Raw genomic sequence first — 112,109 nt, 5'->3', positions numbered from 1 at the left:
CCTCGGGACAGATGTAATGGTTGTTCTGGGCGTTCCATTCGAAGTCAGTGCGGGGCCAGGCGCTGTCTTTATGCCCAGCTTTGTCGATTATGCTGTGCGATCTTATGGTCAACCAGTAAGCCAAGCAGCAGGCTTAATCCATAGACGATATCCGCAATCACCCGCTCGGGATGCAGATCAAACCTGGCCTTCACTCGGTTCAGTATCGTGTTGGTTGACCTAACCCTAGCCTACCGGATCAACCTTGTTGCCTCGACATTGATGATCAAACCATGATCCGTGTCGATCAGGTAATTATTAGAGTAGGCAAAGAATGCTGGCTCTTTGCACGCTGCTGTCCATTGGCTAGGCTGGTCCGGACAGCACATCCCAAATCCTAACGGCGCAAGACGGTAGTGTTTCAGTTCCGACCTTCGCGCAGCCATGCACCAACGGACAGAAGGGCGGCCAGCAGCACGAACAACCAAGGGGAAACCAGTGGGATCACGGTGACATCGGTGGTCAGATATGCGTCGCGCGGGGTCAGGCCGATCCAGCCGTGCCCGGCGGCGTTGCGGCCTTCCCCGACCATGCGTAGGCCGGGAATACCATCTTCTACGTTCAGCACACCGCCACGGGTTTGATCAACCAAAGGCGCAAGTTTGTCACCGGAGGCGATCGTTTCGACAAATTCACGTGGGGCAGAGGGACCAACGCCGATGACAGTTTCTGTATCGCCTTCCTTGATTTTGTAGAGCCCTTGCTCCGGCGCTTGATATGTTGCGGTAAAGCGGCCGGGTTTGGACGGTTCAAGCGTCAGCATTTCAGTTGTGCCGTCCGGCTTTGTGATCTCGGCCTCGCCAATTGTTTCGGACAGGGTGCGGCGCGTCAGGGTAATGCTCTGCCCTTCGGCGGTGGCAATCAACGCCTCTTCTTCAAGATCGGGCTCTTTCATCATCCAATGCGCCAGACGCCGCAGAAGTTCCTGCTGTGGTCCACCGCCCTCAAAACCACGATGCCAGAGCCACGCATGATCGGACGCCAGAAGCGCCACGCGACCTTCGCCGACACGGTCAAGCGTCAACAGCGGGCGCTCGTCTATGCCGGTCATCAAGGTTTCACCGCTATTGGCCGTGACTTCAATCTGACGCATCCAACGTCCCCAGCCGGGCGTTCCGTCCTCGTTTGCTTTATTGGGTGCAAAAGTCTCTAGGCCCTCTGTGACGGGATGGCGCTGACCAATATCCGAGATAAGGGGGTAAACCCTTCCTCCAGCACACGTGCAGTGGGCTCTGCCGGAATGACCTCGGCCAATGGGGACCGGAAGATACTGTCGGCACCTGCAAAATCAGGGCCAGCCGAAATCAGAACGGCGCCGCCTTCTTCGGCGTATTGCCGGATACTGTCAAAGTAAACCGGTGTAAGTATCCCACGTCGTTTGTAACGGTCAAAGATGATCAGATCAAATTGACCTACCTTGTCAAAGAACAGCTCACGCGTGGGGAAAGCAATCAAAGACAGCTCGGACACAGGTACACCATCCTGCTTTTCCGGCGGGCGCAGGATAGTGAAATGCACCAAATCAACCGCCGAGTCTGATTTCAAAAGATTGCGCCATGTCCGTTCACCCGCGTGGGGTTCGCCCGAGATCAGCAGCACGCGCAAACGGTCACGCACGCCGTTTATCTGCACAACGGCCGAGTTGTTGCGATCAGTCAGTTCATCCTCGCCAGTCGCAATTTGGAATTGCAGCACGTTCCGCCCGCCATGTGGTAGCGTAAAGGGTAGTTCCAGATCTTCGCCCACAGGTACAGTGAAACTGCGGGGATCTTCGCCGTCTACGCTGATCGTCAGCTCTGCCTGACTGCCGGTGTCATCGGGAATGTCGCCCTGATCTTCCACCCGAAGGGTCAGTTGAATTTCTTCATCCAGAATTGCGAAAGCGGGGGCATCTTTGATGATCAAACGACGATCCCAATCGCCTTCACGGCCCGTTAGAAGTGTATGCAGCGGCGCCACCAGATCAGGGACGCGTTGGATGTCGTGAACCTGACCGTCGGTGACAAGGATCATACCTGCAATGCGCGATTGCGGCTCATCTGCAAGGGTTTGGGACAGGGCGGTCATCAGCTCGGTCCCGGCATCACCGATGCCATCGGGCACGTTCACTTTGCGCAGCTCCATCCCTTCGGCAACAATGTCTTCGCTCAGTTTTTCAACGGCTTGTGCCGTTTGTGAGGCACGATCAGACAATTTCTGGCTTGAGCTTTCGTCGATCACCATAACGACGATATCGGACAGGGGATCACGTTCTTCTGTTTGCAGCGCGGGGTTGGCGAGGGCTGCCAGTAATACCAAAGCTGCCAGCGCCCGTAGCCACCAACCACGTAATCTGCGCCAGATTGCAAGGCCAACCATCAAGGCGCATAGCACCGCAGCGACCCAGATCACGGGTAATGGCAGAAGGGGGCAAAGATTACATCAGTCATCTCAATTCCCTAATCTGTCCAGCAAGGCCGGGACGTGAACCTGATCAGATTTGTAATTTCCGGTCAGAACATGCATCACCAGATTAACGCCGAACCGGATTGCCATTTCACGTTGGCGTTCCCCACCAAAACCACGCCCGACTGGGTAAAGCGGGTTTCCTTGTTCATCAATTGCCCAGGCCGCAGCCCAGTCGTTTCCGCCAATCAGCACTGGTGTCACACCATCGTTGAGGTTGCGGAACGGCAAACCGTCCACTTGAACTGCATCTGCGGGGGCCGCTTCGACCCAGATGTCACGGCTGGCATGGCGCCCTGGGAAATCCTGCAAAAGATAGAAACTGCGGGTCAGTACGTGATCGCTGGGCACCGGCTCCAACGCAGGAACATCCAGCGGGCGTGCCAGCTGTTGTAACTTACGCCCCGTCGGGGTGGATGAACCGAAGCCCCCCAGATTGGCATCGCGCGTGTCAAATACGATCATGCCGCCTGTGCGCAGATAGCGGTTGAGATCTCGCATAGGCTTTTGCTGATGGCGTGGGCTGATTTTCAGTAACTGGCCAGTAAAGCAGGGGGTAGAACGCCAGCTCATCCGTTTCGAGATTGACCATGATCGGTGCCGCCGGTTCCACCGATGTGCGTCGAAACAGGTTCAACGACAAACCACGCAACCCTTCTTCTGACATACGGTCCAGCGTGGCATCGCCAGTTTGTACATAAGCAAGCACAACTTCGCTTGTTGCGCTTAACGCAACAGCGTCATCTGTCTGGGTGTTGGCGTTTTGCGCATCTGCGGGCAGGGCGGCGGGCAGGATCATCACCGCAGTAAGCGTACCAATCGCGGCCTGGCGCGGGCCGGAAAGTCGGCCCGAAATCCAAAGCGAGGCAAGGATATCAAGCATCAAAAGCAGCAACGCCCCTGATAGCAGCATACCTTGCAGCGGTGTCTCTTCCGCACTTACCATACCTTCCACTGTCACAGTTGCGGGCCAACTCGCAACTGTAAGTGTGTCATCCACCCCAAGAATGTTCAGCGCGACACGTCGATCATCGCCTGCATAGAGCCCCGGTTGCAATTGCGGGCCGATCTTGCGCGTGGCGAGTGTCTCGCCGGCGACACCGGGCAGGTTGTCGGCGTCCTGAACGCGTCCAAACGCGTCCAATATGTCCTCAATCACCCAGATCGAGCCAACAAGATCTTCTTGCGACAGCTCTGTCGGGCGTGTCGAGATCGCCAACCGTTCCAGCATCTGCACAAACAGACCTGACAGGGGCAAAGTGGACCATTCCGCATTGGCGGTGACGTGGAACAGGATTATTTGGCCATCGCCAAGCGCGTCCCGCGTCACAAGGGGCGTGCCGTCGGCCAGTGATGCAATCGTGCGTTCGGCCAGATTGGGATCAGGCTGCGCGACAACCTGACTTATGACCTGCACATCATCGGGAATTTGCAGCCCAAAGAACGGGCTGTCGCGGGTAAAGGCGCGCAGCTTCTTGGGTTCACCCCAGCTCATCGCACCACCGATACTGCGTCCACCAGCGCGCAAGCGCACAGGCAGAAGCGGGTCTTTCGTGTCCAGATCGGTCGAGGCAATGCGATTGCCGGCGAAACGGACCAGCATACCGCCCTCGCTGACCCATTCCTGCAAGGCTGTTGTTTCACTGGGCGCGAGGGTCGCAACATCGGCCAGAATGATCACATCGGGATTGGCCAGAAGCATATCTTCCAATGTGCCATCGATCAGATCAGCCGTTGGCTGCAAAGCACTGTGCAGGTAGTGCAGCGGCGATAAAAGATCCTCTGCTTCTTGCGCGCTGCTGCCAGCCAGCAACCCGACCGACCGGCGCTTAAGCGCGTCATCTGTCATCGTCACAGAACCGGCTGAGCGAATGCCCTCAATCTCAAAACGTCGCATACGGTTGCGAAGCTCTTTGGGCAGATCCATTAGGATATCAGCCTGCGTCTCACCGGGATCAAAGCTGACGGTTTTGCGGGCAAGTTCCTGCTCGATACCGCTTGGGTCCGGGCCATAGGCGATAACCGCAATATCGCGCCCCTGATCAGCGAAATTGCGCTGCGCCTGTAGCGAGATCATACCATCCTGAAATTTTGCAGGGTTCAGGGCAAAGACCGGGCGGGGGCTTTCGATCACGCGTACAGGCCCGCGGCTGGTCAGGATGTCGATCAGATCGCTACGGCCCTCATAATCCAGCCCGCCCGAGAACCAGACGGTCTCGAACGATCCATCCCCAAGGCGGGTTGACCAGTCGGCAATCTTCTCGGCATCCGGCGACCAGGCTTTGGGTTGCAGATTTGGCAAACCGGGTGTCAGGGCAGTTGCCGTCTGAAATGTCAGATCGCCAGCAGGCGGATCCGTGAGCAAGGCAATCGCCGCAGGTCGTCCGTCACGGGCAGCCTCGGACAAAAGCGCATCAACCCGTGCAATTCGCGCAGGCCAATCGCGGGCGCTGGCCCAGCTGCCATCCATGACAACCAGCATTGGACCGTCGCTGGACGGGGCCTCTTTCGGGTTCAGAACCGGACCCGCAAACCCGATAATAAAGGCCGCAATAGCCAGCATACGAATGGCCAGCAGCCACCAGGGCGTTTTATGCGTCTGTGTCTCTTCATCGTTCAGACCAAGCAGCAAAGCCACGCCGGGAAAACGCCGCCTGATCGGGGCGGGTGGCACAGCGCGTAGCAGCCACCACAAAATCGGGACAATGACAAGCGCACTCAGAACGAACGGGGCTGTAAAGGCAAGTGAGCCGAGTGAAAACATCCGTTATGCCCCCCGATCCAGTGCGGTGTATAACCACATCAGGGCCGACACGGCGGGTGTTGAGCTGTGGTGACAGTGATAACGCCACCCGGTTCTGCGGGCGACATCCTGCAAATGCGCTTTGCGTTCTGCAAGACGTTCCAGATAAGCGTCGCGCAGGGATCTGGCTTTCAATGTCTCAAACTGGACTGCACCGGACATGCTTTCAAACACAGTGCGTCCGTCATAGGGAAAGGCTTCTTCGTCCGGGTCAAGGATTTGCAGCAATGCGCCTTTAACGCCCCGGTCTGCGGATTTGGTCAACTCGTGTTCCACCGGGGTCGGGTCGCCCAGAAAGTCTGAAATGAAAACAGCGCGTGAGCCTGCTGGCAAAATGCGCGCGTTAGGGGTGCCGTAATCCGCAGCGCCTTCCGGGGCCATCAGGTGGGTGGCGATACGGGTCAAATGACCTTCGCCCCTGCGGGGCGGCGTGCCGCGATTAGCAAGGCCGAAGCGTTCCCCGCCACGGTTCAGCAGAACGCATAGAGCCAGCGCCAGAACACGGGCGCGGTGGCCTTTGGTCGGGCGGTCCTTACCGCCGCTGAAGGTCATCGACAGCGCATCATCTACCCAGAGCATAACCGATTGTGCAGCTTGCCATTCTTTCTGTCGGACAAAATGCGCATCACTGCGGCCTGACCTGCGCCAATCAATATCGCGCAGGCCATCGCCCTGTTCGGCTGGTCGGTATTGCCAGAACTCATCCCCCATACCCGCACGACGGCGTCCGTGATCGCCCAGAACCACATTGGCTGCCAGATGTTCTGCCTGTGCCAAAAGCGCAGGGAACGCTGCCGCATGGGCTTCAGCCCGATGTCGCAGCCCGGCGGGTGAGGTCGCGGGATCTATATTTATAGGGGCTGTTTGGCTCATGCAGCGGCTTTGCGGCGGGTAATGGTCTGCGTGACCTCGTCAATTACATCCGTCAGCACGCGGCCTTCGGCCCGTGCAGCAAAGGATAGCGCCATACGGTGCGACAGCACCGGTTGTGCCATTGCAGCAACATCGTCAAGCGATGGCGCAAGGTTGCCATTCAGCAAGGCCCGCGCCCGCACTGTCAGCATCAGCGCCTGCGCGGCACGAGGTCCGGGACCCCAGGCCACTGTCTGGCGCACAAGATCGGTTGCCTCTGCTTCGTCGGGGCGGCAGGCGCGGACCAGATCAAGGATTTGTTCCACGACCGTGTCGCCAACAGGCATTCTGCGCACAAGGGTTTGGGCTGCATTCAGTTCTTCCGGTGTAAAGATGGTTGTGGCCTCTGCCTCTTGGCTGCCGGTTGTTGCCATCAGAATAGCGCGCTCTGTCTCACGGTCCGGGTACGCGACGTTGATCTGGATCAGAAAGCGGTCAAGCTGCGCTTCGGGCAGGGGGTAGGTGCCTTCCTGCTCGATCGGGTTCTGCGTTGCCAGAACATGGAAAGGTTCGGGCAGGGCATGATCGGTTCCCGCAACCGTGACCGAGCGTTCCTGCATCGCCTGCAACAGCGCTGATTGCGTCCGGGGCGAAGCGCGGTTGATCTCATCGGCCATCAGAAGCTGTGCGAAGATTGGTCCTTCGATATAACGAAATGACCGCGTGCCATCATCTGCGGTTTCCAGAACCTCGGACCCGACGATATCGGCGGGCATCAGGTCCGGCGTGAATTGCACGCGATTGGCCGACAGCCCCATCACCGTGGACAGTGTATCGACCAGCAATGTCTTGCCCAGACCCGGCAAACCCATCAGCAATGCATGGCCGCCAGACAGCAGAGCTGTCAGGGACAAATCAACTACATCCGTCTGGCCAATAATCTTTTTGCCAATGCTGGTTCGGGCCAGCGCCAGCTTTGCGCCCAGTGTTTCTATGTCGTTCACCAGGTTTTCTGGGTCGGCCATGACAATGCTCCGTAATACGTTATATCTTAAGCTCTATATAAGGCAGATATAGTGAGATATAGAAATGGCAAAAGAAACCCATGCACAAAAGCTTGACCTGCCTTCGGCAAAAAGCATCGCAGCGAGTGTGCAGGAAGTGGCAAAAAAGGGCCTTCCGCCGGTAGAAAAGTGGAATCCGGCCTTTTGTGGCGATCTGGATATGCGCATTGCGCGCGATGGAACGTGGTTTTATCTGGGTACGCCAATTGGTCGCATGGGGCTCGTGAAGCTGTTTTCCAGTATTATTCGACGAGACGGGGATGATTACTTTCTGGTCACACCTGTCGAAAAAGTAGGCATTATCGTGGATGATGCGCCCTTTGTGGCCGTTGATTTCGATGTGTCAGACTCGGGTGAGTCGCAGGTTCTGACGTTTGAGACAAACGTCGAGGATCGTGTCGCCGCAGGCCCGGCCAATCCGATCCGTGTCGTTTATGACAAGCATGGGGAGCCCTCGCCTTATGTTCTGGTCCGCCGTAATCTTGAGGCGCTGATTGACCGAAAAAGCTTCTACCGGCTGGTCGATATCGGGACGCATCATGACGTGGACGGTGAAAACTGGTTTGGCATCTGGTCAGGCGGGACGTTCTTTCCGGTTATTCCCTCAGCAGAACTACCATGACATTCTTCAGCAGGCCTATCCTAAACACTACTGACAGAATGCTGTCAGCAGGGGTGTGCGATAGCGTCTCCATCGTAAACTGATGGAGACTGAGATGAGCAAACTTCCCGTAAACGCCGTTGTCTGGGCCGAGCTACCGGTGAACAATCTGGAAAAGGCCGTGGCCTTCTATTCAGCGGTTCTGGAATCTGAGATGTCGATTGTCACTGATATGGGCCCGCAACCGATCGCATTTTTCCCGGTGGCCGATCACGTGACGGGCGTCGCTGGGCACCTTTATGAAGGTAAGCCTGTCGATGGCGGTCCAACCGTACATCTTGCTGTAGCGGGATCGGTTGAAGATGCACAGGCTCGCGTACGTCATGCAGGTGGCAAGACCTTACCCGATATCGTGACCATTCCCGCGGGCCGTTTTGGCTATGCTATTGATCCCGATGGCAATAGCATCGGCTTGTTCGAAGGCACTTGACCCATGCGTCGTGCCGACCGCTTGTTCCAGATCGTACAACATCTACGCAGCGGTCGGCTGCTGACGGCGGCCCATCTGGCCGACCGGCTGGAGGTGTCGCAACGCACGATCTACCGCGATATTGCTGATCTGATCGGGTCCGGCGTGCCAATAGATGGCGAGGCAGGCATGGGCTATATGATGCGCGACGGCTACGATCTGCCGCCGTTGATGTTCACTCATGACGAGATCACGGCACTTGTGGCCGGTGCCCGCCTGCTCCGCGCCTGGGGCGGGGCGGCAATGGCGTTGGGCGCAGAAAATGCGCTGGACAAGATCGAGACTGTTTTGCCGGATGATGCACGCTTGAAGGCGCGCTCGGTCCATATCCATGCCTTGGCGCCGCGAGGCATGGATGATGAAATGCGCGCCCGGATTGATGCGCTTGAAGCCCATGCCGAGCAACAAGTGCGCTTGCGTCTGGCCTATTGCGATGCGGCCGGGGCGGCAACGATGCGTGTGATCCGCCCCCTTGGCCTGTGGTACTGGGGCGCGGTCTGGACTTTGGTAAGCTGGTGCGAACTGCGCTCGGATTTCCGTATGTTCCGGCTCGACAGGGTCAAAACAATAGAGGTTTTGGATAGCTACACGCCCTTGCCAGGCCAGACTTTGGCGGATTTCTTTGAACAGGAAGCCGGGTGTGGCAAACTTTCGGACCTGAACTGAGTTGACGCGGGCGGGTGTTTCCCGGCAAGGCTGGCATCATGACGGGTATTGATATCATGGTCGAGGATGACCGTTGGACCGCCGCAGGCCTTGGTGGGCTGGCGCAGTCTGCTGTGCCTGCCGTTCTGGCCGCTTTGGGGCTGGATGCGGACAGGTTTGACGTCAGCATTCTTGCCTGTGGCGATACCCGCATTGCCGAACTGAATGCCGAGTTTCGTGGCAAGTCCGTGCCTACGAATGTGCTGTCATGGCCGTCAGATGACCTTAGCCCTGATGCGCCGGGGGCGATGCCGCACCTGCCCGATTCGGATGGTCCGCTGGGCGCGGAACTGGGTGATATCGCCATTGCCTATGACATCTGTGCGCAGGAAGCTGCCGCACAAGGCAAATCATTTACAGATCATGTGACGCATCTTCTGGTTCATGGTAGCTTGCATCTGTTGGGCTTTGACCACATATGCGAAGAAGATGCAGCTCTGATGGAAGGTTTGGAGCAGCGTATACTTGCAACATTAGGTGTTCCTGACCCATATAGAGAGTAAGGCATCCAAATGCGGAGCCGATCGTATTGGAAAAGGATTGATGGGCGAAAATAACGACGGCTCGTCTGACGCAGCGCAAAGCGCGCAAGACCCAGACTTACAGCAAGACACTGACAAGCCGGGCGTGCTCGGCTGGTTGTCCGCCATATTGAAGCCGGCAGCTGATAGCGATGCCGAGCACGACACAAACGTAAATGGCGTCTTGGTATCCAAAATTGGCCTTGGCAATTTGCGCGACAAACGCCTTGAGGATGTCGCTGTCCCGCGTGCGGAAATTGTCTCTGTTCCTGTGGCGATCAAACTGGACGAACTGGTCGAGGTGTTTCGTGACAGCGGTCTGACCCGATTGCCAGTGTTCAAAGGGACGCTGGACAAGCCGATTGGCCTGATCCATCTTAAGGACCTCGCGCTCAAGCATGGATTCAATGGCAAGGGCGGACGGTTCTCGCTTCGCTCAATGGTGCGGCCCGTCATATACGCGCCGCCATCCATGCCGGTGGGTGTGTTGTTACAAAAGATGCAATCGGAGCGCAGGCATATGGCGCTGGTGATCGATGAATATGGTGGTGTTGACGGGCTTGTGACGATCGAGGATCTGATCGAACAGGTTCTGGGTGAGATTGAGGATGAACACGATCTGGCCGAAGATTCGCTTTGGAAGCTGGAAGAGTCCGGCTGTTATCTGGCACAGGCGCGCACGCCGCTGGATGATTTTGAGTCCGAGATCGGGTTTCGTCTTGCCAATGACGAGGTGGATGAAGATGTGGATACGCTGGGTGGACTGGTCTTTATGCTAACGGGCCGTGTGCCAGTACGCGGAGAGGTCGTGCCGCACCTGTCAGGTACCGAGTTTGAGATTGTTGACGCCGACCCGCGCCGCATCAAGCGTCTGCGGGTCCGTTTGCCAGAAGCCGAAAGCAGCTGACACCTTGAAATACCTTCCCCGCCGTCTCTTTTCACGCACTTACTGGCCAAAGCTGAGTGAGGCCGTTCTCAGTATCATCTTTGGCTTGATGGCGGCCTCGGGGCAGGCGCCAGTGTCCATGTGGTGGGTGTCCGTCTTTGGCTTCGCTGGCCTGTTCATTCTGATGCGCCCCATGCAAAGCCGGGCAACTGCGGCGTGGATTGGCTGGCTGGGGGGCTTGGGCTATTTTTGCGGCACCCTGTTCTGGATAGTTGAGCCCTTTCTGGTGGACATCGAGCGGCATGGATGGATGGCCCCGTTTGCGCTGTTCTTTCTGGCGGGCGGGCTTGCCTTACTTTGGGGGCTGGCGTTTGGGCTTGCCGCGTGGCTTGGCAAAGGCGCGTGGCGTATCTTTGCGCTGATGGCGACATGGACGCTGGCCGAGATGCTGCGAACTGTCCTGTTCACTGGCTTTCCCTGGGCCTTGATTGGTTATATCTGGGCTGGCCATCCGGTTGCCCAGATTGCTACGCTTGGCGGGTCGCATTTGCTGACATTCCTGACCCTGCTTCTATCGGGTATCCCGATTGCGATGTTGCGGCGTCAGGAAATGGGCGCCACGATCTCTGTGTTTCTGCTGGTCGTATTCTGGGCCAATGGGGCCTACAGAATGGATATCACCAGAGCGTCGTTTACAGATAAAACCGTGCGTTTGGTGCAGCCCAATGCTGCGCAACATCTGAAATGGAAAAGCGAAATGGTGCCGGTGTTTTTCGGCCGTCAGCTGGCGATGACCCGGCAGGAAGCTGAGGTAAGGCCGGATTTGATCGTCTGGCCAGAAACGTCTTTGGCCTACCGACTGGACAACGCAGGCGCCGCACTGGACGCCATGGCCGAGGCAGCGGACGGAGTGCCTTTGGTCTTTGGAGCCAACCGGGTTGTTGAGGGCGGATACCGAAACGCATTGATTGTCATGGATGGCGGGGGAAATCTCGGCGCAGTATGACAAGGCGCATCTTGTTCCGTTTGGCGAATACGTCCCTTTTGGCGATCTGCTCAGCACGCTTGGCATTCAGGGTATGGCTGCGCGGGATGGGGCCGGATTTGAGCCAGGCCCAGGTCCGCAGGTTGTTGAGCTTCCGGGGATCGGGTCCGCTTTGCCGCTGATCTGTTACGAGTTGATTTTCCCGCGCAATTTGCGCACAGCCGAGCGGCCAGAGCTTTTACTGCAAATCACCAATGATGCGTGGTTTGGCAATATTGCCGGACCCTATCAACATCTGGCGCAAGCGCAGATGCGCGCACTAGAACAGGGCCTGCCGTTGATCCGCGCAGCTAATACGGGCGTTTCGGCAGTGATTGATCCTTTTGGGCGGATCACGGCAAAGACGGGCCTCAACGTCACCGGCTATCTTGACGCAAGATTGCCTGCGCCTTTGCCGCCGACGGTATACGCCCGTTACGGCGACTGGCCGATGCTTGGCTTTATGATTTTGTTAACCATAGGGCTGTTTATTGCGCGCACCCGCGTTTCAGATTGACCTTATTGCACCTAACGTTTAGGCCCGCACGATAGCACCGCTGCAACGGCTTCCTGACGCAGCGGACATATGAATAATGGAGCACTTTTCATGGCACGCAATAACTACCAATTCACCTCGGAATCCGTATCCGAGGGGCACCCAGATAAAGTCTGCGACCGTATCTCAGACGCTGTTCTGGATGCTTTCCTCGCCGAAGAACCCGAGGCACGCGTTGCCTGTGAAACCTTTGCGACAACCAACCTTGTGGTTATTGGCGGCGAAGTCGGGCTTAGCGATCAGAGCAAACTGACACAGTATATGGACCGCATTGACCAGATTGCGCGCGATTGCATCCGCGATATCGGGTATGAGCAGGATAAATTCCACTGGAAAACAGTCAGTGTCAACAACGTGCTACATGAACAATCCGCCCATATCGCCCAAGGTGTGAACGCCTCTGACAATAAGGATGAAGGGGCGGGCGATCAAGGGATCATGTTTGGCTATGCGGTCAATGAAACGCCTGAATTGATGCCTGCGCCGATCCATTATTCCCATGCGATCCTGCGTCGTCTGGCAGAGGTGCGCAAAAGCGGGGTCGAGCCGACACTTGGGCCGGACGCAAAATCTCAGCTGACCGTGCGCTATGAGGGCGGCAAGCCTGTTGGTATCAGCTCTGTCGTGCTGTCAACGCAGCATCTTGATGAGGCGATGACAAGCGAGGATGTGCGCGCCGTGGTAGAGCCCTATATCCGCGAGGTTCTGCCAGATGGGTGGCTGGGGGCGGACACTGAATGGTGGGTCAATCCTACTGGCAAATTTGTCATCGGCGGCCCTGACGGTGATGCCGGCCTGACTGGCCGCAAGATTATCGTGGATACTTATGGTGGCGCAGCGCCCCATGGCGGCGGCGCGTTTTCCGGCAAAGACCCAACCAAAGTAGACCGCTCCGCTGCGTATGCATCGCGCTATCTTGCCAAGAATGTCGTAGCCGCGGGTCTTGCCCACCGCTGCACCATTCAGCTTAGCTATGCGATTGGCGTAGCCAAACCTCTGTCGATCTATTGCGACACGCATGGTACGGGTGAGGTGCCGGACGCTAAAATCGAGGAAGCGGTCGCCGACCTGATGGACCTGACGCCGCGTGGTATTCGCGAACATCTGGGCATGAACCGGCCGATCTACCAGCGCACAGCAGCTTACGGCCATTTCGGCCGCGCGCCCGAGGCAGATGGCGGCTTTAGCTGGGAACGTACCGATCTGGTCGAGGCATTGAAGAAGGCAGTCTGATCTTGCGGCTTCGGTTTGTTTTATTTGCATGGATGATTGGAATCTCTTTCGCGCAGGCGGAAGAGGAAATTCGTATCGAAGATAATAAGCTGATCTTCGATACGGAACTTGAGAACAGTCAGAAAAATGGCAAAGGTCGTGAAGAGGCAGAGATCGATGACGAAGATGTCGGCATCATCCTGAAATTGTTGCGCGGCAGCCCGGATGTCACAACTCTGCGTCTCAACAGCTATGGCGGCGAAATATATGCGGCCAGACAGATCGCAGATATCGTTCTTGATTTTGAACTTAATACGGAAGTGCAGGATATCTGTGCCAGCTCTTGCGTCACGATTTTTTTGGCGGGCAGCAACCGCGCGCTGACGCGTGGGGCAAAGCTGGGGTTTCACCAGACGTCATGGTCGCCGAATAGTGTCAAATCCTATTACGAACGGCGGCGCGAGGCCGAGGGGTGGGATACGCCTTTCGATTTGTCATCATGGATATACAAAGACACTCAGACCGAAGTTTACGAACGGCTGCAGTATATGATGGATCGCGGCGTTGATCCTGCTTTTGCGATCGAGACCTTGCAGGGCCGGGGCACAGGTATGTGGTATCCCACCCGGTCCAAGCTTGTCGCAGCGGGTGTATTGACCGAATAAAGCATGGGTTTGCGTTGACAGAGCGCAAGCAACTTGCCAATGCGGGCGGCGATAACCGGGACCGGATGTAATGAAGAAAAACCACCCCTCTGGTGCGCCGTGGCGCAATTTTTATGGCAGGCTGAAAGGTCATAACCTGCGCGACAGCCAAGAGGCTTTCCTGCGCGAAGATCTGGCCGACCTGTCGCCGGGTGCTGTGGATTGGGACCAGAACCCCGACCGGACGCCCCTTGATCTGGAGGCGCGCTTTGGCACGGGGCCACTATGGCTTGAGATCGGATTTGGGGGTGGGGAACATCTGGTCCATCAGGCGGCACATAACCCGAATGTCTCGATCATCGGCTGTGAGCCTTACATAAACGGTGTCGCCATGCTGCTTGGCAAAATCCGCAAAGCCGGGACGGGCAATATCGCCGTGCATCCAGGCGATGTAAGGGACCTGTTCGACGTGCTGCCCGACAGTTCGATCGACAAGGCGTTTTTGCTTTATCCCGATCCCTGGCCCAAAAAGCGCCACCACCGCCGCCGTTTTGTCACGCCCGAACATCTGGAGCCCTTGGCAAGAGTGCTAAAGTCAGAGGCGGAATTTCGAGTGGCCACGGATATTCCCGACTACGTGCGCCAGACGTTGGAAGAAGTCCCGCACCATGGGTTTGATCTGGTAGCAAAAAACCCCGAGGATTGGCGAATACCTTGGGCAGATTGGCTCTCAACCCGCTATGAACAAAAAGCCCTGCGAGAAGGCCGCACGCCCCATTACCTGACCTTTCGGCGCTTGTGATGTGATTGTGCGGTGTGGGATGTTTTTGATACTGCTGTTGAGTAACTTTGGCTCGATGGTGGCTGTGTGGGAATTTTCTGCCGTTATTCGACAGAGGTGGCTCGGTTCGTTTGAACAATTTCAAGCCGTTTGTAAGTGGATTTTCCGCCCGGTTATGCCGCCACCGGGATTGGTCGCAGCGGCTTGAGATATGCTTGATCGGGCGTCTGGCCCGTCCAGCGAAGAATGTGTTGCCTCCGTGTTGTCGAACGTCAGATACCGGCATAAGCCGGTAGTGGTTTAGTTTCCGTATGTTCTGCTGTGGAATGTTGAGCAGTGCCTCTCAGCGGTACCATAAAACATCATAATATATTGTTTTTATTGAGAAAGCTTTGCGGATAAATTTTCAGACATCCGTTTAGACCACCCTTTTGTTGTGAATGTATGTGATACCACCGTCATATGGCGCGAAGGCTCTACATATTGCTTGATCAAAAATATATTGCTTGATCAAAAAATATAGCACGTTCGGGATCTACTGACGCTTCAAGGTAAAGCCTCATTAAATTTAGTTCGCGTTCAACAAGCTTATTGGAACAGATTAGATACGTCAGCTCTTCATGGTCTTCGACATAGCAACCCGATATTTCCGTAGAAACTGTCAATTTGTATTTTGAAAAAGTACCGCGAGTGAAAGCATATCTACAAAACTCTCGGAAAATCTGAGAAATGATCTTCCCAAGTCAGCAGTATAGGTTCAAAATCCAACTATGATCTGGCTCTATCGTTGCTGCGATGATCCATTCGAATTATAGAAATCAAGGTTATTCGTAACGCCATGCCACGTTTTAGCTATACCGCCTATGCTGCCGATGGCAGCGTGGTGTCTGGCCAGATTGATGCAAGGGATGATGTTCAGGCTCTTGACGCGATTTCCGGTCGGGGGTTGTTGCCAGCGGAATTGACCGAAGGTGGTCAGTCGGGGCCGTGGTGGGCGCGCGAGTTTTCTCTTTCAGGTAAACAAGCCGTCAAATCTAGGGATCTTGAAGGCTTTTTTACAGCCTTTGCGGCACTTATGACCGCGCGCATGCCATTGACACGTGCGTTGCAATTTTGCGAAGACCAAACCCGCAATCAAACACTGTCTCAGGCGATCTCTGAAATGCGCGGGGATGTTGAAAACGGTCAATCCCTATCCGCAGCACTTGCGCGGCAGAACGGTGCCATTCCCATTCGCCTGCAAACGATGCTCCGATTGGGCGAAGCCTCTGATACTTTACCGGAAGCCTCAAAACGCATCGCAGCAATGCTAAAAACAGAGGCCGAGATTACCCGTGATTTGCGCTCTGCGCTTGTGTATCCGCTTATCTTGCTGCTGATGTCTCTTATGGTTTTGGGGTTGATCGTTTTCTATCTGGTCCCGACGCTTGCCCCGGTTTTTGCCAGTGCAGGGGCTGAGCCGCCTGCCATGTTGGGGGCGATGCAGACTTTGCGCGATGTGCTGACGACCCAAACAGTGCCTATACTTGCAGGTCTTGGTGTACTTGTGTTCGTTTTCATGGTTTTTCGTAGGCGCCTGTCGGCCAATTTCAGTCGTTTCATGACCCGAATGCCCGTTTCGGGGTCTTACCTACGCCAACGTGAAAGCCTGCGGTTTTGCCAAAGCCTGTCGTTGATGCTGAGCGCTGGGGCCACTTTGCCGGAAGCGCTGCAAGCTGCCGAAGATGCGACCGATGCCCCATGGTGGAAAATCCGTATCCGTCAGACACGTGACGGGATCGAGGCGGGGGGATCACTGTCCAAGGGGTTGGAGGATTTTGACCTGCTGGACCCGATGGCAAAATCCCTGATCCGCGCAGGAGAAGAAAGCGACCGCCTTGGCGATATCCTTGGCTCTGCCATAGCCACGCTGGAGGGGACCACGCGCAACACATTGCAACAAGCCTTGCGGCTACTGACCCCGGCACTGACATTGGTTATCGGATTGATGATTGGCGTGTTGATTGTGTCGACCATCACCGCAATTCTGGACCTCAATGACATCGCTTTCTGAGCCCCATCCTGCCCGCGCAGGGTTGACCCTGCTTGAGACGATGGTCACGCTGGCCATCTTGTCTTTGCTGCTGACGGTTGTCGCAACATCCTTCCGGGCACCGTCCCCTGCTTTGCAGGTACGAGCGGAGTCGGCGCAATTGATACGGGCAGCCGCTGCCAAGCGTTTGGTGGCCATACGGACCGGCACTGCACAAGATTGGTCGCCCGATGCACCGTTCTGCGAAGAAGGGCAGAACTTTCGCTTTTTCCCCGATGGGACCGCTGTCGGACCTGATCTTTGTCTTGCGAGCATGCGCCTGTCATTGCATCCGCTGACTGCACAATTGCAGGAAACGACGCGATGAAACGCAGCCGCGCCGGATACTCGCTATTTGAGGTGCTGATTGCATTCACAATCCTCAGCCTTGTGCTGACGGCCCTTATCCCCGGTCAGGCCAAATTGTTGTCTCGCGCAAATGATGCTGGAACGCGGGCATTGGCGTTCGACTATGCCCAATCCCGTATCGCGGTAATTGGGGTGGAAACGCGACTGCAACCAAGCAGTCAAACAACGCAATATCGCGAATGGACAATACAGGAAAACATCATCCCGACCAGCCAGACCGATGCAGGTCAAACCCTGTCGATCACAGTGGAAGTTCTGACAGCGGGTGGGCGTCAGATCGCTATTGCGCAAAGCGCAGGGTTTGTTCCGAATGACCCGTAAATGGCCCCGAAACGCAGGTCTGACCCTACTAGAGCTTCTGCTGTCACTGGCATTGCTGGCGCTGATTGCGGGCGGCCTTGCCAGCGCTTTTGGGTTAAGCAATCAAGTCTGGACGCGGGCACAGAACCTTGGACAAAACAGCACGGAAATTGCTCTTCGCACGCAGCTACGTCACTGGATGCGTCAGGCATTGCCACCTACGCGTCTGACGCCGTTCAATGCAAGACTGATCGGCACGCCAACCTCGCTGAAATTTCTGACTTTGGCCAACACAGCATTCGCACCCGATGCCTCCATATTGCGTGTAACTGTTGAATTGGACGGGACAGAGCTACGCATGCAAACTGAAACGCTGGACGACACCGGAGCGATACTCCTGACACGCAATGACACTTTGCTTCGAAACGTGACTGGGCTTCGTATTCAATACCTACCGGCTGCGGCGGAAACGGCACAATGGGTTGAAAACTGGTCCAGAGACACGTCGCTTCCTGTGCTGATCAAGATAACGGCTGATCCTGGCTCACAGCCTGATTGGCCCGAATTCACCGTCCGGTTACGTCTTCAATAGCTGATGTCCTGATCCTCGCCCGTGCCACCTCTGGCGCCATCACGGCCCAAGGACTGGATTGCAAAATTATCGTCCCCGGTTGGAGGCTCATACAGGTAATCCCGACCCCATGGGTCTACCAACGCCTCGGCCGTTGGCATATACGGTCCTGCCCATGCCGCGTCACCGGCGGGCCGGTTGATCAGCACGTTTAGACCTTCGGCATCGGATGGGTAACGACCAGTGTCCACGTAAAATAGCTGCACCGCATTGGCCAGGTTCTTGATCTGCAAATCCGCCGTATCGGTCTTTGCGCTGCCCAGATACCCAATCACCCGTGGGGCCACCACAGCGGCAATCATCACGATGATCGCCAAAACCACCAACACTTCAAGAATTGTCGCACCAGTGTTCTTCTTCCATTTCTTGATGTGCCGGTTCATATCCGTGCCCCGCTTAGCCAAATCACCCATGTAGACAGGCAAAGAAACGGCCCAAAAGCAACCGCCTTACCTTGAATTCCAGATATTGCTTCACGGCGCAAGACGCCGGTGGTGATCATCGTGGCGATGCCAGCCAGCGACGCTGCCAGCACAACGTAAAGCGGTGCCAGAAAGCCCAGCCATGCACCAACACCCGCCATGAGTTTGGCATCACCTAGTCCCAGTGCGTCCCGCCCCATTATCAGTCGCGATATTGCCGCAATAGACCAAAACAGACCGCCCCAAATAATCGCAGCTATAACGATAAATCCAAGCCCCTGACCGTCTTGCAGCCCAAAGACCGCCCCTGAAATCACAAGCAGAACAGACGCCGCATCGGGAATTTCAAATATCAAGATATCAACCACGCTGATCCAGATCAAAAGTACCGCAAGGCAAATTGCAGACGTCCAATCTGCCCAGCCAAACAATAGCGCGAAGCCCAAATAAATTGCCCCATGGACGAGGATCAGGTTTACGTGTTTCATGCTCGGTATGTCGTACCTTTCTTGTCATTCCTTGCGCGGTATATCCAGCAAGATCAACCCACGCGGGGGGTATGCGCTTATTATTGTGCTGTTTTCCCTGACGATACTGACCTTATTATTTGGTGCGGCCAGCACTCGGATGCTTGGACATATTGAACAAACCGCAGTTGAGGTTGAGCTTGGTCAAAACCGTCTGGACGCGGTGACAATATCCAACATGTTGTTGGATCAGGGTTTGCATGAAAGCGTCACAGCACCGCATGATTTTCTGATCGGCACGCGCCACTATATGGTGAGCGTACAGCCCGCGACAGGGCTGATTGATCTCAACACTGCCGCGCCAACCCTTCTGGCTTTGCTTCTGGAAGGCTATGGTTTGCCAGAAGCCGAGCGGCGCGAGGCCCTTACTGCCTATCGCACATGGCGCCGCGCCGGACGGCGATTGCTCAGGGTGTCTGACTTTGCCCGGATTACGGGCCTTGACCCCAAAAATCTGCCAAAGTTGGAGCAATTCGCCACTGTATTCTCGGGGCGTACCGGAATTTCGCCTGATCAAAGCCCGTTGATTTTGCTTGAACATCTGACGGGTCAGACCGGGGCCCGGCGCATTTTGGCGGACACGCTGGATCCTGCGCTTGTCAGCCCGGCTGGTGGTGCAAATTATGCCGTGTTCGTTTCTGCTGACAACAGCCCTGCCAAGCTGGTCGCCAACATCCACTTTGGTCCAGACCGATTGCAAACCCGGATACTTGATCTGCAATAAGCCGTCTCAAAATCGTCTTAGTCCAGAATTCTGTGAATATCGCGCTTTTGACCAATTCCCGTCTTCACCAAGCCATCTGCGCCTTGAATACGGCTGCGCAATTCCGCTGTGACGGAACGCGCCTCGGACCCATTGCGTATAACACGAGGTGTGATCAGAACCAGAAGTTCGGTCTTTTCCACCTTGTCGCCTTTGCGGCGAAACAGGTTGCCCAGAACAGGTACGTCACCGGCAACAGGCACCTTGGTTTTGGTGCGATTTGCGCTTTCCTGAATAAGCCCACCCAAAGCTATCGTCTGGCCGTTGTCTACAGCAACATTTGTGTTGATCTTGCGTTGCGAAATTGTCGGACTGTCAATGCCCGAGGTCGTGGTGTTCGCAACAGATGATACTTCCTGCTCGATATCCAGAATAACCCGCCCGGATGACGACACGCGAGGTTTCACCTTCAGGATAATACCCGTGTCTCTGAAGGAAATCGTGTTAACGACAGGCGCATTCACGTTGCTGGTGTCAACGACCTGTTGTGTGGCGATGGGCACTTCATCCCCGATTTGAAGCAGTGCTTCCTGATTGTCCAGAACAACCAAAGACGGCGACGAAACGACGTTCACATCCGTAACAGACGCCAACGCGTTGAGCGTCACATTCGCAGAACCGCCTTGAAACAGAAAAGACAGACCTGGGAAACTTGCCCCGGTCGATCCGTTTCCAGCGTCACTGAACCTGCCGGAAAAATCCCCATTTTCAAAGAACCACCGCAGACCAAAATTAAGATCATCGGTCAAAGATACCTCGGCGATAGTGGCCTCAAGTAAAACCTGTACCGGCGTTGTATCCAAAGAGTTGATCAAGCGCGCAAAATTTTCCTGCTCGGTGTCATTGCCCCAAACGATCACAGCATTTTTGGTATCATCTGCCACAACCTTGGCCTTGCCTTGAACCGGGCCTTCGCTCGCCTCTTCGGCAGCTTCTTCCAGCATGCCCTCAAGAAGTGGAGCAAGATCGATGGCACTTCGGTTTTGCAGGCTGTAAACAACAGGGCGACGTTTTGCGCCCCCTGCGGTTTTGTCCAGATCACGTATCCATTTTTCGGCCTCTGTCAGATAGCTTTGGCGCGATGTCACAACCAATACGGAGCTCAGGCGCAGCGACGGGATGAAACTGACGACATTTTGCAGCGACCCACCTTCGCGGGTTTCAAAGATCAGCTCAAGCTCTTCCACAATGGCCTCGGGTTCGGCGGCCCGCAGACGGAACAAGCCGACCGATTTACCCTTCAAAACATCGACATCAAACAAGTTCACCGCTTCGATTGCCGCGTTGATCTCGGCCTGAGTTCCAGAAATCAGCAGAATATTACGCTTGGGGATGGCTTGCAGCTGCACTGACGCGCCCGCAATTGGTTCAAGCAAACGCACCATTTCGGTTGTCCCGATAAACTCAAGCGGTACGGCAATCACACGCGATCCAATCCCGCCGGGGCTGCCAACCTTGCTGATCCGGCGCGGCGCATTATCAGCCGAGACGATGGTGATCAATTCCGGTCCGATTTGCAAAGTCGCACCGTTCAGCTCCAAAATGGTCTGGAAGGTTTCCAATAACGCCTTTTGCGACAAAGGGCGTGTGGTTTGCAAAGTGACATTACCCGTTACGCCCGGTTTGATCGTGTAATTCTTGCCTAATGCATTGCCAAGAACTGCCCTGGCTGCTTCTTCAATCGGAACATTGATCAGGTTCAGGGTAATCTCGCCACTATCCGTGACCCCGACCAAATCACGCGCACTGCCTCCCTGTGCTGTGCTATCGCCGAGGAACTGATCTGTACCCAGCCTGCGGCGGTCTGTAGATGGGCTGTTCAGCGCCCGCCGCAAATCCTCGGTATCGCGCCCGCCACCAATCACCGGCCCGTCCGGACTATTGGCCAGCAATGATGAGGTCCGGCTCCCACCTTCATCCTCAGAACAAGCGGCGATCAAGGCGGTGATCAGTATGGCGAAGGCAAGTTTCAGAATCTGCATGTTTCTATCACTTCTGGTAAAGGTCTACACGGAATGTCTTGTCAGACTGGGACAGCTCAATTGCCCCTGCCTCGATCTCTTTCAGGGTCCAGCCAACGATGTCTGAACCTGCGGTGATCCAATCTGGCTCAGCCCCTTCAATGGAGACCAAAGCAGAGTTTTGCGCCCCACCCATCAGCACGCCCAGTAGGCGAATGTCCGGCTTTGGTAAGTCAGCAGGCACATCAGGCTCTGGCACTACAACAACTTCTGGCTCTTCTTCGATGATTTCCGGGGTTTCAACCACGGGCCTGCGAGTCGGTTCAAACAAGGGGCGATCGGTGATGGCGGCGTAAAAAACGTCTGGACGACGCGCAGGAACAAGGCTGCGCGTTTGTGTATCTGATAGTGTCGCATCTTCTCCATCCGCTTGGTCGTGCAACGCTATGATGTCTTGTGAGGTTGGCTCTTTAGTAAAGGCTAAAAAGCTTAGCACTACGGCCACGCCCAGCAGCAGCAACGTACCAAGTATCGGTAGAATTCGGTTCATGGTTCACCCTCGCCAATAAACACGGGGGCCATAATCTCGAGCTGCATCAGCAGGGTCGGTTGCGGGGATATGCGACCGGGGCGCGTCAGGCGACGCAGGCTGGCACGATCAATTATCAATACGGGGCTGTGAAATTCGACAGCACTGGTCAGTGCGACAACTCGATCAAGCGTGGCTTCAGCCTCAACTCGGAACGCAACTGCCTGCGCAAAGGGGATATCCGGGCTTTGTAGCGGTGCGATGGAGCGCAGCGAGATACCCTCGGCACGGGCAATCTCTCCAAGCTCCGCTTGCACCTTGGCGGTCGCTTCTCCGATTTGCCGCGCCTGCCATATGTCCGAAAACTCCGTTTCGATCCCCAGGGCTGCCTTTTCCTGCTCAAGCCTTTGAATGGATGCATCCAAACGCGCGGCCTCAACTCTCGATGTCTGCAAAGCCACTTTGTTTGAGGTGGCCCAATCCCGGGCTGGTGATATAACCGCAGCCCAGATCAGGACACCAAAACCTACTAAACCCGCGATAGCTGCTGCACGTGAGAAGCCTGCTGAAAAACGCATCAGTTCGCCCCCGTGATCAGATCAAGGGCCATGTCAAACCGCTCACGACCGTCCGGGGTTTGTGAAACCGGGCCAGTCAGCCGCGCATTGTAGAATGTCCGGCTATCCCCAAAATCCAGCACCAGTTGCGCAGCAGACCCTTGGGTCGCACCCCGTAATGTCACACGTTCGCTTTGGAATGTCAGATCAGACACCCAGATATTATCGGGCAGCGCAACCGTCACTTCCCGCAATGTAGATGACACCAGCGGCCGGCGCAGGATGCGATCCAGAAATGCGCTGCGCTCAGTGGCTCCGCCCTGCAAACCTTCCACATCCTGCCGCAAGCTCACGGCTTTAGTGCGCAACTCGGTCAGGGCGGCTTCCTGATCTAACCGTGCCTGATAAGTATTCAACGCCGGGCGCGCCCATAGCGTTACGCCCGCAGCAATCGCAATAAGCAAAAGGACGGCATTGACCCACCGCCATGTTTTTCCCTGCGGTGCAATCTGCGCGCTGAAATCAGCAAGCGGCGGAACCGCCTCTCCATCAACCAACACTTTGCGGATGCGCAGCCCGATTTGCTCAAGACGGGTGCGCAACAGGTCAATGTCGTCACGTCGCGCGATCCATTGGTCAACCTTTAAAGGCGCGCTGCTTGCGCCACTCAGGTTATGCGCGGTGTAAATCTGACCTGACTTGAACGGTGTCTTGTGCAGCGTATCGAGCGCAACGACACGGTCCAATTTACTGGCTGATACTTTTGGAACGTCAAGCTCTCGATGCAAAAGCCGCGTTCGCGGCAGTGCAATATCGACAATAAGGGCGCGCTGAATAGAGCTCTGATCAGGATCGGACGATAACCAGCTTTCCGGCGCGATCATTTGCCCGTTGCGGCGGGTCAGTTTCTTGGCCTTGGGGTCAAATCGCAGAGGTGTCGCAATGGGCCGTCCGAAGAACATCGCCTGAACCCAAGCGGGAATGACCGCAGAAACCCCGGCCCCAATTGCCCTGACAATACTGGTAGACGACTGCCCGCCTGCCATGTTTAACCGCCCGTCTCTATTTTTATTGTTTTAGTCTTGAGACTTTGTGTTCTTATTTTACGGCAAACTATACCTTATGAACAGATTAAAACCGATAAGGCGGAAAATGGCGATGCTACGTGATTATAATGACTCAGAATTGGCGGAAGCGCTGGTGGTCGCAAAGGCCCTTACCCGGCCAGCCGTCGAGCGGGCATTGCAAGCCAGCGCGCGCACCGGAACAGGCTTGGAAAAAACGATTTTGGAGCTTGGTCTGGCATCCGAAGACAGGCTCTACGCCACGATTGCGGAACTGCTTGACGTCCCTTTGGTGACATCCGATCAGATTAGCCCGACCATGGCAAAATCTTTACAACTCGATCACGCTTTTCTATCCCGGATCGAGGTCGTGCCGGTGCGCGAGAATAGCGATGGCAGTATGGTCATTGCGACCAGCGATCCACGTGACCATGATGCATTGCGCAGCATTGCATTTCATCTGGGCGTGAACGTCACACCAGTGATTGCCACCCGCACGACAATCAAAAACAGCTTGACCCGCGCCTTTGAGGCAGGCGGTGCTACCACGACTGCAAATGCAGCGAATAGCGACGTAGAGCGCCTTCAGGCGCTTGCGAATGAAGGCCCGGTGATCAGTCAGGTCAACGACCTGATTGCCCGTGCGGTCGATGCGCGCGCCTCAGATATTCATATCGAAGCTCTGGAGGCATCCGCCCGCGTTCGGTTTCGCGTCGATGGTGCCTTGTCGACCCACACAACCATTACCCAACAGGACCGGGCTGCGATTGCATCTCGGCTAAAAGTGATGGCCCGCCTCAATATCTCAGAGAAACGGCGCCCACAGGATGGCCGCGCCCAAGTGCCAGTGCGTGGACGTAATATTGACCTGCGCCTTTCGACCCTACCCACCCAGCATGGTGAAAGCGTGGTCGTTCGGGTGTTGGACCAATCCCGGATGGAGCTTGACTGGGACGCCCTTGGCTACGCGCCTGAACGGGTGGCCGAGATTGAGGAGATCGTGCGCCAACCCAACGGCATTTTTCTGGTGGCGGGCCCAACCGGCAGCGGGAAAACGACAACGCTCTATACCGCGTTGGCGCAGATCAATAGCGAGGACCGCAAGATCATCACCGTTGAAGACCCCATTGAATATGCGATGGACGGGGTAAGTCAGGTACAGGTGCTGCCCGAGATCGACATGACATTTGCCCGCGCCCTGCGCGCCATTTTAAGGCAGGACCCCGACGTGGTTCTGGTCGGCGAAATACGCGATCAGGAAACAGCCGAAATTGCGGTGCGGGCAGCACTTGTCGGCCGGTTGGTCCTGTCAACCGTCCACACCAATGACAGCCTCGCTGCAATCGACCGCTTGCTTGATCTAGGCGTGCCTTCCTACCTTTTGGCTGCGACTTTGCGCGGGGTTTTGTCGCAACGTCTGGTGCGCCGAACATGTTCCGCGTGTGGTGGGTCTGGGTGTTCTTCGTGCAACAATACTGGTTTGAGCGGCCGACGGGTTGTCTCCGAATTGATGAAAGTCACATCAGATTGCCGACGAGAACTGGCGCGCCTCAACAGCGCAGAAGACCTGCCAGCGGATGCGCATTCCCGTAAGTTTAGAACGATGCTCGCCGAAGCCCGCCTGATGGTAGAGCAAGGATTAACCACACAAGCAGAGGTAGCCCGAAGTTTCGAGTGATAGGTGCGCTGTCTTGAAGCGTGTCTAGCTAAACTGACCAAATCACCTTAAAATCTCCCGGATTTCGAACTCGGTATCCAGCTATGCGACAAAAGATGCTCCACACAACGAGAAAGATCAGACGAATAATGTCGCACGCGCCCTGCCTCTTTGACATCACCGGACTCGGCATGCTTGGACCAGCTAGTGGACACTGCGCACGACTAAGCACCAGCCAGCGTAAAGACTTGGTTGTGTTGGCACATATCAGGGAACAGTTTGCCTTATCTCTGGGGAGTTATGGCCGCCCCAGAATGACAGAAGAACTGAAGGAGGCCGGCGTCGACGCGGGTCACCGTCGTGTTGGTCGGATCATGTGTGAGAACAGCATCTGCGTTGAAAGGTCAAAGAAATACAAGGTGACCACAGATAGTAACCACAAGTTCAATATCGCGCCAAACCTGCTGGATCGCGACTTCAAAGCTGATAAGCCAAACCAGAAATGGGCGGGCGACATCAGCTACATCTGGACGCGCGAGGGCTGGCTGTATCTGGCGGTTATCTTGGATTTGCATTCCCGGCGCGTGATCGGCTGGGCCGTTAGCAATCGCATAAAGCGTGATATGGCAATCCGAGCATTGGAAATGGCGATCAATCTACGAAAACCGCCTAAAGGTTGTATCCATCATACGGATCGCGGGTCGCAATATTGCTCGCATGACTACCAGAAAACCCTGCGCAAGCATGGGTTCAAAGTATCGATGTCTGGGAAAGGGAATTGTTTTGACAATGCCGCAGTTGAGACGTTCTTCAAGACATTCAAGGCGGAGCTGATCTGGTGGCAATCTTGGACCACCCGACGCGCCGCTGAATTGGCAATCTTCAACTACATAAATGGCTTCTATAACGCCCGCAGAAAACACTCAGCACTCGGCTGGAAAAGTCCCTTGGCTTTTGAACGAAAGGCCGCATAACTAAGTAATCGGAGCGGCACGAAAGCGCGACAGGTCCAAATAGCTGCAACCTAAAGCGGTTTGCGTTTGATCTGAATCGAAGGGGGATTCACACGGAGCTGTTTGTGTGCTTCACTTCCTCTGGGAGGTGGATCATGGGCAAACCCTACTCTTTGGACCTTCGGGAACGGATTTGCGCTTACATTGCCAAGGGAAACTCAGCGCGTTCGGCTGGGCGGCTTTTTGGAGTTAGCGCTGCGACGGCGGTCCGTTTTGCGGCAGAGCATCGTGAACGCGGCGCGATAGCGCCCAAGCCTCAAGGCCGCCCGTCTGGTCAATTTGGCAAGCTTGCGCCGCACCGGGATTTTCTGCTGGAGATCGTGAAGGCCGAACCGGATATCACGCTCAAGGAACTGGCTGCTGCCCTCCTGCAAACACATGGCGTAGACGTTCAGCTATCGTCGTTGCACCGCGCCCTCCATCGCGCCGGGCTTTCATATAAAAAAGGACTGATCGCGGCAGAGCGTGATCGGCCCGTGGTGCGTCAAGCCCGCCGTGACTGGATCACGCGCCGTCAGCCCCGCATGCGCCAGGAGCCGCACAGACTGGTCTTCATTGACGAGACGGCGGTGAAGACCAACCTCACACGCCTGCGCGGGCGAGCTCCAGTCGGGGAGAGGCTCTACGGCACCGCTCCCTTTGGCAGATGGGGGACGCAGACATTCATTGCCGGTCTGACGCAAGACGGGCTGATCGCTCCTTGGGTGATCAATGGTCCGATGAACGGACCTACCTTCGACACTTACGTCGACACACAGCTGGCTCCAGTGCTTGATCCCGGAACAGTCGTCATCCTCGACAACCTGTCCACCCACAAAAGCCCGCGCGCCGCCGAAGCCATGCGCAAGCGAGGCTGCTGGTTCCTGTTCCTGCCCGCCTACAGCCCCGACCTAAATCCGATCGAAATGGCCTTCTCCAAACTCAAAGCGCACCTTCGCCGCATCGGAGCAAGAACTTTCGATGCCTTGTTCGAGGCTCTTGGCGATATCTGCAATATGTTCAATCCAAACGAATGCTGGAACTTCCTCAAAGCCGCCGGATACGCCTCAGATTAAATGCAAAACGCTTTAGACTTCGCAGCCTTCAGTTTATCGAAAAGAGCGCTCGCCACCCATCCCGCCTGAAATGCACGCTGAGCATCGCCAGACTTCTTCCCAGAAAACGATGTCCTCACCTCCACAGGTGGCACTTCTTGTCCTATGGCCCTTAACTCAGCAATGAAGTGGATGGACGGCCCCCACAGGCTGAGCTATCAGGTTTCGGAATTTGAATTGAAAGGCTCTCATGTCCAGTCACGGTGCTCCGATCCCGATGACATCGCGCAAATCCGACCCCTTACGCGGGGAGGCGCGGGTGCCGGGGGATAAATCCATTAGCCATCGGTCCCTGATCCTGGGGGCGCTGAGCGTCGGTGAGACGCGGATCAACGGCCTTCTGGAAGGGCAGGATGTGCTTGATACGGGCCGAGCGATGCGCGCTTTCGGTGCAGAGGTGACGGACCACGGCGAAGGCAACTGGTCCGTTCACGGCGTTGGTGTCGGTGGCTTTGCAGAACCGGATCAGGTGATCGATTGCGGTAATTCTGGCACTGGGGTGCGGCTGATCATGGGGGCGATGGCCACATCACCTATCGCTGCGACCTTTACTGGGGATGCCTCGCTGAATGGTCGGCCCATGGGGCGGATCACGGACCCGCTGGCCTTGTTCGGGGCGCAGTCTTATGGGCGCTCCGGCGGGCGCTTGCCATTGACAATTCTGGGGACAGCAGAGCCTGTGCCGGTCCGCTACAACGTGCCGATGCCCTCGGCGCAGGTGAAATCTGCGGTGTTGCTGGCCGGGCTGAATGCACCGGGGCAGACGATCGTGGTCGAACAGGAAGCCACACGCGACCATACGGAACGGATGCTGACAGGTTTCGGAGCCGTGGTCGATGTGGAGCAAACGGACGAGGGCAGGGTGATCACATTGACCGGTCAGCCCGAACTGCAGGCGCAGGATATTGTGGTGCCGCGTGACCCAAGCTCGGCCGCATTTCCTGTTTGTGCAGCGCTGATCGTGGAAGGCTCGGACGTGCTGGTGCCGGGGATCGGGCTGAACCCGACGCGGGCCGGACTGTTTGCCACCCTGCGCGAGATGGGGGCTGATCTTGCCTACGAGAATGAACGGGTGGAAGGGGGCGAGCCCGTGGCTGATTTGCGGGCGAAGTTCTCGGACCTCAAAGGGATTGAGGTGCCACCGGCCTGCGCGGCCTCGATGATCGACGAATATCCGATCCTGTCAGTTGTGGCGGCCTTCGCAGAAGGACGTACCGTGATGCGCGGCGTGAAAGAGCTTCGGGTGAAGGAAAGCGACCGTATCGATGCGATGGCGCGCGGGCTGGAAGCCTGCGGTGTAACCATTGAAGAAGATGAAGACACGCTGATCGTCCACGGTATGGGGGCGGGTGGCGTGCCGGGCGGTGGCACCTGCGCGACACATCTGGACCACCGGATTGCGATGTCGTTTTTGTGTCTGGGCATGGCTACGCGCAAACCTGTCAGCATTGATGATGGCGGACCGATTGCGACCTCCTTCCCGATTTTCGAAGACCTGATGGCAGGACTTGGCGCGCAGATCACGAGGGCGAACCGATGACAGGAAGCTGTCTTTGTGGCGCCGTGACCTATGAGGTCAACGGACCTTTACGCCCGGTTGTTGCGTGTCATTGCGTGCAATGTCGCAAAACCAGCGGGCATCACGTCGCGGCGACTTCGGCCCTGCGCGCGGATATTGCTATTGCCGGAGAGGTAACATGGTATGCATCGTCGGACGCAGCACGACGGGGATTCTGCGGGACCTGTGGGTCGAACCTGTTCTGGGACGGGCCCGGCGTGAATACGTCGATCTTTGCAGGCACGCTTGACGGGCCGACGGGGTTGGAACTGATCGGACATATCTTCTGCGCCGATAAAGGAGATTATTATGAGATCACCGATGACTTGCCCTGCGCGGATCAGGACGATCCTGAGCTGACGACACAAGTAGGCGGGTAAGCGCATGGGACACCGAACCTGATGAGATTTACCGTTGCCATAGATGGGCCTGCGGCAGCCGGCAAAGGGACGATCAGCAAACAGGTGGCGTCGCATTTCGGGTTTGCGCATCTAGATACCGGGCTGATCTACCGCGCCACAGGGGCGCGGGTTTTGGCAGGTGAGAATGCTGTTCCAGCGGCTCAAGGATTACGGGCCGAGGATTTGCAGCGCGATGATTTACGCACACCTGACGTTGCACAGGCAGCCTCCAAAGTAGCGACTATTCCAGAAGTGCGCAACGCGCTGGTCCAATTCCAGAAGGACTTTGCCGCACGCGATGGGGGCGCGGTTTTGGACGGGCGCGACATTGGGACGGTGATTTGCCCCGACGCCGATGTGAAGTTGTTTGTGACCGCCTCTGATGCAGTGCGGGTAGAGCGGCGGTTTTTGGAGTTGTCTGAAAAGGGCATCGACGTGACCCGAGAGGCCGTGCAGGCCGATCTGAAAGCGCGCGACACGCGCGACAGCGAACGACAGACCGCGCCATTGAAACCTGCGGCGGATGCCATACTGATCGATACGTCTGATATGGGGATCGAAGAGGCGGTGGCGGTTGCGATTAATGTGGTGCAAAGCAAATGGCGCAATTAATGGAGATAATAGGGAGCAGTTTTGGGGCCCCATTTAGAACAAGCTAAAGAACCTCTCTACTCGTGATTTCTGATGTCAGGTCGTCCAGCGCTTGATCTAGTGTCCTAGACAAAAATTCGAGTAACAGCCAACCATATCGATTTCCAAAATGCCTTGAGAGTTTGTCAGGGTCATATCGTGATAGCTCACTAAGCCGATGCATTGCTGCAAATGCAATTACTGTAGGATTCTTGTCGACAAGTCCATCGGAAATACCAGAAGTTGGGTCCCGCTTGAGATACCAAAAGCCGGAAGCATCGTGGATATGTAGGAGCTTTTTTCGAACCTTTTTGTGGTAGGGTTCAAGCGTTGCAATTTTCTGCTTTTCTGACCTTCCAGCCCAACTAAATCGTTTCTTTTTCCTTATTCCTGTTGCGCCTGAAACATCATGAATGTCTTGCTCAAAACCAGCAGGCAGTTTGCCGATGGTTCGTTGGCCTACATCCCACCCCGAAGTTAGCTCTCCCCGGAAGAACGTGTCAGAGCAACCGTCGATTCTGTAAAATGCGCAATTAGTCAGTGGAATAAATAGCTCTCTGCGAGAGCGCGAAGGAATTGTGATGCAATACGCTCTGTGGATATGGGGTAGATTATATAGCAAGTCCGAAAGATTTACCCCTTCGGAACCGTTATCATCACTTGTGACCCTCTCGCCAAAAAAGTTGCTTAATTCAGCAAGAACGCCGGATGCCTTAAATTTTACTCGTTCATTCGATAACGCAGTCTTAGAGCCGATGGCGTAGCCAGATACGCCATGTTGTACACTGGCCATATCCTTGCCATGTTTGACTAAAAGAGCTTTCGCCATGTTTAGCATGCAGTAATAAGATGTTAGTGGTTTCGCTAATGCGTCTACTGCGCTGTTCGCTTTGTAAAAGTTTGCCGCTTGTCGCCAGTAGACTTGCGCTGCCTTACCAGTTTTACCGCTTTGACGCAGCCACATGTCTACATACTGAAAACGATCTGAAACATGAGCCGCTTTAGCTTTAAAATCTGGACAAGAAAATGATTTATGAGGCTTTACTGGCTTTCCGGAAAGCGTGATTTGTTTTATGGTCAAATAGCTTAATCCCTAAAATTTTGTATATCATATGTTTTGATGTTTATATCAATCAAGAGTTGAATGCTCGCCCGGTTTTTCGTAATCACTTGCCCTTCCTACAAACCCGCGCTATACGCGCGTCTGTTGAAACGGTGATAACAGCCGTAGAGTAATTATGAGAGCAGGGTCGGTTATGTCCGGCCCTCTTTGTTTTGCGTTTGTCGTTTCGACCAACTGAAACCTGAAAGACCGGCGGAGACAACCGCTCGGCCCGTATAAAAGCTAGAATAGGAAACTTTAAACTTGGCTCAAAACGCATCTATGGAGGAATTCGAAGCCCTCCTGAATGAAAGCTTCGAAATGGACACACCGGACGAGGGTTCGGTTGTCAAAGGCAAGGTCATTGCGGTTGAAGCAGGACAAGCCATCATCGACATCGGTTACAAAATGGAAGGCCGTGTCGATCTGAAAGAATTCGCAGATCCCGGCGAAAGCCCCAAAATCGGTGTTGGCGACGAAGTCGAGGTATTCCTCGAACGCGTCGAAAACGCGCAAGGCGAAGCTTCGATCAGCCGCGAAAAAGCGCGGCGTGAGGAAGCCTGGGATCGTCTGGAAAAAGCCTATGCAGATGAAGAGCGTGTTGAAGGCGCGATCTTCAGCCGTGTCAAAGGCGGCTTCACTGTTGATCTGGGGGGAGCGGTCGCGTTCTTGCCCGGCTCTCAGGTTGATGTGCGCCCCGTGCGTGATGCTGGCCCTCTGATGGGTATGAAGCAGCCGTTCCAGATTCTGAAAATGGACCGTCGCCGCGGCAACATCGTTGTATCGCGCCGTGCCATCCTTGAAGAATCACGTGCCGAACAGCGCGCCGAAGTTATCGGCAACCTGGCCGAAGGCGATGCCGTGGAAGGTGTTGTCAAAAACATCACTGAATATGGTGCTTTCGTTGATCTGGGCGGTGTGGACGGTCTTCTGCACGTCACTGATATGGCATGGCGCCGCGTGAACGATCCGCGTGAAATCCTGACCATCGGTGAGACGATCAAGGTGCAGGTCATCAAGATCAACAAGGAAACCCACCGTATCAGCCTTGGCATGAAGCAGTTGCAGGACGATCCGTGGAATGCGGTCGAGAATGCGTACCCGCTGGGCAGTGTGCATCAGGGCCGTGTGACCAACATCACCGATTACGGCGCGTTCGTAGAACTGGAAGCCGGTGTCGAGGGTCTGGTTCACGTCTCCGAGATGTCTTGGACCAAGAAGAACGTCCATCCGGGCAAAATCGTTTCGACCTCGCAGGAAGTCGACGTGATGGTGCTGGAAATCGACAGCGCAAAACGTCGTGTGTCGTTGGGTCTGAAACAGACGCAGCGCAACCCATGGGAAGTCTTCGCGGAAACCCACCCTGTCAACACCGAGATCGAGGGCGAGGTCAAGAACATCACCGAATTCGGTCTGTTCGTTGGTCTCGACAACGATATAGACGGCATGGTTCACCTGTCCGACATTACATGGGACGGCCGCGGCGAAGATGCGCTGGGCGATTTCCGCAAGGGCGACACGGTCAAAGCCGTTGTCACCGAGGTTGATGTCGAGAAAGAACGTATCAGCCTGTCCATCAAGGCGCTGGATGGCGATCCGTTTGAAGGGGCAACCGATGGCGTCAAGCGCGGCTCAATCATCACGGTTGAGGTCACTTCGATCGAGGATGGCGGCATCGAGGTCGAATATGAAGGCATGAAATCCTTCATTCGCCGGTCTGACTTGTCCCGTGATCGTGCCGAACAGCGGCCGGAACGCTTTGGCGTTGGCGACAAGGTCGACGTGCGCGTGACCAATGTGGATGCAAAAACCCGCAAGCTGGGTCTATCGATCAAAGCACGCGAGATCGCCGAAGAGAAGGAAGCGGTCGAACAGTACGGCTCCTCTGATTCCGGTGCGTCGCTTGGTGATATTCTGGGCGCAGCTCTGAAAAGCGACGATAAATAAGCATTAAGCTTACTGTATTAAAACTGGAAACGGCCCTGCACTTCTGTGGGGCCGTTTTTCTATGAGCGAATCGTAGGGACAGCAGGTTTGATTTTGAAAGCAGACTGTCGGATACGATCTGTTTTCCGGCCAAATTCAGCCTGACGCTTTGAAATTACGACGATTTTTTGCCGGGATGCCCGATGATTTTAGCGGAATCCCTTTTCTCACCCTCGCAATTGGTCCTATAGTTCCCAAATAAGAACTGCCTGCCACCGGCATGTTAATCCTGGGGAGGATGTTTGATGATACGCTCGGAACTGATCCAGAAAATTGCAGATGAAAATCCTCATCTGTACCAGCGTGATGTTGAGCGCATCGTAAACACAATATTCGAAGAGATCATCGACGCCATCTCGGCGGGCAACCGGGTAGAGCTGCGCGGCTTTGGTGCGTTCTCTGTCAAAAAGCGGGACGCACGCACCGGGCGTAACCCGCGCACCGGTGAATCCGTCCATGTAGAAGAAAAGCATGTCCCGTTTTTCAAAACAGGAAAATTGTTGCGGGATCGCCTGAACGGGAAAGATAGCTAAGCAATGCGATATTTTCGCTACCTTTTTATTGCCGTTGTTGGAATATGCTTGCTGATGGTTGCTTTGGCGAACCGTGGTGTCGTGACCGTGCGCCTATTGCCAGAGGAAATGGCCGCTTATCTGGGGCAACCCTTTTCCTATGAGCTGCCATTATTCCTGATCCTGTTCGGCGGGATTGTTGCGGGTCTGCTGATCGGGTTTGTCTGGGAATGGTTCCGCGAACATAAACACCGGGTCGAGGCCCGTGTGAACAAGCGCGACAAGGAAAAACTGCAGCGCGAGGTTAAGGGCTTGAAACGTAAAAGCCCCGAAGCACAGGATGATGTGCTTGCACTTCTCGACGACGCGCAAGGCGCGCGTTAAAGATCAGCCTTATGTCAGTTCGTGTAAAAATCTGTGGCCTTGGCCGGGTTGAGGATGTTGTGGCCTGCCGTGATGCAGGGGCTACCTATGTAGGGTTCGTGTTTTTCCCGAAATCTCCGCGCCATCTGTCGTTTGAGACGGCACGGGATCTGGCGCTTGAAGTGCCGCCGGGCATTGCCAAAGTTGCGCTGACCGTGAATGCCGAAGACGCATTTCTGGAGGATCTGCTCGCGGAGGTGCCGCTGGATATATTGCAACTCCACGGGGCCGAGACGCCAGACCGTGTCGCGCATATCCGCGATCATTTCAAACTGCCCGTAATGAAAGCTGTCGGGGTTTCTGATGAAAGCGACCTGCCAGCCCTGAACGATTATGCGAAGGTTGCCGATCAGATACTTGTTGATGCGAAACCGCCAAAGGGTGCCTCTTTACCGGGGGGCAATGGTCTGGCTTTTGATTGGCGGTTGATTGCGGGGCGTCGCTGGGCCGTGCCATGGATGCTGGCGGGCGGGCTAACACCCCAGAATGTGGCAGAGGCCGTGCGCCTGACGGGTGCCGCGCAAGTTGATGTGTCATCTGGCGTAGAAAGCGCGCCCGGTGTGAAAGATGCTAGCAAAATCGCAGATTTTGTCGCGGCCACGAAACGCGTTAGCAGTTACGGTTGATCTGGCGCGTTGAAAACGGTCAAGACGGCCTACGACAGAAGCAGATGAGTTTTTAAAAGCGCTGGCAGGTGTCAGGAATGAGCCATTGTTGACCGGTTTATGCAGTGTCGCGACCGTCCGCTCGTACCCACGCTTACCTATGAAAAGCAGAGCGCTTAGGAAAAGATTACGCAAACTTGTGTCGATACGGAATTGATACTCATCAACGCAACTTTCCAATTTCGCGTTATGGGATGCTTGCAACGCAACGGGCCGCTGCCCGCAACGGATGGCATCCTGATGAACACCAAAAACCGAACAAACTGGACGACAAGGTTTAAGCTTGATCCAACCACACCACTGGCGCAGTGCGACGACAGGGTCGTCCGATATTCCTTTGAGAGGGATATCGAAGGTGGTTCCAGCATTGAACTAAGCGAGGTCTGGGAGGACAAAAGAGCCCAGTCCATTCTCAAAAAACAGCGAAGCGACGGATCATGGCGCTACCCATCGAAAAGCGCCTCCTCGTGGGCCAAGGTAGACTACGATCAATACGAAACCTTCAGAAAACTAGCTCTCTTGGTCGAGAAATTCAGATTTACAAAAGACCACCCAAGTCTGCCAAAGATTGCCGATTACGTGTTCAGCCACCAATCCTCGGAAGGCGACATCCGGGGGATCTACGGCAACCAAACCTCTTCTAATTATACAGCTGCGATACTGGAACTGCTTATCAAAGCCAGGTACGAAAAAGACCCTCGGCTGCTCAAGTCAATGGACTGGTTGCTGAGTTGTCGCCAAAACGACGGGGGCTGGGCCTTAGCTTTGCGGACGCGTGGTTTTGATCTGAAAGCCTTTGACCACAAAGAGACGATCCAACCGGACCTTACCAAACCATCGGCCCACGCCATAATGGGGGCGGTATTGCGGGCCTTGGCTGTTCATCCGCAGTATCGTAACCGAAAAGAAACCCAACGCGCCGGACGCCTTCTGGCTGACCGCATCTTCACTGCCGACAAATACGCTGACCGCAGGCATCGGGACTTTTGGACCCGCTTTGCTTTTCCATTTGTCTATACCGACATCATCTCTGCCCTTGATTCATTGTCGCTCCTGGGCTTCTCGGTAGATCATCCAAAGATACAAGAGGCTTTGACCTGGTTCGAAGCTCATCAGGCAGCAGACGGAACAATCAACACCATCAGAAATCCTAGCGGCAAAGGCGATATGCGGCTTTGGTTGCAACTCGCGATTTGCAGAGATTGCCAAAGGTTTTGGACTTAGCTTGAGGGATATAAACGTGCCTGATGTCTCCGCGACCATGGATTTTGGAAAATCAAGATCGAGCCACCACTGCGCGGTATTCGACATGAAAAAAGGCACAACGGTTGATCGTTGCGCCTTTTACTGTTTTTAGATCGAAAGTAAAGTAGCTGAAGAATTACTCTTCGCCACCTTCCTCTTCTGTTTCCGGAGCCTCTTCGCCTTCGATGGCTTCAGCCTCTTCATCGTCGTCTGCGGATTTCAGGCCGGACGGCGCAGTAATGTTTGCAATCACGAAGTCACGGTCAATCGTGACTTTTGCCCCCTCAGGCAGCTTCACCGATGAGATCGTGACGTTATCGCCGATCTCGCATTTCGACACATCAATAGTGATGTGATCCGGGATATCACCAGCAGTCACGCGCAGTTCCACCTCTGGGCGCATCAGTGTCATAACACCACCTTTTTTCAGACCGGGCGAGACGTCTTCGCCTACGACCTCAACGGGGATATAAAGCGCAATACGCGTTGTGCGGCGCAGGCGGATGAAATCCACATGGGTTGGCAAGTCCTTTACCACATCGCGCTGAACATCGCGGCAGATCACGCGCACATCATCTTGACCTTCGACTTTCAGGTTAAACAGGGTCGCCATGAAACGGCCTGCTTTGAGGCGTTTTAGAAGGACGTTAAAGGGCAATTGAATGGGCAGTGGATCTTCTCCACCACCATAAACAACTCCGGGCACCATGCCGTTACGGCGTGCTGTGCGGGCGGCCCCCTTGCCTGTCCCCGCGCGTGCCTCGACTACAAGATCAGGGATCTTTCCAGCCATGACTAATTCTCCATATGTTATGCGGCTGCCTCCAAGGGTGTCGGGCCGCGTGAAGGGTGCCGTATAGAAGCGGATCGCGATTTTGGAAAGGGTTTTCTGATTGCCGAGCCCGCTGGCTGGGCGTAAGCCGGACGCATGTCAGTTGCAAGCGCCCTTCGCCTATCCCATGCCCCTGCTGCAGCCTTTGCGCTGGTAGGGCTCTACTGGGGTTCGTTCGCGGCACAAGTGCCGGTGATCAAAGCGCAGATCGGGGCAAATGACGGGCTGTTCGGGCTGTTGTTGCTGGGCACATCTGTTGGGCTGATGACCACTATGTTTCTGGCGCCGTTGGTGGACCGCTGGCTTGGGCAATGGGCGATGCCTGTGGCGTCAGCTCTGCTGATCGCAGCGTTTCTGTTGCCGGGTCTGGCGGTCACACCATTGGCCTTTTTCATGGCGATGACATTGGCCGGGATGGCCTCGGGGCTCACGGATGTGATCATGAATGCCCGCGTGTCCGAGGTCGAGGCAACCTCGGGCCGGTCTCTTATGAATGCTAATCATGGCATGTTTTCTGTCGCCTATGCTGTATCCGCTTTTGCAACAGGTCTGGGGCGGGAAGCCGGGTTGCCGCCGGTGGCAATCTTTGTCTGCGTTGGTCTGGTTGCCTTGGGCTTGGTCACGCAGATGCGGATGCGGGTGGCTGTTTTCGAAGATGCATATGAGGATACGGCACGCTTTCCCTATGGGGTTGTTATACTCTGCGGGGCGGTCGTTCTGATCGCCTTTATGGCTGAGGCCGCGGTCGAGGCGTGGTCGGCGCTCCATGTTGAGCGGACCTTGGGTGGGCGTGCTGCCGAAGGCGCTTTGGGGCCTGCAATGCTGGGGCTGACCATGGCCATTGGCCGGTTTGGCGGGCAAGCGGTGGCTGAACGTCTGCCCGATCTGGTCGTGATCTTCTGGGCTGGGTTGATGGCGATTGCTGGGGCGCTGATTGCAGCAGCGGCCCCTGTACCGCTTGTCGCCTATATTGGGTTCGGTGTACTGGGACTGGGCGTATCAGTGATCGGGCCGCTGGGGTTGGCTTTGGTGGGCCGTATGGTGCCAGCACGGGTGCGCACAACGGCGATATCACGGGCCGCTGTTATCGGCTTCATGGGCTTCTTTGTCGCCCCCGCAATGATGGGCGGTATCTCAGAGCTGTTTGGCCTGCGCGCTGCCTTCGCATTCATTGCGCTGCTTCTTGTAGGGCTATTCCCGCTTATCGCAAGCTTGCGCAGGCGCGGGTAGCTCTTAGCCCTCTGTTGGTCCCATCCTCACGGACAACCTGTCCCGCCAATCCCATCATCGCCGCCGATGTCTTCGGCCTCGCAACGGCGTTTCAGTTCAGTCGGGGCGGGTGCCGGGATAATCGCCTCTTCCACGCTGTTGTCTTCAAGGATGACAGCATCTTTTTCAAAAGAATTCGCACAGGCAGAGAGTGCGAGGATCAGGCCAAAGAGAATGCGTTTCACGTCTTGTCTTCCACTCTGCTGTAAAAATATCCGCCTGCGCGAAATCTATGGGCCGGGCCATTGGATGGCAATTGTTTGCGCTCTTTCTTCATCTTTGCCGCCCGTTCGCTAAGGTTTTTCAGCAATGCCATTTGCTTGGTCTCATATTCTGTCTTTAGAGCAGTAATCTGATCCTCTGATAGCTCGGTATAATGCACAGCGCGTTCAAAATGTGCAGGCGCGTGGCCTAGCACGTTTTCAGTTGCGGCATCGAAATGATCGCCCAGATTATGGGCGAGATAGGCCAGTTGATCTTCTGATCCTGCAAGTGGCTGGTAAGAGCGCTGGGCGAGGTGAATGCGCTGCGTTTCAGGTTCAATCGCGACAGTGCCTGCAGCTTCCAAAGCGTCTAGCATTGTGCGCGGATGGATGTCCTTGCGCACGATCTTTGCCAGGGCCTCAAAAGACGGGGCAGGGCCGTTCTTGGGCAGGTTTTGCCCTTGATAGTCGGGCTCTGTTTGCCAAAGCGCCACAAGCCGGGCCAGATGATTGGGCCGGGTTTCATGCGGGGGCAGGGCGCGCAGCCGGGCAATATCACGACGTTGCAAACCCGTCAGAATCGATAGGCGGCTGTCTGTCAGTTTTCCGTCCGATTGCGCCTTAGCGGCCTCAACATAATGTGCTTTCAACCGCTCGGACAGGTCTGGAAACAGAACCCCGCGCGCCACCATGAGGCGGGCAAAAGGGGCAAGAAGAGTATCGAGTAGGTTCAGCATGATGTGCAATTTACACATTAATTTGGAGAGACGGTATGAGACATGGATGGAAGGGCTACGGATTGCTTTGTGTCGCGGTGGTACTGGCCGGCTGTGGTGCGCCGGTCGCGTATGATGGTGACGTTGCAACCCCGACAGCCGAAGCAAGAAGTGTTGAGAGCAAAGCGTTTCCGGAAGCAATCGTTGCGGAGCCTTATGATGCTGCTCCACCTGTTGTCTCAACCCGCCGCGCCCCGCGTACAGGTGTTCTGAGCGCAGGCGACATGGATGATACGCTGAACTTCGCAGCTTTCACCCGCTACCAGCGTAAGGCGGCGCAAACGCTGCGCCTGCCACGCGCAAATTTTGGCAGCCCGGTTCTGGCGCAATTGCGCGGACCAAGTGGAAAACCGGCACCCGGCGTGCGGATCACCTTGCGCAAACCCGGTGCGGCTGAACCATTTTACGACGGGTATTCCGGTGTTGCTGGCGCGGTGACAGTGTTTCCGTCAGCGATAGGGGCCGGGCGTATGGGGAACGTCGAGCTGCGCGCGTTTCCCGACGGGCAGGGCGGGCCTGTGGTCACGCAGCTTAGCACCGATGGCACGCGGCAGGCGGTTCGCCTCCCGTTTGACAACGCTTGGGCGCCGGATTTCCTTGATCTGGCTTTCGTCGTTGATACCACCGGCAGCATGCAGGACGAACTGGACTGGCTGACCCGTGAGCTGAAATCGATTGTACGGGCGGCAAAACGCGCGGCCCCCGGTGTTGATATCCGCTATGCGCTGGTGGTTTATCGCGACAAGGGCGATGAATATGTGGTTAAAAACTACGGCTTCACGGGCAGCCAGAGTCGCATTCAAAAGCTCTTGCGCCAGCAATATGCATCCGGAGGTGGCGACTACCCCGAAGCGGCTGCCGCAGCTCTGAAAGCCGGGGCAGGACTGAACTGGCGGCGCGGCAAAGTTGAGCGGCTTATGTTTCACATCGCCGACGCGCCGCCCCATGATCGCGACGCCAGCGCCTATCTGAAAGCTGCGCGGCAAGCGACGCTGAAAGGTGTGCAGGTATTCGGGCTTGGGGCCAGCGGTGTTGCAGAGGAATCCGAATACTTGATGCGACAAGCTGCGCTTGTTTCAAGTGGTCGTTACTTGTTTTTGACCGATGACAGCGGTGTAGGGCGTAGCCACGCAGAGCCCACGATCTCTTGTTATCAGGTCACACGTCTTAACGATCTGATGATCCGCGTGCTGCGCTCGGAACTCAGTGGCAAACGGATCGAGGCCTCCAAAAACTCGGTGCTGCGTCAGGTCGGAAGCTACCGCGCAGGTGTGTGCCGAAATTAAGCGGTAACGCCGGGCCTGAAGGCCCGGCTTTTTTGCCAGCTAACTACCTTTAGATTCTATACCATCTTGATTTGAAAAATAATCTTCATAGGGTCAAATAACCCGGATCTAGGTTTGCTTTGCAGACTGTCGAAAAACAATTGACTTGCTGACCAAATGCGCTCTGCTATCTTTTAAGCAGATTTCTGGGAGGGAGTTGTGCAATCGGTCGAGGAGGGTCGATTTCACTTTTTGGGAAACCAAGTCTTACTTCCGGACATTTCACGCAGTGGAGCGGTACGCTCAAACCAAACTGCTGCGACACGAAAAGAGCAGTTGAACTGCTCAAATCCTTGGGAGGAAACATGACAGATAAACTTAACCGCAGAAGATTTCTGCGCGGTTCGGCCGTCGCCGGAGCTGCTGCCTTGGCGACACCTGCAATCGCGCAGGAAGGCACAACATTGAAGATGCAGGCTGCCTGGGGCGGCGGTATTTTTCTTGAAAACGCACAATCCTATGTGGACCGGGTCCATGCAATGGCAGGCAACGCATTGAAGATTGATCTGCTGGCTGTGGATTCCGTCGTTAAGACCAGCCAGATGCAGGATGCTGTTCACCGTGGGGTTCTGGATGCTGCGCATTATGTGCCAGCGTACTGGTATTCGAAGTCCAAAACTGCGTCACTGTTTGGCACTGGTCCGTGCTTTGGCTGGTCAAGCCAAGAAGTGTTGGGTTGGGTCAACTATGGCGGCGGTCAGGAACTGTTTGACGAGTTAATGGCGTCGCTTGGCTTGAACGTGGTGTCGTTCTTTAACTCGCCAATGCCCGCACAGCCCATGGGCTGGTTCAAAGAAGAGATCAAAGACGCAAGCCAAATGGACGGTCTGAAATACCGGACGGTTGGTCTAGCGGCAGATGTCCTTCTGGAAATGGGCATGTCGGTTGTTCAGCTTCCGGGTGGTGAAATCCAACCCGCTATGAAATCTGGGCTGATCGATGCGGCAGAGTTCAACAATCCGACCTCAGACCGCGACTTTGGTATGCAAGATGTATCCAAACATTATCATCTTGCCTCGTTCCACCAGAGTCAGGAATTCTTTGAGGTGACGTTCAACAAGGCTAAATTTGAAGCGCTGCCGGCAGAACTTCAGGCGATCTTGAAATATGCTTCCGAGGCCGAGAATTCCAACTTCTACTGGAACAATACCAAACGTTATGCGGACGACCTGAAAACACTTCAGGACGAGCAGGGCGTGAATGTCTATCGCACGCCCGATAGCGTAATGGCAGCGCAGCTGGCAGCTTGGGATGTGGTGGTTGATCGCATTTCTGCAGAGGATGAGTTCTTTGCCAAAGTGATCGAGAGCCAGAAAGCCTATGCTGAGAATGTCATGGGGTATCTCAACCTAAACCAGCCTGACTACAAGCTGGCTTACAAACACTACTTCGGTTGATCAGAACACCAACCGGATGATCCGGGGACCCGCAGAAGGCCCCCGGATTTCTATCGCCATGGGAGAGGCACACGTGACAAAATTCGTGCATGCAATTGAAGGGCTTAGCCTGTGGGTGGGACGCGCCTTCGGCTGGTGTATCCTGATACTGACACTATCGGTTTCTTATGAAGTCTTTGTGCGCTACGTGCTCAATGCGCCGACCGTCTGGGCCTTTGACATGATGGTGCAGATGTATGGTGCGCTTTTCTTGATGGCGGGTCCCTATGCTCTTGCGCAAGATACTCATGTGCGCGGGGATGTGTTGTACCGTCTCTTCTCGGTCCGCTGGCAAGCCCGCGTGGATTTCCTGCTGTATCTGACTTTCTTCTTCCCCGGAATACTGGCTTTATTCTGGTATGGCTGGGAAATTGCGGCCGATAGCTGGCGTTACCAAGAGGTCAGCTGGAACAGCCCGGCACGTATTCAGATCTACTTCTTCAAAACGCTGATCCCGGTGGCCGGTGGCCTTTTGCTTTTGCAAGGTCTTGCCGAACTGGTCCGATGCTGGAGCGCGATGCGAACCGGTGTCTGGATGGAGCGTCTGGATGATGTTCAGGAAACTGAGGATATGCTCATGCATATGGATGAAGCCACGATCCCTGTGATCACACCTGCCAACAAATAAGCGACTTCGCTTCGCCAGAAAGACAATAAGATGACAAATCCAGAAGTCGCCATCCTGATGCTGTGCATGTTTATCATGCTTGTGCTGCTTGGTTTTCCGATTGCCTTTACGCTGATCGCCATGGGTGTGGGATTTGGCTATTATGCCTATTACACGGGCCCACCCGAGACATTTTCCGGCATCTTTGACAACAATATCTTCTACCTGTTGAACCAGAATACCTATTCGGTGATGGAGAATGACACGCTCGTTGCCATTCCGTTGTTTCTGTTCATGGGCTATGTAGTTGAACGCGCCAATATCGTGGATCGGCTATTCTTCTCGCTTTATATGGCTGCGCGGAACTTGCCGGGATCTTTGGCGATTGCGGCCCTGCTGACCTGCGCGGTGTTCTCGACCGCATCAGGTATTGTGGGGGCCGTCGTGACGCTGATGGGTCTGCTGGCCTACCCTGCGATGGCGAATGCCGGTTATAACAAATCCTTTGCATCTGGCGTGATCTGCGCCGGGGGTACGCTGGGTATTCTTATCCCGCCATCGATCATGCTGATCGTCTATGCCGCTATCGGCAATCTGTCGCCCTTGCGCCTTTATGCGGCTGCAGTGTTTCCGGGATTGCTGCTGGCGGGGCTTTACATTGTGTACGTGATCATCCGCGTTTGGATAAACCCGTCACTGGCCCCCAAACCAGACCTGAAAGATGTGCCGCCCCCAGCGAAAATCTATAAGGATCTGCTGGTGTCTTTCGTGCCGCTGACTGTTCTGATCGCGCTGGTGCTTGGATCGATCCTTGGCGGTTTGGCCACGCCCGCAGAAGCGGCTGCAATGGGTGCGCTGGGCGGTATGGTCCTGGCCGTTCTCTACCGGTCGATGACTTGGAAAAAGCTGAAGGAAAGCGTTTTCTTGACCGCGAAGGCGACTGCGATGGTGTGTTGGCTCTTTGTGGGGTCATGGACGTTTGCATCGGTGTTTTCCTACCTCGGTGGCCATGATCTGATCTCGGAGTGGGTCATTGGGCTGGATCTGACCACGATCCAGTTCCTGATCATGGCTCAGTTGATCATCTTCGTTCTGGGGTGGCCGCTGGAATGGTCGGAAATCCTGATTATTTTCGTCCCGATTTTTCTACCATTGCTCGATACGTTTGGGGTTAATCCTTACTTTTTTGCTATGCTCGTGGCGCTGAATCTGCAGACGTCTTTCCTGACACCGCCTATGGCCATGTCGGCCTACTACCTGAAGGGCGTTTTGAAAAAGCAGATCGAGCTGATCGAGATTTTCAAAGGCATTATCCCGTATCTGGGCATTGTGATCTTGACGATGGTGTTGATGTATATCTTCCCCGGCATCGCGCTCTGGTTCCCGGACTTCCTGTTTGGTGAATACGTCCCGTGAAGCCGCGGCCTTATACGCTGACAGCAACCGAAGCGGTGCAGGCTATTACCTCGGGCCGCCTCAGCTCAGTCGAGCTGGTGCAATCCTGTCTGAGCCGAATTGCCGAGACGGACCGGAAAATAAAGGCGTGGGCGTATTTGGATGAGGAATTGGCGCTGAAGCAGGCGTCTGAATGCGACCGTATCCGGCAGGCGGGCTATACGCTTGGGCCACTTCATGGTGTTCCAGTTGGCATAAAGGACATTATTGATACGCGTGACATGCCGACAGAGCGTGGCACATCGATCTTTGCGGGTCGGCAGCCACAGACAGATGCCCGCATCGTAGAAAAACTGCGTGAGGCAGGGGCCGTTATCATGGGAAAAACGGTTACAACCGAACTGGCCTTCGTTCATGCCAATGAGACGCGTAACCCTCATAACCCGGATCACAGCCCCGGCGGATCTTCAAGTGGTTCTGCCGCTGCTGTTGCGGCACAGCAAATCCCTTTGGCGATTGGTACGCAAACCAACGGATCGGTGATCCGCCCTGCTTCATTCTGCGGTACGTTTGGATTCAAACCCACCCGCGGGGTTATTTCACGCAATGGCGTGTTGCAAACCTCAGTTTCGCTGGATCAGGTTGGCACCTTTGGCCGCAGTTTGGCGGATGTCGCCCTACTTGCCGATGTCATTGGTGGGTATGATCAAAGTGATCCGGCCAGCTTTGCCCGCGCCAGCCCCAATATGGCGCAAGGTGCTGCCGCTGAGGTTCCTGTGCCGCTGGATCTCGTGTGGCTTGATCTGCCATTCTATGACCGCCTTGCTGACGATGCGCGCGACGGGCTGGAGACTGTGTTGGATGTGCTTGGCAGTCAGGTGAAACGCATGACGGCCGCTGATACGATGGCAAATCTTGTCGCGGTCCAATCCGTGATCCACGAATACGAGATTTGCCAACATCAGGCTGTTGTCTTCGACACTTCATGGGACCAGATCAGCGATACACTGAAACCCATCATTGCGCGCGGACGCAAGATTAGTCTGGACGCATATCAGGATGCGTTGGCTGTGAAAGCTTCAGCCGAGACGTTCTTTGCAGATTTTTTCACTGAGTATGATGCGATCATTGCGCCCTCTGCTGCAGGTGAAGCCCCGCGTTTTGGTGATGGAACGGGCGACCCGATTTTCTGCACCTTGTGGACATTGGCAGGCTTGCCCAGTTTAACCCTGCCTTTGCTTGTGGGGGAAAATGAGCTACCAATCGGTGTCCAACTGATTGGCCCTGTAGAGAAAGACGATCGCCTGCTGCGCACCGCACGCTGGCTACAACAGCACCTCGCTGCAGAGGCTGCCTGAGATGCCTGGAAAGGACAAAAGATGTCATACACCGTCAAACTGATTATGGGACTGATCGGTACAGCGCTTTTGCTGATCTTTGTGGGTGGGCTGTCCTATAGTATCTCGACCGGATTTGCCGGGTTCATGGGCGGATTGCCCTTCATGGTGATTGCAATCCTGATCTGCGGTGCAGCGCTTTACGATTTCTGGGATGAATGTGTGCGAAAGAAGTGACCGCGACCTGATTGGCGGCATATGTTGGGCGCTGTTGGCCTAGTCGGAGCCTGTTGAGCTTCACCTGATACGCAACAGTACAACACGTGAATTTCACTCGCCAAGGCGGTTGGATGGGCGTATGCGGTGGGTATGGCACTTGGTGATGGATTAAGAACGGTCGAGCTTGCCACGGCAAAAGGCTACTCTTTCTGGCGACAGCCGGTTTTTCTGCTATTTTTGATGGCCTTCGCCATGCCGATTGCATTTGCGACATGGTCCGCGCTTCTGAATAATTTCGTGATCGAGGTGGCGGGCTTCACCGGTGTCGAAATCGGCTGGCTGCACACAGTGCGTGAAATCCCTGGATTTCTGGCCGTCGGAGTGATCTTTCTGATCATCTTCATCCGCGAACAGGTTTTAGGGCTGATTTCTCTGATATTGCTTGGCGTTGCGACGGGCCTGACGGCCTATTTTCCTGAATTCCACGGCATTCTGATGCTGACGCTGCTCAGCTCTATCGGGTTTCACTATTACGAGACTGTCAATCAGTCGCTGCAATTGCAGTGGATCGAAAAGGGCCGCGCGCCTCAGACGTTGGGCTGGTTGACTGCCGTAGGCTCATTCGCATCGCTGATCGCCTACGGTGTGATCGTGCTGACGTGGCGGACTTTTGAGCTGAGTTACAGCTTTGTTTATGTGACATCGGGTGGTCTATGCGCGGCCATTGCGGTGTTCTGTTTCTTTTACTTCCCGCAGTTCGAGGCCCCCGATCCGCAGATCAAGAAAATGGTGCTGCGGCGACGCTATTGGCTCTACTATGCATTGCAATTCATGTCCGGTGCGCGGCGCCAGGTTTTCATCGTCTTTGCGGCCTTCATGATGGTCGAACATTTCGGCTTTGATGTGCATGAGATTACGGCGCTGTTTTTGATCAACTATGTGGCAACGATGATCTTCGCGCCATTTATCGGGCGCGCGATTGGGGCCTATGGTGAACGCAATGTTCTAGTGTTTGAGTACACCGGATTATCGCTCGTCTTCATGGCCTATGGTGGGATTTACTATTTCGGCTGGGGCGTGCTGGTGGGGGCTGCGCTTTATGTTGCGAACCATTTATTTTTCTCGATGGCCTTTGCGTTGAAAACCTATTTTCAGAAGATTGCTGATCCAGGGGATATTGCGCCAACCGCGGCAGTGGCTTTCACGATCAATCATATTGCTGCGGTATTTCTGCCTGCCGCTTTGGGATATCTGTGGGTGACGACGCAATTGGGAGTTTTTGTACTGGCGGCGTTTATGGCTTTGGGCTCACTTGGCTTGTCGATGCTGATCCCCCGACACCCGGAGAAGGGCAATGAGACTGTTTTTGCTGGTGGTTTGTTGAACCCGGCGGAGTAGTCAGAGGCCCAATGCTGCCCTATATACAAAGGGTAAAGGAGAGTTTCTTATGTTCCTGTTCAAGAAAAAGACTGACATGGTGACTGCGTCCAACGCCTTGCCGGGTCGCGATGCCCCGATTGTGGGGGCAATGACGCATTTCGTAAATGGCAACCCGGTGTCGTTGGATCTGCCCGAAGGTATGCAGCAGGCGATGTTCGGGATGGGCTGTTTCTGGGGCGTCGAGCGGATGTTCTGGCAACTGGATGGCGTCTATTCCACAATGGTCGGGTATTCGGGTGGGCATACACCGAACGCAACTTACGAAGAGGTTTGCAGCGGGCGCACAGGGCATAACGAGGTTGTGCGGGTGGTCTATGACCCGAAGATCGTAACCTTTGACGATCTGTTGAAAGTATTCTGGGAAGGTCATGACCCGACGCAAGGGATGCGTCAAGGCAATGATATGGGCACGCAATATCGCAGCGGGATATATGTCTATTGTGATGAGCAACGCGATGTCGCTTTGGAAACGAAGGCTGCCTTTCAAGCGCAGCTTCGTGCGGCGGGCTATGGTGAGATTACGACCGAGATTGTTCCCGCCGGGCCGCTTTATCTGGCGGAAGAATATCATCAACAATATCTGGCGAAGAACCCGAACGGATATTGCGGCATTGGCGGTACGGGCGTGGTGTGCCCGGTTGGTATCGCCGTATGATCACGGACCCATTTGCCAAAATGGCAAGCGGAGAGTGGTATTGTTGTTTGGATGATGCGTTGGAAGCCGAGCGTCAGATTACACGCCGCGCGGTTCATCAGCACAACACGATCGATCCCGACACACGCGGGGCTTGTGGCTCGCTTTTGATCGCTAGATTAGCACATTTTGGTGAAGGGGCCTATATCGAGGCCCCGTTTCACGCATCCTACGGGGTCAATCTGCACCTTGGTGCTGGGATCTATCTGAACGCCGGATGTGTTGTTCTTGACAGCGCGAAAGTAACGATTGGCGAGCGCACTATGTTTGGCCCCGGCGTGCATGTCTATTGTGCAGATCATCACCGTGATCCTGTGAAACGTCGTGCGGGCATTGAACGCGCTTTGCCGGTTACAATTGGCGCAGATGTTTGGATCGGCGGAGGTGCCCAAGTGCTTCCGGGGGTGCGTATCGGCGAAAACGCGATAATCGGGGCCGGGTCAGTCGTGACAAAAGACATAGCTGCCGGCGAACGGGTTGCAGGTGTCCCTGCGCGCCCGCTATAGCCTTCGCATAATCTGCGGAGAGCTTCATGCCTGTTACATATACTGCATTAACAACATTGATGGGTGAGCCTGCCGCGCAGGCCCTTGGAGACGCGCTGGAAGGTCTGGATGTTGCGCCAACCGGGGTAGGTGTGTTCGAGGTTGAGGATGGGTCCGGCCTTTGGGAAGTCGGAGGATATTTCACAGACTCACCCGACGGTGTTGCGCTGGACTTACTGGCGGCTGTTCATGGCGCAAAGAGCTTTGTGATCTCAGAAGTGCCGGAAACTGACTGGGTTGCCCATGTGCGCCGCGAGTTGTCACCCGTCGAGGCGGGACGGTTCTTTGTCTATGGCTCGCATGATGCTGACAAAGTGCCACAACAGGAATGTGTCCCACTGCTGATCGAGGCATCGATGGCATTTGGCACCGGGCATCACGGAACGACTTTGGGCTGCTTGTTGGCTTTGGAAGATTTGTTGGCCGAGGGCGTCGAGGCGCAAAACGTCGCTGACATTGGATGTGGCACGGCCGTGTTGGCGATGGCCGCGGCCTCTGTCTGGGACAGGCCGGTTTTGGCAAGCGATATTGACCCGTTGGCCGTTGAGGTGGCACAGACCAATGCGAAAGCTAATGGGTTGGGTGATAAGATTTGCTGTATCGAGGCCGCAGGTTTTGATCATCCCGATCTGATCAACGCTGCGCCGTTTGACTTGGTTTTTGCCAATATCCTTAAAGGCCCGCTTATTGCGCTCGCGCCTAATATGGCCCGCAATATTGCGCGTGGTGGAACAGCGATTCTGTCGGGTCTGCTGGTCGAGCAATCTGAAGAAATCGAAGCAATTTACCAAGTAAATGGCTTTGAAGTATCACAAAAGAGACACATTGGTGAATGGTCATCTCTTCGTTTGCGTCGAATCTAGCTTTCTGCTAAGCAAATTTAGGGGCTGTTTATTTTAGTTTTGTACGTGCAACGCGTGAGGTAAAAATTGGCTGATGTGAACAGAATGCGCTTTCAGAAGCGCGTAAAGCATATTGAGAAGAAACACCGTCCAGGAAAACGAATTGTAAAGCGTGTTCAACGTGACGGTTTGGTTGTTGAAGTAGCCAAGACCGATACGCGCGGCCTTATCCCTTACAAAACAATCGCAATGATGCTTTTGTTGTTTGTGGGTATGAAGGGTTTGCTTTTTGCTCAGATTGGCGCCGAAGAATACGAGAGCCGTGTAAGCTCTCTTGAACAAGGTCAGTCTGTTCAGGTGGCAGCAGCGTTTCTTCTGGACGCAGATCCTGCGACACGGATGATTGGCGAGTTTGTCGGGCAGTTTATCCGGTAAATTTAAACTTATATGCAGATACGAAAAAGCCACGCTGATTTAGCGTGGCTTTTCTTTTTTAAGCAACCTCTGTGATCAGAAATTGCGGACGTCTGACCGTGTCAGACCTATATCTTCCAGCTCACGATTAGTCAGTGCGGCCAGAGCATTGCGGGTTTGCCGGCGCTCATTCCAGTTGATGATTGCAGCAAACAGAGTTGCGAAGAAGCTTGTGCCACGAGACGTGGATGCGAGAGGGCGGGTTGTTGCGAAAACTGCCATTTTTCTTGTCCTTGATGTGAGTGCCCTGCCGATCAGAGCGTGTATGTTCTGAGCCGCATGTAGGAGGGTTGGGTCGACCACACAAACATAATTATTGCATGTCCCTTATGCGTTTTGCGCATAGATTAGGCAGTTTGTTAAAATCTTGATTGAATTTAGCTTTTTCGATGTCAGGCATGTCGTTTTCAGAGTTTTATGACGTTTTTTTACATTAATTATGATGCTTGTCTGACGACGCCTGTGGGCGCTTGCTCTTGGCAAATGTTCGCGTTTCGTGCTACTCGTCGCAAAACAACAACAAACAGGGCAGGCATGCGCGTTTTGGGAATCGATCCGGGGCTTAGAAACCTCGGTTGGGGTGTCATCGAAGCAGATGGAAGCCGCCTGTGCCATGTGGCGAATGGTGTTTGTAAGTCGAGTGGTGCTGATCTTGCCCAAAGGTTGCTAAGCCTTCATGCGCAGCTGACAGATATTTTGGGGCTATATGGCCCGGACACCGCTGCGGTGGAGCAGACATTTGTGAACAAAGATGGCGCCGGGACCTTAAAACTTGGTCAAGCCCGTGGGATTGCAATGTTGGTGCCTGCGCAGGCTGGCATTGCAGTTGGGGAGTATGCGCCGAATACCGTCAAGAAGACTGTGGTAGGCGTCGGCCACGCAGATAAGCAACAGGTGGACCATATGGTCCGGATGCAGTTGCCCGGTGTTAAAATTACCGGACCGGACGCGGCAGATGCCTTGGCAATAGCTATGTGTCACGCGTTTCATGCGCGGGCAGGTGGGCGTCTGGAAGACGCATTGCGAAAGGTCGGCGCATGATCGGCAAGCTGACAGGGCGGCTTGACCACCGCGGGGTTGATCATGTGATGATCGATGTTGGCGGGGTCAGTTATGTTATCTATTGCTCGGATCGCACATTGGCCGCTCTGCCCGGAATGGGCGAAACCATAGCCCTTTATACTGACCTCTTGGTGCGTGAAGACCTGTTGCAGCTGTTTGGCTTCACAACGCTTCTGGAGAAAGAATGGCACCGCCTGCTGATGGGCGTGCAGGGTATCGGTGCCAAGGCCTCAATGGCGATCCTCGGTACGCTTGGGGCCGAGGGCGTGGGCCGCGCGATAGCATTGGGCGATTGGAACGCGATCAAGGCGGCCAAGGGGGTCGGCCCGAAAACTGCGCAGAAAGTTGTGTTGGATCTGAAAGACAAAGCGCCGGGTGTCATGGCAACAGGTGGCACACTGGCTCAATCGACAGGTCAGGCGCAGGTCGAGGTTATTGAAAGCCTGACCCCAAGTGCCGCCGCGACACAGGCCGAGGCGCTGTCTGCGTTAATCAACCTTGGATATGCCCATGGCGATGCGGCCAGCGCAATCGCGCAGGCGTCCGGCGAGATGCCAGAGGCAGATACAGCCGCCCTGATCCGCGCAGGCCTGAAGCTCTTGGCACCGAAAGGTTAGGCGCGTGACGCTTCTTTTAACTGATATGGGCCCTACACCCGAAATAGAGAACACATGACAGAGCCCGACCCAACCTTGCGCCCGGATAAGCGCCCTGACGATGCGGATCGCGCGCTACGGCCGCAAGGTCTTGATGAGTTTATCGGGCAAGCCGAGGCGCGGGCAAATTTGCGCATTTTCATTGAATCGGCACGCCAGCGGGGCGAGGCGATGGATCACACTCTGTTCCATGGCCCGCCGGGTCTGGGTAAGACCACGCTTGCGCAGATCATGGCGCGAGAACTTGGCGTGAACTTCCGTATGACCTCGGGGCCTGTGTTGGCCAAGGCTGGCGACTTGGCCGCGATCCTGACAAATCTGGAAGCGCGCGATGTGTTGTTCATTGATGAAATTCACCGATTGAACCCGGTGGTTGAAGAAGTTCTGTATCCTGCGCTGGAAGATTTCGAACTTGATCTAGTGATCGGCGAAGGCCCCGCTGCTCGCACAGTACGGATTGAATTGCAGCCTTTTACGCTGGTTGGGGCCACCACACGGCTGGGCCTGTTAACCACCCCTTTACGGGATCGCTTCGGCATTCCGACACGCCTGCAATTCTACACGGTGGATGAGCTGCACGAGATCGTGCGGCGCGGTGCGCGGTTGTTGGGCGTGCCCACAGAGGATGACGGCGCGCGCGAGATCGCGAAGCGGGCGCGTGGCACGCCTCGGATTGCCGGGCGTCTGTTACGTCGTGTGGTGGATTTCGCATTGGTCGAGGGTGGCGGTAAGATCAGCCGCGCTTTGGCTGATGGTGCGCTCACGCGTCTGGGTGTCGACAGCCTTGGGCTGGATGGTGCGGATCGCCGCTATCTGACTTTGATTGCCGAAAATTACGCTGGCGGACCTGTCGGGATCGAAACAATGTCCGCTGCCCTGTCCGAGCCGCGCGACGCGTTGGAAGAAGTCGTTGAGCCATACCTTTTGCAGCAAGGTCTCATCCAACGGACGCCGCGCGGGCGGCAACTGGCCCAGAAGGCCTGGACGCATCTGGATATGGCCCCGCCGCGCAATAGTGGTGATCTGTTTGAGCCATAAGCCGTGGTTGGTTATACGATTTGCCTACTTTCTTCGATATGGCTGCCTGATGGGGTTTTCGTGATCCAAAACCCGTTCGGGATCGTTTGCTGAACCAAGGGCACATGGGAAATCAGCCCAACGGCGCGGTTTTTGCCCACAAGATTAGTCAGGGTTTGCAGCACTTGGTCCAGTGTTCCGGCGTCGTTTTCGGTATCAAGACTGCCGAAGCCCTCATCGATAAAAATCGTATCAAGGCGGATTGTGCCGCTCATGCTTTCGGCAACGTCTGACATGCCAAGCGCCAGAGCAAGCGCTGCGATGAAAGTCTCGCCGCCTGACAGGGTTGATGTGGCGCGTGGGCGCCCTGTGTGCATATCCTGAACGCAAATCCCAAGGCCGCGTCGAGCCATGCCTTTGCCGCCTTCAAGTTCCCTTTGCAGGGTGTATCGATCGCCGCTCATCGGACCAAGGCGAAGGTTGGCGGCGTTCAAGACGTGGTCAAACATTGCGCCAATCGCAAATGTTTCGAGGTCCAGCCGCGCCGGGTTCTGCGCATTACAAAGCGCTGCCAGTTCCCTGAGCGGGGCGGTTTGGCGCTCTTCCTTTTCCAGCCGAACGCGTTCGGCAGCGATGTCGACGTCAAGCGCCTTAAGTTTCTCAACATGAGCCTGTGCCTTGGCTGTGGCTTGCGTGGCCTTGGTTTCAACAGCTTTGGCAGTGGCGGCTGCGTCTTGCAGTTGGGGAAGGGCCGGGCGTGTCAGGCGCTCAATGGCAGTCAGGGTCGTTTTGGCGTTGTTCTTGGCGATGGTCATCGCGTCCTGATGGGCGCGAATTTGTGCCTCATGTATATCGATCTGATCGACATAGGGTTTGTGCGCGGCAAACTGCTCTGCCGTCATATCATGATCAGTAAGCGCCGAGGCGAAATCTGCTTCGGCTTTCCCCTGCCTGGCCGTTGTGTCGCCATATGCGGCGTCAGCAGCTTCTTTATCCTTCCGGGCGGCAAGCGCTGCCTCACGGGCTTGCTGTTCCGCGGTTATAGCCGTTTCTAGCGCCTGTTCCCGCTTTACGATGTCCTGCTTGTTGGCCCCTATAGCATGCTCAAGGGCCTCAACGGATCGTAATTCTACTGGAATGATTTTCAAGGCTGACTGCAAAGCCTGTTGCGTAAGGGCTGCGTCTTTGCGTTTGTTTTCGCGGTTCTGACCGGCGCTGTCCAATGCCGTTTCTACGGCTTCAATTTGTGTGGCAAGCAGTTCAAGATCATTGTCCAATGTATGACTGGCGGGTGCCTGCAGCGCGGGAAGCTGTGCTTTTAGCTGCTGCGCTGCCTGTTCGGGGGGTGTCAGTGTTTTGAGATGGCTTTGCCGCTCGTCCAGCGTGGCCTTGGCGGCGGAGACGGCTAGGGCGGCTTCATTTTCCGACTGAGTATTACGGTCCAACTCTTCTTTGGCCTCCCGAAAGGCTTTGTCCAGCCCGGCATGCTGTGCCGCGCCAGTCGCTGGGGCTGGATGAGTTTGTGATCCGCAAACAGGGCAGGGGTGATCATCTTTCAGCTTGCTCGCAAGATGCAGGGCTTGTGCTTCCGACAAGGCTGTTTCAGCTATTCTGAAATCCTGCTGTGCAGTTTCACGCGAGGTGCTTTTCGCGGCATGGTCGGTTTGAGTGTCTTTCAGCGTCGTCTGCGCCAGATCAACGCCCGACTGTGCCGTCTCAAATGCCTCGGCCAGTTTAAGTGCAGAGCGTATTTCATCAGCCTGCCGGGTTGATTTCAATGCGCGCGTCTTCTCGACTTGATCGGTAATCAACGCGTCTTTTTGGCGTTGTGCCTGATCATAAGCGGCTTCCGCGTCGGTTTGTTGTGCAGCAGCCGTTTTGGCGTCAGCAGCAAGGGTGTCGGCGTCTTTTAAGGTCGTCCAGTATCCCGACAGCGTGTCAGACATGCGGCGCAGTTCGGCCAGTTCAGTTGATCGAGCTTTTTCCTGTTCCAGCGCGTCTGTGGCTTTGGTTGCTACGGCTTGCGTATCTTGAAGCTGCTTTGCTGCGCGGGCTTGCTGATCCAGCGCTTTCTGAACGTCCGAGCGAGACTCCGAGACGGCAGTTTCCAGATACAGCACCGACTGAGCGATTTTTGCCTGCCTTACTTTTTGTGCCAGCAGTTCAATCTTCTGGCTGTCCCGCTGCAGTTCCTGTAGCTGCGCCTGCGCCTGTTCATGCTCGACGAATTTTGCTTCAACTTGAGCCGCACTCGCAAGCTGTGCAGCAGTGGCATCTGATCTGGCACGCGCAGTGGCTTCTGTCTGGGCGAACTCTTTATGTGCAGCTGTGGCGGCTTCAATGCCGTGCGACAAAGCCTCCAACGTTTCAAACCCTTCGGCACGTAGGCGATCCTCGCTGACGGCCCGCGCACGTCGCACTGCTTCCACGGCGTCTTTTGCGTCTTCCTTCAACTTGGTGGCAAGGTTCTGAAACACGGAGACATCGAACAGATCCCGCAATATTTCGAGCCGCTTGTCTGTTTTGGCGGTCAGGAAGGTTTCAAACTTGCCTTGCGGCAAGAGAACGATCTGCTTGAATTGCTCGGGCCCGTAGCCAAGTCGTTCGACCATTTCAGTCTTGACCAAACCTACCTTTTTCTCGGCCAGAACTTTCCCGCAATTATCGGCCGTTATGGCGTCGACTTCTAGCCCGGTGACATCGAACAACCATGCCTCATGGGGGTCCTTCGTCTCACCCCCGCCGCGTTGCTTGGGGCGGGTCTGTTCCGGACGTCTGCGGATAAGGTAGTGCTTTTGGCCCACTTCAAAGATCAGCTCCACCTCTGTCGGCAACCCCGCATCCGCGTGATGGGATCGCAGCGAACCGGTGTCTTGATCGCCTTTCGTAGCCTCCCCAAACAACGCGAAGGTCAGCGCCGTAAAGATCGTGGATTTGCCTGATCCGGTCGAGCCGTAAATGCCGAATAATCCGCTTGCCAACGCTTCCCGAAAGTCGAGCGTTTCCTTCCCCGCATAGGGACCGAAGGCTTGCATGGACAGTTTGATGGGCCTCATGCTTCGGACCTTTGTTTGGCAAGATCATCAAGGGTGGATTTGATAATAGCGGCCTCAGCTTTGCTTTGCGGAGCGTCCCTGACATGGGCCAGAAATTCCGAGATAACATGAGTTGGATTTGCCAGTGCAGACGTAACCGTGGGGGTAATGTCTGCGACACGTTCCGTTTCGCGTTGCGCGTAGGTCATCGTCGCATTGGGGTAGATGTCGCGGATCTGCTTCATCGGATCGATTTGAATATGCGGATCAGTCAGCACGACTTTGACGAAATCATCTGAAGGCTCAGCCTTAATGATTTCTGCTAACATCCCCTGCACTTCTCGGACCTGACGCCGCGGGGTAAAGGCAAGCTGTTGCACCTCCACCTTGCCGTCATTCAGATCAACCAGAGTCATGGATTTTCCCATGTCCGCTTCGTCGAAACTGAACGCCAGTGGCGCGCCTGAATATCTTATATGTTCCGCGGATATTTTTTGAGGTCGGTGCAAATGACCAAGTGCGACATAGGCCGCACCGTCAAAGGCATCAAGCGGGACGTGTTCGACGCCGCCGACCCGACCCAAAGGACGTTCACTGTCGCTGGTCTGCGCGCCTGCCACGAAAGCATGGGCGACAATAACCCATTGTGCATCATCCGGAACATGGGCACGGGCGGCTTTGATCTGGGCCCGCATAACGTCTTCGGGGGTGTTTATCGTCTCATCCGGAAAGCATTCCCGTGCTGCAAATTCATAAGCAAAAGGCAGGGCAGAAAAAGCGATTTTCTGACCTTTGTCCGTCAAGATCAGCGGATGTTCATCGTTTTTTATGCGCCCTCGGATCAAGGCGCGCTTTGGATCTGTCATGACTGACATGGCTTCAATCCGGTCAGCAGAGTCATGATTTCCGGAAATAATAATGACAGCTAAATCAGTGGCTTGTGTAGCTTTCTTTAGAAACTCATTGAATTGCCGCACAGCTGTCGTTGGCGGTGCGGTTCGATCAAATATATCCCCGGCGATGATCAAAACATCTGGAGTATGGTCTTGCAGCGCTTGCAGAAGCTGGCTCAGGATTTCGGCATGATCGTCTTCCAGAGAGTGGCCGTGGAACTGCCTGCCAAGATGCAAATCGGCTGTGTGGAGAATCCGCATCGCGTGACCCTTCTGTAATGATGCGCGCCTGTCTTGCTCGTATAGCTTAGCCTTTGAATTTTTCGGCGTAGTAGTCGACCATTTCCGGCACCAGCCGTTCACCCCAACCATCTTCGACCGCCATCCCCAATGCCTTGCGCGCCGCAATCGACATAATGCTGTCTACACCAAGGCTTTCCGCCATTGTCGCATAATATCCCACATCCTTCTTTGCGTTTTTGACGGCAAAGGCCAGCATGTTGGGGTTGCCATCGATACCATATGCTTTGACGAAATCCATCATCCCGGAATGCAGCGGTCCGGCGGCCATCACGTCATAAACCGCCTGTCGGTCGACACCGGCCTTATCGGCCATGGCGAAGGCTTCGGCCATGGAGTTGGCGGTGGTCATGGCGAAGAAATTATTGATCAACTTGATCGTGTGCCCTGACCCAAGCGCGCCCAGGTGGAATATATTTTCACCCAGATCACCCAACACGGGTTTTACCTTGTCAAACGTCGCTTTGTCGCCCGAGCACATGATATTCAAGAGCCCATCCTTGGCATGGCTTGGTGTGCGCCCCAAAGGGGCGTCCAGGTATGTGCCGCCTGCTGCTGCGATCTCACCGCCCAACGCTTTGGTTGAGGCGGGTAGGGACGTGCCAAAATCAATAACAACTGCACCGGGGCGCAGACCGGCAATGACCCCGTCGGGGCCGCGCATGCGACCTTCGACCTGATCCGAGGTCCCCATACACAACATAATGATGTCAGACGCGGCGGCGATATCATGGGCCGTTGTCACTTCTGTTGCGCCACGCGCGACGGCAGCATCCACGTTCGGGCGGGATTGATTTGCCATGACAGTTAGATCATGTCCCTTATCCTGCAACCGCTCGACCATGGCCGAGCCCATTAATCCCAATCCGATAAATCCAATCGCGCTCATGCGAATTCTCCTATGGTTTTCATTAATAATGCCGCCCCAAGGCGGCCCAGCTCATCACTGCATTTTGCCCCCGCACCATTCCCGCCTGTGCAAATTGTAACCCGGTCTGATAGCTTGGCAATTTCTGGCAGACCGGTTTGCGTCCAACTGATCACGCAGGCATCCATCCGGGTGTTCTTTATGCGCAGGTCTGGCATCACTTCCCGGATCATGGTTTCCAACCTATCCCGCACGACAGGGTTCCCGCCAGAGCGGAACCAATCCCCAATATCCTGCGGGCTTTCAAGCGGCACATTTTCCGGATCACCACCAAGCTTGAGATAGAGCTTGCCGTCCGGGTAGCGGATCGGGGGCAACAGATACGGCGCTTCGAGCGCGTCATAGACAAGGGAAGGCATTGTCTGCAGGTGCGCGACCTCCTCTGTTGAGACCTCGAACAAAGCAACTGTCCGCGCATAGACATTAAGATGTTTTGGGCGAGCCAGAAGGTGGTCGGTCATCGCACCTGCGGCCACCAAAACCTGATCAAAAACATAGGTGTCTTTGTCAGTGATGATCTTTACCGCGCTGCTTGTCTCATCCAGCCCTAGAACGGTTTCATTTAATACACGCGCACCATGGCGCCTGGCGGCCTCCGTTTGCGCCTCGACCAAACGGCGTGGGCTGATATGGCCTGCTTGGTCAGGTTCATAAAGTCCGCGAAACCCTTCAGGGAATTGAAAATAAGGGAAGCGCTGCGCAAGTGCGTTCTTGTCCAAAGCCTCGCAGGTTACGTTATGCTGACGACGGCCGACGTCTACCCGCGCCATAAACGCATCGCCGCCCACCATTGCGGCCCCGCAAGCGGTGTAGAACGAAATACCGCTCTGTACTTCAATTTCGGCATAACGCTTGATAGAGGCCGACGACACCCCGACCCACCAGGGGTCAAACGCGTTTTTGCGCGTGATACGGCCTTCATCGTAATGGCTGGCAAAAACGCCCTGATGGGTGTTTTTATCAGAGGGCTCATCGGGGCCAATCAGCGTTACGTTCTGGTGCGCCTTTGCAAGATGGCGGGCCGCAGCCGCCCCCATAAGTCCGCGACCAATAATGGCGATATTCACTTGATCACCTCGAAGCTGCGCGCTTCATCATTAAAACGCGCGATTTCATCGCGCACCGCATCCATCACATCGTTGGGGATGCGGTTTTCCATCGCCAGATACCCGTTTTCACAATAAAATTTGACTTGTGTCCGGGTCAGGGTTTCGAAGGTCATAGGATGCCTCCTTATGGGCGTAGCGGATCAAGTTTTGGCAATATCAGTCTCGGGTTCAGCTTGATGCCCGTATAGGCCTCGAAGGACCGTATTGCCATATGCTGAAACAAATCGAAGCCGCTGAATGACCGTAGACCTGCGGCTTCTGCGGCGATCAGAAATTCCGTGTCTGCAGGGGTATACACCGCATCAAAGGCCCAATCCTGCCTGCCAAGATTTTCTGCCGCAAAGGCGCTGCCGGGATATTCCTTCATGCCAGTGGGGGTGGCGTTAACCAGACCGTTTGCTTCACTGACAGCCGCTGATATTTCATCACCAACCACTGCGCGCACAGGTGGGCCAACTGTTTGGGCCAGATCCTCGGCACGATCCGGTTCTATATCCCATATGGCAATATCCTCGGACCCAAGAGTGGCAAGCGCGGGAACAAGGGCGCGGGCAACGCCACCCGCCCCAGCCATTGCGACACGGCCCGGCGAAGACCCCATCCGCATCTGCCATGCGGACAAAAAGCCGGTGTAATCCGTGTTGAACCCTTGCAGCGGGTTGCGAAAGACCAATGTGTTGCTGGCACCCAGATGGGCGACGTCCGCTGCCATTCCGTCGTCGGCATATTCAGCGGCTTCGGTCTTGTAGGGATGGGTCACAGTCACACCGTCCCAACCTTCACGGCGAAGGCCATCGACCGCCAAAGCAAAGTCGAAACTTGGTAGATGAGCGGTATCGATCAGGTCAAATTCAAGCGTCAGCCCGTTCATCTCGCACATGATCTCAAGCGCTTTGGGAAGGCGGGTACGGCTTATATGCTCACCGATCAGACCAGCGCGTAACGTATTCATGCGACCCTCCCTAAGACGTCCGACACGGCCTCTTCGATCTGAAGGGTCACATCAAGGGTTTTCGTGGCGTCTTCCGCATCGCTCAAAGGCAAGGCGTGCCCGGCGATCACATCTGCAAAATGATCAAGTTGCGCCACCAGCGGTGTGGTGGCTGGTGCATCTTCCAGATGTTTATTTGCGGCTTGTGACCAATCCGCAGCCCCTGTCCAGACCGTCAGAGATGGAAAGCTGATTGCGCCCTTCGTGCCAGTGATCTGCAGCATATCCTGGTCAGTCGTTGCGATATTCGGGTTCTCGCCAGTGCCAGCCTCGAACCCCCATGGGCTTGGTGTGCAGTCCGAGAAGGAAATCGTCGCAATCATGCCGTCGGCAAATTCGAGGATCGCGGCCCCGCTTTCGACCCGCCCAGCCCCACGTAGCGCGGCTGATCCGGTGCCTGTGACCGATATGACTTCTCCAAACAGAAAGCGCAGGGTGTCGACCTCATGCACAAGGTTCAGCATCACAGGGGATCCGTCACGCCCTTGTCGCCAAGCGACGTCAAAATAAGTGTCCGGTTTCTTCATGGCCCAAAGAAGCGATGCCAGAACGGGTTGGCCGATGGCACCTTGCCGCAGCAAAGCTTTAAGCCTTTGAATGTGTCCATGATGGCGGCGGTGATGGCCGACCAAAACATGCACGCCTGCTTTTTGTGTGGCTGCAATCACCCGCGCGGCCCCTTGTCTGTCGCTGGCGACCGGCTTTTCGATCAACATATGCCAACCGCGTTTGGCAGCGGCTTCTGCATGATCCGCATGCAGCTTGCTTGGTGTGGCGATAATGGTCGCGTCGGCATCCACAGTGACCGCTTCGATACAATCAAATTGTGGAACGTCTGTCTGAACAGGGGCTGGATCGATCACACCTACAAGCTGCATCCGTGGGTGCGCCATGACATGCGCCAGATGGCGTTTGCCGATCAAACCAATGCCAGCGACAAGAACTCTCACATTACAGCCCCGATCTGCCACGGCACGAATTCATAATCCCCGAGGCCCTGCGACTCGGATTTCGTAGCTTCACCGGACGCCACGCAAAGGATCATGTTGTAAATTTCGCGCCCCTTTTGTTCCAGTGATATACCACCCGTCAGCATATCGCCTGCATTCACGTCCATATCGTCGGTCATCCGAGCGTACATTTCTGAGTTCGTCGCCACCTTGATCGTAGGGCTGGGTTTTGACCCAAACGCCGAGCCGCGTCCGGTGGTAAACACCACCAATTGGCAACCACCTGCGATTTGGCCGGTCACGCTGGCAGGGTCGTAGCCGGGGCTGTCCATAAAGGTGAAGCCGTTTGCGTGGATTTCTTCGGCGTATTTATAGACGCCCCTCAACGGGGTGGTGCCGCCTTTTGCGGCTGCCCCAAGGGATTTCTCCAGAATTGTTGTCAGCCCGCCTTTCTTGTTTCCGGGCGAGGGGTTGTTGTCCATCGTGCCTTTGTTGCGGGTTGTGTAGTCGTTCCACCAGTCAATCAGATTTACCAGCTTTTCACCCACTGCGCGATTAGCAGCGCGGCGGATCAGCAGATGCTCAGCGCCGTAAATCTCGGGCGTTTCGGCCAAAACTCCGGTGCCGCCCTGTGCCACCAGAAGATCGCAAGCATATCCCAAAGCCGGGTTTGCGGTGATCCCTGACCAAGCGTCCGAGCCGCCGCATTGCAAGGCGACTTTCAGCTCTGACACGGGGCAGGGCGTGCGCTTTGCCTCATTCGCAATGGGCAGCATTGCGCGGACCTTTTCAATACCCATTTCAACAGTCTTTTGCAGGCCAGCTACGGATTGGATATTCATTACTTGCAGCGCTGGGCCTTGTTTCAGACCATATGCGTTCAGCAGCCAGTCGATCTGATTGATTTCGCATCCAAGCCCGACCATCAGCACGCCGCCATGGTTCGGATGTCGGGCATAGCCCCACATGACGCGCTGAAGTGCCTCAAACCCGTCGCCATTATCAGCCATTCCGCAGCCCGTGCCATGCACGAAAGCTGCAACACCGTCCACATTCGGGTAGGTGGCAAGCTCTTCCGGGCCAAAGGCATCGGCGATGCGCCGGGCCGCTGTGGCCGAGCAATTCACCGACGTGACGATTGCGATATAATTGCGTGTGCCGACCCTGCCATTGCTGCGGCGGTAGCCCATAAATGTATCCGCTGTGGGCGCAGGGGGTGCAGGGCGCAGATCGGTTGCAAATTCGTAAGACCCGGCTGTTGCACTGAACGCAACATTATGAGTGTGCACATGGGCGCCGGGAGGGATGTCTTCCGTCGCCAAACCAATCAGTTGCGCATATTTGCGTACCGGCGTGCCTTTGGAAATAGAACGCGTCGCGACCTTGTGGCCCGAAGGGATCAACCCGGACGTGCGGATGTCCTCAATTACAGTATCCGCCGGTAGGGCGCGGGTAGCTGTCACCACATTATCGTCAGGGTCGAGGCGGATGAAGTCTTTCACTATATGTCTTTCCTGTGCTCCACCCCATCCTGCGCAAAATTTCCAGACAGGCAAGCGATCCCCCGCTATCGAGTGTGAATAACTTTCCCCGATAAGCAGCCTACGAAGTTATCCCTGAAAGAACATCGTCAATTCGGGGAAGAACAGGATCAGCATCAGCACAAAAATCTGGATTGCAATGAACGGCAGGAAGCCACGGAAGATGTCAGGCAGACTGATATGCGGCGGGGCCACGGATTTCAGGTAGAAGGCCGCAGGACCGAATGGTGGTGACAGAAAACTGACCTGCATATTGACGCAGAACAGAATGCCGAACCAGACCGAGACAAAGCGCGGGTCTTCGACCAGCGGTGAAAACACACCGATTTCCTCGATCGGCAGTTTCAGTACAATCGGCAGGAAAACCGGCATGACCAGAAGCACGATACCGACCCAATCCATGAAGGCGCCCATGAACAGGAAGATGATCATCATGACCATCAGCACGCCCAGTGTTGGCAACTCATACCCCACAATCAGGTTGGCCACATAGGTTGGGCCGCCCGCAATAGTATAGGCGCCGGCCAGTGCCGTTGCCCCGAACGTCACCCAGATAATGGTGCCAGTGGACTTGAATGTGCGCATCAGCGCTTCTTTCACCAGCGTGGCCGAGAATTCACCCTGCAGGATAATCATGATCAGCACAGCGATGGTGCCCATACCAGCCGCTTCGGTGATGCCAGTAACCCCGCCATAGATCGACCCCAATACGACCCCGACAACCAGCATCGGTGCCAGTAGGCCTTTCCCGACATGCCATGCCTCAAGGGTGCGTTTGGGGCGGATTACAAAGAACAGGAAGGCCAGCAAGGCCAGAATGATACCGCACCGAACCATGATCTGTTCTGACGACAAGAATGTCGTCTGAGCATCGATCCGATCAAAGAACTGCAAAAACCAGGTGCGGCCAACTGCGACTGTCAGAATAACAAGCGTGATCATCGCAATCAGAGCAGACCCATAGGTCAGTTTCTGACTGCCGTTCATATCTTCCTCTGACGGTTCTGGCAGCGGGGCTAATGACGGGTTTAACTGCGTGCGAATGATGATGTACATGATGTAGCAGGACGCCAAGATGAACCCCGGAACAAAAGCGCCTTTGAATAGTGCATGGATCGAGGTTTCGGTGATCAGACCATAGAAGATCAGAACAATCGACGGCGGTATCATCGTCCCAAGAGAGCCAGACGCGCAGATTGTGCCTATTGCAAGGTTTTGATCATATCCCAACCGCAGCATTTGAGGCAGGGCGATCAGGCCCAGCAGGACCACCTCGCCGCCAATAATCCCTGACATTGCGGCCATAACAACAGCCATCAAAGAGGTCACAATCGCAATGCCGCCGCGCGTGCGGTTTAACCAGACGGACAGAGATGTATACATATCCCGCGCGATGCCAGATCGTTCCAGAAGCGTGGCCATCAGGATAAACAAGGGCACCGAAATCAGCACGTAATCTGTCGTCAACCCATACATGCGCTGCGCCAGAATATTCAGGGGGCCGGTGCCAAAATTGCTAAACAGAAGCTCGGGGCCGAACTTCATGACCATGACGACGACAGCTAAAAAGCCAGAGGCAAAACCAAGCGGCATCCCGATGGCCAGTAGCACAAGCATGCCAATCAGCAAGACCAGTGAAATTGTCCCGATATCCATGTCTGCGCCTCTTTCTAATGCACCGGTTTACCCGGATTTCTTTGCGGCTTCTTCGGCGTCCAGTAACGTCTGCGCGCGCTTTATCTCCTCGATATTGATATCGACTTCATCGGTAATATCGAGATGTTCGGGCGGGCGGTTCCAGTCCATTATCAGGTTTGACACAGCCTGAATGGTTGTGATCAGCAAGGTCAGCAGAATCAACGGTTTCATGGTTGCCGGAATTGGTGGATCCCATGCGGTGCCGAATTTTTCCCAACGCATGAACTTGGCGTAAGCCTCGCCCGAGCCGCCCCAGATGACGGCGATGCAGAAGACTATGATGCAGACGCAAGATGCGACATCAAACACGCGTCGCAGCCATAATGGGACGACGTCATACAGAATGAAAATGCGGATATGGCTGCGCTGTTGCATCGCATAAAGACCGGAGAACAGGTAAATCATGCCTCCCATCCAAAGTGACGCCTCGTTCACCCATAGGGTTGGGCGCTCGAAGACGTAGCGCATGATGACTTCGTAAAACATGATTGTAACGATGATCGCAGGTAGGATCATCGCCAACCTGCTAAAGCGCCATGTAAAGGCGTCTACAAAGCCTGTACGCTCATGTTCTACCACATCAGCCTCTTTATATGTTGCAGGAGGTTGTAAAGGGTCCGGGCGGTCATGTCAGACCGCCCGGAGGTATAGTTTTATTTGGAAACCAGACCCAGTTGATCCAGATAAGCAATGTGAGACTCGACCAGCGCTTTGGCTTCAGGCGTGTCTGCAAATTCAGGCCATGTGGCCTGAGCCGCATCCCGGAATTTCTGCAACTCTTCCTGTGACCATTCAGACAGAGTAACGCCCTTTTCGCGCAGCTCGGCAGCCGCCTCTGCGTTGGCTTTCTCGAAGGTCAAAGCTGTGCGCAGGGCCAAAGCTTCCATCGCAACCAGCATGATCTTGCGGTGTGCTTCTGGCATCGCGTCCCATTTTGCCTTGTTGCAGGCCAAATGGTCTGACGGCATCGAATGGAAACCAGGGAAGTTGGCATATTTGACGATATCATAAAGGCCAAGCCCGACATTGTTCGACAGACCTGACGCGTCGGCCCCGTCAATAATGCCAGTTTCAAGCGCGGTGAAGATTTCGGTGAAATCCATCACGATGGGCTTGGCACCTAGCTTCTCGAATATCTTGGTTTCCATGCCGGGGGGGACCGGAATTTCCAGTCTTTGAAGTCTTCTACCTTCTCAATTGGCTTGCTGGAGGCGAAAGATTCCTGCCCGTAGACCCACCATCCCACAAGTTCCATACCGTACTTATTGTAAAGAGGTTTTGCTGCTTCACGACCGCCACCGAAATAGAGCCAGCTAAGCTGCTGATAAGGCGTTGCATAGCCGCCCATAATATCACCCACAAACTGGAAAGCAGAATCCTTACCAGTTTGATAACCGCCACCTGTCATATCGCAGTCAAGAATTCCTGTTGCTGCTGCGTCAAAGGTTTCAACAGATTTCACGACCGAAGATGAATAGAACATCTCAACTTCAATACCGCCACCAGACATTGCCTGAATGTCTTCCATGTATTGTGCAGCCAGTTTCCCGGAAACAGTTTCAGGCGCGTAATGCGTTTGAATACGCAGTTTTGTGGTCTCTTGCGCAAAGCCAAAGCCCGCAGCTAAGGTTAAAGCTACGACCGATGTCGCAGCAGTCTTGAGTAGTTTCATGATGTCCTCCCAGACGTTGGATAGTCCCCGGCCATCGCAGCATTTCCTGCCATCTTCGGCCTATGGGTCTGAGCCTAACAACGGTTTTCAATTCCGACAATGAAAATCTAAAAATCTTACTAGTTTTGCGATTATATTGAAATTTCAAAATTTTGACTGCATTCTGTCAAAGAGTTTGAGGTGTAAAGATGCCCACTACAGTTTCTAAACCGGATACAGCGCATATCTATGATGATCTTCGCAGCAAGCTGATCACCGCGCATTATGCGCCTGGTCAGAAATTGAAATCCGATATGCTGCGTGGCATTTATGGATGTTCGGTCAATACCCTCCGCGAAGTTCTGTTTCGTCTGTCCACCGTAGGCCTCGTGACATTCGAAGATCAGCGCGGCTTTCGTGCGATGCAAAGCTCGCCAGAGCGGCGGCGTGACATCACCCGATTTCGTATTTTGCTGGAGCACGAGGGCGCAACGCTGTCCATGGCAAATGGTGGGCTGGAATGGGAGGCGCAGCTGAGTGCGGCGCATCATAAACTCAGCCATATCGAGACGCAGATGGCAAAGCCTCAAAATGTCAGCCCCAGCATGTCCCAGTCGCATATAGCTTTGTGGAGTGATGCTGAATGGGAGTTTCATGACACATTGATTTCGGCCAGCAAGTCCCCTTTGCTACGGGAAACATATCGCAAGACCTATGATCAGTTCCGCCAGCAAATGGTCAGCCATCAGGAGCGTGACTTCGGGTCAAACTACTTTCAGGCCATTATTCAGGAGCATCGCGCGATACTTGATGCGGCCCTTGCCCGTGACACTGCTCGATGCCGCCAGGCTATTTATGATCATTTGAAGCGAAACCTTAAATAAGGCAGCGTGCGGGGTGGCGCAGGAGACATGCAAACCATCACGTCTCGATCAAATCCCTTGTACGTCTTTGGACATAGAAAATCGCCAAGTAGCTCAGCACCGCACTGATCCACATAATCCATTGCAGCGGGTAACTGCCGCCCCCTGCCTCGAGGGCGACGCCGGTAACTGCGGCCAAAGCCGCGCCGCCACCGATCATCACGGCGCTGCCGATCCCGCTTGCGGTGCCCGCCAGATGCGGACGGACTGACAAAAGCCCGGCGGTGGCGTTGGGCAGAACCAAGCCGTTGCCCACACCCACGAAAGTGCAGAAGCCAAAAAACAGCCAGGCTGATCCGAAGCCGGCATAGGTTAATAACAGCGATAGACTCATTCCGACAATCAGGATCGACACACCTGCCACGATCATGGCATCAATTCCCATGCGCACTGAAAACCGACCTGACAGGTAATTTCCAAGCGCATAGCCGATGGCGGGCATCCCGAAGAAGAAACCTGTTGCGGTAGGGGACATGCCGTAAACTTTTGTAGCGACGAAAGGTGCGCCACCCAAAAAGGCGAAAAATGCGCCAGAAGCGAAGGCTGCGCAAAGAGCGTAACCCCAGAACCTGCGCGATGTGAACAGTTCGGGGTATTGGCGGACCTGTTGACGGAAGCTTTGGCCAGAGGATTTGACCGTTTCCCCCTGATCAAGCCAGCACAGAATGGCCAGCCCCGCGCCGAATATAATGAGAAACAGAAAAGTCGTGCGCCAGCCAAACAGCTCATCCAAGGCACCACCGATCATTGGGGCAAACATTGGCACAAGCGACATGCCCATTGTCACATACCCGATCATTGAGGCGGCTTCTTCCTGCGGGACCATGTCCCGAACAATGGCACGGCTCAGGACCATACCCACTGCGACGGTTGCTTGCAGCATGCGGAAAAACAGGAAGGTCTCGATTGTCGTGGCAAAGTAACAGCCTATACTTGCCAGCACGAAAATGATCAACGCGATGGCAATCACCGGCCTGCGCCCAAATTTGTCTGATACGGGGCCAATAATGATCTGCATCACAGCTGTACATGCCAGATAAAGCGAAACAGAAAGCTGCATGATGCTGTTGGTCGTCCCGAATTCCTCGGTCATGCGGGGTAGGGACGGGAGGAATACACTCATATTCATTGCAGATACCCCGGCCAGTAGCACGAGTGTCAGAATATGGGGCGGGGTGGTGCGGTCCAGAAAACGAACCTCGGGTGCGGTGCTCATGACTCAGACTTAGACCTGCTATCGCGGGACGTCCAATGGTGATTTTGCACAGTGAGTGTGTGAAAAAGAAATTTGCATATTTGCAGTATTCAGATGTGTAATGATGCAATATTTGCAAATATGCGAAAATTTTCTTTTTTGCAGTGCAGCAACGGTCTAGGGTGCGCCCAAACCGGAGGGGCATTGCGATGAAAGATATTCTGGGCGAGTTGGAAGCACGGCGCGAGGTTGCCCGCAAAGGCGGTGGCCAACGCCGGATCGACGCGCAGCATTCCAAGGGTAAGCTGACCGCGCGTGAACGTATCGAACTTCTGCTGGATGAAGACAGCTTCGAAGAATTCGACATGTTCATGGCGCACCGATGCACTGATTTCGGGATGGAGAAAGATCGCCCTGCGGGAGATGGTGTCGTAACAGGGTGGGGCACAATCAATGGCCGCATGGTCTATGTTTTCTCGCAGGATTTCACGGTGTTTGGCGGGTCACTTTCCGAAACCCATGCCCAGAAAATCTGCAAAATCATGGATATGGCTGTGCAAAACGGCGCGCCGGTGATTGGCATCAACGATTCCGGCGGCGCGCGCATACAAGAAGGCGTTGCGTCGCTGGCAGGCTATGCCGAGGTTTTCCAGCGCAATATCATGGCCTCGGGTGTTGTGCCGCAGATCAGCGTAATTATGGGGCCTTGTGCCGGTGGGGCGGTTTATTCGCCTGCGATGACGGATTTCATCTTCATGGTGAAGGACTCAAGCTATATGTTTGTCACCGGCCCGGACGTTGTGAAAACTGTAACCAACGAAGTCGTCACGGCCGAGGAGCTTGGCGGCGCATCCACCCATACCAAAAAGTCGAGCGTGGCAGATGGCGCATTTGAAAATGACGTTGAAACATTGGCAGAGGTGCGCCGTCTGGTCGATTTCTTGCCGCTCAACAACCGTCAAAAGGCCCCTGTGCGCCCGTTCTTTGATGACCCGGCGCGGGTTGAGAACAGTCTTGATACTCTGATCCCCGACAACCCGAACACGCCTTATGACATGAAGGAATTGATCACCAAAGTGGCGGATGAGGGCGATTTCTTTGAAATCCAAGAGGATTTTGCAAAGAACATTCTGACTGGCTTTATCCGGCTGGAGGGGCAGTCGGTGGGGGTTGTGGCCAATCAACCGATGGTGTTGGCAGGATGTCTGGACATCGACAGCTCGCGCAAGGCGGCGCGGTTTGTTCGGTTTTGTGATGCGTTTGAAATTCCGATCCTGACTTTGGTGGATGTGCCGGGGTTCTTGCCGGGGACGTCGCAGGAATATGGCGGCGTGATCAAGCATGGTGCGAAGCTTTTGTTCGCTTATGGCGAGGCAACAGTGCCGAAAGTCACAGTGATTACTCGTAAAGCCTACGGCGGGGCCTATGATGTTATGGCGTCCAAACACCTGCGTGGTGATTTCAATTATGCGTGGCCAACAGCCGAGATAGCCGTGATGGGTGCGAAAGGTGCAGTAGAGATTCTGTATCGGTCTGAACTGGGCGATGCCGAGAAGATCGCAGAGCGGACCGCGGATTATGAAGATCGCTTCGCCAACCCGTTTGTTGCTGCCGAGAAAGGCTTCATTGATGAGGTGATCCTGCCTCATTCGACACGCAAGCGGGTTTGTCGGGCCTTTGCGTCATTACGGGGTAAGTCACTCCAGAACCCCTGGAAGAAGCATGACAATATTCCGTTGTGAGGTTTGGTTATGAAAGACATTTCAGCATTAGAAGAAAGGCGAGCGGCTGTATTTCGGTTTCTGATCGCCGCGCCATTATTGATTTCTTTCAGTCTTCTAGGATTGCTTGTGCAATTACCTGATGCAGCCCATGGTATTCCAAAAAGTTTCTTTGCTATATTTGCAGTTAGCGTTTGGTGCGCGGCATTAATTGGTGGAATAGGGTTAGCTTTTACCTCCTTTAATATTTTGACTAAGCCGTATGAAAACATTGAAAATTTTTTGACTATATGTTTTTCCTTATCGTTTTTACTAACGGGCATTGCTCTTTACACTTCAATACAGATTGTCGCTAAGTGGATGCAATCTTGGCCGGGTTCATTATAGTTATGAGGCCCCAATTCCATAACATCACCGACGCCCCAACCCATGTTGCCCCCTTTAGCCATGCGGTTGAAACAGACGGCTGGGTTATCCTGACAGGTCAGATGCCGACTCTGCCCGGCCAACCTGATGCGCCTCTTCCACATGGGATCGAGGCGCAGACAAAGCAGGTCATGACGAATCTCGAGATCGTCCTCAAAGGCGTTGGCCTTGATCTGTCTCACATCGTACAATGCCGCTGCTTCCTGACAGAGTTCGAGCGCGATTATGCTGCGTTCAATGACACTTATAAATCTTACTTCCCCACAGACCGCTTGCCCGCACGCACGACGGTTGGGGTAACGGCGCTTGCCGTGGGCGCCTTGGTCGAGATCGACTGTATTGCGCGGCGACCGGGAGGAAAGACACCATGACAAAACTCTGGAAAAACCAGGCCTTCGCTATTGCCCACGCCGATGATGGCAAATTCGAAGGGCAGGGGCTGCGGGCCTTTTTTGAGTACCGCCAACTTGGCATCAAAGAAGCGACGCAAGGCAAATACGGTGCGCATGTGATCCGTGCGGTGCCGGGGATGGAAAGCCCTGCGACGTGGCACTCGCACGATCTGGATTTCCAGATGGTCTACATCACCAAGGGCTGGGTCGTCTTCGAATATGAAGACACGGGCGAACATATCATGCGCGAAGGCTGCTGCGTGCTGCAACCGCCCGGCATTAAACATCGCGAAGTCCGGCACTCGGATGATCTGGAACTGATCGAGATCACCTCGCCCGCCGACTTTGCGACAACCCCGGAAGATGCCCCGTAATGAGAGTGGTCCTGCCTGCCTTGCTGATCGCAACGCCCGTCTTGGCGGGCGATATTGTGGTTCCGTCTGGGATAGACGTGGAATTGCACGAAGCTGTGGCAGAGCCGGGGGATGCCGATACGCCAGACGGGTTGCGCTTGCGGTTTGTTGCACCTGAATTGAAGGATACGCAAGCCTTTGGTTTCGCTCAGATAGAATCTGATTTTCAATACCTCTGCGAAGCGACTGGGCTGCCTTTGGCAGCACAAGAGCCGAAAAAAATTGAACGGATTGTGGTCTCAATTTCGTCGGAAACGGTAGTATTCGGCGAAACCGCGCCGAACATCGTGCAGTATTTTGATGCATTTCGGATACAGGGCGATATGTGCGTTTGGGAGGGATTGTGATGAAACCACAATATGTTGCGGTCAATTCTTCATATTCCCAGAAGTTTGATGCAATCACAACACATGCATACGTAACACAGGTCAGGGAGTATTTTTTTCCGAAGGAACCGGATAGCTTGCATCGAGGTTACATTCGTGTGACCCGTATGGTGTGCGAGATTCTCCCAGGAAGTTTTTCTGTGAGCATGTCGGCTAAATTGAACAGGAGACCAAGATGTCCAAGAGCATCAAAGCATTCGTTGTACTTAGCATGGTTGCACTCGTTGCAGCATGTGGCCAACAGCAAGAAGAAGAAGTTGTTATCGTTGATCCGGTTGAGCCAGAACCAACATTCAACAAGTTCTAAAATAATTGCGGGGCGGGCGGTTCCGACCGCCCCGCAAAACCAGCTTCGGCCTTTTACCCTTGAGGCCGCATAATGCTTAAACATAAGGGGTTTCCATCGCGCCTGCCGGGCAGCGACTTCCAATTCACAATTCGCCGAGAGAACAAGAAAGCGGTCACACCGCTGATTGCGCGAGAGCGTTATGCCGACCGTAAACCCGCAGATCGTCGCGCGGATGAGGGCTTTATGTGGGCTCTGTGGGACTACTTCGGCGAAGAAGACTTCATGCGAGGTAATCTCGATGCGGGGCGTCTGTGCTGGCTTTTCGAGCGTGAGGTGATTCCCGCGACCGAGTCATTTGATCTCGCAAAGTTATGAAGCTTTGCTGAGAATCGATGTGAAACGCGCAAGTGCCTCATTTCCCGGTGTTTTTGATGAATCAGCCAACGGGCGCTCGGCATGAATTTGCCCTGCATGAAACAATATGAGCGAAAATCAGCTCAAAATGTAACCATTGCAAAGCTGAGCTTTTTTTCCGAATATCTCAGGTGATGTTGGTTTGGCAAGTATATCCCTCCAGCACAGAGAATTGCTTGCATGTACAAAACCGTTACCCTTCCCTTCTGAAGAGGTCTGTTCTTATGAACAGACCTCTTTTTTATTTTGGCAGCAAAATAAGGCGATGTTCTGCTTGTTTCACATCTGTAAATAATTTGTGGTTTGACCGGTCGGGCATAAAAGCGCAAATCTTGAATAAAGCAAAAAGCGCAATAAGCGATTGTCAGAGCAATACTTCTTTAACTGCAACGCGGACGGCATTTTGCCTAATACGTAATAAGAAACGATCCCTTGAAAGGGGACATAGGTTTAATAGAAACCACTCAGGAGCAAGACTATGCGTAGGATTTTCATGGCATTTGGCTTTATGGCCATCATCGGGGGCGTCTCGGCCTGTGATTCAGATGCGGAGCGCGGCGTTGTCGGCGCAGGCGCAGGTGCCGCAATTTCAAAAGCCACAGGCGGCGACGTGCTTACAGGCGCGGTCATTGGTGGGGCTGCGGGCGTCTTCTGCGACGACGCGGGCGTCTGCCGGTAAACAAACCAAACATCAAATGGGGCTTTCGGCCCTCAAAAAATTCGATGGTCATCGCGGCACAAGCTGCGGTGGCCATTTCTTTTGGGCTGCCTGAAAATGTCAGGCAAAGGGAAACGGGACATGTTCAAGAAAATACTGATTGCCAACCGGGGTGAGATTGCCTGCCGTGTTATCAAGACCGCCCGCAAGATGGGGATTGCAACGGTTGCAATCTACTCGGATGCGGATCGCAACGCATTGCATGTGCGCATGGCAGATGAAGCTGTCCATATCGGCCCCGCGCCTGCGAACCAATCCTATATTGTGATCGAAAAGGTGATGGAGGCTATTCGCGCAACAGGCGCAGAAGCCGTGCATCCGGGATATGGTTTCTTGTCGGAGAACCCGAAATTTGCCGAGGCACTTGCCGCGGAAGGTATCGCCTTTATCGGCCCGCCTGTGGGTGCGATTGAGAAGATGGGCGACAAGATCACATCGAAGAAAATCGCGCAGGAAGCCGGGGTCTCGACCGTGCCGGGTTACATGGGGCTGATCGCGGATGCTGAAGAGGCCGTGAAAATTTCGGGTGAAATTGGCTACCCGGTGATGATCAAAGCCTCTGCGGGGGGTGGTGGCAAGGGTATGCGGATTGCCTGGAGTGACGACGAGGCGCGCGAGGGTTTCCAAAGCTCCAAGAATGAGGCGGCCAACAGTTTCGGCGATGACCGAATTTTTATCGAGAAATTTGTGACGCAGCCACGCCATATCGAAATTCAGGTGCTGGCGGATAGCCATGGCAATACGATTTATCTGGGCGAACGGGAATGTTCGATCCAACGGCGCAACCAGAAGGTGATTGAAGAGGCCCCATCGCCTTTTCTTGATGAGGCGACCCGCGAAGCAATGGGCGCGCAATCCTGCACCCTGGCGGCAGCTGTGGGCTATACCAGCGCCGGAACCGTGGAATTTATAGTAGATGGGGATCGGAATTTTTACTTTCTTGAAATGAACACCCGCCTTCAGGTCGAACACCCCGTTACTGAACTGATCACCGGTGTGGACCTTGTGGAACAGATGATCCACGTGGCCTACGGTGAAAAACTGAGCCTGTCGCAGAGCGATATCAAATTAAGCGGTTGGGCTATTGAGAGCAGGCTTTATGCCGAGGATCCTTACCGCAACTTCCTGCCGTCTATCGGGCGGCTGACCCGGTATCGCCCGCCGGAAGAAATCGCCAAGAAATCACGTGCCGTGCGAAATGATACGGGCGTATTCGAAGGCGGCGAGATTTCCATGTATTATGATCCGATGATTGCCAAGCTCTGCACGTGGGGCCCGGATCGCGCGTCTGCGATCGAGGAAATGCGGGTCGCTCTGGATACGTTCGAGGTTGAAGGGATCGGGCATAACCTGCCGTTTTGCTCGGCAGTGATGGATCATCCGAAATTTGTCACAGGCGAGATGACAACGGCTTTTATTGAGGAAGAATTCCCTGAAGGTTTTGATGGCGTAACGCTTGAGCGCGAGGCATTGGAACGGATTACCTCGGCAGTGTCGGCCATGCACCGTGTTGCGGAAATCCGACGTGCGCGCATCTCGGGAACAATGGACAATCACCGCCGCAAAGTTGGTAAGGATTGGGTTGTCTCGCTGCAAGGTGAAAACTTCGTTGTGAAAGTGAAGGCTGATAAGGAAGGTGCAACCGTCAAGCATAAGGGGGGTGTAAGCCACCGTGTGACCTCGGACTGGACGCCGGGGCAAAGTCTGGCGCGGTTGATGGTTGATGGTGCGCCTTTGGTGCTGAAGGTGGACAAAATCTCGGGCGGCTTTCGGGTGCGAACCCGCGGGGCGGACCTGAAGGTTCATATCCGAACACCCCGTCAGGCGAAACTGGCTGCGTTGATGCCTGAAAAACTGCCGCCGGATACGTCGAAACTGCTGCTCTGCCCGATGCCGGGGCTCATCGTTAAACTGGATGTGACCGCAGGCGATGAGGTGCAGGAAGGTCAGGCCTTGTGTACCGTCGAAGCGATGAAGATGGAAAATATCCTGCGCGCCGAGCGAAAAGGTAAGGTCACAAAAATCAATGCAAATGCGGGCGACAATCTGGCCGTGGATGATGTGATCATGGAGTTTGAGTAGATATTATGCGCCTCGTTCCCCGGAATAATCGCAGATTTACGGATTATTGTGGGAAATTTTCTGGCCAAATGTTCACTTTATGTTCTAATTTGGGTGCCTCACAATCTGGCGAGTCGCACGATGCCCCCAACAGTCGATATTCTGTTCTTCGACATGAATTCTTATTTCGCCTCAGTTGTACAGGCGGAAGAACCGGACTTGAAAGGCCGGCCTGTGGGCGTCGTCACAACATTGTCCCCCGGCGCGATCTGTATTGCCGCCAGCATCGAGGCGAAGCGGCGCGGTGTCGGTATGGGGGTGCGCATTCCAGATGCGAAGCGCATGTGTCCGGGCATTGTGTTTCGGGCGGCCAAACACGATGTTTTTGTCACTTACCATCATCGTATTCGCGCGGCGGTAGAGACGATCATTCCCATCGAAAAAGCGCATTCAGTGGACGAATTTTCCTGTCGGCTCATGGGGCGGCAGCGCGCCTTGTCCGAGGCTTTGCAGCTTGGCAGACACGTTCAGCGCGCGATTTGCGAACAGGTCAGCCCGGCTTTGCTGTGCTCGGTCGGGGTGGCGCCGAACAAGCTGCTGGCCAAGATTGCGGCAGAACTGCACAAACCTGCGGGGCTGAACTGGCTGCTGCCAGAGGTGCTGCCGCAGAAAATCGCGCATCTGGCGCTGAACGATCTGCCGGGCATTTCGCGCGGGATGGTGACGCGTTTGGATCGCGCAGGCATTCATACGGTCGATGCCCTTTATGCTTTGGCTCCGAAAGAAGCGCGTTACCTGTGGCGCAACGTCGAAGGGGAACGCTTCATTCGGCAATTGCTGGGGGAGCGTGTGGTCTACCCAGAGACGCGGCGCAGCCATCTGGGGCATGGTCAGCAATTGACGACTGCAAATCGCACGCCCGAAGCTGCGCGTCTGGTGGCCCGCCGTCTGTTGGTCAAGGCCGGCGCACGTCTGAGGCGCGAGAGGTATTTCGCGCGCAGGCTGCATGTCAGCGCCAAATGTGCCGAAGAGGGGCGGTCCCAATGCGGCGGCGATTTCCCCGCAACGCAGGATACATTCGCCTTGTTGCAAAATTTCGACCGGTACTGGGCGCATCTTACCCTGCGCCGACCGGTCTCGGTCAGCATCATGCTGGGCGGTTTGCAACCTGTGGATTGCCATATCGCCGAACTTTTCGAAGAACGCAGCGTCAGCAATACGACCCCACGCGAAGAGCTTTGCCGCGCGATAGATGGTTTGAACAGACGTTTTGGGCAGGACACGATCCGTTTCGGGGAATTGCCCCCATACAAGGTGCCTTATACCGGGGCAAAAATTGCGTTCGGGCGCATCCCCGAACCGGAAGAATTCAGCGAGTAAGAGGGGGCTTATGCTGTGGTTGAATGACATCATCGACCCGCGGGTGCAGCAAGCCTTTGTCGCAGGTATTTTTCTGGCAGGCGGTTGGCTGTTCAATGGCAGCCAAAACCGAAAACGGGATCGCCGTAGGCGGCTGGAAAGAGGTGCAGGACGTTCAAACTGCCCTGATGGCCGAGATTGGTCACTATGTAGAGGCGATGCAGCTTTTCGACCTGACGGCGACATGGAAAAGGATCGTATCGGCTATGGAAGAGGACAACAAATATATCCCTGTTGTTCCAAGCGAAAAGAATGACACGGTTTTCCGCGCGCTCATAGCAGAGGTTCATGTTTTGCCGGGCGCAGTTATTGATCCGATTGTGGCTTATTATAACCAGGTTTTCGCGATCGAGGCGATCATCGAAGATCTACGTTCGGATACATTTCGAAACATGGACCAAGTACAGCGCATTGGCATGTATACGGATTATATCGCTTTGAAAAAGGAAGCCCTGATCATGGGGCAATCCGCATTGAGCGCGCTGCGCAAAAGCACATCGCAAAATGCAGTCAATAGCCGGGCCGCGGGCCCTTCTGGCCAGTCATAGGTGGCGGAGATTTTGGTGCATCCGACATATCATTCACCTTTCCAAGCTTATGTGCCGATCAGCACATCTCGTATCCAATATATAGGGCCATGCAAGTTAATTTGCAATGAAAGCCTGTATTATCCGCCCAAACGGCGCCGGTCGCGTAATTCTTCCTGGCGCAAGGGCATCTTGTCGATGGCGCGGCTCAACTCACGCACATCCCAAGGGAAAGGTTTGCGCAGTTTCACGCCACCATCCTTGCCGACCAGCACCAGCATAAAGCCCCGCGGTCGCAATTTTATACGCAGCTCCGACTTGGCGGCAGGGTCTGTGTCGGTCAGGATGACGACATCACGCTCAATCAATTCCGATTTACGCTTCAGCAAAAGCTCCATCTGTTCCTTGAACCGTGGGTCCGCAGCTGTGTCTGCAAAAACAACAATAGGCCGCTTTTCCCATAGGAATGCACCTAAATCCGCTTGGGATGCATCCATTATGACGAGATCGTCTGCAGGCTCCGCCCCTTCATCAGCAAGAGTGGCTGCCACCGTTGGCGTGAAGAAAAACGCAAAAAGAACAAGTATAGTTAGGCGTTTCATCTGGTCTCCTGTTTGGCCTGATATAGGGCCTTTCGTTCCCTATTCTAAGGGGAATGCGGGCGCTGACCACATGAATTGTAAGATTATGACAAATGATAGTTTGATTTCCTGTGATTGCGGGCGATCAGAGCGGAGTTTTCCACATCAAAAAACCCGCAAATACAAAAGGATAATCCGATGAGTGACAAAAAAGCATGGTCCGCCCGCGCTGAGACTGAATTGCGGGGCCGTTCTTTGGACGATCTGACTTGGGCAAGCCCGGAAGGTATCAACATTCAGCCGGTCTATACGGCGGATGATGCGGAAGGGTTGGCGCATCTGGGCGCGATGCCTGGAGAGATGCCATTCACGCGTGGGCCCCGATCCACGATGTATACGGGGCGTCCTTGGACAATCCGGCAATATGCGGGGTTTTCAACAGCTGAAGAATCGAATGCGTTTTACCGTAAGGCGCTGGAGGCCGGACAGCAGGGGGTCTCGGTCGCTTTTGATCTGGCGACGCACCGCGGGTATGACAGCGACCATCCGCGGGTTGAGGGCGATGTCGGCAAGGCTGGTGTGGCGATTGACAGCGTTGAGGATATGAAAATCCTTTTTGATGGCATTCCGTTGGATAAGGTAAGCGTGTCGATGACCATGAATGGCGCGGTGATTCCGGTATTGGCGTCTTTCATCGTTGCTGGGGAAGAGCAGGGCGTTGATCGTGCAAAGCTTTCAGGGACTATTCAAAATGACATTCTGAAAGAGTTCATGGTGCGCAATACCTATATATATCCCCCCGAACCGTCGATGCGGATCGTAGCGGACATTATCGAATTCACCGCCAGCGATATGCCTAAATTCAACTCAATCTCGATCAGCGGTTATCATATGCAAGAGGCCGGGGCGAACTTGGTGCAGGAACTGGCCTTTACGCTGGCCGACGGTAAGGAATACGTCAAAACCGCTCTTGCACGCGGTATGGACGTAGATGCGTTTGCCGGGCGTCTCAGCTTTTTTCGCTATTGGCATGAACTTCTTCATGGAGGCTGCGAAACTGCGCGCCGCGCGCTTCCTGTGGCACCGTATCATGAGCGAGTTCGATCCCCAGAAAGAACAGAGCCTGATGCTGCGCACCCATTGCCAAACTTCTGGCGTGTCATTGCAGGAACAGGATCCCTACAACAACATCATTCGCACGGCTTACGAGGCGATGAGCGCTGTTCTTGGAGGGACGCAATCTCTGCATACAAACAGTTTTGACGAAGCAATCGCACTGCCGACCGCGTTTTCGTCGCGTATCGCGCGCAACACACAGTTGATTTTGCAAAATGAGACCAAGGTAACAAAGGTCATCGATCCACTTGCGGGCTCTTACTATGTCGAGACGCTTACGGCTGATCTGGCAGACGAGGCTTGGAAGATCATCGAAGAGATCGACGCGATGGGCGGGATGACCAAGGCGGTGGCTACTGGCATGCCTAAACTGCGCATTGAGGAAGCCGCCGCCAAACGTCAGGCACAGGTTGATCGTGGGGATGAGGTTATTGTTGGTGTCAACAAGTTCCGGCTGGAACAGGAGGATGAGATCGACATTCTGGACGTCGATAATGTGGCGGTTCGCAACAACCAGATTAAACGGCTTGAGAGCATCCGTGCATCGCGCGATCAGGCCTCTTGCGATGCAGCCCTGAGCGCGTTGGAAAACGCCGCCAGATCAGGCGAGGGCAACCTTCTGGCATTGGCCGTCGACGCCGCCCGCGCCCGCGCCACCGTAGGGGAGATCAGTATGAGTATGGAAAAAGCATTCGGTCGTCATCGCGCCGAGGTCAAGACGCTGGCCGGTGTCTATGGTGCCGCTTGCGAGGGTGACGAAGGCTTTGCGGAAATTCAGAAAGATGTAGAGAAATTTGCCGAGCAAGAAGGTCGCCGCCCACGTATGCTGGTCGTCAAGATGGGCCAGGACGGGCATGACCGGGGCGCCAAGGTTATTGCCACGGCTTTTGCTGATATCGGTTTTGACGTCGATGTGGGACCCTTGTTCCAGACACCTCAAGAGGCTGCGCAGGACGCGGTGGACAATGACGTCCATGTGGTGGGTATCAGCTCGCAAGCGGCAGGGCACAAGACGCTGGCCCCGAAACTGGTCGAGGCTTTGGAAGCGGCTGGGGCTGGCGAAATTATCGTGATCTGCGGTGGGGTCATCCCGCAGCAGGATTATGATTTCCTGTATAAAGCGGGGGTCAAGGCCATCTTCGGGCCGGGGACAAATATACCCAAAGCAGCAAAGGATATCCTTGATTTGATCCGGTCTAAGTCGGTGGTCTGATGGGCAAGAGGGGGGTCATACTGATCTCCATGATCGGTGGTGCCGTATGGTCGGTCGCGTTGATGTTTATCGCGCGAACTTGGCAGAACGCCCCGGATATGACTTTGGTTCAGGCGCTGAGCGTTGGATTGGCTCCGGGAGGTTTTGTGTTATTGGTATTAATCGGGCGTTTGGCCGGGCGCAGGTTTTTCGATGATGATACTATAGACGGTCAGAAATTTGCCGAGAATTCCGCTGCGCAAATTGATCAAAGAGTTCTGAACAACACGGTCGAGCAACTTATTTTGGCGATTTGCCTTTGGCCATTTGTCGGCAGTGTGCTTGGCGAAGGTGTGGTCATCATTTTAGGCTTATCTTTTGGGGCAACCCGTCTGTTATTTTGGTTTGGATACCATCTCAGCCCGCCCCTGCGTGGCTTTGGGTTCGCTGCGGGGTTTTACCCAACGGTATTGGCCTTTGTGATGGCGATGTCATTTGTTTCATTCTGACGGTGTCGTGCAGGCTAACTATTGATTGCACAGAAAGTCTTACGTTTTATTTGCAGACTGTTACAAAGCGTCTGCTGATCGCTTAAATAGGTCAGATCGATACATGCCGAACGCACGAGGACACTATGGCTTTGCCAGTTCAAGATCAGGTTAAATACTGGGGCGCTGCAACGGTTATATTCCTTGTTTTCCTTTGGTATCTGGGGGACGTCATGCTCCCGTTTATTGTAGGTGGGGCAATCGCTTACATGCTTGACCCAATAGCCGACCGGCTGGAGGCGCTGGGCCTGTCGCGGGTCTTGGCGACGTCAATTATCAGTGTGTTTGCTTTGCTTTTATTCATACTCATGGCGCTTCTGATCATTCCCATGGTGATCGAACAGGCGATTGAGTTGTTTAACATGGCCCCCGATTTGTTCAGGCGCCTGCAAGGATTTCTGTCAGATCGTTTTCCGTCCTTAGCTGACGAGGGATCTACCCTGCGTCAATCATTGGCAACAATCGGTACAACGATCCAGAGCCGCGGGGCGGAATTCGCGCAAAGTGTGTTTGCTTCAGCCCTTGGGGTGATCAATGCAGTTGTCTTCATTGTCGTTGTGCCAGTCGTCGCGTTCTATCTCTTGCTGGACTGGGACAATATGGTAGCCAAGTTTGATACGCTTCTGCCGCGTGATCATGCGCCGATGATCCGGCAGATTGCCTCTGATATCGACAGCACGCTGGCCAATTTCGTGCGTGGACAATTGACGGTTTGCAGCATTCTGGGCGTGTTCTATGCGGTAGCCCTTGCAATTGTTGGGTTGCAATTTGGCTTGGTTGTGGGCGTTGTTGCCGGGCTTATTTCTTTCATTCCCTATATTGGCGCGCTTGTTGGTGGTGCATTGGCATTAGGGCTGGCGCTGTTTCAGTTCTGGGGCGAACCCGGTTGGATCATCGCTGTCGCCATCATCTTTGGGGCTGGTCAGTTTTTGGAAGGTAATATCCTGACGCCAAAACTGGTTGGTGGTAGTGTCGGATTGCATCCGGTCTGGCTGCTGTTGGCACTGTCTGCGTTCGGGTCGCTTTTCGGGTTTGTCGGTATGCTTGTGGCTGTGCCAGTGGCAGCATCGCTTGGGGTCATCGCGCGGTTCGGCGTCGACCGTTACCAGCAAAGCCGATTGTATCGTGGCCTCCAAAAAGGTGAGGACCAAGAGTGAGCCATGGCCGAACAGCTGCCACTTTCCCTTCCTGTCAAACCGGCACTTGGGCGCGAAGATTTCTTTGTCTCGCCTGCCAACGCACTGGCCGTTGCGGCACTTGAAGCACCGCAAGACTGGCCTTTAGGCAAACTTGTTTTGGTCGGTCCGCGTGGGTCCGGTAAGACCCATCTGGCCCATGTCTGGGCTGGACAAACCGGCGCGCGGATCATCGAGGCGCACATGCTGGGGACCGAGGCGATAAGCGAATTGGGCAACCAAGCGCTTGTGGTTGAGGACATTGACCAGATTGCCGGCGATGATGATCTGGAACGAGCCTTATTTCATTTGCACAACCAAATGCAGGCTGAGCACCAGCTTTTGCTGATGACCTCCCAAGAGGCCCCAAGCCGGATCAGGTTCAGCTTGCCCGATCTGCAAAGCCGTATGGATGCGACCTCGGTGGGACGTCTGGAGTCGCTTGACGATCCCTTGCTGGCCGCGATCCTGATCAAGCTGTTTGCGGATCGCCAGATCAATATATCTGACAAGCTGCTGTCGTATGTTCTGCCCAGGATCGAGCGCAGCTTTGCTGCGGCCCATCATTTTGTAATGCAGATGGATGCGCGGGCTTTGGCCGAAAACCGGCCAATCGGCAAGAAATTGGCGCGCGAGGTGTTGGCGGACGGGTTGGACTCTGATCCTGAAAAACCTGTATAAGTTCATTGATATGTTACAAACTGATATCAAAAACGCTGGAATGATATCCGCTGATTTTCTGGAAGCATCGTTCCCTGAGCCGGTGACATTGAATGGTGTTGATCCTGCAGGACCGAGCCGTTTTTTTAATCGTGAGCTAAGCTGGCTTGCGTTCAACTGGCGCGTTCTGGATGAAGCTGCAAATCCACGGGTGCCGTTGCTGGAACGCGTGCGGTTTCTGTCGATCTCGGCCACAAATCTTGATGAATTCTACACAGTCCGCGTGGCTGGTTTGCGGGAACTGGCCCATGGGGGCAATACGACGCCGTCCACCGATGGTTTGACCCCGGCAGAACAGCTTGTGCTGATTGACAAAGACGCGCGTGACCTGATCCGCAGGCAGGGCGAGGTCTGGCGGGATTTGAAGCTCGCGCTGGAGGACGAACGTATCAGTCTGCTAACAGCAGAGACCTTATCCAAGGCTGATCAGACATTTCTGAACGCCTACTTTATGTCCAACGTCTTTCCGGTTCTCTCGCCTTTGGCCATCGACCCGGCGCATCCGTTTCCGTTTATTCCAAATGCAGGGTTCTCTTTGGCGCTGCAATTGGAGCGCGCCTCTGATGGGCGTGCCTTGCAGGCGCTTCTGCCGATCCCGGCACAGATTGATCGGTTTGTCTTGCTGCCCTCAGAGCAGGGTCACTTGCGCTTTTTGCCGATGGAAGAATTGTTATTGCTGAAAATCAGCGACATGTTCCCCGGCTATGTTGCGCAGGGCCATTGCGCGTTTCGGGTTCTGCGTGACAGTGATCTGGAGCTTGAGGAAGAAGCCGAAGATCTGGTGCGCGAATTTGAAGTTGCACTAAAACGCCGCCGCAGGGGTGAGGTGGTGCGCCTCAAACTGTCCGCCGGAGCACCGACCAAGCTGCGCAATCTTGTAATGCGGGCGCTTGAAGTCACCGATGATGATATTGTGGAGATCGACGGCATGATTGGGGTGTCCGATCTGAAGGAACTGGTTGTCGAGGCGCGCTATGATCTGCTCTGGCCGCAATTCACGCCCCGCGTGCCAGAGCGGGTGCAGGATCATGATGGTGATATGTTCGCTGCGATCCGCCAGAAGGATATGCTGCTTCACCATCCTTACGAGACATTCGATATGGTTATCCGCTTTTTGGCTCAGGCCGCGCGGGATCCTGATGTGGTGGCGATTAAGCAAACGCTTTATCGGACGTCGAATGAATCCCCCATCGTGGCAGCACTTTGCGAAGCTGCCGAGAATGGCAAATCTGTTACCGCGCTGGTAGAGCTAAAAGCGCGGTTCGATGAGGCCGCCAATATCCGCCAGTCCCGCAAGCTGGAACGCGCGGGCGCGCATGTGATCTACGGATTCATCAACTACAAAACCCATGCCAAGATCAGCACTGTTGTGCGACGCGAGGGCGACCAGCTGGTAACTTATACCCATTTCGGTACGGGCAATTATCACCCGATCACCGCCCGCTTCTACACCGACCTTAGCCTGTTCACCTGTGACCCGGCGCTGGGGCGGGACGCAACCAAAGTGTTCAATTATGTGGGCGGCTACGCTCAGCCAGACAAGCTGGAAAACCTTTATATCTCGCCCAGCGGGCTCAAGAATAAACTGATCAAAAGCATCAAACGCGAGGCCGAGTTTGCCAAGGACGGCAAACCTGCCGAGATCTGGGCCAAGATGAACTCGATCATTGAGCCTGATGTGATTGATGCGCTTTATGCAGCCTCGCAGGCGGGTGTGAAAATCTCGATCGTGGCGCGTGGTATCTGTGGCGTGCGGCCGGGTATCAAGGGGCTCAGCGAGAATATCCGTATAAAATCCATCGTTGGCCGGTTCCTTGAACATTCCCGCATCGTATGTTTCGGAAATGGCGCAGGGCTGCCCTCCAAAAAGCGCGCGTTTACATGTCGTCCGCAGACTGGATGGGGCGCAATCTGAACCGGCGGGTCGAAACACTGGTAGAGATCACAAATAAAACTGTGCAGGCGCAGGTGATGAGCCAGATCATGGCGGCAAATCTGGCCGATACCGCCCAAAGCTGGGTCTTGCAGCCAGATGGCAGCTACATCCGCGCAGAGTTCGGACCGGATGACCATCCGTTCAACTGTCACAGATTCTTCATGGAAAACCCATCCCTGTCAGGGCGTGGCTCTGCCGGAGCCAGTGATGTACCAAAGCTGACGCATACGAAGGATTGACCTTGCAAACCTCTACGGGGCATTGTGATGCAACATTACGGCAGAGGTCATGGCTTTGGCGATGGACGGAACAACCGAGACGGGCAATGATCCCGATCCCCCTTTTGGTCGACCGTTGTTTAACGATCCCAAGGCGAAGGCGCTCAAACGGGTAGGGGCGATTGATGTCGGTTCCAACTCGGTCCGGATGGTAGTCTTTGATGGAGCTGCGCGCAGCCCGGCCTATTTCTACAATGAAAAAGTGATGGCGGGGCTTGGTACCGGCTTGTCTAAGACAGGCCGTTTGCACCCTGAGGGCCGCGCACGGGCGCTGGCCGCGTTGCGCCGTTTTGCCCTTCTGGCCGAAGGTATGAATGTGTCTCCCCTGACCTGCGTTGCAACCGCGGCCGTGCGTGATGCTGAGGACGGGCCTGAGTTTTGCGAAGAAGTGTTGCGTGAAACCGGGCTGAAGCTCTGGGTCGCCTCTGGCACCGAAGAGGCGCGGTTGTCTGCCCAGGGCGTGTTTTTGGGCTGGCCCATCGCCAAGGGGTTAATGTGTGACATCGGCGGCTCGTCCATGGAACTGGCCGAGCTGGGGGATGGTGTCGTTGGGCGGCGTGTGTCATCGCAGCTGGGACCACTCAAACTGATGGAAATCAAGGGCGGAATGAAGGCCCGCAAGAAAATCATCGACAGTACAGTCGACGATTTGCGCGAACAGATTGATGGGGATTACAAGTACCTGTTTCTTGTTGGGGGCTCTTGGCGCGCCATTGCCCGGCTGGATATGGAACGGCGGGGGTATCCGCTGAAAGTTCTGCATGAATACCGTATGACGTCGAAATCGATCCTTTCCACCGTGAAGTGGATCAGCGGTAAAAGCGTTGATGAGCTGCGCGCGATAACAGGAAATTCCGAGGCACGGATGCGGCTCGTGCCAATTGCGGCGCAAGTGTTGAAGTCCCTGATCCAACGCTTCCGTCCAAAATATATCGCGACATCTAGCTACGGCATCCGCGAAGGGCTTCTCTATGAGCAAATGCCGTATGAGTTGAAGCGCCGCGACCCTTTGATCGAGGCTTGCCGGTATGACGAGGCGCAGAATGCGCGCTTGCCCGGTTTCGGGCGCACGCTTTACGAATTTATCAAACCGCTTTTCAAAGGGTCGTCAGAGGAACGTTGGCGGTTGATCAAAGCGGCATGTCTTCTGCATGACGTCAGTTGGCGTGCGCATCCTGACTATCGGGCCGAGGTGTGTTTTGACAATGCCACCCGTGCCAATCTGGGCGGGCTTGACCATCAGGGGCGCATTTTCCTCGGCGTCGCCCTTTTGCACCGTTACAAGAACAGCCGCGATGGGACACGGTTTCAGGAACTGTATGATTTGCTGAGTGAACGGCAACTCAAAGATGCAGAAACGCTTGGCAAAGCGATGCGCTTTGGTGCGATGTTCTCGGTCCAGAAGCGCGATTTAATGGGTGAGCTGACCTGGCATCCCAAAAAACGCCTTCTGAAACTGAAGCTGAACCCAGATACCCGCGCGCTATTTGGCGAAGTTGCCGAAGCGCGGTTCAAGTCGCTGGCGAATGCGCTTGAGGCAGATACACTGGTGGAATAAGGGTCCGTTTCTGAACGGCTAGGATTTCACCCCATTCCGCTTGGCCACGTAATCTACCAGATGTGGCACATAATCTTCCGGGCCATCGCCACCTGCCGCATGGGCCAATGCAAAACTATTCTTGATCGCGTTACCCACCGGATTTGCCAGCGCCACACTATCGGCCATTGATTCCAGATAGCGCATATCTTTCAAAGCGTTGGTCAGCGTGAATTTATGAGCTTCGCGATTGCCCTCGACTGCGTAGCCCATGAAGGTCTGATAAAACCCGCAATCCATGCGACTGCCCCGGATGACACTGTCAAACTGTTCTGTGCTGATGCCCACCTTGTTCGACAGGGCCAAGGCTTCCGAGTACATGGCTGCATAGCCCATGGCGAGCATGTTGTTCAGAAGCTTCATCTTATGCCCCGCACCGGACGGCCCCAGATGCACGATTGCCCCGGCCCAGCACTCCAGCACGGGTTTGATGCGGCTATAAACGGTCTCTGACGCGCCGACCATCGTTGCCAATTCGCCTGCCTCGGCCTGCACTGGCGTCCCGCCCAAAGGCGCATCGGCCATATGAAGCCCCTTTGCGTCGAGGATTTCTGCTAATTTCATCGTCGAGGACGGATCAGAGGTTGAGCAATCCACAATCACGGCACCGGCTTGCATGTTTGGCAAAAGCCCCGCCACGACCGCCTCAACCTGTGGCGATCCCGGCGCGCAAATATGGATGATTGAGCAGGCCGCAGCCATCTCTTCCAATGATGCGGCTTCTGTCGCGCCGCGTGCGACCAGCGTATCAATCGGTTCGCGATTGCGATGCGCGATCACCATCACCGGATAGCCACCGTCAAGAATGTTCTTTGCCATCCCTTGCCCCATCAGACCAACGCCGACAAAACCGATTGTCTCTTGTGCCATGCTGCACCCTCCCGCATTAATGTTCGCAAAGACCCTAACGGTCTGTCTGACCCTGCACCAGAGGAAGAAGTACAATGCCAGATTTTGCGATCTACCCAAGCCTGAAGGGCAAATCGGTTCTCGTCACAGGCGGGGCAGGCGGCATTGGCGCGCTCACGGTCGAGGCATTTGCAGCACAAGGCGCAAAAGTCGGGTTTCTTGATCGGGACGAGGTCGGTAGCCGTGCTGTCGCTGACAAAACCGGCGCCGATTTTGCCTTGTGTGATTTGCGCGATATCGACGCGATGCAGGCCGCCATTGCGACGCTCGCGACCAAGCTCGGGGATTTCACGATCCTTGCCAATAATGCAGCGCGCGATGACCGGCACAATTGGCAGGATGTCACGCCCGACTATTGGGATGAACGTATGGCCACCAACCTGCGTCATATGTTCTTTGCCATTCAAGCCATAGCCCCTGGCATGATCGCGCAAGGCGGCGGCTCTATTATCAATCTGGGGTCTAACTCATGGTGGGAAGCGGGCGGCGGCTTTCCGGCCTATGCCACGGCCAAATCCGCAGTCCACGGGCTGACCCGCACGATGGCGCGCGATCTTGGGGGGCACCGCATTCGCGTCAACACAGTTGTGCCTGGTTGGATCATGACTGAGCGTCAGAAAGAGCTCTGGGCGACCCCTGAAGGGCTTGAAGCCCACCGCAATCGCCAATGCCTGCCCGATCTGATTGACCCGGTTTATGTCGCTCGCATGGTGCTTTTCCTTGCTTCTGACGATGCGGCGATGTGCACGGCAAGCAATTATATGGTCGAAGCGGGCTCGATCTGATTTCATCATTGTTTTAAAAATACTCAAAACGCTACACCGCAACTTGCCCTACCGCCTGAGGTGGCATACTCAAACTCCAATCAGCACGATAAGGTTAAACCCATGCGCCTCACTCGCTATTTTCTACCCGTCCTCAAAGAGACCCCTGCAGAGGCGCAGATTGTCAGCCATCGATACATGCTGCGCGCAGGCATGATCAAGCAGGCTTCTGCCGGGATCTACTCATGGCTGCCATTGGGCTTTAAGGTTCTCAGAAAGATTGAGGATATCGTTCATGAAGAGCAGCAGAAGGCTGGCCATATGCCTATGCTGATGCCAACCATTCAATCAGCAGATCTGTGGCGTGAAAGTGGGCGCTATGATGACTATGGCGAAGAAATGCTGCGTATCAAGGACCGTCACGGTCGTGATATCCTGTTCACACCCACTGCTGAAGAACTGATTACGGACATCTTCCGCAGCCATGTCAGCAGCTACAAGGATCTGCCGTTGACGATGTATCAGATACAGTGGAAATTCCGCGATGAGCGTCGCCCCCGTTTTGGCGTCATGCGAGGCCGAGAATTCTATATGAAGGACGGCTACAATTTCGATCTGACGAAAGAGGACGCATTACACGCGTACAACCGCCACTTGGTGAGCTACTTACGAACCTATGAACGGATGGGCCTGCAAGCCATCCCTATGCGGGCGGATTCAGGTCCTATCGGAGGTGATGACACGCATGAATTTCTGGTCTTGGCCGAGACGGGCGAGAGCGAAGTTTTCTATGACAGCGCTGTAACTGATCTGAGCTTTGGCGACCGTGATATCGACTATGATGATAAAGCCCAATGCGCGGCCATTATGGAAGAGTTCACCACGAAATATGCCCGTACCGACGAAACCCATGATGAAGCGCTTTTCAACGCGATCCCGGCAGAGCGTCAACGCACGGCGCGTGGCATTGAAGTCGGTCAAATCTTCTACTTTGGCACGAAATATTCTGATGCTATGGGCGCGACTGTGCAAAGCCCTGATGGGAAAGCAACGCCAGTTCATATGGGAAGCCACGGCATTGGTGTGTCTCGCCTTGTGGGTGCAATTATTGAGGCCTCACATGATGACAAAGGCATTATCTGGCCTGAAGGTGTGACGCCCTTCCATTGCGGGATCATCAATCTCAAGCAGGGTGATGCCGAGGCGGACGGTGCCTGCGAGACACTTTACGCGTCACTGACGGCTCTTGGTCTTGAGCCGCTTTATGATGATCGGGACGAACGGGCCGGAGGAAAATTCGCAACAATGGATCTGATTGGATTGCCTTGGCGCATCACTGTCGGTCCGCGTGGGTTGAAAAACGGTGTGGTTGAGCTGACCTCAAGGCGTACTGGCGAAAGTAAAGAGATGCCACCCGAACAAGCTGTCGCCCGGGTTGCCGAAATCTACCTTGGCCGTTAAGCGCCCTATGTTGATTTTTCGCCGAAAAATCGCGCCCTGTTCATGCAGGTTCCCATAGCTCGATTGGGTTGCCTTCCGGGTCATGGATACGTGCAAACCGGCCTATTTCCGGGGTGTCCCAATCCGGATTGGTTTCTACCTCAATTCCTGCGGCTTGAAGCTGTACTGTCATTGCATCCAAATCGCGAATGCGGAAATTGAGCATAAATTGCTGAGTTTGTCGTCCAAAATATTCGGTGTCTTGGGAAAACGGTGCAAAGACAGTAATGCCTCCTTCGGGTTGCCATTGGCCATGTTGCGAAGAGATGCCAAGATGTGTCTCGTACCATGTACTTAATGTTTTGGGGTCTTTCGCCCGGAAGAAAGTGCCGCCAATACCTTGAACTTTCTCCATCATATTTCTCCTGTCTAAATAGCTGGAGGGGGCTCTAGGCCCCCTCCAAACTGGTTTGTTTAATGGGCAAATTTCCTGATTTCCCCGGCTTTCAATCGATCAGCATATGAGTTCAACTCAGCGCGCACCAATTTCATCAGGAAATACAGCGCGAAGATATTGACCACTGCCATCGCAAAGATTGCCGCGTCTGAGAAATCGATAACTGGCCCTAGGCTTGCGGCAGCTCCGATCACGACGAAGACACAGAAGATCAGCTTGAAGATCAACTCAGTCGTCTTGCCCTCACCGAAGAGATAGGTCCAGGCTTTCAGCCCGTAATAGCTCCAGGAAATCATCGTTGAGAAGGCAAACAGGACGACGGCAATTGCCAGAACATATGGGAACCAGCTGATGCCCGATGCAAAGGCTGCCGAAGTCAAAGCCACACCGCTGACATCGCCCACAGTTGCGATTGATGATCCGTCTTCTGCCAATTGATACAGACCCGTTGCAGGGTCAATAACCAGTTGCTGCGAGATTATGATGACCAAAGCTGTCATCGTACAGATGACGACTGTGTCGATCAGGGGTTCCAGCAGCGAGACGAAACCTTCGGTTATAGGCTCTTTCGTGCGCACCGCCGAGTGAGCGATAGCGGCGGATCCAACACCGGCTTCGTTGGAAAACGCCGCCCGTTTGAATCCTTGGATCAACGCGCCTACAAAACCACCTGCAACACCAAGCCCGGTGAAAGCGCCTGCGAAGATTTGCCCGAAGGCCCAGCCGATTTTGTCGTAGTTCACAAGAAGGATAATCAGCGCCGCACCAACGTAAAGGATGCCCATGAATGGCACGACTTTCTCGGTCACGCGGGCGATAGATTTCACGCCGCCAACGATCACGATGAACACGATGAAGGCGAAGATGAAGCCAGTGATTAGGCCCGAGAACTCAAAACCGAGCACAGTTTGGATCTGCGCATGTGCCTGATTGGCCTGAAACATGTTCCCGCCCCCAAGCGCGCCAAGAATACAGAAGACCGAGAACAGAACAGCCAGAATTTTACCCCCGGCAATCCAAGTTCGTTGAACCCTTTTGAGATGTAATACATTGGCCCGCCAGAGACCGTCCCATCCTCGTATTCGTTGCGGTACTTCACGCCCAAAGTACATTCGGTAAACTTCGACGCCATCCCCAGAAGCCCTGCAAGGATCATCCAGAACGTGGCCCCGGGCCCGCCAATGCCGACGGCAACAGCAACACCTGCGATATTGCCGAGCCCAACAGTGCCTGACAAAGCGGTTGCGAGCGCCTGAAAATGGCTCACTTCGCCTGCGTCGTCTGGGTCAGAGTAATCGCCTTTCACCAAACCGATGGCATGGCCAAAGAAACGGAACTGCACAAAGCCAAAGTACAGTGTGAAGACGGTCGCCGCGACAACCAGCCAGAGCACAATCCAAGGGAAATCCGTGCCGTAAAGCGGTGCGAAGATGAAACTGACGAAGGGGCCGGTGAAGGCTGCAAACGCCTCGTTCACGCGCTCATCAAGGCTTGCGGCCTCCTGTGCCAATGCAGGCGAAACGGTGAGGGCCAGCGCGGCTAAGCCTGTTGAAATATGGTTTTTCATGATACTTTTCCTAACCTACGACCGTGACGGGCACGCTGGCCTCCATCACAAGATTTGCGGTCGAGCTTCCGAAGATGCGCTTGGACAGGCCGGTCTCGGCAGAGCGACTAACGACGATCTGCTCGGCCCCTTCATCAACGGCCACCTTGTTGAGCGTGTCCGCAACATTGCCATGCTTCACCAGACCGCGCGCCTTCAACCCCGCATCCTTAAGGGTTTTGACGGCAGGGGTAACGACCCGTTCCAGTGCGGTTGAGATTTCTTCTTCCCGCCGTTTATGGCGCTCCGCGTTCTCCTCGGGGGTTTGGAAGGAATAGGGCGACCATTCGATCACGTAGAGTACGATCAGCTCACAGGTGCCGATCATACGGGCAAGTTGTTGGCCATATTGCAGGGCACGCTCGCCAGAGCTGTGCCCGTCAAGGCCAATCACCAGTTTCGTTGTCATGTCTCTCTTACTCCCGTCGGGTCCGCACCGAGGTTTTCCAAGATTGCGTGAGACCTGTTTTATTAAGAATCTTGGAGAAGCGGACGTTGTATTTTGACAGTCTCGTGATGATAGCTTAGGCGATTTTACCGCAAAATTGGACTGAATTCGCAATTTGGCCTGAGTTTTTGACCTGAATAGAGACTGAATTCGGTCAAAAAGGCTGATTTTCAGAGAATTAACAGGAATCTAGTCGCCTGTGTCCACAGCACATGATGGCATCATATTTTCCGGCATATTCGGCAAGGCTTGACCCTTTGGGCGCGAAAGCGCATCTGTAGACCCAAGAAGAGCAGGAGATGAATGTGGCCAAGATCACAGGGCAGAAAACCGCCCCCTTCGCAAATTTCGAATGGATGATTGCCTGGCGTTATCTGCGCGCCAAACGGGCTGAGGGCGGCGTCAGCGTCATGACCTGGATCAGCCTGATTGGCATTACATTGGCCGTGGCTGCGCTGATCATCACGCTCGCCGTGCGATCAGGGTTTCGATATGAATTCGTTGATACGATCCTTGGCGCGAATGCCCATGTGACGGTTTATACATCCGGTCGGGTAACGGAGGCTGGCCGATTTGCTCAGGTGATCAGCGACTATGACGCGCTGGCCGAAAGCGTCGCGAAAGCCCCCGGCGTGATACGCGCAGCGCCGCAGATACGCGCTCAGGTGATGGCCACAGGGCCATCTGGAAATACGGGCGTGCAAGTCTTGGGATTGCGGCCCGAGGATTTGATGTCTGTGCGCCGTGTCGCCACGCCTGAAGCCTCGCTTGGTGACATCAGTCGTTTTGCAGAAGGCATCGCGATCGGAGACGGCGTCGCCCGTAAACTTGGCGTGACGGTAGGGGACAGGGTAAAGCTTATCTCGCCCAACGGAACCAAAACCGCATTTGGCACCAGCCCACGGGTCGCCGCGTTTGACGTCGTATATGTGTTTAAGGTTGGCCGTTCTGACATCGACGGTATCCGCGTCTACATGCCTTTGGAAAAAGCGCAGGGCTATTTTAACCGCGATGATGTGGTTGATGAGATCGAAGTGATCCTTGATGATCCTGAAAACGTGGATGCCTTCCGGCCCGGCATTTCCGATGCTGCGGGCGATACGGCGCTGTTATGGAGCTGGAAAGACAGCTCAGGTGCATTTCTACGCGCATTGCAGATGGAAGATAATGTGATGTTCCTGATCCTATCTGTGTTGGTTCTCATCGCCTCGATGAATATTGTCTCTGGTCTAATCATGTTGGTTAAAAACAAAGGCCGCGACATTGGTATTTTGCGCACGATGGGGCTGAGCGAAGGGTCTGTTCTCAGGGTGTTTTTCATCTGTGGTGCATCTATCGGAGTCGTCGGGACCATTTGTGGTGTGATCCTTGGGTGCCTGTTTGCTATCTATATTGACCAGATTTTTGCGCTCGTGAACTACGTTGCTGGTGGTGGGGTTTGGGATCCGAATATACGCTTGATCTCGAAGCTGCCAGCACGGCTGGAACTTGGCGACGTTCTGTCTGCGGTCAGCCTGTCTTTGTTTCTGTCCTTTTTTGTAACCATATTCCCGGCGCGGCGGGCTGCGCGGATGAACCCGGTTGAGGCCTTGCGCTATGAGTGATGCGATGTTGCGATTGGCCGGGATCGAAAAGCATTATAACAAAGGTCGTCCAAATGAAATTCAGGTTCTGCGAGGGGCAGACCTGACTGTGCAACCGGGCGAGGTTGTGGCCCTTGTCGCGCCCTCCGGCGCGGGTAAGTCTACCCTACTGCATATCGCGGGGCTGCTTGATACACCAAGCGCGGGTCATGTGAGCATTGGCGGCGATGACTTGACGGGCCGATCTGACCGGGCGCGGACGGCGGCCCGACGCTCTAAAATTGGGTTTGTTTATCAGTTCCACCATTTGCTGCCGGAGTTTACGGCAGCTGAAAATGTGATCCTGCCACAGCTGGCCGCAGGCGTTGCGCGGTCTGAGGCCGAGGCCCGGGCTCAGGAATTGTTGAGCCTTGTGGGGGTCGGGCCACGTGCTCATCACCGCCCCGGTGAGTTATCAGGGGTGAGCAGCAGCGCGTTGCCTTCTGCCGCGCTTTGGCAAACAAGCCCGGTCTTTTGTTGGCCGATGAGCCGACGGGAAATCTTGATCCGGCAACCTCTGATCAGGTGTTTGCCGCATTGATGGATCTGACTCGCGCAACGGGTTTGGCCGCGCTGATTGCCACGCATAATATGGATCTGGCTGCGCGCATGGATCGGGTAATCCGGCTGGAAAACGGGGTGTTGGTATAGTCAGGTTATGGCATCGTTCTTGGTAACACGCCTGATGTAATTACCCATCTGCCTTTGCGTACAAGTCCACAGCAGCGTCGAAGACCATTTTTCGGATTTCAGAGCCTTCCATTGCGACCTCATGCTCGCCGCCTTCGATCAGCTTGAGTTGCCCATTGGACCAACGTGCCATACGATCGTGGACGGCTTTGACATCGACGATCCGTTCATGGGTTCCAAGAAAAGTCACGCAAGGGACATTTGGTGTTGGACGCAGGCTGAGAGCGCGACATTCGTTGAGACCTTGATAGAGCCATCCCAGCGTAGGGCCGCCAAGGGCGAGATCAGGGTATTTTGTGACCTGTTCCTGCATCATGGCGTACATATCAGGGTCGTTGGTTAGCATATTCTGCTCAAACGGGTTGCCCAAAACATAGGTCTCGGGGACAGTACCGGGCGCATAACGCCCGCCCTGATTGATGGCCTGACCCATTGTGGACAGGGTCCAGGCGATATTGCGACGGAAGGGCGTCAGGGCGATGCCCCACATCGGGCCAGTGAAGACGGCGGCGTTTACCGGCAATCCCTCCATCAGAGCGCGCAGGCCGATACAGCCCCCCATGGAATGCCCAAAGAACGAATAAGGTTTGGGCAGTTTGAGCGTTTCAACAGCTTCAAGAACCGCGGCTATATCTTTTTGGTAGTCGCGGAATTCCTTGACATAGCCTGCCGCGCGGTCAGGTAGCATGCGGTCAGCCAGCCCCTGACCACGCCAATCAATCGCAATCATGGAATAACCGCGGGCCAGAAAATCTGCCGCGGCCATGCCATATTTCTCGATATATTCCGTGCGACCCGGAAACAGCAGCACAGTTCCTTTATCACCTCCCGGCCAGATGCCAATGCGAATCCGCACATCATCCGAGGTGGTCAGCCAATAGGCAGACCCACCTTCAGGTCCGTGAGCTACATCAGCGTAAAGGGGGGCAGGGGTCACGACAGAACGGTGCCCAGTTTCATTGCTGTGCCCATGTCGCCGTCAACGGTTAGCTTGCCAGACATAAAGGCCGCCGTTGGATTCAGATCACCTTCTAGGATCGCCTGAAAAGTTTCGGCATCTGCGGTCATCGTGCATTCGGCGTCTTCATCGCCTTGACGCACGCCATCACTGTCGACCATGATCGCGCCTTCGCCTTCGATGACAAACTTGACGGAGCCATCAAAGCCACCATTCATTTTAGCTGACAAGGCGCTGACAGCCTGTTCAATTACATCGCTCATTCTTTGATCTCCTGTCTTTGTGACATCTGCGCCCTCGCTTTTTTTAAAAAGGCCGCTAGACTTAATGCCAATATGAAAGTTCAGCACCATATCCTCAATGCTTTCCTTGCGGCAGTTCTTGCGACAAGTACTGCTTTTGCGCAAGGCGATACGTTAGATACCTTATATGAGCGTTTGTTAAAGCCAGACCTGCAGGATTGGGAACAGGTAGAGCGTGCAATTTGGCGCGAATGGTCGAGTTCGGGGTCGGCTTCGATGGATCTGTTGCTTGAACGAGGCCGTAAAGCGATGTCGGATGGGGATTTTGCGGTAGCAATTGAGCATTTCACAGCGCTTACAGATCATGCGCCAGAATTTGCCGAAGGTTGGAACGCGCGGGCGACGGCGTACTTCATGGCTGAAGAATATAGCTTGTCCATTGCCGATATTCAGAAAACGCTATCCTTGAATCCCAAACATTTCGGAGCGCTGCAGGGTTTAGGCAGAATCCTCGAAGAGTTGGAGGATGAAAAGAATGCACTTAAGGCCTATCAGGCGGCTTATGCTATACATCCTCATCGACCCAGCCTAGAAGAGGCGATAGATCGACTGGACGCGAAACTGTCCGGTCAGGCTCTCTAAAAGTTCAAAAGGCGATTTTCATGCGTGATCAGGCACGGATCACGGCGGTTCTCGGGCCGACCAATACCGGCAAAACACATTATGCAATTGAACGGATGTTGGCGCACCGTACCGGGGTGATCGGTTTGCCGCTGCGCCTATTGGCGCGCGAGGTTTATGACCGGATCGTGGAATTGCGGGGCCCGTCCGTTGTGGCACTGGTCACGGGCGAGGAACGGATTGTACCGGACCGGACGCAATATTGGGTTTGCACGGTTGAGGCGATGCCGGACGGGTTAGGCGCTGATTTTGTCGGTGTGGATGAAATCCAGCTTTGCGCCGACCCAGAACGCGGCCACATCTTCACAAACCGTTTGCTGCAGGCGCGTGGCTTGCACGAAACGCTGTTTATGGGCTCTGACACAATGCGAACCGCCATTGCAGCTTTAGAGCCAAAAGCGCAGTTTTTAAAACGTGAGCGGTTTTCCGAATTATCCTATACAGGTTCGAAAAAGATAAGTCGCCTGAAGTCTAGAAGCGCTATTGTGGGCTTTTCTGTTGAAAATGTATATGCGATTGCCGAGCTGATCCGCCGCCAAAAAGGTGGCTGTGCTGTGGTTATGGGGGCGCTGTCGCCGCGCACGCGCAATGCGCAGGTCGAAATGTATCAAAACGGCGATGTGGACTATCTGGTTGCGACCGATGCCATTGGGATGGGGTTGAACCTCGATATTTCCCATGTGGCGTTTTCGGCTCTGTCCAAGTTTGATGGACGGCGGATGCGTCCACTCGCGCCCAATGAACTGGCGCAGATTGCCGGGCGGGCCGGGCGGTATATGCAGCCGGGTACTTTTGGCGTGACGGGCGAAGCCGCGCCGTTGGATGAGCAGGTGGTCGAGGCGATCACTAACTCACGCTTTCCCCCGGTCAAGAAACTGCAATGGCGCAATGACCGGCTTGAGTTCGGCTCTGTCGACCGATTGATCCGGTCATTGGAGATGCGGACAGATGATGACTGGCTGACTCGTGTACGGGAAGCAGACGACCTTGTCGCGCTTAAGGCTTTATCTGCGATGCCTGAAGTTGATGCGCGCGTCAGCACGCCTCATGATGTCAAATTGCTTTGGGATGTTTGCCAGATCCCTGATTTCAGAGGGATCAGTCCGGGGGAACATGCAGGTCTGCTTGAGGCGATATTTTCTTATCTGCATGACAAAACCAATGTTCCGAATGACTATATGGCCCGCCAGATTGCACGCATTGACCGGACCGATGGGGACATTGATACGTTGTCGAAACGGCTGGCATATATTCGGACATGGACTTATATCGCTCAGCGAAAAGGTTGGGTTGTTGACGAAAATCATTGGCGTGAGGCGACGCGCGCTGTAGAAGATCGTCTGTCGGATGCACTTCATGGTGCGCTGACGCAAAGATTTGTCGACCGGCGTACAAGTGTGCTGCTGCGCCGGTTGAAACAGAAGGAGAGCCTGGTGGCTGACGTAAACGACAAGGGTGAAGTGACGGTTGAAGATCAAATGATTGGTCGTTTGGATGGGTTCAGATTCCGTCAGGATCAAACAGCCAGCGCGGAGGAAGCCAAAACCTTACGCCAAGCCGCTATTGCAGCCCTTGTGCCGCATTTTAATCTACGGGCTGACAAGTTCTATAACGCCCCCGATACAGAGATGGACTTTACCGAGCAGGGTGGCCTCATGTGGGGTGATCAGGCGGTAGGCAAACTGGTGAAAGGGTCCGAGGGCTTAAAACCCATGGTCGAACCGTTCGTGGACGATGAGGCTGGGGCAGACGTGGCCGAGAAAGTACGCCGCCGGTTGCAGCATTTTATTGATCGCAAGATCGCAGCTGCCTTTGAACCATTGCTGCTGATGAGCAAGGATGAGACATTGTCCGGCCTATCCAAAGGCTTTGCATTTCAGTTGGTGGAAGCCTTGGGGGTTATTCCGCGTGATGCGGTGGCGAATGATGTCAAAGCGCTGGATCAGGACGCGCGCGGGCAATTACGCAAGCATGGCGTGCGGTTTGGACAATTCACGATTTTCATGCCGCTGCTGTTGAAACCTGCTCCGACGCGGTTGCGTCTGGTGCTTTGGTCGCTGCAAAATGATCTTTCCGAATTTCCCGAAGCGCCTCCTCCGGGTCTTGTTACTGTGCCAGAGGTCAAGGATGCCCCTGAGGGGTATTATACCAATGCCGGATATCGTCTGGCTGGTCAGCGCGCAATTCGTATTGATATGCTGGAAAGGCTGGCCGATCAGTTGCGCTCAGAAAACAGTCGTGGCGGATTCGAAGCCAAGCCGGATATGTTGTCGATCACCGGTATGACATTGGAACAATTTGCGGATTTGATGCAGGGGCTCGGCTATAACGCTGAAAAAGGCGAACGGCCAAAGGTGAAAGCGGTTCAGAAAGATCCACCGCAGGAAACGCCTCCTACGGAAGTGCCAGGGGATGCGCCGGGGGAAGAGCCAGCGCCAACACCGCAAGAGGCACCGGTTGAACAGCCTGTTGAAAGTCCTGAATCGCCACCGACTGAAATGCCCGATGGGCCGGAGGCGGCTTCACAAGAGCCTGAGATAGAGATTTTTTATACATTTACATGGGGCGGTAATCGCGGTGCAAAGCTGCGTCATTCCGGAAAGCCTGCTGGGAAGTCCCGTCCCAAGCCGAAAGGCAAAGGTGGGCGCAACGACAAGGGACCAAAAGCTCAATCTTATCAGGCACGTCCGCCCCGCAAGGAAAAGCCCATTGATCCGGACAACCCGTTTGCAGCGGCTCTTATGGGGTTAAAGGACAAAACCTGATTGTGTCCGAGCCGCGTGTTACCATACGGCTGGACAAATGGCTCTGGCAGGCGCGGTTCTACAAAACGCGCACATTGGCGGCCAAGCAAGTGACAGGCGGGCATGTCAGGGTGAACGGGGTCAAGGTTTCCAAAGCATCCACATCGGTTGGTGCCGGGGATGTTCTGACATTTCCACAAGCCCGCCTGATACGTGTGGTCGAGATCACAAAACCGGGAGACCGCCGCGGCCCAGCCCCCGAAGCCCAAACGCTATACTGCGATATGACACCTGCACAGAACAAGGTTCCAGCCGCACCGAAGTTTGAGGGAAAAGGTCGCCCCAGTAAGAAAGATCGCCGCAGTCTTGACCTTTCCCGTCGTGACCCGCTTGATTGATCCGGTCAGCCGGATTACCTAGCATGCTGAACCGGAATTTTGGACAACGCCCATGACCTATATCGTGAATGATGCCTGTATCGGCTGTAAATATACTGACTGCGTAGAGGTTTGCCCCGTAGATTGCTTCTACGAGGGTGAGAATATGCTGGTGATCCATCCTGATGAATGTATCGATTGTGGTGTGTGTGAGCCTGAATGTCCCGCCGATGCGATCCGACCTGATACAGAGCCGGATATGGAGAAATGGGTTGAGTTCAACCGCAAATATTCCGAGATGTGGCCGGTGATCATCACCAAGAAAGACCCTCTTCCTGGTGCCGAAGAACGTGATGGGGAGCAAGGCAAGCTGGAGAAATACTTCAGCGAAGCGGCGGGCGAGGGCGGCTGAGTCGTGCGATTCGGGCCCTAGCGACAGGGGTATTGATCCGATTCCATCTCACAAATTAGCTGTAAAACAACAGGTTTTGATACTTATCGTATCGTCACGCTTTAAAACTATGCCTTTTTCTGCTATGTATATGTCAGCGTTACATACGTACACCAAGGCTCAGGACAGCCTGACGAGCAGGTGTTTTTTGAAAATGAATTAAGATTGCCCGGTAGCAATGCCACCGGTCCATCTTTTTCGCTGTGAAGAAGGGCGCTCTTGTGTGAAAGGGCGAACATATATGAGCAAGAAAAAACAAGACTTCAGCCCTAATGAATTCGTGGTTTATCCGGCCCATGGTGTCGGTAAGATCGTCTCGATCGAAAGTCAGGAAGTCGCCGGGATCGAGCTGGAACTTTTCGTAATTTCTTTTGAGAAAGACAAAATGACCCTGCGGGTGCCGACACATAAGGCAACGGAAGTTGGGATGCGCCCTCTGTCCTCACCTGATCTGGTGTCACAAGCCTTCAAGACATTGAAAGGCAAAGCCCGCGTCAAACGCGCTATGTGGTCTCGTCGTGCGCAGGAATATGAACAAAAGATCAACTCGGGCGACTTGATAGCAATTGCCGAGGTTGTGCGTGACTTACACCGTCATGGTGATCAGCGCGAACAAAGCTATTCAGAGCGTCAGCTTTATGAAGCTGCCTTGGAGCGTCTGACCCGTGAAATTGCCGTTGTGAACGGTGCTGACGAAGCAGGCGCACAAAAGGAAATTGATGACGTCTTGATTTCGCGCGCTGCATAAATCCAACTTATAAAATATTACGTTAAGGCCATGGGCAGAGATGCCTGTGGCCTTTTGTTATGGAAGGTATGGCGTTTGCTTCGGTCATTACAAAATCGTCGTAATCGCAGCCAGGACTGCGATTTCGCTGATCTGCTGAGTCGCGCCCAGAATATCACCGGTTTGCCCGCCGATTTTAATCTTGGCAAAGTAGCGCACCGCATAGGTTGCCGCCGCTGCAAATAAGATCACCACGACCCCGGCAAGGCCGAAGAACACCAGTGCTGCGGCTACGGCAATACCACTTGCGATTTGCGCAGTCTGAAGGCCAGGTTGTCCTGTCTGAAATGACAGCCCGTCGCTACGTGCGTTTGGCAAAGTGTTCATCACCAGCACCATCGCAGCCCGCGATATAGCCGCGGCGACAATCACCGCACTGAAAATTGCTCCGGTGTTAAGGATAGCCACAAGTGCTGTCCAACGTATCAAAAGGCTGAACACCAGCGCGATAACGCCATAAGCCCCGATGCGACTGTCTTTCATAATCTCCAACCGGCGATCCAGATCGGATCCACCCCAAAGACCGTCTGCTGTATCGGCCAGCCCGTCTTCGTGTAGCCCGCCTGTGACCATCACAAGAACCAACAGCATTATGGCGGCACTCAGGCCGGTTTCCATTCCAAGTTCCTGACATAAAAAGCAAACTAACGCGGCGAATATTGCCACAACGATGCCGACAGTCGGATAAGCCCATGCTGCAAGGGCTGGATCCCGCTCTGCCCGGAATGCACCCATTGGGACAGGAATGCGGGTCAAAAGGGACAATGCGATGGCAAGATCATCCAGGCTGACAAGGCGTGTGTCGGTTTGAGGCATTAAGGCGGGTCACTTTGGCTTGTGTCTGATGCGCTCAGGGGTAAAGAGATCAGGCGCTAGTTTCAACAGGGGACCCTATGACACAAACATTCTCTTCTCTTTCTGAGTTTCGTGACATCCTGTCAGATATGCCTGTCCCAGATGCTGAGGCACTGCAGGCCGCACAGGCGCGCAACATGCAGTTGACAAAACCGCCGGGGGCCTTGGGACGGTTGGAGGAACTGGCGATTTGGTATGCCAGTTGGCGCGGTCAAGCCGCGCCACAGATCGCTGCGCCACAGATTGTCATATTTGCCGGAAATCATGGGGTTACAGCACAAGGCGTCTCGGCGTTTCCCGCCGAAGTGACTGCGCAAATGGTGCTGAATTTTCAACACGGCGGGGCGGCGATCAATCAACTGGCCCAAACCTTTGGCGCGCGCATGACTGTGCATGCATTAGATTTGGATCGTGCCACCGCCGATTTCACCAAGGTGGCCGCGATGAGTGAGGCAGAATGTATCGAAGCGATACAAACGGGATGGGATGCGGTGGATGACACATCCGATTTGCTTGTGACGGGTGAAATGGGGATTGGCAATACAACGTCCGCTGCAGCTTTAGGGGCAATGCTTTTGGGAGGTGCAGCCGGTGATTGGGTTGGACGGGGCACTGGCGTTAATGATGCGGGTCTTGCGAAAAAGGTCCGCGTTGTCGATGCGGGGTTAACCTTGCATAAGCAGGCGTTGAACGACCCGCTTGAAGCGCTGCGCTGCCTGGGCGGGCGAGAGCTTGCGGCGATGACCGGGGCCATTGCCAGCGCTCGGGCTAAGTGCATTCCGGTTATTCTGGACGGGTTCATCTGTACCGCAGCTGCACTGGTGCTTGAGAAGGCTGTTCCCGGCGCGTTGGATCATGCCGTCGCAGGTCATCTATCAGCGGAAGGGGCGCATGAGCGGATGTTACAAGCCATCCGGAAAACGCCACTTTTGTCGCTTGGCTTGCGGCTGGGGGAGGGCTCTGGCGGTGCATTGGCAATTGGCATTTTACAAGGTGCGGTAGCCTGCCATTCTGCGATGGCCACCTTCGCGGAGGCCGGGGTGTCGGACGCGGGTTAAACCTTGGCGATATCGTTCTTTGGGAATGCAATCTCGCTTTTGGGGTCTTGATCAAGCTATATCCTAATCGGTCCGTTGGTCCTTTGCTTCATCAAGTGAAGAGACCAAAATAGTTTCAAGGTCGCTGTTCAACTCACGTGCGCGGCTGACATAGGCGTCGTTTTCTAGTACAGGAACGCTTGGATCCCACAGCTCGGCCAGTTCTTGCATGGTGTGGCGGTCATGTTTGTAGAAGGTTTCTTCCTGAATATGGGCCTCGTATTCAGTTAGGCCCAGATTTTCGAGCACATAGCGCCCGGCCCGCAGTGAGCTGTCGAAGAGTTCGCGCACGATGTCATTGGCGCCCGCCTGATACAGCTCATAGACGTGCATCCTGTCGCGGGCGCGGGCGACTATATGTATGTCAGGGCGTTCCTTGCGGGCGTAGGCAACGAGTTTCGTAGCAGCCGCCTTGCTATCAAGGGCAACCACCAACACTTTGGCCGTAGATAAGCCTGCGGCATGCAATAGCTCTGGCCGGGTCGGATCGCCGAAAAAGCCTTTAAACCCGAAGCGGCGCATCAGTTGGATCGTGCTGAGATCGTGATCCAGCACTGTGGTCTTGTAGCCCGACATTTGAACCAGCCTGTTCACAACTTGCCCGAAGCGGCCAATGCCTGCGATAATGACGGGCTGCTGGTCATCAATCTTGTCATGAACTTGGTCCGGGGCCGGGCTACCCATACGGTTTGAAAGAAGATCATGGGCGATGAACAGAAGTGGTGTCAGCAGCATAGAAAGGGCTATGACCAGCAACAATGTTTCGGCCAAGGCTGTGGGCAGTACGTTTTGCTGTAAGCTGACGCTGATCAGGACGAAGCCGAATTCGCCAGCTTGGGCGAGGCTAAGGGTGAATAACATGCGGTCGCGCTTTGGGAGCTTGAACAGAAGCGACAGCGTATAAAGAACGCCAGCCTTGATTATGATCAACGCTAGCGTCAGATTTATAATTCGCAAAGCATCATCAAACAGAATGCCGAAGTTGATGCCCGCGCCCACAGTCATGAAGAACAGACCTAACAGCAGACCCTTGAAGGGTTCGATATCTGCTTCAAGCTCGTGCCGGAACTCGCTGTTGGCCAGCACGACACCTGCCAGAAACGTCCCAAGAGCAGGCGAGAGGCCAACCAGCAGCATTAGAACAGCGACGCCAACAACGAAGAGTAATGAAACGGCGGTATACATCTCGCGCAAGCGAGCCGAATGGATATAGCGAAAAATAGGCCGTGTCAGAAAATGCCCACCCAGAACGACCACGATAATTGCCCCCAGTGTGACCAGTGTGACGCCCCAACCGGGCAGGCTTTCGACCAAAGACATAACCGCCTCGGCCGGGTGATCTGCAGAGGTGCCTGAGCCATGATGGTCGTCTGCTGTAGGGGCGTTCAGGCCGGGGATCGCCAGCAGTGGGATCAGGGCGAGCATGGGGATAACGGCGATGTCCTGTGTGAGTAGGACAGAAAAGGCAGATCGTCCTCCGCCGGTTTGCATAAGGTCTTTTTCATCCAGCGTTTGCAGTACGATGGCGGTCGAGGATAAGGCAAGTACAAGCCCTATCGCCAGCGAGATCGACCATGGTTGACCCAAAGCATAGACTGTCGCCGTGATCAGCAGGGTTGTCAGGCCGATTTGTAAGCCACCTAATCCGATCAGCTTGTCGCGCATACTCCAAAGCGTGCGCGGGTCCAGTTCCAGCCCGATCAGAAATAGCATCATTACAACGCCGAACTCAGCGAAATGTTGCAAATCCGCCGTCTCGGACCCGACAAGCCCCGCCACGGGACCAATGGTAATGCCTGCGATCAGATATCCCAGAACTGATCCCAGCCCCAGGCGCATAGCGAGAGGAACAGCCAGACAGGCGGCCATCAGGTAGATGGTCGATTGGAAAAGGAAAGATTCCATGAATATGTCCTTCGTCAGCCTGTCACGACGCTATGGCATCATTTGGCCGAGCGATAGGCTATCACCCCGGCAATATGGTAAATTTTCGCAAGATTTATTTGTTTGGATAGATCATGATAGAGCTTCGTAGATAGGACAGCATTACAATGCCTCAAGATAATCCACCACCACAGGTCGCGCAGGCGTTTGCCGATATCCCTACCGAGATTTCTGCAAAACTGATGGTCGTGCGCGACATGATCAGAGCGCGGGCAAAAGAGGTGGGCATCGAAACCCTTCAAGAGACGTTGAAATGGGGGCAGCCATCCTATCTGACCCTGAAACCAAAGTCCGGCACCACCGTGCGGTTGGGCATATGCGAAAGTCAGGCTGCATTGTTTTTGAATTGCCAAACAACAATCATGGATGAGGCACGGGATCTGTTTGGTAATATTCCCGAGCTTCGAGGGACGCGGGCGGTGATTGTACCGGACGATCCACAGAGCAGCGATGTTTTACAGCATGTTATTGCGATTGCGTTGACGTATCATGCCCGAAAATCAAAGCGACCAAAGAGATAAGCCTTATGAGGGCTTGCCGAAATCGCTTTCGGAAGGCATTTATAGGCAGGAGGTGCTGCCAATGAAACGATCAGATATCAATAATATCATGGCCGAGGCGGATGCGTTTATCCGATCATTTGGCTATATTCTTCCGCCCTTCGCCTATTGGACGCCGCAGCAGATGCGCGCGCGACGTTCAAGCATTGACGGTATCGTCGATGCCGGACTGGGTTGGGACATCACGGATTACGGACAAGGCAAGTTTGATGAGCTTGGATTGTTTCTGTTCACGACCCGTAACGGTCAGCAAGAAGATCTGAAGCGGGGGGGCGGCATGTGCTATGCCGAGAAGATCATGATTTCGCACCACAACCAGATCAGCCCGATGCATCGCCATTATGTGAAGGCCGAGGACATCATCAACCGTGGCGGCGCCGGTTTGGCGATTGAGCTGTTTGGCTCTGCCAAGGATGGTTCATTTGACGAAAATGCAGGTGGGACGATCCGGTGCGACGGGATCGAGCGGCAATTTGAACCGGGTGAGGTCATCATATTGCAGCCGGGTGAAAGCATCACCCTCATGCCCGGTGATTGGCATGCGTTCTGGGGCGAGGGGGGCGATGTACTGATCGGTGAGGTCTCGACTGTTAATGATGATAAGACCGATAACTGGTTTCGCGATCCGATTGGGCGGTTCTCAGACATTGAGGAAGATGTTGACCCTGCACACTTGCTGGTATCCGACTACGCCAGCAAGTTATGATGAGGCGGGGGCGCATGTGGCCCGCCCGCCTTTTCGTCAGAGTTAACCTATTCGCCTAATGCGATCCCTTCCCGGCGAGGGTCCGCCCCGCCTTCGTATCCTGCTTCGGTTATGGCAATCGCATGCAGGCCGGAGTTCAGGGCGCGGGTTTCGACCTCATAGCCAAGTTCAGCCAGTGGATCAGACAGGTCGATGGCCGATGTTCCTTCCTCCAGATCATAAGCGCCGAACCGGTTGACCAGATGTGGCAGGCTTACCGCGGCCTGCACATCCATTCCCCAATCGATATGGGCGATAATCGTCTTGGCCACATAACCGATGATCCGCGACCCACCCGGAGAGCCCACAACAAGTGACGGGCTACCGTCTTTAAGCACAATCGTTGGTGCCATAGAGGATCTGGGTCGTTTGCCGGGCTCAACCCGGTTGGCAATTGGCACGCCCTCTTCATGGGTGGCGAACGAAAAGTCCGTCAGCTCATTGTTCAGCAGAAAGCCACCGGGGGTCATCAATCGAGAGCCGAAGCCGTTCTCAATCGTGGTGGTCATCGACAAGGCGTTGCCATAGGTGTCGACAATGGAAATATGAGAGGTTGAGGGCAGTTCTATCGACTGGTCATCCGCCCAAAGAAGCGCATGATCGAAGGCCGGCTTGCCGGCGGCTGTCTCGGGCAGCGCGTCGTCACCTTCCAACAGCTTGGCGCGCTCGGAAAGGTACGCGGTATCCACCAATCCCTTGGTGGGAACAGGTACAAAATCGCTATCTGCCATGTAGCGACCCCGATCAGCAAAGGCGAGGCGAGAGGCGTCCCCAATCAAGCGCCAGCTTTCTGGGTTATCTGCCCCCAAAGCGACCAGGTCAGAATTTTCCAGCATCCCCAATATTTGCCCAAGGGTCAAAGCGCCGGAAGAGGGCGGTCCCATCCCGCAGACGTTATGGGACCGGTAGGTGACACAGACCGGTGCACGTTCTTTGACGGTGTAGTTGCGCAGATCACTCAAGGACAATGTCCCGGGGTTGCCTTCGGCACCACGTACCGTGGCAACGATCCCTCGGCGATGGTGCCTTCATAGAAAACGTCTGTCCCGTGTTCTGAAATTTGGCGGAGGGTTTTCGCATAGGCGGGGTTTTTCAGGGTACTGCCCTCGGCAAGTGGCTTGCCATCTGGCAGAAAGTAATCTGCTGTCGTCGCAGAACTTGATAGTCGCTCAGCATCATTTTCCACGAGGGCTGCAAGACGGGGGACACTGTGAAGCCATCCTCGGCTAGTCGTATCGCATCGTCAAACAGCTCGCGCCAGTTTTCGCGGCCCCATTTTCTGTGGGCAGTTTCCATCAAGGCGGGCGTACCGGGGGTGCCGACGGACAGGCCGCCGACGACGGCATCGAAGAATTGCAGTGGTTCACCTGCGGCATTCTGGAACAGGCGCGGGGTGACAGCCATTGGGGCGGTTTCCCGACCGTCGAGTGTCTGCACCTCGCCAGTTTTGGCATCATACCAGACCAGAAACGCCCCGCCACCAAGGCCAGAACTTTGCGGCTCGACCAGACCAAGCACCGCTTGTATCGCAACCATCGCATCAGCGGCGGTTCCGCCATCGCGTAACACGCGAGCACCGGCGTGCACGGCCAATGGATTGGCGGCGGCGATCATCCAGTTGTCAGCTTTAACCGGTGAACCACTGTCCTTTGAAGCCTGCGCTGTTGCAGCCTCGGGTGCGAACGCGTCAGCGGTCTCTTGTGCCTGTGCCGTTGTTGTAAGCGTTACGGCAAGCAAAGTGGTTGAGATGAAACGATGCATGTGAAAGCCCCCTGTAAATGAATGTATGATGATAGGGTGGCGCATTTCACAGGAATGACAAGTCCCCTTCGGTTTACAGTTGACTCGCAGTGCTGCGCGTATAAAAGGCAGGCTTCAAGGAATTTTCGGGCGGCCTTGGCCACCCTGACCAGGAGATGTGACATGGCGAAGCCAACCACAATCAAAATCCGCCTGAACTCGATCCGCTGGCACGGGGCATTTCTATGTGACCAAAAAGAATGCTCGTACCATGACCGAGAAGATGGTGGTGCGCAAATACGACCCTGTTGCGCGCAAGCATGTCGAATATAAGGAAGGCAAGATCAAGTAATCTTCCAGACTTTCGATTTTGAACGAGGCCGCGCCAGCTAAGCGCGGCTTTTTTCGTTTCAATGGAGGGAATGATGGATATTCGTCCGACAACACGTGCTGATATCGCGGCTGTGGATGCGCTATTGGCCCGCAGCTACCCGATTTTGTTAAAAGCTGATTATGAGCCGCCCGTACTGGTGACAGCCTTGCCGATCATTAGCCGCGCGCAGCCTGCTTTGGTCGTATCGGGTACATATTACGGTGTTTTTGAAAACGGCGAGCTTTTGGGAGCAGGAGGGTTGACCACCGCTGCGCCGGGTGGGGCACAAAATGTGCCTGATGTGGCGCATGTCCGTCATGTGGTGACAGATCACCGGCATACGCGCAAAGGCGTTGGGACGGTTTTGATGAAACATATCCTGGCTGAAGCAAAAGCCGCGGGTGTCTCTCAGATGGCGTGCCAATCCACACTGACGGCAGTACCATTTTACCAGAGCGTTGGATTTGAGGTTGTGCGTCCCATTGATGTTCCTTTGCGGCCGGGGATCAGCTTTCCGGCAATGGCGATGGTTCTGACTTTTTAGGCAGGACCCTCTGCATAGATGATCATCGGCTCGAAACCAGCCTTCGCCATCAGCTTCGCGGAGGCCTTATTGAACGTACCATAGCTAACCCCGATCCGGTCAACGCCATAGGATTTGATGCGCATACGCATCTCTGTGATTAGCCTCATGCCAAGCCCCTGCCTCTGATAGTTTGGAAGAACGCAGATATGTTCCAGCATTGCCCGGTTTCGATCCGGGGTAAGAGGGCCAGTTTCATGCTGTTGCAAATTATAGATAAGATAGCCTGCGATGATATCAGCGTCATCTGCAACAAGGGCGGTTGTGTTTTCTTCGGTGATCCAGTTGCGCAGCCATGGCAGTACCTCGTTGCGGGGTGGTTCTTTGCAATACCGCGCAGGTTGCTGTTCGACATGCAGGTTTTGGATATGGTTGAGTAACGGCAGAATCCGATCAGCCTGTTCTGGTGGCAGAGCGTATATTTGCATCGAAAGTTCTCCAACAAAAAAGGGCCGGTGTGAACACCAGCCCTTTGTGATTTGTTTTGTCGCGTAGTGTTATTCGCGGCTGCCCAAAAGTTGCAGCAAGAACATGAACATGTTGATGAAGTCCAGATAGAGGTTCAGCGCGCCCATAATTGCAGCTTTACCCAACCATTCCTGATCCCCATGCGAAGCATGTGCGATATAGGTGTTCTTGATCTTCTGTGTGTCATAGGCTGTAAGGCCTGCGAAGATCAGCACACCAATGATCGAAACTGCGTACATGATCGCTGGCGAGGCAAGGAAGATGTTGACGATTGAGGCCACGATCAGACCGATAACACCCATGATCAGGAAAGATCCCCAACCGGAAATATCCTTCTTGGTTGTGTAACCCCAGAGACTGAGCCCGGCAAAGGCGATTGATGTCACAAGGAAAATCTGTGCGATTGATTGACCTGTGAACACGATGAAGATTGAGCTGATCGAAATGCCCATCACGGCTGCAAAAGTGTAGAACACCAGTTGAGCGGTTGCCGCGGACATCCGGTTGATCATCGCACTAAAGCCAAAAACGAAAGCCAGCGGTGCGAACATCACAACCCACTTGAGCGGTGATGCATACAGCGCAACGCCTAGATCTGTGAGGTATTTATCAGCCCCAATTTGATATTGGGTTGGCGCGTCTGTGACAGCCATACCTGACAAAGCCCAAGCGGCTGCAAATGTAATCAGCATACCTACGGACATCGTGCCGTAGACTTTATTCATGTGGGCGCGCAGGCCCTCATCGATGGCCTGTGTCTGGGCACCAATGCCAGTCGTGCGCACCGTTCCATAGTCTGCCATGAAAACTCTCCCTTTCAGGCGTATTGATTGGAGGCTTATATATAAAACCTCATATATGGCCTGAATGTGGGGCAGGTAGTACTACATTTCAAGTTAATCTGTCTATGAAACGATGCTTTTCTGTGTAAATTTGTTGGAATTACACCCGCCAATGATCGGGTACATCCCAAAATGGACGTTTTGCTTCCGTTTCAGCTTGTTTCGGGCTTAATCCTATATCTTCCAACCGAGCGGAATCCAGACGGGAGAGAGCCCTCCGTTGGACATACAGGTCGATATAGTCAAACAAGCCAACACGACGCAACGCAGCGCGGTGATGAGAGCGGTGCAGTATATAATCAGACATTGTACCACCTTTCGCATATCGTGATAATTCATGATGAATTCATCATTTCTATTGATCTATATGGCAGGATATGATCCATATTAAAAACGAATGTTTGAGATGCTTTAGATCACGGATAATGATATGGCTCGAAATCTTGACTTAACTGCGCTCCGCTCTTTTGTCGCCGTTGCGGATACTGGCGGTGTGACCAAGGCGGCGGGGTATCTGCATTTAACCCAATCCGCTGTTTCGATGCAGTTGAAGCGGCTGGAGGAAGCACTTGATGTGCGGCTTCTTGACCGTGCTAACCGTAAGATGACATTGACCGCCGAAGGGGAACAGCTTGTAAGCTATGCCAGACGGATGTTGGCCTTGAATGACGAGGCTTACATGCGGCTGACTGCGACGGAATATGAGGGCGAAATTGTGTTGGGCGTGCCCCATGACATTATCTACCCCTACATACCCCCAATCCTGCGCCGTTTCGCGTCAGATTTTCCACGTGTCCGCATTCGTCTTGTCTCAGCCCCCACGACGCGGCTGCGCGAGATGTTCGGGCGTGGTGAATGTGATGTGATCCTAACGACAGAAGAACAACCGGGGCCGGGGGTGATACTCTGGTTCGGCTTCCTTTGGTCTGGATTGGCGCTGTTGGTGGGATAGCCTGGAAGGAACGCCCCTTGCCAGTCGCCTTTTGCCAGAATTGTATTTTCCGCTCAGGCGTTCTGAAACGTCTTGATGATGCACATTTCGATTGGGAAATGGCTGTTGACTCAGACCTCGATAATGCGGTCGAGGCTGTCGTCAGTGCCGATCTGGCCGTTCATGCCGCGATCAAAGGGGTCTATCCCCGCCAAACCGGGCCGATTGCGCATGATGGTGGCCTTCCAGATCCGGGAACAACCCGGATTGTCCTGTATATGCAGCGCACCGATGAAACCGTCCTGGAAGCGTTGCGGGATATGATCCGGACCGCCTATCATTCCCAATGGCAATCATCTACCGAGGAGCTCAATCTCATGGCTCAAGGGTAACGACAACCTTCCCAGTTGATTGGCGGCTGCGGAGCAATTCCAACGCGTCTGAGGCGTGCTCTAAAGGGAGTTGGTGACTGATATGAGGCTTCAGCTTTCCCTCAGCATACCACGCGAACAGTTGCGACAAGCTGTTGGTGACAACTTCGGGTTTGAATTTCAGATAGCCACCCCAATAGACACCGATCGCGCTTATATTCTTGACCAACAGATGGTTGGCAGGGATTTGTGGGACGTCGCCGCTCGCAAAGCCTATCAGCAATATACGTGCTTCTGGGTTACAGGCGCGCAGGGCTGCTTTGAACAGATTGCCGCCAACGGCGTCATAGACGACATCGGCCCGACCAAGAGATTTCGTGGCCTCACGCAGATCATCAGTGTCAATATCGATCAGATGGTCAGCACCGGCTTGTTTTACGATGTCCAGTTTGGAGCTTCGAGCGGCACCAATGACCTTTGCGCCCATCATCTTGCCAAGCTCAACTGCAGTAAGACCAACACCTCCAGCTGCGCCAAGGACCAGAAGTGTTTCACCGGGTTGCAATCTGGCGCTGCGTTCCAGTGCGACATGGCTGGTTGAGTAAGCCACCTGAAACGCAGCAGCGACGTGATAGGGTATGCTTTCGTGTAGCGGGACGCAGAGATGTGCCTTGAAGACACCGAACTCGGCCAGACCACCGTGCCCGCCAAACACGGCAACTCTGGTGCCGATGGCCGGCGAAGTCACGCCCTCGCCATGGCCAATTACTTCGCCTGCAACTTCCATGCCGGGAACAAAGGGCAGGTTTGGCGTATCTTGATAAGTGCCTTTCAACATCAACAAGTCAGCAAAATTCAGGCCACAAGCATGGATTTTCAACAATACCTCACCCGCTTTAGGAACAGGTTGTGGGATGTTGATGACATTGGGGGCTTCAGCGAATGAGCTGACCTGAAATGCGCGCATGAAAGCTATCCTGATCGATTTTCCCGCAAACTATCCCTGACCAGACTGTGATGCTACCCGAAAGCAGACGTTACTGTAGAAGCTGTGAACAGAAATGATATCGCGTGCGTTAACAGAAAATTATTCCCAGTTGGCCTTATGATGAATGTGCTGCATGGGCAGGTCTTGCCCGCCTATGCGCTTTGTTGAAAAGGACTTGTCAGAATGAGCATACACCCAATCGATCAGCATGTAGGGCAGCGTGTGCGCAATCGTCGGTGGGATATGGAGATGACGCAGGCCGATCTTGCAGGGCGTTTGGGGATCAGGTTTCAGCAAATCCAGAAATACGAAGCCGGGCGCAATCGGATCAGCGCGTCACGTCTATGGGATATGGCTCAGGTACTTGAAGTGCCTGTGGGATACTTCTTTGACGAGGTCGATGAAAACTGCGTCAAAAGCCCGGAGGTCATACAAAGGTTGCAGGCGTGAAAACCTGTCAGAACCTTATCTGACAATATAGCGAAGCGTGGCTTCACAATCGATGCGGTCACAAAGCCCTTCGGTATTTCCGACGATTTCTTTCGTTTGCAGGATTTTTTCCAATCCTTTTGCTGGAAAAGAACGCCCGACGCAAACTTTTAGAAAATTCTCATCATTTTCAATGAGATGATCGCAGCAATCGCTTGTGTATTCATCGCTACCGCCTTTATAGGCGCGGCATCTGGAATAGAGAACGGTCCGTACCGTTTCAGATTGGATGATGGATTTAGGCTCTGGCAGGCAGACGCCGGGGAACAGTTCGTCCTGTCCAGACTGACATGTATAGTCTTGCTCCTGCTCCTCAAAGCCGACCGTGGCTTGGCCCGCGCTACAAACGCCTATTTCGTCCGCCAATTCTTCAGAAAGGTGATCACAGCAGTTGTTCGTATACTCGTCGCTTCCATTCTCGCTGACCCTGCATCGGGAATAAAGCGCGATGCTAATGCCATTGGGCAAATCAGTACTATCAGAGGTTGGTAAGCAGACGCCGGGTAATATATCACCCTCCCCGGAACACTGGTAAACTTGGGCGCTGGATTGA

The 112,109-nt window shown here is 54.7% G+C and carries 104 protein-coding genes, 14 pseudogenes and 1 riboswitch (2 of these 119 only partly in view); of the genes and pseudogenes, 75 read left to right on the top strand and 43 right to left on the bottom strand.

The window, feature by feature from the left end:
- The 5 genes and pseudogenes from ACZ1HF_RS08410 to ACZ1HF_RS08390 form a co-directional block, all read right to left on the bottom strand.
- Window positions 1-356: pseudogene (locus tag ACZ1HF_RS08410) on the bottom strand (IS5/IS1182 family transposase) (its annotated part extends 142 nt beyond the left edge of the window); the annotation flags it as partial.
- A 44-nt stretch (window positions 357-400) separates the two neighbouring features.
- Window positions 401-2,468: pseudogene (locus ACZ1HF_RS08405) on the bottom strand (hypothetical protein).
- 1 nt (window position 2,469) lies between these two features.
- Window positions 2,470-5,248, bottom strand: a pseudogene (locus ACZ1HF_RS08400) (DUF4159 domain-containing protein).
- Window positions 5,249-5,251: 3 nt separating this feature from the next.
- Entirely contained in the window at window positions 5,252-6,160 is a 909-nt protein-coding gene (locus tag ACZ1HF_RS08395; protein WP_472657067.1) for a DUF58 domain-containing protein, read from the bottom strand.
- Window positions 6,157-7,164: an AAA family ATPase gene (locus ACZ1HF_RS08390; protein ID WP_472657066.1), complete on the bottom strand. Its 1,008-nt coding sequence runs from the start codon at window positions 7,162-7,164 to the stop codon at window positions 6,157-6,159. The genes ACZ1HF_RS08395 and ACZ1HF_RS08390 overlap by 4 nt, the downstream gene beginning before the upstream one ends.
- Before the next feature lie 64 nt (window positions 7,165-7,228).
- Between ACZ1HF_RS08390 and ACZ1HF_RS08385 the strand changes: the two genes are divergently transcribed.
- From ACZ1HF_RS08385 to ACZ1HF_RS08325, 13 genes and pseudogenes are all read left to right on the top strand, one after another.
- Window positions 7,229-7,825, top strand: a complete 597-nt coding sequence (locus ACZ1HF_RS08385) for a DUF1285 domain-containing protein (protein WP_472657065.1) — start codon at window positions 7,229-7,231, stop codon at window positions 7,823-7,825.
- A 94-nt stretch (window positions 7,826-7,919) separates the two neighbouring features.
- A complete protein-coding gene (locus ACZ1HF_RS08380; protein WP_472657064.1) occupies window positions 7,920-8,294 on the top strand; it encodes a VOC family protein in 375 nt (124 codons plus the stop codon).
- A 3-nt stretch (window positions 8,295-8,297) separates the two neighbouring features.
- Window positions 8,298-8,999 carry a helix-turn-helix transcriptional regulator gene (locus tag ACZ1HF_RS08375; protein WP_472657063.1) on the top strand — a complete coding sequence of 234 codons (702 nt, stop codon included), beginning with the start codon at window positions 8,298-8,300 and terminating at the stop codon, window positions 8,997-8,999.
- 38 nt (window positions 9,000-9,037) lie between these two features.
- Window positions 9,038-9,541, top strand: coding sequence for an rRNA maturation RNase YbeY (gene ybeY / locus ACZ1HF_RS08370; protein ID WP_472657062.1), 504 nt, complete (start codon window positions 9,038-9,040; stop codon window positions 9,539-9,541).
- Window positions 9,542-9,581: 40 nt separating this feature from the next.
- Window positions 9,582-10,466, top strand: a complete 885-nt coding sequence (locus ACZ1HF_RS08365; RefSeq protein ID WP_472657061.1) for a hemolysin family protein — start codon at window positions 9,582-9,584, stop codon at window positions 10,464-10,466.
- Window positions 10,467-10,554: 88 nt separating this feature from the next.
- Window positions 10,555-11,859, top strand: a pseudogene (gene lnt / locus ACZ1HF_RS08360) (apolipoprotein N-acyltransferase); the annotation flags it as partial.
- A gap of 161 nt (window positions 11,860-12,020) precedes the next feature.
- Window positions 12,021-12,070, top strand: a riboswitch (SAM-SAH riboswitch).
- A 6-nt stretch (window positions 12,071-12,076) separates the two neighbouring features.
- Window positions 12,077-13,258, top strand: coding sequence for a methionine adenosyltransferase (metK, locus tag ACZ1HF_RS08355; RefSeq protein WP_472657060.1), 1,182 nt, complete (start codon window positions 12,077-12,079; stop codon window positions 13,256-13,258).
- A gap of 32 nt (window positions 13,259-13,290) precedes the next feature.
- Window positions 13,291-13,902, top strand: coding sequence for a COG3904 family protein (locus ACZ1HF_RS08350; RefSeq protein ID WP_472657059.1), 612 nt, complete (start codon window positions 13,291-13,293; stop codon window positions 13,900-13,902).
- Window positions 13,903-13,972: 70 nt separating this feature from the next.
- Window positions 13,973-14,683 (top strand): tRNA (guanine(46)-N(7))-methyltransferase TrmB, encoded by a 711-nt coding sequence (gene trmB, locus ACZ1HF_RS08345; RefSeq protein ID WP_472657058.1) that lies wholly within the window; start codon window positions 13,973-13,975, stop codon window positions 14,681-14,683.
- An 817-nt stretch (window positions 14,684-15,500) separates the two neighbouring features.
- Window positions 15,501-16,715: a type II secretion system F family protein gene (locus ACZ1HF_RS08340; protein WP_472657057.1), complete on the top strand. Its 1,215-nt coding sequence runs from the start codon at window positions 15,501-15,503 to the stop codon at window positions 16,713-16,715.
- Window positions 16,699-17,061 (top strand): pilus assembly FimT family protein, encoded by a 363-nt coding sequence (locus ACZ1HF_RS08335; RefSeq protein WP_472657056.1) that lies wholly within the window; start codon window positions 16,699-16,701, stop codon window positions 17,059-17,061. Before ACZ1HF_RS08340 ends, ACZ1HF_RS08335 begins: the two co-directional genes overlap by 17 nt.
- Entirely contained in the window at window positions 17,058-17,423 is a 366-nt protein-coding gene (locus ACZ1HF_RS08330) for a type IV pilus modification PilV family protein (RefSeq protein WP_472657055.1), read from the top strand. Before ACZ1HF_RS08335 ends, ACZ1HF_RS08330 begins: the two co-directional genes overlap by 4 nt.
- Window positions 17,413-17,994, top strand: a complete 582-nt coding sequence (locus tag ACZ1HF_RS08325; RefSeq protein WP_472657054.1) for a prepilin-type N-terminal cleavage/methylation domain-containing protein — start codon at window positions 17,413-17,415, stop codon at window positions 17,992-17,994. Before ACZ1HF_RS08330 ends, ACZ1HF_RS08325 begins: the two co-directional genes overlap by 11 nt.
- Here the strand turns inward: ACZ1HF_RS08325 and gspG are convergent.
- Both gspG and ACZ1HF_RS08315 read right to left on the bottom strand, forming a co-directional pair.
- Complete coding sequence (gene gspG, locus ACZ1HF_RS08320; RefSeq protein ID WP_472657053.1) at window positions 17,988-18,416, bottom strand: type II secretion system major pseudopilin GspG; 429 nt, start codon at window positions 18,414-18,416, stop codon at window positions 17,988-17,990. The genes ACZ1HF_RS08325 and gspG overlap by 7 nt on opposite strands.
- Window positions 18,413-18,943, bottom strand: coding sequence for a prepilin peptidase (locus ACZ1HF_RS08315; protein ID WP_472657052.1), 531 nt, complete (start codon window positions 18,941-18,943; stop codon window positions 18,413-18,415). The genes gspG and ACZ1HF_RS08315 overlap by 4 nt, the downstream gene beginning before the upstream one ends.
- 7 nt (window positions 18,944-18,950) lie before the next feature.
- Here ACZ1HF_RS08315 and ACZ1HF_RS08310 point away from each other — a divergent pair, with 7 nt between their 5' ends.
- Window positions 18,951-19,706 (top strand): hypothetical protein, encoded by a 756-nt coding sequence (locus ACZ1HF_RS08310; RefSeq protein ID WP_472657051.1) that lies wholly within the window; start codon window positions 18,951-18,953, stop codon window positions 19,704-19,706.
- Window positions 19,707-19,723: 17 nt separating this feature from the next.
- Here the strand turns inward: ACZ1HF_RS08310 and gspD are convergent, their stop codons facing one another.
- From gspD to ACZ1HF_RS08290, 4 genes are read right to left on the bottom strand one after another with little or no spacing between them, the layout of a single operon-like run.
- Entirely contained in the window at window positions 19,724-21,727 is a 2,004-nt protein-coding gene (gspD, locus tag ACZ1HF_RS08305; RefSeq protein WP_472657050.1) for a type II secretion system secretin GspD, read from the bottom strand.
- Window positions 21,728-21,734: 7 nt separating this feature from the next.
- Window positions 21,735-22,256, bottom strand: coding sequence for a hypothetical protein (locus ACZ1HF_RS08300; protein ID WP_472657049.1), 522 nt, complete (start codon window positions 22,254-22,256; stop codon window positions 21,735-21,737).
- The gene (locus ACZ1HF_RS08295; protein WP_472657048.1) at window positions 22,253-22,813 is read right to left on the bottom strand and encodes a GspMb/PilO family protein; all 561 of its coding nucleotides are present in this window, start codon (window positions 22,811-22,813) and stop codon (window positions 22,253-22,255) included. Before ACZ1HF_RS08295 ends, ACZ1HF_RS08300 begins: the two co-directional genes overlap by 4 nt.
- On the bottom strand, window positions 22,813-23,838 hold the full coding sequence (locus ACZ1HF_RS08290; RefSeq protein ID WP_472657047.1) for a PilN domain-containing protein: 1,026 nt from the start codon (window positions 23,836-23,838) through the stop codon (window positions 22,813-22,815). The genes ACZ1HF_RS08295 and ACZ1HF_RS08290 overlap by 1 nt, the downstream gene beginning before the upstream one ends.
- A 112-nt stretch (window positions 23,839-23,950) precedes the next feature.
- Between ACZ1HF_RS08290 and ACZ1HF_RS08285 the strand changes: the two genes are divergently transcribed.
- The 6 genes and pseudogenes from ACZ1HF_RS08285 (at window position 23,951) to ACZ1HF_RS08260 (ending at window position 30,191) form a co-directional block, all read left to right on the top strand.
- Entirely contained in the window at window positions 23,951-25,534 is a 1,584-nt protein-coding gene (locus ACZ1HF_RS08285; RefSeq protein ID WP_472657046.1) for a GspE/PulE family protein, read from the top strand.
- Between the two features lie 206 nt (window positions 25,535-25,740).
- A pseudogene (locus ACZ1HF_RS08280) lies at window positions 25,741-26,487 on the top strand (IS3 family transposase); the annotation flags it as partial.
- 134 nt (window positions 26,488-26,621) lie between these two features.
- Window positions 26,622-27,581, top strand: coding sequence for an IS630 family transposase (locus ACZ1HF_RS08275; RefSeq protein WP_472656335.1), 960 nt, complete (start codon window positions 26,622-26,624; stop codon window positions 27,579-27,581).
- A 229-nt stretch (window positions 27,582-27,810) separates the two neighbouring features.
- Window positions 27,811-29,160, top strand: a complete 1,350-nt coding sequence (gene aroA, locus ACZ1HF_RS08270) for a 3-phosphoshikimate 1-carboxyvinyltransferase (RefSeq protein WP_472657045.1) — start codon at window positions 27,811-27,813, stop codon at window positions 29,158-29,160.
- A complete protein-coding gene (locus ACZ1HF_RS08265) occupies window positions 29,157-29,558 on the top strand; it encodes a GFA family protein (RefSeq protein ID WP_472657044.1) in 402 nt (133 codons plus the stop codon). The genes aroA and ACZ1HF_RS08265 overlap by 4 nt, the downstream gene beginning before the upstream one ends.
- Window positions 29,559-29,579: 21 nt before the next feature.
- On the top strand, window positions 29,580-30,191 hold the full coding sequence (locus ACZ1HF_RS08260; protein ID WP_472657043.1) for a (d)CMP kinase: 612 nt from the start codon (window positions 29,580-29,582) through the stop codon (window positions 30,189-30,191).
- A 43-nt stretch (window positions 30,192-30,234) separates the two neighbouring features.
- Here ACZ1HF_RS08260 and ACZ1HF_RS08255 read toward each other — a convergent pair whose 3' ends face one another.
- A complete protein-coding gene (locus tag ACZ1HF_RS08255; protein ID WP_472657042.1) occupies window positions 30,235-31,290 on the bottom strand; it encodes a YaaC family protein in 1,056 nt (351 codons plus the stop codon).
- Window positions 31,291-31,575: 285 nt separating this feature from the next.
- Here ACZ1HF_RS08255 and rpsA point away from each other — a divergent pair, with 285 nt between their 5' ends.
- The 5 genes from rpsA to ACZ1HF_RS08230 all read left to right on the top strand — a co-directional run bounded on the left by rpsA (window position 31,576) and on the right by ACZ1HF_RS08230 (window position 36,121).
- Window positions 31,576-33,258 carry a 30S ribosomal protein S1 gene (gene rpsA / locus ACZ1HF_RS08250; RefSeq protein WP_472657041.1) on the top strand — a complete coding sequence of 561 codons (1,683 nt, stop codon included), beginning with the start codon at window positions 31,576-31,578 and terminating at the stop codon, window positions 33,256-33,258.
- A gap of 284 nt (window positions 33,259-33,542) precedes the next feature.
- The gene (gene ihfB, locus ACZ1HF_RS08245) at window positions 33,543-33,830 is read left to right on the top strand and encodes an integration host factor subunit beta (protein WP_472657040.1); all 288 of its coding nucleotides are present in this window, start codon (window positions 33,543-33,545) and stop codon (window positions 33,828-33,830) included.
- Between the two features lie 3 nt (window positions 33,831-33,833).
- Window positions 33,834-34,193, top strand: coding sequence for a lipopolysaccharide assembly protein LapA domain-containing protein (locus ACZ1HF_RS08240; protein ID WP_472657039.1), 360 nt, complete (start codon window positions 33,834-33,836; stop codon window positions 34,191-34,193).
- An 11-nt stretch (window positions 34,194-34,204) separates the two neighbouring features.
- Window positions 34,205-34,858, top strand: a complete 654-nt coding sequence (locus ACZ1HF_RS08235) for a phosphoribosylanthranilate isomerase (protein WP_472657038.1) — start codon at window positions 34,205-34,207, stop codon at window positions 34,856-34,858.
- Window positions 34,859-35,137: 279 nt separating this feature from the next.
- Complete coding sequence (locus ACZ1HF_RS08230; RefSeq protein ID WP_472657037.1) at window positions 35,138-36,121, top strand: prenyltransferase/squalene oxidase repeat-containing protein; 984 nt, start codon at window positions 35,138-35,140, stop codon at window positions 36,119-36,121.
- A 157-nt stretch (window positions 36,122-36,278) separates the two neighbouring features.
- Here the strand turns inward: ACZ1HF_RS08230 and ACZ1HF_RS08225 are convergent, their stop codons facing one another.
- A complete protein-coding gene (locus ACZ1HF_RS08225; RefSeq protein WP_472657036.1) occupies window positions 36,279-36,935 on the bottom strand; it encodes a 50S ribosomal protein L25/general stress protein Ctc in 657 nt (218 codons plus the stop codon).
- Between the two features lie 135 nt (window positions 36,936-37,070).
- Between ACZ1HF_RS08225 and ACZ1HF_RS08220 the strand changes: the two genes are divergently transcribed.
- Window positions 37,071-38,204: an MFS transporter gene (locus ACZ1HF_RS08220; protein WP_472657035.1), complete on the top strand. Its 1,134-nt coding sequence runs from the start codon at window positions 37,071-37,073 to the stop codon at window positions 38,202-38,204.
- 26 nt (window positions 38,205-38,230) lie between these two features.
- Here the strand turns inward: ACZ1HF_RS08220 and ACZ1HF_RS08215 are convergent, their stop codons facing one another.
- Together ACZ1HF_RS08215 and ACZ1HF_RS08210 are read right to left on the bottom strand one after the other, a co-directional pair.
- Window positions 38,231-38,428, bottom strand: coding sequence for a hypothetical protein (locus tag ACZ1HF_RS08215; RefSeq protein ID WP_472657034.1), 198 nt, complete (start codon window positions 38,426-38,428; stop codon window positions 38,231-38,233).
- Window positions 38,425-39,183: a DUF6502 family protein gene (locus ACZ1HF_RS08210; RefSeq protein ID WP_472657033.1), complete on the bottom strand. Its 759-nt coding sequence runs from the start codon at window positions 39,181-39,183 to the stop codon at window positions 38,425-38,427. Before ACZ1HF_RS08210 ends, ACZ1HF_RS08215 begins: the two co-directional genes overlap by 4 nt.
- A gap of 35 nt (window positions 39,184-39,218) precedes the next feature.
- On the opposite strand from ACZ1HF_RS08210, the gene ACZ1HF_RS08205 reads away from it, so the two are divergent.
- The 11 genes from ACZ1HF_RS08205 (at window position 39,219) to ACZ1HF_RS08155 (ending at window position 49,497) form a co-directional block, all read left to right on the top strand.
- On the top strand, window positions 39,219-40,508 hold the full coding sequence (locus ACZ1HF_RS08205; RefSeq protein WP_472657032.1) for a vWA domain-containing protein: 1,290 nt from the start codon (window positions 39,219-39,221) through the stop codon (window positions 40,506-40,508).
- 344 nt (window positions 40,509-40,852) lie between these two features.
- Window positions 40,853-41,944 (top strand): TRAP transporter substrate-binding protein, encoded by a 1,092-nt coding sequence (locus ACZ1HF_RS08200; RefSeq protein ID WP_472657031.1) that lies wholly within the window; start codon window positions 40,853-40,855, stop codon window positions 41,942-41,944.
- A gap of 73 nt (window positions 41,945-42,017) precedes the next feature.
- On the top strand, window positions 42,018-42,611 hold the full coding sequence (locus ACZ1HF_RS08195) for a TRAP transporter small permease subunit (protein WP_472657030.1): 594 nt from the start codon (window positions 42,018-42,020) through the stop codon (window positions 42,609-42,611).
- Between the two features lie 30 nt (window positions 42,612-42,641).
- Window positions 42,642-44,006, top strand: coding sequence for a TRAP transporter large permease (locus ACZ1HF_RS08190; RefSeq protein ID WP_472657029.1), 1,365 nt, complete (start codon window positions 42,642-42,644; stop codon window positions 44,004-44,006).
- Complete coding sequence (locus ACZ1HF_RS08185) at window positions 44,003-45,343, top strand: amidase (RefSeq protein ID WP_472657028.1); 1,341 nt, start codon at window positions 44,003-44,005, stop codon at window positions 45,341-45,343. Before ACZ1HF_RS08190 ends, ACZ1HF_RS08185 begins: the two co-directional genes overlap by 4 nt.
- Before the next feature lie 21 nt (window positions 45,344-45,364).
- Window positions 45,365-45,559 carry a hypothetical protein gene (locus ACZ1HF_RS08180; RefSeq protein ID WP_472657027.1) on the top strand — a complete coding sequence of 65 codons (195 nt, stop codon included), beginning with the start codon at window positions 45,365-45,367 and terminating at the stop codon, window positions 45,557-45,559.
- A gap of 132 nt (window positions 45,560-45,691) precedes the next feature.
- Window positions 45,692-46,939, top strand: a complete 1,248-nt coding sequence (locus ACZ1HF_RS08175; protein WP_472657026.1) for an MFS transporter — start codon at window positions 45,692-45,694, stop codon at window positions 46,937-46,939.
- A gap of 49 nt (window positions 46,940-46,988) precedes the next feature.
- Window positions 46,989-47,636 carry a peptide-methionine (S)-S-oxide reductase MsrA gene (msrA, locus tag ACZ1HF_RS08170; protein WP_472657025.1) on the top strand — a complete coding sequence of 216 codons (648 nt, stop codon included), beginning with the start codon at window positions 46,989-46,991 and terminating at the stop codon, window positions 47,634-47,636.
- Window positions 47,633-48,181 (top strand): sugar O-acetyltransferase, encoded by a 549-nt coding sequence (locus ACZ1HF_RS08165; protein WP_472657024.1) that lies wholly within the window; start codon window positions 47,633-47,635, stop codon window positions 48,179-48,181. Before msrA ends, ACZ1HF_RS08165 begins: the two co-directional genes overlap by 4 nt.
- A 26-nt stretch (window positions 48,182-48,207) precedes the next feature.
- Complete coding sequence (locus ACZ1HF_RS08160; RefSeq protein ID WP_472657023.1) at window positions 48,208-49,083, top strand: 50S ribosomal protein L11 methyltransferase; 876 nt, start codon at window positions 48,208-48,210, stop codon at window positions 49,081-49,083.
- An 84-nt stretch (window positions 49,084-49,167) separates the two neighbouring features.
- Window positions 49,168-49,497, top strand: coding sequence for a hypothetical protein (locus ACZ1HF_RS08155; RefSeq protein WP_472657022.1), 330 nt, complete (start codon window positions 49,168-49,170; stop codon window positions 49,495-49,497).
- Window positions 49,498-49,572: 75 nt separating this feature from the next.
- On the opposite strand, the gene ACZ1HF_RS08150 is transcribed toward ACZ1HF_RS08155, so the two are convergent.
- Window positions 49,573-49,758 (bottom strand): DUF1127 domain-containing protein, encoded by a 186-nt coding sequence (locus tag ACZ1HF_RS08150; RefSeq protein WP_472657021.1) that lies wholly within the window; start codon window positions 49,756-49,758, stop codon window positions 49,573-49,575.
- Between the two features lie 312 nt (window positions 49,759-50,070).
- Between ACZ1HF_RS08150 and ruvC the strand changes: the two genes are divergently transcribed.
- The 3 genes from ruvC to ruvB are packed head-to-tail and all read left to right on the top strand — an operon-like array spanning window position 50,071 to window position 52,292.
- Window positions 50,071-50,577: a crossover junction endodeoxyribonuclease RuvC gene (gene ruvC, locus ACZ1HF_RS08145; protein WP_472657020.1), complete on the top strand. Its 507-nt coding sequence runs from the start codon at window positions 50,071-50,073 to the stop codon at window positions 50,575-50,577.
- Entirely contained in the window at window positions 50,574-51,215 is a 642-nt protein-coding gene (gene ruvA / locus ACZ1HF_RS08140) for a Holliday junction branch migration protein RuvA (RefSeq protein ID WP_472657019.1), read from the top strand. The genes ruvC and ruvA overlap by 4 nt, the downstream gene beginning before the upstream one ends.
- 54 nt (window positions 51,216-51,269) lie before the next feature.
- Window positions 51,270-52,292, top strand: coding sequence for a Holliday junction branch migration DNA helicase RuvB (ruvB, locus tag ACZ1HF_RS08135; protein WP_472657018.1), 1,023 nt, complete (start codon window positions 51,270-51,272; stop codon window positions 52,290-52,292).
- 11 nt (window positions 52,293-52,303) lie between these two features.
- On the opposite strand, the gene ACZ1HF_RS08130 is transcribed toward ruvB, so the two are convergent.
- From ACZ1HF_RS08130 to dctP, 11 genes and pseudogenes are all read right to left on the bottom strand, one after another.
- Window positions 52,304-55,327, bottom strand: coding sequence for an AAA family ATPase (locus ACZ1HF_RS08130; RefSeq protein WP_472657017.1), 3,024 nt, complete (start codon window positions 55,325-55,327; stop codon window positions 52,304-52,306).
- The gene (locus ACZ1HF_RS08125) at window positions 55,324-56,460 is read right to left on the bottom strand and encodes an exonuclease SbcCD subunit D (RefSeq protein ID WP_472657016.1); all 1,137 of its coding nucleotides are present in this window, start codon (window positions 56,458-56,460) and stop codon (window positions 55,324-55,326) included. Before ACZ1HF_RS08125 ends, ACZ1HF_RS08130 begins: the two co-directional genes overlap by 4 nt.
- A gap of 46 nt (window positions 56,461-56,506) precedes the next feature.
- Window positions 56,507-57,388: an NAD(P)-dependent oxidoreductase gene (locus ACZ1HF_RS08120; RefSeq protein WP_472657015.1), complete on the bottom strand. Its 882-nt coding sequence runs from the start codon at window positions 57,386-57,388 to the stop codon at window positions 56,507-56,509.
- Window positions 57,385-58,494 carry an NAD(P)/FAD-dependent oxidoreductase gene (locus ACZ1HF_RS08115; RefSeq protein ID WP_472657014.1) on the bottom strand — a complete coding sequence of 370 codons (1,110 nt, stop codon included), beginning with the start codon at window positions 58,492-58,494 and terminating at the stop codon, window positions 57,385-57,387. Before ACZ1HF_RS08115 ends, ACZ1HF_RS08120 begins: the two co-directional genes overlap by 4 nt.
- On the bottom strand, window positions 58,491-58,649 hold the full coding sequence (locus tag ACZ1HF_RS08110) for a hypothetical protein (RefSeq protein WP_472657013.1): 159 nt from the start codon (window positions 58,647-58,649) through the stop codon (window positions 58,491-58,493). The genes ACZ1HF_RS08115 and ACZ1HF_RS08110 overlap by 4 nt, the downstream gene beginning before the upstream one ends.
- Window positions 58,650-58,660: 11 nt before the next feature.
- Window positions 58,661-59,488, bottom strand: coding sequence for a shikimate dehydrogenase family protein (locus ACZ1HF_RS08105; RefSeq protein WP_472657012.1), 828 nt, complete (start codon window positions 59,486-59,488; stop codon window positions 58,661-58,663).
- Window positions 59,485-60,477: a Gfo/Idh/MocA family protein gene (locus ACZ1HF_RS08100; protein ID WP_472657011.1), complete on the bottom strand. Its 993-nt coding sequence runs from the start codon at window positions 60,475-60,477 to the stop codon at window positions 59,485-59,487. Before ACZ1HF_RS08100 ends, ACZ1HF_RS08105 begins: the two co-directional genes overlap by 4 nt.
- Window positions 60,474-61,979 carry a UxaA family hydrolase gene (locus ACZ1HF_RS08095; protein WP_472657010.1) on the bottom strand — a complete coding sequence of 502 codons (1,506 nt, stop codon included), beginning with the start codon at window positions 61,977-61,979 and terminating at the stop codon, window positions 60,474-60,476. Before ACZ1HF_RS08095 ends, ACZ1HF_RS08100 begins: the two co-directional genes overlap by 4 nt.
- 108 nt (window positions 61,980-62,087) lie before the next feature.
- A complete protein-coding gene (locus ACZ1HF_RS08090; RefSeq protein WP_472657009.1) occupies window positions 62,088-63,674 on the bottom strand; it encodes a TRAP transporter large permease in 1,587 nt (528 codons plus the stop codon).
- A 27-nt stretch (window positions 63,675-63,701) separates the two neighbouring features.
- Window positions 63,702-64,295: a TRAP transporter small permease subunit gene (locus ACZ1HF_RS08085; RefSeq protein WP_472657008.1), complete on the bottom strand. Its 594-nt coding sequence runs from the start codon at window positions 64,293-64,295 to the stop codon at window positions 63,702-63,704.
- Window positions 64,296-64,369: 74 nt separating this feature from the next.
- Window positions 64,370-65,226, bottom strand: a pseudogene (gene dctP, locus ACZ1HF_RS08080) (TRAP transporter substrate-binding protein DctP).
- Between the two features lie 350 nt (window positions 65,227-65,576).
- On the opposite strand from dctP, the gene ACZ1HF_RS08075 reads away from it, so the two are divergent.
- Window positions 65,577-66,251: a GntR family transcriptional regulator gene (locus ACZ1HF_RS08075; RefSeq protein WP_472657007.1), complete on the top strand. Its 675-nt coding sequence runs from the start codon at window positions 65,577-65,579 to the stop codon at window positions 66,249-66,251.
- 37 nt (window positions 66,252-66,288) lie between these two features.
- Here the strand turns inward: ACZ1HF_RS08075 and ACZ1HF_RS08070 are convergent, their stop codons facing one another.
- Complete coding sequence (locus ACZ1HF_RS08070) at window positions 66,289-67,506, bottom strand: multidrug effflux MFS transporter (protein WP_472657006.1); 1,218 nt, start codon at window positions 67,504-67,506, stop codon at window positions 66,289-66,291.
- A 188-nt stretch (window positions 67,507-67,694) separates the two neighbouring features.
- On the opposite strand from ACZ1HF_RS08070, the gene ACZ1HF_RS08065 reads away from it, so the two are divergent.
- The 11 genes and pseudogenes from ACZ1HF_RS08065 (at window position 67,695) to ACZ1HF_RS08015 (ending at window position 76,272) form a co-directional block, all read left to right on the top strand.
- Window positions 67,695-69,227 carry an acyl-CoA carboxylase subunit beta gene (locus tag ACZ1HF_RS08065; protein ID WP_472657005.1) on the top strand — a complete coding sequence of 511 codons (1,533 nt, stop codon included), beginning with the start codon at window positions 67,695-67,697 and terminating at the stop codon, window positions 69,225-69,227.
- Between the two features lie 9 nt (window positions 69,228-69,236).
- The gene (locus tag ACZ1HF_RS08060; protein ID WP_472657004.1) at window positions 69,237-69,593 is read left to right on the top strand and encodes a hypothetical protein; all 357 of its coding nucleotides are present in this window, start codon (window positions 69,237-69,239) and stop codon (window positions 69,591-69,593) included.
- A complete protein-coding gene (locus ACZ1HF_RS08055; protein WP_472657003.1) occupies window positions 69,575-70,003 on the top strand; it encodes a RidA family protein in 429 nt (142 codons plus the stop codon). Before ACZ1HF_RS08060 ends, ACZ1HF_RS08055 begins: the two co-directional genes overlap by 19 nt.
- Complete coding sequence (locus tag ACZ1HF_RS08050; protein ID WP_472657002.1) at window positions 70,000-70,398, top strand: cupin domain-containing protein; 399 nt, start codon at window positions 70,000-70,002, stop codon at window positions 70,396-70,398. The genes ACZ1HF_RS08055 and ACZ1HF_RS08050 overlap by 4 nt, the downstream gene beginning before the upstream one ends.
- Window positions 70,398-70,784 carry a DUF6497 family protein gene (locus ACZ1HF_RS08045; RefSeq protein WP_472657001.1) on the top strand — a complete coding sequence of 129 codons (387 nt, stop codon included), beginning with the start codon at window positions 70,398-70,400 and terminating at the stop codon, window positions 70,782-70,784. Before ACZ1HF_RS08050 ends, ACZ1HF_RS08045 begins: the two co-directional genes overlap by 1 nt.
- Window positions 70,785-70,998: 214 nt before the next feature.
- On the top strand, window positions 70,999-71,130 hold the full coding sequence (locus tag ACZ1HF_RS08040; RefSeq protein WP_472657000.1) for a hypothetical protein: 132 nt from the start codon (window positions 70,999-71,001) through the stop codon (window positions 71,128-71,130).
- A gap of 72 nt (window positions 71,131-71,202) precedes the next feature.
- Window positions 71,203-71,572, top strand: a pseudogene (locus ACZ1HF_RS08035) (hypothetical protein).
- A gap of 432 nt (window positions 71,573-72,004) precedes the next feature.
- Window positions 72,005-72,205 (top strand): hypothetical protein, encoded by a 201-nt coding sequence (locus ACZ1HF_RS08030; RefSeq protein ID WP_472656999.1) that lies wholly within the window; start codon window positions 72,005-72,007, stop codon window positions 72,203-72,205.
- A gap of 120 nt (window positions 72,206-72,325) precedes the next feature.
- Window positions 72,326-74,326 (top strand): acetyl-CoA carboxylase biotin carboxylase subunit, encoded by a 2,001-nt coding sequence (locus tag ACZ1HF_RS08025; protein WP_472656998.1) that lies wholly within the window; start codon window positions 72,326-72,328, stop codon window positions 74,324-74,326.
- Window positions 74,327-74,446: 120 nt separating this feature from the next.
- Window positions 74,447-75,685: a Y-family DNA polymerase gene (locus ACZ1HF_RS08020; protein WP_472656997.1), complete on the top strand. Its 1,239-nt coding sequence runs from the start codon at window positions 74,447-74,449 to the stop codon at window positions 75,683-75,685.
- Window positions 75,686-75,708: 23 nt separating this feature from the next.
- Window positions 75,709-76,272, top strand: a complete 564-nt coding sequence (locus ACZ1HF_RS08015; protein WP_472656996.1) for a hypothetical protein — start codon at window positions 75,709-75,711, stop codon at window positions 76,270-76,272.
- 119 nt (window positions 76,273-76,391) lie between these two features.
- Here the strand turns inward: ACZ1HF_RS08015 and ACZ1HF_RS08010 are convergent, their stop codons facing one another.
- Window positions 76,392-76,853, bottom strand: coding sequence for a DUF4174 domain-containing protein (locus tag ACZ1HF_RS08010; RefSeq protein ID WP_472656995.1), 462 nt, complete (start codon window positions 76,851-76,853; stop codon window positions 76,392-76,394).
- Between the two features lie 177 nt (window positions 76,854-77,030).
- Here ACZ1HF_RS08010 and scpA point away from each other — a divergent pair.
- The 7 genes and pseudogenes from scpA (at window position 77,031) to ACZ1HF_RS07975 (ending at window position 85,355) form a co-directional block, all read left to right on the top strand.
- A pseudogene (gene scpA / locus ACZ1HF_RS08005) lies at window positions 77,031-79,161 on the top strand (methylmalonyl-CoA mutase).
- Window positions 79,161-79,649, top strand: coding sequence for an MAPEG family protein (locus ACZ1HF_RS08000; protein WP_472656994.1), 489 nt, complete (start codon window positions 79,161-79,163; stop codon window positions 79,647-79,649). Before scpA ends, ACZ1HF_RS08000 begins: the two are co-directional and overlap by 1 nt.
- A gap of 125 nt (window positions 79,650-79,774) precedes the next feature.
- Window positions 79,775-80,845, top strand: a complete 1,071-nt coding sequence (locus ACZ1HF_RS07995; RefSeq protein ID WP_472656993.1) for an AI-2E family transporter — start codon at window positions 79,775-79,777, stop codon at window positions 80,843-80,845.
- 3 nt (window positions 80,846-80,848) lie between these two features.
- Window positions 80,849-81,544, top strand: coding sequence for an AAA family ATPase (locus ACZ1HF_RS07990; RefSeq protein WP_472656992.1), 696 nt, complete (start codon window positions 80,849-80,851; stop codon window positions 81,542-81,544).
- A 40-nt stretch (window positions 81,545-81,584) separates the two neighbouring features.
- Window positions 81,585-83,498 carry an RNA degradosome polyphosphate kinase gene (locus ACZ1HF_RS07985; RefSeq protein WP_472659008.1) on the top strand — a complete coding sequence of 638 codons (1,914 nt, stop codon included), beginning with the start codon at window positions 81,585-81,587 and terminating at the stop codon, window positions 83,496-83,498.
- A complete protein-coding gene (locus ACZ1HF_RS07980) occupies window positions 83,465-83,758 on the top strand; it encodes a hypothetical protein (RefSeq protein WP_472656991.1) in 294 nt (97 codons plus the stop codon). Before ACZ1HF_RS07985 ends, ACZ1HF_RS07980 begins: the two co-directional genes overlap by 34 nt.
- Window positions 83,759-83,807: 49 nt before the next feature.
- Window positions 83,808-85,355, top strand: a complete 1,548-nt coding sequence (locus tag ACZ1HF_RS07975) for a Ppx/GppA family phosphatase (protein ID WP_472656989.1) — start codon at window positions 83,808-83,810, stop codon at window positions 85,353-85,355.
- Window positions 85,356-85,373: 18 nt separating this feature from the next.
- Here the strand turns inward: ACZ1HF_RS07975 and ACZ1HF_RS07970 are convergent, their stop codons facing one another.
- A complete protein-coding gene (locus ACZ1HF_RS07970; RefSeq protein ID WP_472656988.1) occupies window positions 85,374-86,264 on the bottom strand; it encodes an NAD(P)-dependent oxidoreductase in 891 nt (296 codons plus the stop codon).
- Window positions 86,265-86,338: 74 nt separating this feature from the next.
- Between ACZ1HF_RS07970 and ACZ1HF_RS07965 the strand changes: the two genes are divergently transcribed.
- Together ACZ1HF_RS07965 and proS are read left to right on the top strand one after the other, a co-directional pair.
- The gene (locus tag ACZ1HF_RS07965) at window positions 86,339-87,088 is read left to right on the top strand and encodes an SDR family NAD(P)-dependent oxidoreductase (RefSeq protein ID WP_472656987.1); all 750 of its coding nucleotides are present in this window, start codon (window positions 86,339-86,341) and stop codon (window positions 87,086-87,088) included.
- Window positions 87,089-87,190: 102 nt separating this feature from the next.
- The gene (gene proS / locus ACZ1HF_RS07960; protein WP_472656986.1) at window positions 87,191-88,528 is read left to right on the top strand and encodes a proline--tRNA ligase; all 1,338 of its coding nucleotides are present in this window, start codon (window positions 87,191-87,193) and stop codon (window positions 88,526-88,528) included.
- A 40-nt stretch (window positions 88,529-88,568) separates the two neighbouring features.
- Here proS and ACZ1HF_RS07955 read toward each other — a convergent pair whose 3' ends face one another.
- From ACZ1HF_RS07955 to ACZ1HF_RS07945, 3 genes and pseudogenes are all read right to left on the bottom strand, one after another.
- On the bottom strand, window positions 88,569-88,922 hold the full coding sequence (locus tag ACZ1HF_RS07955; RefSeq protein ID WP_472659007.1) for a VOC family protein: 354 nt from the start codon (window positions 88,920-88,922) through the stop codon (window positions 88,569-88,571).
- Between the two features lie 59 nt (window positions 88,923-88,981).
- Window positions 88,982-90,531 (bottom strand): annotated as a pseudogene (locus ACZ1HF_RS07950) (alanine/glycine:cation symporter family protein).
- Window positions 90,532-90,541: 10 nt separating this feature from the next.
- Window positions 90,542-90,979, bottom strand: coding sequence for a universal stress protein (locus ACZ1HF_RS07945; protein WP_472656985.1), 438 nt, complete (start codon window positions 90,977-90,979; stop codon window positions 90,542-90,544).
- A 395-nt stretch (window positions 90,980-91,374) separates the two neighbouring features.
- Between ACZ1HF_RS07945 and ACZ1HF_RS07940 the strand changes: the two genes are divergently transcribed.
- Entirely contained in the window at window positions 91,375-92,622 is a 1,248-nt protein-coding gene (locus tag ACZ1HF_RS07940; RefSeq protein WP_472659006.1) for a lipoprotein-releasing ABC transporter permease subunit, read from the top strand.
- Window positions 92,615-93,291, top strand: a pseudogene (locus ACZ1HF_RS07935) (ABC transporter ATP-binding protein). The gene ACZ1HF_RS07940 and the pseudogene ACZ1HF_RS07935 overlap by 8 nt, the downstream one beginning before the upstream one ends.
- 40 nt (window positions 93,292-93,331) lie before the next feature.
- Here ACZ1HF_RS07935 and ACZ1HF_RS07930 read toward each other — a convergent pair.
- Entirely contained in the window at window positions 93,332-94,267 is a 936-nt protein-coding gene (locus ACZ1HF_RS07930; RefSeq protein WP_472656984.1) for an alpha/beta hydrolase, read from the bottom strand.
- The gene (locus tag ACZ1HF_RS07925; RefSeq protein ID WP_472656983.1) at window positions 94,264-94,551 is read right to left on the bottom strand and encodes an SCP2 sterol-binding domain-containing protein; all 288 of its coding nucleotides are present in this window, start codon (window positions 94,549-94,551) and stop codon (window positions 94,264-94,266) included. The genes ACZ1HF_RS07930 and ACZ1HF_RS07925 overlap by 4 nt, the downstream gene beginning before the upstream one ends.
- Window positions 94,552-94,623: 72 nt before the next feature.
- Here ACZ1HF_RS07925 and ACZ1HF_RS07920 point away from each other — a divergent pair, with 72 nt between their 5' ends.
- The 5 genes from ACZ1HF_RS07920 to ACZ1HF_RS07900 all read left to right on the top strand — a co-directional run bounded on the left by ACZ1HF_RS07920 (window position 94,624) and on the right by ACZ1HF_RS07900 (window position 99,531).
- On the top strand, window positions 94,624-95,172 hold the full coding sequence (locus ACZ1HF_RS07920) for a tetratricopeptide repeat protein (RefSeq protein ID WP_472656982.1): 549 nt from the start codon (window positions 94,624-94,626) through the stop codon (window positions 95,170-95,172).
- A 20-nt stretch (window positions 95,173-95,192) separates the two neighbouring features.
- Window positions 95,193-97,976: a helicase-related protein gene (locus ACZ1HF_RS07915; protein ID WP_472656981.1), complete on the top strand. Its 2,784-nt coding sequence runs from the start codon at window positions 95,193-95,195 to the stop codon at window positions 97,974-97,976.
- Window positions 97,977-97,978: 2 nt separating this feature from the next.
- Window positions 97,979-98,353 carry an RNA-binding S4 domain-containing protein gene (locus ACZ1HF_RS07910; protein WP_472656980.1) on the top strand — a complete coding sequence of 125 codons (375 nt, stop codon included), beginning with the start codon at window positions 97,979-97,981 and terminating at the stop codon, window positions 98,351-98,353.
- Between the two features lie 52 nt (window positions 98,354-98,405).
- Entirely contained in the window at window positions 98,406-98,744 is a 339-nt protein-coding gene (fdxA, locus tag ACZ1HF_RS07905) for a ferredoxin FdxA (RefSeq protein ID WP_472656979.1), read from the top strand.
- Window positions 98,745-99,024: 280 nt separating this feature from the next.
- Complete coding sequence (locus ACZ1HF_RS07900) at window positions 99,025-99,531, top strand: CarD family transcriptional regulator (RefSeq protein WP_472656978.1); 507 nt, start codon at window positions 99,025-99,027, stop codon at window positions 99,529-99,531.
- An 87-nt stretch (window positions 99,532-99,618) separates the two neighbouring features.
- On the opposite strand, the gene cobS is transcribed toward ACZ1HF_RS07900, so the two are convergent.
- Complete coding sequence (cobS, locus tag ACZ1HF_RS07895) at window positions 99,619-100,386, bottom strand: adenosylcobinamide-GDP ribazoletransferase (RefSeq protein WP_472656977.1); 768 nt, start codon at window positions 100,384-100,386, stop codon at window positions 99,619-99,621.
- A gap of 77 nt (window positions 100,387-100,463) precedes the next feature.
- On the opposite strand from cobS, the gene cobT reads away from it, so the two are divergent.
- Window positions 100,464-101,483, top strand: a complete 1,020-nt coding sequence (gene cobT, locus ACZ1HF_RS07890) for a nicotinate-nucleotide--dimethylbenzimidazole phosphoribosyltransferase (protein WP_472656976.1) — start codon at window positions 100,464-100,466, stop codon at window positions 101,481-101,483.
- A gap of 63 nt (window positions 101,484-101,546) precedes the next feature.
- On the opposite strand, the gene ACZ1HF_RS07885 is transcribed toward cobT, so the two are convergent.
- Entirely contained in the window at window positions 101,547-103,427 is a 1,881-nt protein-coding gene (locus ACZ1HF_RS07885) for a monovalent cation:proton antiporter-2 (CPA2) family protein (protein WP_472656975.1), read from the bottom strand.
- Window positions 103,428-103,573: 146 nt separating this feature from the next.
- Between ACZ1HF_RS07885 and ACZ1HF_RS07880 the strand changes: the two genes are divergently transcribed.
- Entirely contained in the window at window positions 103,574-103,987 is a 414-nt protein-coding gene (locus tag ACZ1HF_RS07880) for a DUF1801 domain-containing protein (RefSeq protein WP_472656974.1), read from the top strand.
- 61 nt (window positions 103,988-104,048) lie between these two features.
- The gene (locus ACZ1HF_RS07875; protein WP_472656973.1) at window positions 104,049-104,732 is read left to right on the top strand and encodes a D-lyxose/D-mannose family sugar isomerase; all 684 of its coding nucleotides are present in this window, start codon (window positions 104,049-104,051) and stop codon (window positions 104,730-104,732) included.
- Window positions 104,733-104,779: 47 nt separating this feature from the next.
- On the opposite strand, the pseudogene ggt reads toward ACZ1HF_RS07875, so the two are convergent.
- Window positions 104,780-106,532: pseudogene (ggt, locus tag ACZ1HF_RS07870) on the bottom strand (gamma-glutamyltransferase).
- Window positions 106,533-106,694: 162 nt separating this feature from the next.
- Here ggt and rpmG point away from each other — a divergent pair.
- Both rpmG and ACZ1HF_RS07860 read left to right on the top strand, forming a co-directional pair.
- Window positions 106,695-106,863, top strand: a pseudogene (gene rpmG, locus ACZ1HF_RS07865) (50S ribosomal protein L33).
- A gap of 70 nt (window positions 106,864-106,933) precedes the next feature.
- Window positions 106,934-107,428, top strand: coding sequence for a GNAT family N-acetyltransferase (locus ACZ1HF_RS07860; RefSeq protein ID WP_472656972.1), 495 nt, complete (start codon window positions 106,934-106,936; stop codon window positions 107,426-107,428).
- Here ACZ1HF_RS07860 and ACZ1HF_RS07855 read toward each other — a convergent pair.
- The 3 genes from ACZ1HF_RS07855 to ACZ1HF_RS07845 form a co-directional block, all read right to left on the bottom strand.
- The gene (locus tag ACZ1HF_RS07855; RefSeq protein ID WP_472656970.1) at window positions 107,425-107,895 is read right to left on the bottom strand and encodes a GNAT family N-acetyltransferase; all 471 of its coding nucleotides are present in this window, start codon (window positions 107,893-107,895) and stop codon (window positions 107,425-107,427) included. The genes ACZ1HF_RS07860 and ACZ1HF_RS07855 overlap by 4 nt on opposite strands.
- Window positions 107,896-107,964: 69 nt before the next feature.
- Window positions 107,965-108,738 (bottom strand): Bax inhibitor-1/YccA family protein, encoded by a 774-nt coding sequence (locus ACZ1HF_RS07850; RefSeq protein ID WP_472656969.1) that lies wholly within the window; start codon window positions 108,736-108,738, stop codon window positions 107,965-107,967.
- Between the two features lie 139 nt (window positions 108,739-108,877).
- Window positions 108,878-109,084, bottom strand: coding sequence for a DUF1127 domain-containing protein (locus tag ACZ1HF_RS07845; protein ID WP_472656968.1), 207 nt, complete (start codon window positions 109,082-109,084; stop codon window positions 108,878-108,880).
- A gap of 123 nt (window positions 109,085-109,207) precedes the next feature.
- Between ACZ1HF_RS07845 and ACZ1HF_RS07840 the strand changes: the two are divergent.
- Window positions 109,208-110,100, top strand: a pseudogene (locus tag ACZ1HF_RS07840) (LysR family transcriptional regulator).
- On the opposite strand, the gene ACZ1HF_RS07835 reads toward ACZ1HF_RS07840, so the two are convergent.
- Window positions 110,084-111,046 carry an NADPH:quinone oxidoreductase family protein gene (locus tag ACZ1HF_RS07835; RefSeq protein WP_472656967.1) on the bottom strand — a complete coding sequence of 321 codons (963 nt, stop codon included), beginning with the start codon at window positions 111,044-111,046 and terminating at the stop codon, window positions 110,084-110,086. The pseudogene ACZ1HF_RS07840 and the gene ACZ1HF_RS07835 overlap by 17 nt on opposite strands.
- 204 nt (window positions 111,047-111,250) lie before the next feature.
- Between ACZ1HF_RS07835 and ACZ1HF_RS07830 the strand changes: the two are divergent.
- A pseudogene (locus ACZ1HF_RS07830) lies at window positions 111,251-111,472 on the top strand (helix-turn-helix domain-containing protein); the annotation flags it as partial.
- Between the two features lie 60 nt (window positions 111,473-111,532).
- On the opposite strand, the gene ACZ1HF_RS07825 reads toward ACZ1HF_RS07830, so the two are convergent.
- Window positions 111,533-112,109: the 3' portion of a hypothetical protein gene (locus ACZ1HF_RS07825; RefSeq protein ID WP_472656966.1), read on the bottom strand. It continues 65 nt past the right edge of the window; only the last 577 of its 642 coding nucleotides appear in the window; its start codon lies off the right edge, out of view; the stop codon is at window positions 111,533-111,535.

The organism is Litoreibacter sp. GN1-5 (assembly GCF_055693805.1).
This window is presented reverse-complemented; position numbering and strand designations above follow the sequence as displayed.

Excerpts from the sequence above, each read along its gene's own strand:
- ACZ1HF_RS08395 (WP_472657067.1), bottom strand. The coding sequence starts at position 6,160 with ATGAGCCAAACAGCCCCTATAAATATAGATCCCGCGACCTCACCCGCC.
- ACZ1HF_RS08390 (WP_472657066.1), bottom strand. The coding sequence starts at position 7,164 with ATGGCCGACCCAGAAAACCTGGTGAACGACATAGAAACACTGGGCGCA.
- ACZ1HF_RS08385 (WP_472657065.1), top strand. The coding sequence starts at position 7,229 with ATGGCAAAAGAAACCCATGCACAAAAGCTTGACCTGCCTTCGGCAAAA.
- ACZ1HF_RS08380 (WP_472657064.1), top strand. The coding sequence starts at position 7,920 with ATGAGCAAACTTCCCGTAAACGCCGTTGTCTGGGCCGAGCTACCGGTG.
- ACZ1HF_RS08375 (WP_472657063.1), top strand. The coding sequence starts at position 8,298 with ATGCGTCGTGCCGACCGCTTGTTCCAGATCGTACAACATCTACGCAGC.
- ybeY (WP_472657062.1), top strand. The coding sequence starts at position 9,038 with ATGACGGGTATTGATATCATGGTCGAGGATGACCGTTGGACCGCCGCA.
- ACZ1HF_RS08365 (WP_472657061.1), top strand. The coding sequence starts at position 9,582 with ATGGGCGAAAATAACGACGGCTCGTCTGACGCAGCGCAAAGCGCGCAA.
- metK (WP_472657060.1), top strand. The coding sequence starts at position 12,077 with ATGGCACGCAATAACTACCAATTCACCTCGGAATCCGTATCCGAGGGG.
- ACZ1HF_RS08350 (WP_472657059.1), top strand. The coding sequence starts at position 13,291 with ATGATTGGAATCTCTTTCGCGCAGGCGGAAGAGGAAATTCGTATCGAA.
- trmB (WP_472657058.1), top strand. The coding sequence starts at position 13,973 with ATGAAGAAAAACCACCCCTCTGGTGCGCCGTGGCGCAATTTTTATGGC.
- ACZ1HF_RS08340 (WP_472657057.1), top strand. The coding sequence starts at position 15,501 with ATGCCACGTTTTAGCTATACCGCCTATGCTGCCGATGGCAGCGTGGTG.
- ACZ1HF_RS08335 (WP_472657056.1), top strand. The coding sequence starts at position 16,699 with ATGACATCGCTTTCTGAGCCCCATCCTGCCCGCGCAGGGTTGACCCTG.
- ACZ1HF_RS08330 (WP_472657055.1), top strand. The coding sequence starts at position 17,058 with ATGAAACGCAGCCGCGCCGGATACTCGCTATTTGAGGTGCTGATTGCA.
- ACZ1HF_RS08325 (WP_472657054.1), top strand. The coding sequence starts at position 17,413 with ATGACCCGTAAATGGCCCCGAAACGCAGGTCTGACCCTACTAGAGCTT.
- gspG (WP_472657053.1), bottom strand. The coding sequence starts at position 18,416 with ATGAACCGGCACATCAAGAAATGGAAGAAGAACACTGGTGCGACAATT.
- ACZ1HF_RS08315 (WP_472657052.1), bottom strand. The coding sequence starts at position 18,943 with ATGAAACACGTAAACCTGATCCTCGTCCATGGGGCAATTTATTTGGGC.
- ACZ1HF_RS08310 (WP_472657051.1), top strand. The coding sequence starts at position 18,951 with ATGTCGTACCTTTCTTGTCATTCCTTGCGCGGTATATCCAGCAAGATC.
- gspD (WP_472657050.1), bottom strand. The coding sequence starts at position 21,727 with ATGCAGATTCTGAAACTTGCCTTCGCCATACTGATCACCGCCTTGATC.
- ACZ1HF_RS08300 (WP_472657049.1), bottom strand. The coding sequence starts at position 22,256 with ATGAACCGAATTCTACCGATACTTGGTACGTTGCTGCTGCTGGGCGTG.
- ACZ1HF_RS08295 (WP_472657048.1), bottom strand. The coding sequence starts at position 22,813 with ATGCGTTTTTCAGCAGGCTTCTCACGTGCAGCAGCTATCGCGGGTTTA.
- ACZ1HF_RS08290 (WP_472657047.1), bottom strand. The coding sequence starts at position 23,838 with ATGGCAGGCGGGCAGTCGTCTACCAGTATTGTCAGGGCAATTGGGGCC.
- ACZ1HF_RS08285 (WP_472657046.1), top strand. The coding sequence starts at position 23,951 with ATGCTACGTGATTATAATGACTCAGAATTGGCGGAAGCGCTGGTGGTC.
- ACZ1HF_RS08275 (WP_472656335.1), top strand. The coding sequence starts at position 26,622 with ATGGGCAAACCCTACTCTTTGGACCTTCGGGAACGGATTTGCGCTTAC.
- aroA (WP_472657045.1), top strand. The coding sequence starts at position 27,811 with ATGTCCAGTCACGGTGCTCCGATCCCGATGACATCGCGCAAATCCGAC.
- ACZ1HF_RS08265 (WP_472657044.1), top strand. The coding sequence starts at position 29,157 with ATGACAGGAAGCTGTCTTTGTGGCGCCGTGACCTATGAGGTCAACGGA.
- ACZ1HF_RS08260 (WP_472657043.1), top strand. The coding sequence starts at position 29,580 with ATGAGATTTACCGTTGCCATAGATGGGCCTGCGGCAGCCGGCAAAGGG.
- ihfB (WP_472657040.1), top strand. The coding sequence starts at position 33,543 with ATGATACGCTCGGAACTGATCCAGAAAATTGCAGATGAAAATCCTCAT.
- ACZ1HF_RS08240 (WP_472657039.1), top strand. The coding sequence starts at position 33,834 with ATGCGATATTTTCGCTACCTTTTTATTGCCGTTGTTGGAATATGCTTG.
- ACZ1HF_RS08235 (WP_472657038.1), top strand. The coding sequence starts at position 34,205 with ATGTCAGTTCGTGTAAAAATCTGTGGCCTTGGCCGGGTTGAGGATGTT.
- ACZ1HF_RS08230 (WP_472657037.1), top strand. The coding sequence starts at position 35,138 with ATGAACACCAAAAACCGAACAAACTGGACGACAAGGTTTAAGCTTGAT.
- ACZ1HF_RS08225 (WP_472657036.1), bottom strand. The coding sequence starts at position 36,935 with ATGGCTGGAAAGATCCCTGATCTTGTAGTCGAGGCACGCGCGGGGACA.
- ACZ1HF_RS08220 (WP_472657035.1), top strand. The coding sequence starts at position 37,071 with ATGTCAGTTGCAAGCGCCCTTCGCCTATCCCATGCCCCTGCTGCAGCC.
- ACZ1HF_RS08210 (WP_472657033.1), bottom strand. The coding sequence starts at position 39,183 with ATGCTGAACCTACTCGATACTCTTCTTGCCCCTTTTGCCCGCCTCATG.
- ACZ1HF_RS08205 (WP_472657032.1), top strand. The coding sequence starts at position 39,219 with ATGAGACATGGATGGAAGGGCTACGGATTGCTTTGTGTCGCGGTGGTA.
- ACZ1HF_RS08200 (WP_472657031.1), top strand. The coding sequence starts at position 40,853 with ATGACAGATAAACTTAACCGCAGAAGATTTCTGCGCGGTTCGGCCGTC.
- ACZ1HF_RS08190 (WP_472657029.1), top strand. The coding sequence starts at position 42,642 with ATGACAAATCCAGAAGTCGCCATCCTGATGCTGTGCATGTTTATCATG.
- ACZ1HF_RS08180 (WP_472657027.1), top strand. The coding sequence starts at position 45,365 with ATGTCATACACCGTCAAACTGATTATGGGACTGATCGGTACAGCGCTT.
- ACZ1HF_RS08175 (WP_472657026.1), top strand. The coding sequence starts at position 45,692 with ATGGCACTTGGTGATGGATTAAGAACGGTCGAGCTTGCCACGGCAAAA.
- msrA (WP_472657025.1), top strand. The coding sequence starts at position 46,989 with ATGTTCCTGTTCAAGAAAAAGACTGACATGGTGACTGCGTCCAACGCC.
- ACZ1HF_RS08165 (WP_472657024.1), top strand. The coding sequence starts at position 47,633 with ATGATCACGGACCCATTTGCCAAAATGGCAAGCGGAGAGTGGTATTGT.
- ACZ1HF_RS08160 (WP_472657023.1), top strand. The coding sequence starts at position 48,208 with ATGCCTGTTACATATACTGCATTAACAACATTGATGGGTGAGCCTGCC.
- ACZ1HF_RS08155 (WP_472657022.1), top strand. The coding sequence starts at position 49,168 with ATGCGCTTTCAGAAGCGCGTAAAGCATATTGAGAAGAAACACCGTCCA.
- ACZ1HF_RS08150 (WP_472657021.1), bottom strand. The coding sequence starts at position 49,758 with ATGGCAGTTTTCGCAACAACCCGCCCTCTCGCATCCACGTCTCGTGGC.
- ruvC (WP_472657020.1), top strand. The coding sequence starts at position 50,071 with ATGCGCGTTTTGGGAATCGATCCGGGGCTTAGAAACCTCGGTTGGGGT.
- ruvA (WP_472657019.1), top strand. The coding sequence starts at position 50,574 with ATGATCGGCAAGCTGACAGGGCGGCTTGACCACCGCGGGGTTGATCAT.
- ruvB (WP_472657018.1), top strand. The coding sequence starts at position 51,270 with ATGACAGAGCCCGACCCAACCTTGCGCCCGGATAAGCGCCCTGACGAT.
- ACZ1HF_RS08130 (WP_472657017.1), bottom strand. The coding sequence starts at position 55,327 with ATGAGGCCCATCAAACTGTCCATGCAAGCCTTCGGTCCCTATGCGGGG.
- ACZ1HF_RS08125 (WP_472657016.1), bottom strand. The coding sequence starts at position 56,460 with ATGCGGATTCTCCACACAGCCGATTTGCATCTTGGCAGGCAGTTCCAC.
- ACZ1HF_RS08120 (WP_472657015.1), bottom strand. The coding sequence starts at position 57,388 with ATGAGCGCGATTGGATTTATCGGATTGGGATTAATGGGCTCGGCCATG.
- ACZ1HF_RS08110 (WP_472657013.1), bottom strand. The coding sequence starts at position 58,649 with ATGACCTTCGAAACCCTGACCCGGACACAAGTCAAATTTTATTGTGAA.
- ACZ1HF_RS08105 (WP_472657012.1), bottom strand. The coding sequence starts at position 59,488 with ATGAATACGTTACGCGCTGGTCTGATCGGTGAGCATATAAGCCGTACC.
- ACZ1HF_RS08090 (WP_472657009.1), bottom strand. The coding sequence starts at position 63,674 with ATGGATATCGGGACAATTTCACTGGTCTTGCTGATTGGCATGCTTGTG.
- ACZ1HF_RS08075 (WP_472657007.1), top strand. The coding sequence starts at position 65,577 with ATGCCCACTACAGTTTCTAAACCGGATACAGCGCATATCTATGATGAT.
- ACZ1HF_RS08070 (WP_472657006.1), bottom strand. The coding sequence starts at position 67,506 with ATGAGCACCGCACCCGAGGTTCGTTTTCTGGACCGCACCACCCCGCCC.
- ACZ1HF_RS08065 (WP_472657005.1), top strand. The coding sequence starts at position 67,695 with ATGAAAGATATTCTGGGCGAGTTGGAAGCACGGCGCGAGGTTGCCCGC.
- ACZ1HF_RS08060 (WP_472657004.1), top strand. The coding sequence starts at position 69,237 with ATGAAAGACATTTCAGCATTAGAAGAAAGGCGAGCGGCTGTATTTCGG.
- ACZ1HF_RS08050 (WP_472657002.1), top strand. The coding sequence starts at position 70,000 with ATGACAAAACTCTGGAAAAACCAGGCCTTCGCTATTGCCCACGCCGAT.
- ACZ1HF_RS08045 (WP_472657001.1), top strand. The coding sequence starts at position 70,398 with ATGAGAGTGGTCCTGCCTGCCTTGCTGATCGCAACGCCCGTCTTGGCG.
- ACZ1HF_RS08040 (WP_472657000.1), top strand. The coding sequence starts at position 70,999 with ATGTCCAAGAGCATCAAAGCATTCGTTGTACTTAGCATGGTTGCACTC.
- ACZ1HF_RS08030 (WP_472656999.1), top strand. The coding sequence starts at position 72,005 with ATGCGTAGGATTTTCATGGCATTTGGCTTTATGGCCATCATCGGGGGC.
- ACZ1HF_RS08025 (WP_472656998.1), top strand. The coding sequence starts at position 72,326 with ATGTTCAAGAAAATACTGATTGCCAACCGGGGTGAGATTGCCTGCCGT.
- ACZ1HF_RS08020 (WP_472656997.1), top strand. The coding sequence starts at position 74,447 with ATGCCCCCAACAGTCGATATTCTGTTCTTCGACATGAATTCTTATTTC.
- ACZ1HF_RS08015 (WP_472656996.1), top strand. The coding sequence starts at position 75,709 with ATGACATCATCGACCCGCGGGTGCAGCAAGCCTTTGTCGCAGGTATTT.
- ACZ1HF_RS08010 (WP_472656995.1), bottom strand. The coding sequence starts at position 76,853 with ATGAAACGCCTAACTATACTTGTTCTTTTTGCGTTTTTCTTCACGCCA.
- ACZ1HF_RS08000 (WP_472656994.1), top strand. The coding sequence starts at position 79,161 with ATGGGCAAGAGGGGGGTCATACTGATCTCCATGATCGGTGGTGCCGTA.
- ACZ1HF_RS07995 (WP_472656993.1), top strand. The coding sequence starts at position 79,775 with ATGGCTTTGCCAGTTCAAGATCAGGTTAAATACTGGGGCGCTGCAACG.
- ACZ1HF_RS07990 (WP_472656992.1), top strand. The coding sequence starts at position 80,849 with ATGGCCGAACAGCTGCCACTTTCCCTTCCTGTCAAACCGGCACTTGGG.
- ACZ1HF_RS07985 (WP_472659008.1), top strand. The coding sequence starts at position 81,585 with ATGATATCCGCTGATTTTCTGGAAGCATCGTTCCCTGAGCCGGTGACA.
- ACZ1HF_RS07980 (WP_472656991.1), top strand. The coding sequence starts at position 83,465 with ATGTCGTCCGCAGACTGGATGGGGCGCAATCTGAACCGGCGGGTCGAA.
- ACZ1HF_RS07975 (WP_472656989.1), top strand. The coding sequence starts at position 83,808 with ATGGCTTTGGCGATGGACGGAACAACCGAGACGGGCAATGATCCCGAT.
- ACZ1HF_RS07970 (WP_472656988.1), bottom strand. The coding sequence starts at position 86,264 with ATGGCACAAGAGACAATCGGTTTTGTCGGCGTTGGTCTGATGGGGCAA.
- ACZ1HF_RS07965 (WP_472656987.1), top strand. The coding sequence starts at position 86,339 with ATGCCAGATTTTGCGATCTACCCAAGCCTGAAGGGCAAATCGGTTCTC.
- proS (WP_472656986.1), top strand. The coding sequence starts at position 87,191 with ATGCGCCTCACTCGCTATTTTCTACCCGTCCTCAAAGAGACCCCTGCA.
- ACZ1HF_RS07955 (WP_472659007.1), bottom strand. The coding sequence starts at position 88,922 with ATGGAGAAAGTTCAAGGTATTGGCGGCACTTTCTTCCGGGCGAAAGAC.
- ACZ1HF_RS07945 (WP_472656985.1), bottom strand. The coding sequence starts at position 90,979 with ATGACAACGAAACTGGTGATTGGCCTTGACGGGCACAGCTCTGGCGAG.
- ACZ1HF_RS07940 (WP_472659006.1), top strand. The coding sequence starts at position 91,375 with ATGATTGCCTGGCGTTATCTGCGCGCCAAACGGGCTGAGGGCGGCGTC.
- ACZ1HF_RS07925 (WP_472656983.1), bottom strand. The coding sequence starts at position 94,551 with ATGAGCGATGTAATTGAACAGGCTGTCAGCGCCTTGTCAGCTAAAATG.
- ACZ1HF_RS07920 (WP_472656982.1), top strand. The coding sequence starts at position 94,624 with ATGAAAGTTCAGCACCATATCCTCAATGCTTTCCTTGCGGCAGTTCTT.
- ACZ1HF_RS07915 (WP_472656981.1), top strand. The coding sequence starts at position 95,193 with ATGCGTGATCAGGCACGGATCACGGCGGTTCTCGGGCCGACCAATACC.
- fdxA (WP_472656979.1), top strand. The coding sequence starts at position 98,406 with ATGACCTATATCGTGAATGATGCCTGTATCGGCTGTAAATATACTGAC.
- ACZ1HF_RS07900 (WP_472656978.1), top strand. The coding sequence starts at position 99,025 with ATGAGCAAGAAAAAACAAGACTTCAGCCCTAATGAATTCGTGGTTTAT.
- cobS (WP_472656977.1), bottom strand. The coding sequence starts at position 100,386 with ATGCCTCAAACCGACACACGCCTTGTCAGCCTGGATGATCTTGCCATC.
- cobT (WP_472656976.1), top strand. The coding sequence starts at position 100,464 with ATGACACAAACATTCTCTTCTCTTTCTGAGTTTCGTGACATCCTGTCA.
- ACZ1HF_RS07885 (WP_472656975.1), bottom strand. The coding sequence starts at position 103,427 with ATGGAATCTTTCCTTTTCCAATCGACCATCTACCTGATGGCCGCCTGT.
- ACZ1HF_RS07880 (WP_472656974.1), top strand. The coding sequence starts at position 103,574 with ATGCCTCAAGATAATCCACCACCACAGGTCGCGCAGGCGTTTGCCGAT.
- ACZ1HF_RS07875 (WP_472656973.1), top strand. The coding sequence starts at position 104,049 with ATGAAACGATCAGATATCAATAATATCATGGCCGAGGCGGATGCGTTT.
- ACZ1HF_RS07860 (WP_472656972.1), top strand. The coding sequence starts at position 106,934 with ATGATGGATATTCGTCCGACAACACGTGCTGATATCGCGGCTGTGGAT.
- ACZ1HF_RS07855 (WP_472656970.1), bottom strand. The coding sequence starts at position 107,895 with ATGCAAATATACGCTCTGCCACCAGAACAGGCTGATCGGATTCTGCCG.
- ACZ1HF_RS07850 (WP_472656969.1), bottom strand. The coding sequence starts at position 108,738 with ATGGCAGACTATGGAACGGTGCGCACGACTGGCATTGGTGCCCAGACA.
- ACZ1HF_RS07845 (WP_472656968.1), bottom strand. The coding sequence starts at position 109,084 with ATGTCTGATTATATACTGCACCGCTCTCATCACCGCGCTGCGTTGCGT.
- ACZ1HF_RS07835 (WP_472656967.1), bottom strand. The coding sequence starts at position 111,046 with ATGCGCGCATTTCAGGTCAGCTCATTCGCTGAAGCCCCCAATGTCATC.